Raw genomic sequence first — 111,957 nt, 5'->3', positions numbered from 1 at the left:
CTGCGGCAGAACCTGGCGCAGTTCATGCTGCTGGTGGCTGTCAACGCGCTGGTGGGCGGCACCCTGGGCCAGGAACGCACCGTCCTGCCCCTGCTCGCATCCCGGACGTTCCACCTGGACCTGTACACGGGCGCGCTGACCTACATCCTGGCCTTCGGCCTGTCCAAGGCCGCGATGAACTACTTCGCCGGCACGCTCTCGGACAGGTACGGCCGGAAACCCGTCCTCGTGGCGGGCTGGCTGGTGGCAGTGCCCGTACCGCTGATGCTCATCTTCGCCCCGTCGTGGGGCTGGATCGTGGCGGCCAACGTGCTGCTGGGCATCAGCCAGGGCCTCACCTGGTCCACGGCCGTGATCATGAAGATGGACCTCGTCGGCCCCAGGCAGCGTGGCCTGGCCATGGGCTTCAACGAGGCGGCGGGCTACCTGGGCGTCGCCGCCACCGCGCTGGCCACCGGCTACCTGGCAACTGCCTACGGCCTCCGCCCGGCCCCGTTCCTGCTGGGTGCCGCGTTCATTGCCCTGGGACTGGGCCTGACTGTCCTGGCCGTCCGGGAGACCCACCACCATGCCATGGCTGAGGCCTCACAACACGTCGGCGTCCACAGCAACGCCCATGCCGGCCTCTCCACGGGCCAGGTGTTTACCCTCACCAGCTTCAGGGACCGATCCCTTTCGGCAGCCAGCCAGGCCGGCCTGGTCAACAACCTCAACGACGGCCTGGCCTGGGGCCTCTTCCCCGTCCTGTTCGCCGGCGCAGGCCTGGACCTCGGCCAGATCGGCATCCTGGCGGCCGCGTACCCCGCCGCCTGGGGTGCCGCCCAGCTGGCCACCGGCGCCGCGTCGGACCGGTGGGGACGGAAATGGTTCATCGCGGCCGGCATGCTGGTGCAGGCCGTGGCACTGGGAGTGGTCGCATCAGCGCACAGCTTCGGGCCATGGCTCGCCGCCGCCGTCGTGCTGGGCTTCGGTACCGCCATGGTCTACCCCACTCTGCTGGCCGCCATCGGAGACGTGGCCCACCCGGCCTGGCGGGCCCGCTCCGTGGGGGTCTACCGGCTGTGGCGCGACGGCGGATTCGCCGTCGGTGCCCTCCTCTCGGGTGTCCTCGCCGACTTCTACGGCATCCCCGCCGCGATCGCCGCCGTCGCGGTCCTTACCGCAGCCTCCGGCGCCGTGGTTGCCGTCCGGATGCGCGGCAGCGACCACGCCGCGGGATAAAGCCGGCCATTAGCCGCCGGGGGCAACGAACCGCCGGATCTCCGCCGCCATCCGCCCGGACTGCGTCCAGTGGAGGTAATGACCGCCCTCAAGGGGCAGCACCTGGTGCCGCGTGACGTTCCTCAGCAGGTCTTCAGCCGCGGCCGTTTTAGTGGCTATCCTGTCATTCTGTTCATCAGCGATGAAGGCCAGGACCGGAAGGTCTGCGGGGTATGTGACGCCGCGGAGCGCCGCAGCGTTGTTTGCGATGCGGGCCGTTTCATCGGCCACCGCGGAGTTGCCGAAGTTCCAGATCATCATGGTTCGCATCCGCTTCAGCTCTTCGTCGGAATAGGCGTTGCTGTCCGGATCGAAGAGGCCCGGCGCCACGGCGGCAACGTCGCGGATCAGCCCCGTTGCGGCCACCAGCTTCGCCCAGTTGATGCCGGGCTGCGGCTCCTCCACCGGATGGTCCCCCGGTTTGGGAATTGTCGCGTCGATGCCCACCACCGCTGAGACTTCCGGGCGGTAACGGTTGGCATAGTCCAGCAGGTAGAACCCGGCGATAGAGTGGCCGGCCAGGACATAGGGCTGCCGGACCTGGAGCTTTGACAGGACCTCATGGAGCTCGTTGCTGATGTTCTCATTGGTCCGCGCGCTGGCCTCCATGTCGCTGTAGCCATAGCCGAACCCTTCCACCACGATCACATCGAAGTCGCCGAGTTCGCGGATCAACGGGGTGAAGTCCAGGCCGGGCGCGGCGGTTCCCAGGCCGCTGAGCAGGATGAGAGGCGGGCCCTGATGTGCTGCCGCGTTTCCATTGCGGACCACATTCAACGATCCCCCGGCCGCCGCCACCCGCTCACCGTAGCCGGGCATGGTTGCCTTCTCCTGCGCCTCCAGGGCCGCGTTGGCCATCGCCGAGACCAGGACCAGCCCCAGGACAACCAGCGCCGCGATCCCCAGGCGGCGGCCCCAACGGCGGCGCTTCTTCCGGGTATTCACCCGTGCCCTGCCAGGTACGTGACCAGGCCGTCCACGGTGGCCACCGCAGGGTAGTCTGCCTCCGGGATGTCCACTCCCGTGCCCTCCGCGATGACCTCCACCAGGCGGAGGAAATCCAGCGAGTCCAGTTCCAGGTCCTGGCGCAGCCTGGCGCTGCCCTCCAGGTCCTCGGGACCCACGTCGGGCGCCACTTTGCCGATGGCGGCCTCCACCGCCTGGCGCGCATCCTGTTCGTTCATGGCTCCTCCTCCGTCCGGCTCCCGCTGCTCACAACTTTTCCGGCGCCTGCAGCAGTTCGTCGATGCGGGCCAGGAAACGCCCGCCGCGCAGCCCGTCACTGACCCGGTGGTCCGCGGACAGGGTGGCGATGGCGGCGTGCCGGATGCCGAGCATCCCGTTGTGCGCCCACGGCTGCTCCAGCACCTTGCCGAAGCCCACCATGGCCACCTGCGGCGGGTAGATCACCCCGTACACGCTTTCCACGCCGAGGTCCCCGAGGTTGGTCACTGTGATGGTGGGATCGGCCATCTCCGCGCGCTGCAGCCGCCCCGCCCTGGCCCGGCCGACCAGGTCCCGCAGCTGGTCCATCAGCTGGTCCAGGCTGAGGGTGTCCGCGTGGTGCACCGCCGGGGCCACGATCCCGCCGTGCCGCAGGGCAACGGCGACGCCCAGGTGCACAGCACTGCTGGGATGGAACGCGCCCTTGGTGAAGAACCCGTTCATGTCCGGTTCTTCCTTCGCCGCCAGCGCGGTGGCCTTCAGCAGCAGGGCCGACGGCACCAGCCGCGATGACACGGGGCGCTGCTGGTTCGCCGCCTGCATCCACGCCATCGCCGCCGCCAGGTCCAGGGTGGTGGACAGGTAGTAGTGCGGAATTTCCTTCTTGGAGCGGGACATCAGCGCGCCGATGGCCTGCCGCAGGCTTTCCGCCTTGCCGCCGGCCGCCGTCGTCCGCTTCCGCCCGGGTTGCTCCTCCTCCGGGGTTCCGCGCGGCGCTTCCGCGGTTGGGGCTTCCACCGGTTGGGCTTCCGACGGCGGTGCTGCCGCAGGCTTTTCCGCACCGGCTTCCTTAGCTGGCCGTCCCCGGGGCGGAACGGCGGCGAGCACGTCCTCCTCGGTGACGGCACCGCCCGGGCCCGTCCCCGTGACCGCGGACAGCTGGACGCCGAGTTCGGCGGCAAGCCGCCGTGCCAGCGGCGACGACCGGACCCGGTGCGCTTCGGGTGCTGTTGCCGGCTCCGGCGCCCGGGTGCCGGACGCCGCAGCGGCGCGTTCGACGTCGGCCCTGGTCACCTCGCCGTCCGTGCCGCTGCCGCTGATGCGTCCGACGTCGACCCCCAGCGTGTGCGCAAGGTGCCGGACCGGGGGTGCTGCCTTTGCGCCGTGGTCCGCGGGCGGGGCTGGCGGGAGTTCGGCGGGCGTGGCGGTGATCCGGGCGATGGGGGTGCCCACGTCCACGGTGTCGCCGATGTCCACCAGGAACTCGGCCAGCACGCCTTCCTGGAACGACTCGATGTCCATCACGGTCTTGTCGGTGTCCACGGCCGCCACCAGGTCACCCTTGTGGATGTAGTCCCCGGGCTTGACCAGCCATTCCACCACCTTGCCATGCTCCATGTCCGCGCCCAGGGACGGCATCCGGAACTCAGCCACCGGCGCCCACGGCCCTTCGCGCGGCGGCCATGACCCGCTCCACGGACGGCAGCGCGGCCTGCTCCAGGTGCTTGGCGTACGGGACAGGGACCTCCAGGCTGCACACCCGCTCCACCGGCGCGTCCAGGTCGAAGAAGGCCTGCTCGGCGATCCTGGCCGCGATCTCGGCCGAGATGCTACCGCTGCGCCAGCCTTCGTCCACCACCACGGCGCGGTGCGTCTTTTCCACGCTGGCGAGGACGGTGTGCATGTCCAGCGGGCGGAGGGAGCGGAGGTCGATGACGTCGGCGTCGATCCCTTCCCCGGCCAGCTGACCGGCCGCGTCCAGCACCATGGGCAAGGTGCCGCCGTAGGTGATGAGCGTCAGGCCCTGCCCGCCTCCGTTCCCTTGCCGCAGGACCGCCGCCTTGTCGATGTCCACGGCGCCGGCATCGTCGTCGAGCTCGCCGGCCATGTTGTACAGGGAACCGTGCTCGAAGATCAGCACCGGGTCCGGGTCCTGCAGCGCGGTCCAGAGCATACCGCGGGCGTCGGCCAGGGTGGCCGGGGCAAGGATGCGCAGCCCCGGAATGTGGGCATACCAGCCCTCCAGGCTGTGCGAGTGCTGGGCCCCGAGCTGACGGCCGGCGCCGGTGGTCATCCGGATGACGATGGGCACGTTGAACTGGCCGCCGGACATGTGCAGCAGGGTGGCCGCGTTGTTGATGATCTGGTCCAGCGCCAGCAGGCTGAAGTTGACGGTCATGATCTCGACGACGGGCCTCATCCCGCCCAGCGCAGACCCGATCCCTGCCCCCACGAAGCCGGACTCGGACAGCGGGGTATCGCGGATCCGTTCCGGCCCGAATTCCTCCAGCAGCCCCAGGCTCACGGCGAAACTGCCGCCGTACCGGCCCACGTCCTCGCCCATCAGGAACACCCGTTCGTCCCGCTGCATGGCCTCGCGCAGCGCGGCACGCATGGCCTCCCGGTAGGTGGTTTTCATCCTTCCGCCCTGCCTTTCCCGGCCCCGTCGCCGGCACTGACATCGCCACTGTCACTCTCCGCCCGGTCGCTGTACACGAACCGCGCCAGTTCGGACACCGGTTCCGGCGTCCCGTTCTCGGCGAACCCGACGGCGGTGCTGATCTCCGCGTCCACGTCCGCCGTAAGTGCGGCCCAGTCCTTCTCCGGCAGCCGTCCCGCCGCCCGCATGGCACCCTGCAGCAGGCTGATGGGGTCCCGTTCCATCCACTGCGCCACCTCGGCTTTCTCCCGGTACAGCTCCGGATCGAACATGGAGTGGGCGCGGAAGCGGTACGTGCGCAGTTCCAGGAAGTGCGGGCCGCCGCCGGACCGGACGGCGTCCACGGCACGCCTGGCTGCTTCCTCGACCGCGAGCACGTCCATGCCGTCCACGGCCCAGGCGGGGATTTCATACCCGGCGGCCTTGAGCGCGATGTCCGTCTGGGACTCGGAACGGCCCAGCGCGGTTCCCATGGCGTAAAGGTTGTTTTCGCAGCAGAACAGCACCGGCAGCTGCCACAGCGCGGCCAGGTTCATGCTTTCGTGGAACTCGCCTTCGGCCACCGCGCCTTCGCCGAAGAAGCAGACGGTGACCCGCTGGCGCCCGGACATCCGGTCCGCGAGCGCCAGGCCGACGGCAAGCGGCAGACCCCCTGCCACGATCGCGTTTCCGCCGTAGAAGCGGGTGGCGGCGTCGAACAGGTGCATGGATCCGCCACGCCCGCGGCAGCATCCCTCGGCATGGCCGTACATTTCGGCCAGGATGGCTCCGGCGGAGACGCCCCGCAGGAGGGCGTGCCCGTGTTCCCGGTAGGTGGCCACCACGGCATCCTCGGGTGCCAGGGTTTCCATCACCCCGGCCGCCACGGCTTCCTCGCCGATGTAGACGTGCAGGAAGCCGCGGATCTTGGCGGCGCTGTACAGCTCGATGCATTTTTCCTCGAGCCGGCGCACCCGCAGCATCTGCCGCAGCAGGTGGAGGGCATGCTCCGCGTCCGGGACGGCCTGGTTCTTGAGGGTACTCACGGCTGGTCCTTCAGTGTCACGGCCGGTCCTGCCGGTGATTCCAGTGTTGAGGTGTCGCCTTCGGGCAGCCCCAGCTCGCGGGATTTGAGGAGCCGCCGCAGGATCTTGCCGCTGCGGGTCTTGGGCAGGGTGGCGGTGAAGTCGAGCAGCCGGGGTGCCACGGCGGCGCCCAGCCGTTTCCGCGCGAACCCGATGATGTCCAGCTGCAGCTCCTCCGTGGGCTCGTTGCCAGGCTTGAGCTCCACGAAGGCCTTGACCACTTCGCCGGCCACGGGGTCCGGCACGCCGATCACGCCCGCTTCGGCGACGGCCGGGTGCTCCATCAGGCAGCTTTCCACTTCGAAGGGCCCGATCAGGTGGCCGGAGGACTTGATCACGTCGTCGCCGCGGCCCACGAACCAGAAGTAGCCGTCGCCGTCGCGCTTTGCCAGGTCCCCGGTGAGGTACCAGCCGCCGGCGAAGCACCGCCGGTACCGTTCCTCCTCGTTGAGGTAGCCGCGGAACATGGACGGCCAGCCGGGCCGCAGCGCCAGCTCCCCCATGGCGTCCGGCTCGGTGACCAGGACCGCCTGGCCGTCCCGGAGCACGGGCTTGCCGTCGGCGTCCCGGGCCACCAGGGCGGCCTCGATGCCGGGCAGTGGCCGGCCCATGGAGCCCGGACGGATGTCCATGGCGGGGTAGTTGGCGATCATGATCCCGCCCGTTTCGGTCTGCCACCAGTTGTCGTGCACCGGCAGGCCCAGCACGTCCTGGCCCCACACCACTGCCTCCGGGTTCAGCGGCTCCCCCACGCTGGCGATGAAGCGCAGGGCGGAGAGGTCATGGCCGGCGGCTCGTTCCGCGCCTGCCTTCATGAGCATCCGCAGGGCCGTGGGGGCGGTGTACCAGACGGTGACGCGCTGCTCCGCGAGGATGCGGTACCAGCGGTCGGCGTCCAGCTCCTCCTCGTCCACGATGGCGGTGACCCCGTGCACCAGCGGCGCGATGATGCCGTAGGACGTGCCGGTCACCCAGCCGGGATCGGCGGTGCACCAGTAGATGTCATCGGGGTGCAGGTCCAGCGCGTAGAGGCCGGTGGCATAGTGGGCCGCGACGGCGCCATGGACATGGATGGCGCCCTTGGGCGTGCCCGTGGTGCCGCTGGTGAAGTGCAGCAGGGCCATGTCCTCCGGCTGGGTGTCCGCGACCGCGTCGATTGGGTCAGCCCCAGCCAGGAGCCGGGCCAGGTCCAGGGTTCCCGGTTCGGGGCTGCCGTCCGCGTCCACCAGCAGGACGTGGCGGAGTTCGGGAAGGGTGTCCCGGAGCGGCGCAACCTTTTTGCGGTAGAGCGTTTTGGTGGTCACCAGTACCCGGCCGGCCCCCAGGTGCAGCCGCTGCCGGACAGGCTCGGGGCCAAAGGCGGAAAAGAGCGGGCAGAAGACGCTGCCGTTCTTGAAGGTGCCCAGCACGGCCACGTACAGCCCGGGGCTGCGGCCCAGGAACGAGAAGACCCGCTCGCCCCGCCCCACCCCAAGGCTTCGAAGTACGGCGGCGAACCTGTTGGTCTGGTCCGCAAGGTCGCCGTAGCTCAGGGACCGGGTGCCGCCGTCGGCCTGCACAAAGCGCAGGGCTTCCTTGCCGCCGCGGCCTTCCGCCACGTGGCGGTCAACGGCTTCGTAGGCAATGTTGAGGCCGCGGCCGCCGGGCAGCCCGGCCAGCGCCTGCCGTGCCTGGTCCCAGCTGAAGTCCCGCCGGGCGGCATCATAATCGGCCAAATTGGGCTGGACCGGGAAGGCTGCCACGTCCTTGGTGATGGCAGGCCAGCGCGTGGACCCCTCGGTTCCGGTGGCCATGGTGCTCCTCTGGTCCATCATGTTCCTTTGTTATGGGTGGAACCGCTGTGGGCTAGAACCCCGAGGGCTCGGTTTGGAGCTCCGGTTCGCCGGGCTGGTACTCGTGGTGCAGCGGCCGCAGGGCCTCGGTCCGCGGATGCCAGAACAGCGCGTCGTAACGGTCGCCCATCCGGGTGGGCACATAGTTGCCCCTCTCCCGGCGTGGGTTGTACACCACGCCGATGGCCCGGTGCCCGCGCCAGGACGTCAGCCACCGCCCGGCCCGTTCCGGCCCGAACACCAGCACCGACGGTTCGCCCAGCGCCTCGTGGAGGAGGTCCTCGTGGCTCCCGTGCACTGCGGCCGGAACATCCATGGTCCACTCCGGCGAACCCCAGGATTCGGCGGCCGTAACGGACCCGGAGTAGGACGCGAACCCGGCCAGCACCACCTGTCCCGGGTGGCGCTGGCGGACCAGCTGGCCGACGTTGACCATGCCGTCAAGCGCCATGTCCGTGGCCCGCGCGTCGCCGACGTGCGTGTTGTGCGCCCACACCAGCCCTTTGGATGCCGGCCCGTGGTGGGCGGCGATGCGTTCGATGGTGTCGCTCATGTGGTGGTCGCGGATGTTCCAGGACTGCTGGTCGCCGCGCACCATGGTCCGGTAATAGCGCTCGGCGTTGGTGGCCACAATGGCGTTCTGGATGGCGTCGAAGGCCGCCGGATCGTCCTGCATCCGGCCCAGCGTCCGCCGCCGGACTTCCGCCAGCAATGCCACCACGTCCGCTTCACAGGACTGCGGCACCAGCCGGTTGCTCATGGCATACCGCTGCGGGTCCTCCCGGAACGGGATAAAGCAGTGCCAGGCCTGCAGGGCGGACGGGAGGGCGTCGGCGGCGTTGGCCTCCAGCCAGGCGAAGATTTCCCGCAGCGAGTCCCACAGCGAATAGACGTCCAGGCCATAGAAGCCCGTCCGCTGGTGTTCGGGCAGGCGGAGGTTCCATTCGCGCAGCCAGGTGAGGAATTCGGCCACCTCGTGGTTGGCCCACATCCACGTGGGCCACCGTTCGAATCCGGCCAGCAGCCGGCGCGCGTCCATCTCCTGTCCGGATTCCCCCCGGACCCAGCGGTTGATGCGCCAGCAGTCCGGCCAGTCGCCTTCCACACCGATCCAGGTGTAGCCGTACTCTTCGATCAGCCGGCGGCTCAGCAGCGCCCGCCAGTGGTAGTACTCCTGGGTGCCGTGGGATGCCTCGCCCAGGCAGACGAAACGGGCCGGGGCGGCGAGGCGGACCAGCGGTTCGAGGTCGTCGGCGGTGGCCAGCGGGTGGGCGAGGCTGCGGATTTGGGCGGCTTCCGCCGCCCGTTCCCCGCCGTGTTCATCCCGGTGGCCCTGGGCCGCCGTCATTCCCTGGCCTCCGGCCGGGCGCGCCCCACCGGGGACGGCAGGAGGTACTGCCGGAACCAGTCCGCGGCCAGGGTGGCCGCCATGGCCAGGGTGCCCGGTTCCTCGAACAGGTGGGTGGCCCCGGGAACGATCTCCAGCCGCGTGGGGGCATGCATCTGGGCCATGGCCTGGCGGTTGAGGGCCAGCACCTGGGTGTCCGCCCCGCCCACGATCAGCAGGGTGGGGGCCTTCACGGCGGGAAGCCGCGGCCCGGCAAGGTCCGGCCGGCCGCCCCTGGAGACGACGGCCTCAACTTGGGCGCCGGGCTCGGCTGCAGCCCACAGAGCGGCGCCGGCCCCGGTGCTTGCGCCGAAGTAGCCGATCCGGCCGGCGGATCCGTCGTGGCGCGCTTCCAGCCAATGGGTGGCGGAGGAGAGGCGCTGGGCCAGCAGGGCGATATCGAACACGTTGGCCCGGTTGACTTCCTCCTGGGGTGTGAGCAGGTCAAGGAGCAGGGTGCCAAGGCCGGCCCCATGCAGGACGGAGGCCACGAAGCGGTTGCGCGGGCTGTGCCGGCTGCTGCCGCTGCCGTGGGCAAAGAGGACCGTGCCGTCACACCTGGCGGGCAGGTAGAGGCTGCCCCGCAGTGTCACCGTTCCCGCCGGAATCTCAACATTCTCTTCCAGGCTCCCGTCTTCCCCTTCCTCGGCGCGGTGGCGGGGCGGGGACGCGGCGGCGTCGAGCAGCTGCACCACCTCGCCATCCTCCGTGGGCGAGAAGTCGTGGTAGTAGTAGCCCACGGCCTGGAAGTTTTGGGGTGAAAGCAGGCAGACGACGTCGTCCGGTTCCTTGAGCTCCACGACGGCGCGGGCGGGGGCAACAGGAACGGCAAGGATGACTCTTGCCGCACCGAGTTGCCGGGCCACCTGGCAGGCCGCCCTGGCGGTGGAGCCGGTGGCGATGCCGTCATCCACGATGATGGCCGTGCGGCCGGTGAGGTCGATGCGCCGGCGCCCCTGGCGGAACCGCGCCACCCTGCTTTCCAGCAGGGCGCGTTCATGCCGTTCAACCTGCTGCAGGTCCTCCTGGGTCACCCGGGCCATGGAAATGGTGCGCGGATCCAGGACCCGGACATTGCCCTCCCCGATGGCTCCCATGGCCACCTCGGGCTGGAACGGAACCCCCAGTTTCCGCACCACGATCACATCCAGCGGCGCGTCCAGGGCCTTGGCTACCTCGAACGCCACCGGGACGCCGCCCCGGGGCAGTCCCAGCACCACAACGTCCTTTCCGCGCAGGGGGGCGAGCCGTTTACCCAGCCGCCGCCCGGCGTCGGACCTGTCATGAAACGCAACCATAGCCATCACCCGTTATGCGTGATTTCTTCCCCGGGCAGGGCTCCAGCCGCCGGGCTCCAGGACATTCGAAGGACAAAATGGGCGTCGGAACTGCTCTTTGCAATCACCGCCCCTGCGTCCCCCGCGAGCTTCACCCCGAACTCGATCTCTATTTGTTCGGGGGTGAGTTCCGCCATGGCCTCCAGTGCTGCGCGGGCAGCCGGGCGGACGCTGGCAAGAGCGTCTTCCAGCCGCCTGCCTGTGTCCAGGATCCCCTGTTCATTGCGGGCAGGATGGTCCACGCCGTAGCTGTCGTCCGCAGTCTCAACCAGCACTGTTCCGGAGCCCACTTCGTAACGCAGCACTTCAGTCATGGCGGATGCCTCCGCTAATGCGAAATGCGGAGATTGTGATGGGCTTCCGTGCTGGGCTTAATGGCCACCGCGGTGACCACCAGCGCTACTGCCCCGGCAATCCATGATGTCCAGGCTGCCCCCGTCGCGCCCGTGTAGGTCCCCACAAACGGCGAGACAACCAGCGCAGCGGCCAGCACGGCCTGTGCCCATTCCATCGCCGGCATTCCCGGCATGGCCAGGTTGATGACGCCGCTGACCACCAGGAGCCCGCCGAAGAGGAGCATCAGGGTGGTGGACATGCTTTGCTGCCGCGTCCACAGGACCGCGATAGCGGTGAAGAGACCGGCGGCGACCGTCACGTAGTCCTGCCACCGATACCACTTTTTCACTGAACTTTCCTTTCTGTTGCGGGCGGAACGCCTTGTGCGCAACCGCCCCGCAGGCCCCAGCTTCCCGCGGTTTAAGTCAACGCCCGGCAACAGCGGGGTGCTAGGGCAGAAAGACCTACGAGGCCCTTGCGGTCCTGGTACTCAGTGTTACTATCTACTGGTAGTCAGCATCACTAAGTAGCAATGAGGAGCCCCCAATGGGCAAGCAAATGACCGAGATGCTCAAGGGCACCCTGGAGGGCATCGTCCTTGCCATCCTCGCCGCGCAGCCCGCCTACGGGTATGAAATAACGGCCCGGCTGCGGGAGGAGGGCTTCGCCGACATTGTCGAGGGCACGGTGTACGCGCTGCTGGTCCGCATAGAACAGCGCGGCCTCGTGGACGTCGCAAAGGTCCCATCCGAAAAGGGGCCACCCCGCAAGGTCTACACACTGAACACGGCAGGCAGCGCCTACCTGGACGAGTTCTGGAGCACCTGGAGCTTCATCGCCGAACGGATAGAGCACCTCCACCACAACAAGAACCAGCCACAGGAACAAGGAGAACAACCATGACGCAGGGATGGATCGAGAAAGTCACCGGCCCGTTCGACGACAAAAAGCGTTGGCGCCAGTACAAGGCGCGCAAAGAGCAGCTGCCCGGCAGCTACCGCACCACCATTGACGCCCTTGAGCGCTATTTCACCTATGCCGGGGCCATCGTCAAGGGCGACGTCCTCATGCAAATGCTCGAAGACCTGGCGGACCTGGTGGAAGGGGCCGCCGCTGACGGTACGGCCATTCGGGACATCGTGGGGGACGATCCGGTGGAGTTCGCGGAAACCTTCATCAGCAACTACTCCGACGGCCAGTGGATCAACAAGGAGCGGCAGCGCCTGACGGACTCCATCAACAGGGCCGCCGCCGACGGCGCCTGACCACCGCCACGGGAAAGGACCGGCCATGACCCATGACCAGGCCCCGGCACCCGCCATCCGGGTACAGGGCATCGAAAAGTCGTTCAAGGGCCTGCGCGTTCTGCGGGGCGTCCACTTCGACGTGGCGCCGGGAAGCATTTTCGCGCTCCTGGGCTCCAACGGCGCCGGGAAGACCACGCTGGTGCGCATCCTGTCCACGCTGCTGCGGGCGGATGCAGGCACCGCCATGGTGAACGGGTACGACGCCGGCGCGGAGCCGGAGGGCGTGCGCGGCTCCATCAGCCTCACAGGCCAGTTCGCCGCGGTGGACGACGTGCTGACCGGGCGGGAGAACCTGGTGCTGATGGCCAGGCTGCGGCACCTGCGGAGCCCTGGGGAGATTGCCGGCCAGCTCCTTGCCAGGTTTTCCCTCACCGAGGCCGGGAACCGCAGGGTGTCCACCTACTCCGGCGGGATGCGCCGGAGACTGGACATCGCCATGAGCCTGGTTGGCAGCCCGCCGGTCATCATCCTGGACGAGCCCACCACCGGCCTGGACCCGCAGGCCCGCCTTGACGTCTGGCAGACCGTGCGCCAACTTGCTGCCCGCGGAACCACGGTGCTGCTCACCACGCAGTACCTCGAGGAGGCCGAACACCTGGCCGACCGGATAGCCATACTGCACCAGGGCACCATTATCAGGAACGGGACCCTTGCCGAACTCAAGCGGCTGCTTCCGGCCGCCACGGTGGAATACGTCGAGAAGCAGCCCTCGCTGGAGGACGTCTTCCTAGCCCTCGTCGGGGACCCGGCCAAGGACGGCTCCGAAAGCACCACCGGCGCACGAAAGGAACTGCCATGACCACCCATATCCTCAGCGACACACGGGTCCTGGCCGGCCGCTCGCTCCGCCATATCCTGCGCAGCCCGGACACCATCATCACCACCGCCGTCACACCGGTGGCCATGATGCTGTTGTTCGTCTACGTGTTCGGCGGTGCGATCAACACCGGCGCCGGCGGCCCGTACGTCAACTACCTGCTCCCCGGGATCCTGCTCATCACCATCTCGTCCGGCGTCGCCTACACCGCCTACCGGTTGTTCCTGGACCTGCAGGGCGGCATATTCGAACGGTTCACCTCCATGCCGGTGGCCAGGGGCAGCGTCCTGTGGGCCCACGTGCTCACGTCACTGGCCGCCAACTTCGGGGCACTGGCCGCCGTGGTGGGCGTTGCCCTGCTGATGGGATTCCGCAGCGGAGCCTCCGTGGCCGCCTGGCTCGCCGTCGTCGGAATCCTCGCCCTCTTCACGCTGGCACTGACCTGGATCGCCGTGATCGCCGGGCTGCTGGCGAAAACCGTGGACGGGGCCAGCGGTTTCAGCTACCCGCTGATTTTCCTGCCGTTCATCAGCTCCGCTTTTGTTCCCACCGGTTCCATGCCCGGCCCGGTGGCCTGGTTCGCCGAGAACCAGCCGGTGACGTCCATCGTCGATGCCATCCGTGCCTTGCTGGCGGAGGAAGCCGTGGGCAGCGGCATTTGGACGGCCCTGGCCTGGCTGGCGGGACTTCTCGTGGCAGCCAGCGCAGTCGCCGCCGCCGTATACCGCCGAAAGTTCACCTGAACCCGGCACCGGCGGCAACCCGGAACCTGATTCACTGCCAACTCACAGCGATTGCCCCTGCACAACTCGGCATCTGTATGCAAGAGTGGCGTCAACGCTGGGGCGCTGTAGAGACCGACGACAGGGGCCGCGTGTGTACCGAATATCAGCCCGCTCAACCGCTGTTCGGCGGCGGCCCTCACCCGCGCTGCTGCCACTGCTGGCCCTGCTGCTGTTCGGGCTCGTGGCCTGCCAGGGTCCAGCACCGGCATCGCCTCCCGATTCCCAAAGCGCCACGCCATCCGAAAGCCCCGAGGCGGAACCAACACCCACAGAGACCCCAGGCACCGCCGTCGATCCGCAGGGCACCCCCACGGCCGCCGGAGCCCCCGGGCACGTATTCGTGATCAACCTGGAGAACAAGAGCTACGACTCCGTGTGGGGTGGCAACTCCGCCGCGCCTTACCTGTCCGGAACCCTCCGGAAGAAGGGCGTGCTGCTGCAGAACTACTACGGCATCGCCCACAACTCGCTGCCCAACTACCTGGCCCAGATTTCCGGCCAGCGGCCCAACGACAATACGGAGCAGGACTGCCGCACCTACACGGAGTTCAACACCACGGGCAGCGACGGGGACGGCACCCTGCAGGGCAACGGCTGCCTCTACCCGGACCAGGCGCAGACCATCGCCGGGCAGTTGAGCGCGTCTGGCAAGACGTGGAAGGGGTACATGGAGGACATGCAGCAGCCCTGTGAGCACCCGGCCCCCGGCGAACCCGACAACCACATCCGGGCGACCGCCGACGAGATGTACTCCACGCACCACAACCCCTTCGTCTACTTCCACGCCATCACGTCGTCCCCGGACTGCGTGAAGAACGTGGTGAACTTTTCGGCGCTGGCAAAAGACCTGAAATCCGCAGCCACCACTCCAAACCTTGCCTACATCACGCCCAACCTCTGCCACGACGGGCATGACGAATCCTGCGCCGACGGCACCCGCGGCGGACTGAGGGCCGTGGACTCGTGGCTTAAGGCCCATGTGCCGGCCATCCTGTCCTCCCCCGCATACAAGCAGGACGGCGTGCTGGTCATCACCTTCGACGAGGCCGAGGGCGACACGGCCGGGCCGTCCGCCGGAGACGCCGGGAGCCCCGGAGGCGGTGCAGCCGGCGGCAAGGTGGGTGCCCTGGTGCTGTCCCCGTTCAGCCCGCCAGGGGCCACATCGGACCAGCCGTACAACCACTACAGCCTGCTGGCCACCATGGAGGACATCTTCCACCTGCCGCGGCTCGGGATGGCCGGCGACCCGGGCGTGCAGGCCTTTGGCGGCGATGTCTTCCGGCAGGCTTCCTAAGATGGGCTTCCCGGGGCAGGGACGACGGCCCGGTGTCCCGGCCGCCGCCTTGACCGTGGCGGCCCTGGTGCTGCTCGCCGTCGTGGTTCCCGTTGCCCTGCGCCCCGGGACCTCGTCCGGAACCAACGGAGGGATCTCCAAGATCAAGCACGTGGTGATCATTACCCAGGAGAACAGGTCCTTCGACAGCTACTTCGGCACCTACCCGGGTGCCGACGGCATTCCCATGCAGGACGGCAAGCCTGCCGTTTGCCTGCCGGACCCGGCGCGCGGAGGTTGCGTTGCGCCGTTCTATGATTCATCAGACAGCAACGACGGCGGCCCGCACAGTCCGGCCGACGCGGCGGCAGACATCAACAACGGTGCCATGGACGGGTTCGTGGCCCAGGCGGAAAAGGGCATTGCCCATTGCGAGGCGACTGCCACCGACTGCACGTACAAGACCAGGCGCACCGACGTGATGGGCTACCACGACCGAAAACAGCTGCCGACCTACTGGACATACGCCGACAATTTCGTGCTTCAGGACCACATGTTCACCTCCGCCGCAGCCGGAAGCCTGCAGGCCCACCTCTACATGGTGTCCGAGTGGTCGGCCAAGTGCACGAAGCCCGGGGAGCCGTCGTCGTGCGTGGATGCACTGGATGGCCTGGACAATGAACCTGAAAAGGCGGAGTTCGATGACAGCCTGATCGGCGAATGCCAGGCAGACCAGGACCTGCAGACCTGCCGCGACGCCCTCGGGGAGGCAGGCAGTGGCCCCGACCTTGCCGTCCAAACCCAGCAGCTGGCAACGGCCAGCTGCAAACGCACCGATTCCTACGCCACCTGCAAGGCCGCCGTCGACGCAGCACCATTCCCGGCCGCGCTGAAGGAGAAGCTGGCAGCAGCAGCCAAGAACCTGAAACAGCCCAATTACGCCTGGACCGACCTGACCTACCTGCTCCACAAACACAATGTGCCGTGGGCCTACTACGTCTTCAGCGGCACCGAGCCGGACTGCCGCAACGATGCCGCCACGTGCGCCCCCGTTGAGCAGGATGCCGAAACGCCGGGGCGGTGGAATCCGCTGCCGTACTTCGACACGGTCAAGGAGGACGGCGAGCAAGGCAACATCAAACCGCTTGCCGGTTTCTACGACGACGCCAGGCAGGGCAGGCTGCCGGCCGTCAGTTGGGTGGCACCCAGCGACGAGGTCAGCGAACATCCCCCGGCCAAGGTCAGCACCGGCCAGCAGTATGTTGCCGGGCTGGTCAACGCGATCATGAGCGGCCCGGACTGGGACAGCACCGCCATCTTCCTGAACTGGGACGACTGGGGCGGGTTCTATGACCATGTCCAGCCACCTGCGGTGGACAACAGCGGCTACGGCCTGCGCGTCCCCGCCATGGTCATCAGCCCCTACGCGAAGAAGGGCTACATCGACCATCAGATCCTCAGCCAGGACGCCTACTTCAAATTCATCGAGGACGATTTCCTGGGCGGCGAAAGGATCGACCCCGCCACCGACGGCCGGCCCGACAACCGCCCCGGGGTCCGGGAGAACAACCCGCAACTGGGCGATCTGGCCAACGCCTTCGACTTCAATCAGACACCGCTGCCGCCATTGATCCTGCCCAACGCCACCACCTACTGACGCCTGCGTCCAGGACGCGGCTCCTAGGAGGAGCCGGCAGTGCAGTCAGCGGCATCCTGTACTACCTGCTCCAGGTCGCCGGTGCGGTGCAGCACCTCCATCTGCCGCACGGCGCCGGTGCCGGTGTTGAGTACCGCGTCCACCAGGGCCTCCACCCGGGGCAGGTCATCCATGTCTTCCAGCGCCCCACGGATGTGGTTCAGCAGGGAATTCACGACGGCGAGCGCGGACGCCGGGCGGTGCGTGTGCGGGTCCAGCAGTTCTCCCCGCAGCCCCCACCGGCTTGCTTTCCAGGCGGCCAGCCGAAGCAGCGCCGAGGGCGCCGACACCGGCTCGATGCCCTCGCGCCATTCCCGCGCGGACGTTTCCACCAGGCCCCTGGCAATTCCCGCCAGCATGACGGTGTTCTCCGGCCGCAGGCACACGTCGGCCACGCGGATCTCTACTGTGGGGTAGTGCCGCGAGAGGCGGGCATCGAAGTAGACCATGCCCTCGTCCAGGGCGACGCCGGTGCTCACCATGTCGTGCACCAGCTGGTGGTAGGCGTCCGGGGTCCCCAGGATGTCCAGCGGACCGGCCGAGGGCCAGCGGTTCCAGACCTGGGAGCGGTAGCTGGCGTAGCCGCTGTCCTGGCCGTGCCAGAACGGTGAGTTGGCGCTGAGCGCGATAAGCACCGGCAGCCAGATACGCATCCGGTCCAGCACGGCCACGGCTTCCTCCGGCGACTCCACCGAAACGTGGATGTGACACCCGCAGGTGAGCTGTTCCCTGGCGGTCAGCCCGTATTCCTCCGTCATTGCCCTGAATCTCCGGAGCTGTACGGGATGCGGGTCAGCCGGGAGCGGCGAGGTTCCCAACGCGGCCACCCTGACGCCGATGTCCCCTGCCGCCTGCCGGGCGATACCCCGCCCGGCAATGATGTCCTGTTCCAGCCGTGCCAGGGTGGCGTGGGGCGGGGTGACCACCTCGATCATTTCCTGCTGGAACTCAGCGGCCAGGACGGGCCCGGCTCCGGCCTGCAGGGGGCGGACGTACAGGTTCAGGAGTGCTCCGGCCATCGGCACGGCTTCCCCGTTTGCGGGGTCCACCAGGAGCAGCTCCTCCTCGACGCCGAACGTTCGCCTGCCTGCGCCCGCGCCTCCATTGCCGTCATTGCCGTAGGTGTCCATCGCCGTCGTCCTCCTCCCGTTGCCTGCTCTTGGAGCGCCCAGGCCTGGATCCTGCTTTTCAGGACTAGTAAGTAAACTTATTTGTTTTAAGGTACGCCCAGGATTGCAGTTGGTACAGGGTCTGCACCAGGCATGCCCGTGTGGTTAGGGGATGCAAACCTTCGTGGCAGAGGGGTCCCTGCAGTGCTTTACTGCCAGCATGTCTGAAACTCTCAAGCTGAGCCGCAACGAACCGCACGACAGCAGCGTGGCATCCCGCCTGAACTGGCTGCGGGCCGGTGTCCTGGGCGCGAACGACGGCATCGTCTCCGTGGCGGCAACTGTGGTGGGCGTGGCCGGGGTGACCAACGACCTCGCGCCAATCCTGGTGGCAGGCACCGCGGCGGTGGTGGGCGGCGCCGTGTCCATGGCGTTGGGCGAATACGTTTCCGTGAGCAGCCAAAGCGACAGCCAGCGGGCACTGATCGAAAAGGAACGCCAGGAGCTCAGGGACGATCCCGACGGCGAACTGGCAGAGCTTGCGCACATCTACCAGGCAAAGGGACTCAGCGAAGCCACGGCTCGGACAGTTGCCGAAGAATTGACGGCAAAGGACGCACTGAAGGCACACCTGTCTGCCGAACTGAACATCGACGAAGAGGAAGTGGTCAGCCCCTGGCACGCGGCCTTCGCCTCCGCCATCGCGTTCACCGTCGGCGCCGTGCTGCCTATGCTGGCCATCATCTTCCCGCCCGAAGGGGCGCGCATCCCGGTCACGTTCGTCGCCGTCATCCTGGCGCTCGCGCTGACCGGCACCGTCAGCGCCAAAATCGGCGGCAGCTCCAGGCGCAAGGCCACCATCCGGCTGGTGGTTGGCGGGGCGCTTGCCATGGCCTTCACGTTCGCAGTGGGAAGCCTCCTGGGCACCACCGGCATCGCCTAGCCCTTCTCGAGCCCAGCCACTTCCCACATTCCGCTGCCCGCTACTGATCAGGAGTTTCCCGTGCTGGAGATCGCCGGCCTTCCGGCCCATATTCTGTTGATCCACGGCGTGGTGGTCCTGGCTCCGCTGGCCGGGGTCTCGGCAGTGGTTTTCGCCCTGCTCCGGCGCACCAGGCGTTACCTGGCCTGGCCCATGGGAGTCCTGGCACTGCTGCTGGTTCCGCTGTCCGTCCTTACCGCCGAAGCGGGGGAACAGCTGGAAAAGGCCAGGGGCGCGTCACAACTGGTTGAGGAGCACGCCCACCAGGGGAGTTTCCTCCGCTACGTCACAGTGTTGTTCCTGGTGGCCGTGGGTGCCCAGATCACCGCAGCCTTCCCCACGCTCCTGACACGCCGACCCGCCTTCCACGGTCTCCGCGGGCTCCTGGAGTCCCGCTGGCTGCTCCCCGCCACCTCGGTGCTGGGCGTACTGGCGGGACTGTTCCTGGTGTACCAAAGCATCGTGACCGGCCATTCGGGAGCAGTGTCCGTTTGGGCCGGCAGCCGCTAGCCCCCCCCCCCCCCCCCCCCCCCCGAAAACCTCTTCCCATCAGCATCCGCCCCGGCGTAGGGTGGGGCACACAACTGCTGGTCCCGGGGCCAGCAGTGGGCTCATGCAGTTGGGCTTCTGGAGCATGCCGGAGGGACCACAGGTGGGTAGGAAACCATTCAAAAACCAAAGCATGCGGCGCCTGGCAGGACTGGGCGCTGGCCTTGGTGTGTTGCCGCTGCTGGCCTCCTGCTCCGCCGAAGTGTCCCGCGGCTTCCTGCCCGGGAACCGTGACACCACCAACAACACCGCGCTGATCACGGACCTGTGGGTCAACTCCTGGATCGCTGCACTGGTGGTGGGCATCATCACCTGGGGACTGATGATCTGGGTCATCGTTGCCTACCGGCGCCGGAAGAACACCGTAGGGTTCCCCGCGCAATTGAGCTATAACCTTCCGCTGGAAGTGTTCTACCTGGCCATCCCGCTGATCGTCATCGGCGTCCTGTTCGTCTTCACGGACCGGGAACAGCGGGCCATCGATGCACGCTACCCCAACCCGGACGTGGTGATCGACGTCTTCGGCAAGCAGTGGTCCTGGGATTTCAACTACGTCAAGGAACAGGTCCACGAGGACGCCGGACAGCAGGCCCACCTGACCGGCGACTGGGGCACCCCGGACCGGCTGCCCACCCTCTACCTGCCGGTGGGCAAGAAAGTGGAACTGCACCTGCAGTCGCGCGACGTGCAGCATTCCTTCTGGGTGGTGGATTTCCTGCAGAAACGCGACCTGTATCCGGGCCACGAACAGTACAACCCCTACATCAACATCACCCCCAACCGCGTGGGCGAATACATGGGCAAGTGCGCCGAACTCTGCGGCGAGTACCACTCCGAGATGCTGTTCAAGGTCCGGGTGGTCAGCCAGCAGGAGTATGACAGCCACATCGCGGACCTGAAGGCCAAGGGCAACACGGGCAACCTGGGCGCCGACTACAACAGGGCACCGATGTCGGCCCCGTCACCGCAGGCCCCGGACGCAGCACAGTAAAGGAGGGCACCGAACATGACCACCACAGGCCAAAGAATGGGCGGAACCGCAGCCACGGCGGCACCGGCAGTGGTCCGGCGCTCCAAAGGCACCATCATCGTCAACTGGATCACCTCCACCGACCACAAGACCATCGGGTACATGTACCTGATCTCGTCCTTCGTGTTCTTCTGCGCCGGGGGCGTGATGGCCCTGCTGATCCGTGCCGAATTGTTCGAGCCCGGCATGCAGATCCTGCAGACCAAGGAACAGTACAACCAGCTGTTCACCATGCACGGCACCATCATGCTGCTGATGTTCGCCACCCCGCTGTTTGCCGGGTTCGCCAACGTGATCATGCCGCTGCAGATCGGCGCCCCTGACGTGGCCTTCCCGCGCCTGAACGCGCTGGCCTTCTGGTTCTTCCTGTTCGGCTCCACCATCGCGGTGTCCGGCTTCATCACCCCGCAGGGCGCAGCGTCCTTCGGCTGGTTCGCCTATGCGCCGCTGTCGAACACGACGTTCACCCCGGGCATCGGCGGTGACCTGTGGGTCTTCGGCCTGGCGCTGTCCGGCTTCGGCACNCGGCTGGTTCGCCTATGCGCCGCTGTCGAACACGACGTTCACCCCGGGCATCGGCGGTGACCTGTGGGTCTTCGGCCTGGCGCTGTCCGGCTTCGGCACCATCCTGGGCTCCGTCAACTTCATCACCACCATCATCTGCATGCGCGCCCCGGGGCTCACCATGTGGCGGATGCCCATCTTCACCTGGAACACCCTCGTCACCGCCATCCTGGTGCTCATGGCATTCCCGCCGCTGGCCGCCGCCCTGTTCGCGCTTGGCGCGGACCGCAAGTTCGGGGCCCACATCTTCGACCCGGCCAACGGCGGCGCCATCCTCTGGCAGCACCTGTTCTGGTTCCAGCACCTGTTCTGGTTCTTCGGCCACCCGGAGGTGTACATCATTGCGCTGCCGTTCTTCGGCATCGTGTCGGAGATCTTCCCGGTCTTCAGCCGCAAACCCCTGTTTGGCTACAAGGGCATCGTGTACGCCACCATCGCCATCGCAGCCCTGTCCGTGACGGTGTGGGCCCATCACATGTACGTCACCGGCGCGATCTTCCTGCCGTTCTTCGCCTTCATGACCATGCTCATCGCGGTGCCCACCGGCGTGAAGTTCTTCAATTGGATCGGCACCATGTGGGGCGGGTCGCTGACCTTCGAAACGCCGATGCTCTGGAGCATGGGGTTCCTGGCCACGTTCCTGTTCGGCGGCCTCACCGGGATTATCCTGGCTTCGCCGCCCATGGACTTCCACGTCTCGGACACCTACTTCGTGGTGGCGCACTTCCACTACGTGGTGTTCGGCACGGTGGTGTTCGCCATGTTCGCCGGGTTCTACTTCTGGTGGCCCAAGTTCACCGGCACCATGCTCAACGAGCGCCTGGGCAAGATCCACTTCTGGATGCTGTTCCTGGGCTTCCACGCCACGTTCCTCATCCAGCACTGGCTGGGTGTCCTGGGCATGCCCCGCCGGTACGCGGACTACATGCCGGAGGACAACTTCACCGGAATGAACCAGTTCTCCACCATCGGGTCGTATCTCCTGGGCGCGTCCCTCATCCCGTTCTTCTGGAACGTCTACATCACCTGGCGCGCCGGCAAGAAGGTCACCGTGGACGATCCCTGGGGCTTCGGCGCTTCGCTGGAGTGGGCCACCTCTTGCCCGCCGCCGCGGCACAACTTCACGTCCCTGCCCCGGATCCGTTCGGAACGTCCCGCCCTGGACCTGCACCACCCGGAGCTGAGCGTCCGGCTCCACCCGTCCGAAAACGCCCCCGGGGAGAGCCTCCTGGGTGCCGCGGACATTGGGGAGCACGACGTCCACGACCCCAACCCGAACACCTAGCGGACCATCAGAATTACGTCATGCCTTGTTTGCGTAATTGATGTGAACCTCATCACTTAAAGCGCTTTCCGGCTTGGAGCTTAGGTTTGCCTACCCTACAGTTTCCTGACATAGGCACCGTTTACCGGCGCCCATCAGGACTTAGGTTCAAGCAGACTTTTTCCCCACCGAAAGCAGCCTCAATGAAGATCCGCAACAGCGCGCTGGCCGGCATCGCACTCGCCGCCACCGCCGCTCTTGGCCTGACCGCCTGCGGCGGCGCCACCCCCGCCGGCAACGGCTCGTCTTCCGCTTCCGGCGGCGCCGCCGCGGGCGGGATTACGGTGTACAACGCCCAGCACGAGAGCCTCACCAAGGAATGGGTGGATGCCTTCACGGCCGAAACCGGCATCAAGGTGACCCTCCGGCAGGGCGATGACACGGAGATGTCCAACCAGATCATCCAGGAAGGCCAGGCGTCCCCCGCGGACGTGTTCCTCACCGAAAACTCCCCCGCCATGACCCAGGTGGAGAACGCCGGCCTGTTCGCCGACGTCAACAAGGACACCCTGGCCCAGGTCCCCTCCGAATTCACCCCCTCCACCGGGAAGTGGACGGGCATCGCCGCACGCTCCACCGTCCTGGTCTACAACAAGACCAAGCTCACCGAGGACCAGCTGCCCAAGTCCATGCTTGACCTGGCCAAGCCCGAATGGAAGGGCCGCTGGGCTGCGTCACCCACCGGCGCGGACTTCCAGGCCATTGTCTCCGCACTGCTGGAACTGAAGGGCGAGTCCGCCACCGAGGACTGGCTCAAGGCCATGAAGGACAACTCCAAGGCGTACAAGGGCAACAGCACGGCCATGAAGGCAGTGAACGCCGGTGAAGTGGATGCCGCGCTGATCTACCACTACTACTACTACGGCGACCAGGCCAAGACCGGCGAGAACTCCAACAACGTCACGCCTTACTACTTCAAGAATGAGGACCCGGGCGCCTTCCTGTCCGTCTCCGGCGGCGGCGTGCTCAAGTCGTCCAAGAACGCTGCAGCCGCGCAGGCCTTCCTGAAGTTCATCACCGGCAAGAAGGGGCAGGAAGTCCTGAAGAACGGCACGTCCTTCGAGTACGCCATCGGCTCTGATGTGCCTGCCAACGACAAGCTGGTTCCCATCAAGGACCTGCAGGCCCCCAAGGTGGACGCTGCGAAACTCAACTCCCAGAAGGTCAGCGATCTGATGACCCAGGCAGGACTACTGTAATTCCGTGACCTCCGATCTATCGGCTCCCCCACGGCGGAGCACGACGACGGCGGGCCGGGGCACACGCCCCCGCCCGCCTTTCGGCGTTTCCGCGGTGTCCGTCGTGGCGGTGCTGATCGCCCTCTTCTCCCTCATCCCGCTGGGGTACGTGGCCTACATGACGGTGGCAACCGGGTGGGACACCGCCGTCGGCCTCATCCTGCGCCCCCGGGTGGGCGAACTGCTGCTGAACACCCTGCTCCTGATGGCTGCCACCATCCCGCTGTGCCTGCTGCTTGGCGTCGCGGGGGCATGGCTGGTGGAACGGACCAAACTGCGCGGCCACCGAATCTGGGCAGTCCTGCTGGCCGCGCCGCTGGCCGTCCCGGCGTTCGTGAACAGCTACGCCTGGGTGTCGGCCATCCCGTCGCTGGGCGGCCTGGGCTCGGGGATCCTGATTTCCACCCTCTCCTACTTCCCGCTGGTCTACATTCCGGCGGCAGCCACCCTGAGCCGGCTGGACCCGGCCATAGAGCAGTCGGCCGCCGCGCTGGGACTGGGCGCCTGGCGGGCCTTCTTCCGGGTGGTGCTCCCCCAGCTGCGGATCGCACTGACGGGCGGCGCGCTGCTGGTGGGGCTGCACCTGCTGGCCGAATACGGCGCCTTCGCGATGATCCGCTTCGACACCTTCACCACCGCGATCATGACCCAGTACCGGTCCACGTTCAACGGCGCCGCCGGGAACATGCTGGCCAGCGTGCTGGTGTTCTTCTGCCTGCTGCTGCTGGTGGCCGAAGTCCGCAGCCGCGGCACGGCACGCTACGCGAGGATCGGTTCAGGCGTGCAGGCCAAGGCTCTGCGGCTCCCCCTGCATGCCTACCACGTCCCCGCGCAGCTCTTCCTGCTGGCGCTGACCGCCCTGGCGTTCGGCCTCCCGCTGTTCTACGTGCTGAAGTGGATCCTGGCCGGCGGGGCCGAGGCCTGGACCGCCTCCGAATTCCTCCCCGCACTACTTGCCACGTTCTGGTACGGGCTCCTCGGCGCCGCAGCCACCATCGTGGTCGCCTTCCCCATGGCCTACCTCGCGGTCCGGAGGCCCGGCTGGTTCAGCAAGTCCCTGGAACTGTCCAACTATGTCACCAGCTCCATGCCCGGCATCGTGGTGGCCCTGGCCTTCGTCACCGTCAGCATCCGCTTGGTACCGGGGATCTACCAGACGGCGGGAGTGCTGGTGGCCGCATATGTTCTCCTGTTCCTTCCGCGGGCCCTGGTGAACCTCCGGGCCGGCCTGGCACAGGCGCCCAAGGAACTCGACGAGGCAGCACAGGCGCTGGGCAAGCCGCCGCTGCTGGCCTTCATCCGTGTCACCCTGCGGCTCACGGCTCCGGCCGCCGCGGGCGGGGCTGCCCTGGTGTTCCTGGCCATCGCCAACGAACTTACCGCCACGCTGCTCCTGTCCCCCAACGGCACCCGGACCCTGGCCACCGAGTTCTGGAGCAAGAGCAGCGAAATCGACTACGCCGGCGCCGCACCCTATGCCCTGCTGATGATCCTGCTTTCCGCACCCATGACCTATCTCCTCTTCCAACAGTCCAAGAAAGTAGCCGGACAGTGACAGCACCATCGACCCGCAGGCTGCCCGAGCCGCGGGTGGCACCCTCAGTGGCCGCAACCACCAACAGCCACCTGCAGATCACGGACGTCACCAAGAACTTCGGATCGCAGGCGGTCCTGAGGGGCGTCAACCTGTCCGTGGCCAAGGGCGGAACCACCGCCATCGTGGGACCGTCAGGCTCCGGCAAGACCACGCTCCTGCGCCTGATCGCCGGGTTTGAGCATCCGGACACCGGCAGCATCTCGCTCAACGGGACCCTGGTGGCGGGTGAGGGCGCTTGGCTGCCGGCGCACAAGCGCCAGATCGGCTACGTGGCCCAGGACGGTGCCCTGTTCCCGCACCTCACCGTGGGCCAGAACGTTGCCTTCGGCCTTGATGCGGCAAAGCTTGAAGGCGGCAGGCGGGCCGTGGCAGCACGCGTTGCCGAACTCCTGGAAATGGTGTCCCTGGATGCCGCCATGGCCAAGCGCCGGCCGCACCAGCTCTCCGGCGGCCAGCAGCAGCGGGTTGCCCTGGCCCGGGCGCTGGCCCGTGAACCGGAGCTGATGCTCCTGGACGAGCCCTTCTCCGCCCTGGATGCCGGGCTCCGCGTGGCCACCCGCCGCGCCGTGGCCAAGGTGCTGGCCGAGGCCGGCGTCACCACCATCCTGGTCACGCACGACCAGGCCGAGGCCCTCTCCTTCGCCGACCAGGTGGCCGTGATGCGCGGAGGCAAGCTGGCCCAGATCGGCAACCCCTTTGTGGTGTACACCCGCCCCGCAGACCGCGCCACCGCTGAATTCCTGGGCGACGCCGTCATCCTGGACGCCTGGCTGGAAGGGTCCCTGGCCACCTGCTCCCTGGGCGGCATCCCGGTGCGCAGGCCACCGGCGCAGGGACGGGTGCAGCTGATGCTGCGGCCGGAACAGATCCGCATCGCCGAAGACGGCCCCATCCGCGGCGTGGTGGTGGACACCGACTACTTCGGGCCCGAAACCACGGTGCGGCTGAAGCTGAACGTGCCCCAGGAAGTGGCAGAGCACGCCGACCACCGCTACCCCGGCGGCGGCGAAGTGATCACCATCCGGCACTGGAACGCGTCGATCGCGCGGCCCGGCATGGAGCTGTGCCTGCGGGTTGTGGGCGAAGCCGTCGCGTTCCCGATCGAGGACTGAGCTGCGGCCTGCCGCGCTCAGCTGCGTATCAGAAGCTTGTCCGCACATCCGAAGCTACAGGGCACAGATGGACGAACAAGCTTCTGATCGGTGCGCCCGCCCCTGCTGACACAGAAAAAACACCGGGCGGAAACACTCCGGCAACCTCGTCAGGGCAAGCTGTGCTTACGGGGATACAACAGCAGGAGGCAGCCCACATGGAGGCACAAGGAGTACGTACCGCCCAGCTCCGCATCGGGGACCAGATTGAGGCATGGCACCGCGGCAGGCTCTTCCACAAGGGACGGGTGACGGACGTCGTCCCGCACCTGGAACTCTTCTGGATCCTGGACGCCCGCACCGGCACCCGCAAGCTGCTGGACCCCGAGGCCCTGGAGATCCGCCACGTGGAAGCCCCTGCCGAAACGGGAACCCAGGTATCAGCCAAGACCCAGGCAAAACCACTCGCCCCCGCCTGAAGCCCGGCGAAGGGTCAGGTGCGTTCCTGGTAGACGTCCGGGACGCCGTCGTGGTCCGAATCCACCCTCTCAAGCTCTTCGGCGACCCGGTACTGCCGGTTCCGGGTCCGCAGCACAGCCGTGGCCAGCAGCGCGGCGATCAGTGACGCAGCCAGGATGCCCACCTTGGCGTGGTCGTCATGGAGGCTGCCATGGCCGAAGCTGAGCTCCGCCACCAGCAGGGACACGGTGAACCCGATCCCTGCCAGCAGCGCCACGCCAAACACATCGATCCATTTGAAGGAGCTGTCCAGGCTGGCCCTGGTGGCCTTGGTCAGGATCCACGTGGTGCCCATGATGCCCACCGGCTTGCCCAGGACCAGGCCCAGGATGATACCCAGCGCCACCGGGTCCGTCAGGGCCGAGCCCAGGCCCTCCCACCCGCCAACGGCCACGCCGGCGGAGAAGAACGCGAAGATGGGAACGGCCACGCCGGCGGAAATCGGCCGGAACCGGTGCTCGAAGATCTCGGCCAGTCCGGGCCCTGCCTCCGGGCCGCCGGAGGCCCGGGACCGGATCACGGGAATGGCGAAGCCCAGGAGCACCCCGGCCACGGTGGCGTGGATGCCGGAGGCGTGCACCAGCGCCCAGGTCGCGGCACCCAGCGGCAGCAGGATCAGCCAGGCGGCAACTGCGTGGCGGCCGAAGAACCGGCGGTACTTCTGGGCCAGGAAGGTGTAGACCGCCAGCGGGATGAGGGCCAGGAGCAGCGGCGCGGCCTGGATGTCGCTGGAGTAGAAGAACGCGATGATGGTGATGGCAATCAGGTCATCCACCACGGCCAGCGTCAGCAGGAAGATCCGCAGGGCGCTGGGCAGGTGGGATCCGATGATGGCCAGGACAGCGACGGCAAAGGCAATGTCCGTTGCGGTGGGGATGGCCCAGCCGCGCAGAGTTTCCGGGCTGGCGAGGTTGACGACGGCGTAAATCACCGCCGGGACAGCCACGCCGCCCACGGCGGCCGCGACGGGCACGATGGACTTGCTGACTTGCCGCAGGTCGCCGGCAACGAATTCGCGTTTGAGTTCCAGGCCCACGAGGAAGAAGAAGATGGCCAGCAGCCCGTCCGCTGCCCAGGCCCCCAGACTCAGGTCCAGGTGCCACGGCTCATAGCCCACCCTGAGATCCCGGAGGGCAAAGTAGCTGTTCGACGCCGGGGAGTTGGCCCAGATGAGGGCAATCACGGCAGCCAGGACCAGGAGGGCTCCACCCACGGTTTCCTTGCGGAGGATCTCCCCGATGCGCAGGGCTTCGGCGTAGCTGCCGCGGGCGAAGACGGTGGAGCCGAAAAACTTGTTCCTGCTGGGCGTGGGCGGGGTGGAGGTCATGAAGGCGTCCTTAAATCCGGGTTCGGCAAATCCATGCCGACCAGACTTCCCGGCGCACCTCCACGTATCCTACCGGGTACCGGCTACCCGGCGCGGCGGCCCCCGGCGCGCTCTGCCCGGCCGTTCATGCGTTCTGCCCGGCTGTTCAACTGGATGGCCCGCACGGCCCGGTCGAGGTAAGTCCGGGCCTCCGGGGAGTTGGCCAGCTGCACCAACTCCGCTGCCACCACCACCAGCTTGACGTTGCGGTGGCTGCTGGTGCTGACCAGCATCTGGAAGGCGTCGTCGGAGCCGAGCTTCAGCTGCCCCATGAGGATGCCCCTGGCCTGGTCGATCAACGTGCGGGTTGCGGTGGCACCCACCACGGCCTCGCGCGCAGCCTCTTCAGTTTCGCGCTGCAGCGTCCGGCTGAGGTCCACCGTCACGCCTTCGAACGCCGCCAGCGTTCCATCAGCGGCCAGGATCGCCTCGCCGGAGGTGAGCACACGCCTGGTCCGGCCGCGGGCATCGACGATCCGGTGGTACATGCAGAAGAACCCGCCGGTGGTCGATACCTGCGCCAGGATCTCCTCGCACCGCTCCCGGTCATCCGGGTGCTTGTGGGACAAGATCAGTTCCATGCTGGGGACAACATCGCCGCGCTGGTAGCCGTGCAGCCGGAACATCCCGTCCGACCAGTGGAAGGTTGGGCCTGCAGGCCCCATCTCCACCCTGAAGATGCCCGCATCGCTTTCACTGTCTCTGAGCGCACTCGAATACGTGTATAGGTTGCTGAGCTCCATCACAGGTCCACCCTCCCGCACACCGGCCAGCCCCCCCCCCTATGGGAGCGGGCTCTCGTCACTACTCCCAGTATGGTCGCCCCGCGCGCCGGAAGGTAGGGCGGGATGCCCTATGGATGCACCGGACACATAGAGTAGGAACCCTTGCCACTTATACCCCTAGGGGGTATATTGGTGGTGTTGTCAGTGAAGTGGTATGTCCCGGCTGGTGCCCACACCGGCCTTCACAGCCGTTCAACCCCAGCGCCCCTTGATTCCCTCAACGGATTGGAACTGACATGAACACCGGGAACCGCCCCCAGCTCCCCCTCGCTTCCTCCGGCTGCAGCTGCTGCGCCCCTGCCGGCGCCGCGGAACCGGCCACCACCCTGCCCGCGCCTGAGGCACAAAAGCGCCCTGCCGCCGTCGGAAATTCCGATCGCCTGGCAGGGGCTTCCTCGAAGGAGGAATGATGCAGGACCATCACGACATGCAGCACCAGGGCGGCCCGCACGACCATCACCAGCCACCCAGCGGAACCCTGACCCAGCCGCCGTCGCACGGCGCCGGGCATGGACAACACGGCGGCCGCAGCGACGACGACCATACCGTCCACACGCACGGCCAGCACGCCGGGCACAGCACAGCCATGTTCAAGGACCGGTTCTGGCTGACGCTGGTCCTGGCCGTTCCGGTGGTCTATTTCAGCCCCATGATGGGCGACCTTTTGGGCTACATGCCGCCCGAGTTCCCCGGTTCCGCCTGGATCCCGCCGGTCCTGGGCACCGTCATCTTCCTGTACGGCGGCCAGCCGTTCCTCAAAGGCGGCCTGCAGGAGCTCAAGGACCGCGCTCCGGGAATGATGCTGCTGATCGGCATGGCCATCACGGTGGCCTTTGCCGCTTCCTGGGTCACCAGCCTGCGCATCGGCGGCTTCGACCTGGACTTCTGGTGGGAGCTGGCGCTGCTGGTGGCCATCATGCTGCTGGGCCACTGGATCGAGATGCGTGCCCTCGGGTCGGCGCAGGGTGCCCTGGATGCCCTCGCGGCTCTGCTGCCGGACGAGGCCGAACGCATTACGGACAGCGGCACGGAAACCGTCCCCGTTTCCCACCTCAAGACCGGCGACCTGGTCCTGGTCCGCCCCGGCGCCCGCATGCCCGCGGACGGAACCGTGGTGGACGGGCAGGCTGAGTTCGACGAGTCCATGATCACGGGGGAATCCAAAACCGTGGCACGCGGCGCCGGCGACCCGGTGGTGGCCGGAACCGTGGCCACGGACAGCAGTGTCCGGGTGCGCGTCACCGCCGTGGGCGACCAGACCGCCCTGGCCGGGATCCAGAGGCTGGTGGAAGAGGCGCAGGCGTCGTCGTCGCGTGCCCAGGCACTGGCAGACCGCGCAGCGGCCTTCCTCTTCTACTTCGCCGCCGGCGCCGGTGTCCTGACCTTCATCGCCTGGACACTGCTGGGAAGCGTTCCAGACGCCGTCACCCGCACCGTCACCGTCCTGGTCATCGCCTGCCCGCACGCCCTGGGTCTGGCGATACCCCTGGTGATCGCCATTTCCACGGAGCAGGCGGCCCGGGCCGGGGTGCTGATCAAGAACCGGATGGCGCTTGAACGGATGCGCACCATCGACGTGGTCCTGTTCGACAAGACCGGCACGCTGACCACCGGTGAGCCGGAGCTGAAGGACGTTGCCGTGGCCGGCGGCGTCGGGGCGGACGCCGTGCTGGCCCTCGCCGCCGCCGTCGAGTCGGACAGCGAGCACCCCGTGGCGCGGGCCATCGTCCGCGCCGCCAGGGCCCGGAGCCTGCCACTGCCCCAAGCCACCGGTTTCACCTCCCTGCCGGGCCGGGGCGTCCGGGCCAGCGTGGACGGCCGCACCGTGCACGTGGGCGGGCCTGCGCTCCTGCGCGAGCTCGGCGTCGTCGAACCCGAGGCCCTGGCCTCAAGCACCCGGGCGTGGATGGACCGCGGAGCCGCCGTGCTCCACGTTGTCGACGGCGGCACGGTCCTGGGTGCCGTGAGCATGGAGGACGCGGTGCGGCCGGAGTCGCGGCAGGCTGTGTCCGCCCTGCAGCGGAGGGGCGTCAAGGTGGCCATGGTCACCGGTGATGCGCACCAGGTGGCGCAGGCCGTGGCGGCGGACCTGGGCATTGACGAAGTGTTCGCCGAGGTCCTGCCCGCGGACAAGGACAAGAAGGTGGCCGAGCTGCAGGGCCGCGGGCTGAAGGTGGCCATGGTGGGCGACGGCGTCAACGACTCGCCGGCGCTGGCACGCGCGGAGGTGGGCATCGCCATTGGCGCCGGAACCGACGTCGCCATGGAATCGGCGGGCGTGGTGCTGGCCGGGAACGACCCCCGGGCAGTGCTGTCCATGGTGGACCTGTCCCGCGCCAGCTACCGCAAGATGTGGCAGAACCTGGTGTGGGCCACCGGCTACAACATCCTGTCCGTGCCGCTGGCCGCGGGCGTCCTGGCTTTCGCCGGGGTGGTTCTGTCCCCGGCTGCCGGGGCTGTGATGATGTCCGCCTCCACCATCGTGGTGGCCCTGAACGCCCAGCTGCTCCGGCGCCTGAAACTGAACCTGTCTGAGGTACGTTGAACAGCATGGACAGACCGGAAGGGGGGACAGCCATGACCGCCCGCGCCGTGGCGTCCTTCCTCCGCGCAGTCTGGCTGCTGGCCGCCACCCTGGCCGTCATCGCCGGGCTGCTGGGCATGCACGTGCTGACCGCCGGGCATGCCTCGCACGGGCCTGTTGCCCAGGGCATGGATACGCACAGCGCGGCCGCCCCCGCGGCACCGACTGGGGCCGCCGCCGTCGTGCATTCCGCGGTTGGGGACCATCCCGGCCACGCGGCCGCCCCGGCTTCCACCGACCCGCCGGCCCTGGCGCCGGGCACCTGCGGCAACTCCTGCCCGGGGGCGCAGGAGTCGGGGGCGCCCTGCGTGCCGTCGGTCCCCGGCGGCCCCGTGACGGTCCTCCCGCCGCAGGCAACCCTTGCCGTCCTTCCGTTGCTGCCGGCGGCCGGCAACCCAGGCTCTTCCTACGGGTACCTGCCGCCCAGCCCATCACCGTGCGACCTGTCCATCAGCCGGACGTAAACCGGACTGCGCCCTGTACGCCGGCCCAGTTCCACTACATCCCTGAAGGACCCATGAACACCACTATCAAAACCCTGTCCATTGCTGCTGCCCTGGCGGCTTCCCTCGGCCTGGCAGGATGCGCGGCCAATGCCGGCTCCGGCAACGGCATGCCCATGGACCACGGCAGCTCCAACCCCATGTCCAGCACGATGCCAAGCGCCGGCACCATGCCCAGCGCCAACGCCGACCATAACCAGGCGGACATCAGGTTTGCCCAGATGATGATCCCGCACCACGCCCAGGCGGTGGAGATGAGCGGCATCATCCTGGCCAAGCCGGACATGCCCGCAGAGGTGACCGCGCTCGCCACCAAGATCAAGGCGGCGCAGGCACCGGAGATCGAGCAGATGACCGGCTGGCTCAGCGGGTGGAACGTGCCCACCATGATGAGCGACCACTCCGGACACGGCATGACCGGCATGGTGGACGACGACGGCATCGAGAAGCTGAAGTCTGCCACCGGCACCGAGGCCGCGCGGCTGTTCCTCGAGCAGATGATCGGGCACCATGAGGGCGCCATCGACATGGCCCAGCAGGAGATCAGCGCCGGCAAATTCCCGGACGCCGTGAAGCTGGGCCACGACATCGTGGACGCGCAGCAGGCGGAGATCACGCAGATGAAGCAGCTGCTGACCACCCTGTAACCGGCATTTCCGGCCGCCGGGCCGTCCTCCGGCGCGGCGGCGGGCACCCGGCCCGGGAGCCCGCCGCCGCGCCGTTGCGTGTTAAGTTGAAAGGCACGGGTCCGGACCGGATCCGCCAGCAGCTGGGAAAAGAGACATCTCCTTGGACACTTCCGCACCAGTACGAATCCTGACCGTCTGCACCGGCAACATCTGCCGCTCGCCGGTGGCCGAACGGCTGCTGCAGGCTGGACTCGACCAGGTGGTGCCGGGCGGTTTCCAGGTGTCCAGCGCCGGCACCCGTGCCCTGGTGGGCGAACCCATGCAGCCCATTTCAGCGGACATCGTGCGGACCTTTGGCGGTGATCCCGAAGGGTTCGCGGCACGGCAGCTCACGCCCAGGATCCTGCGGGGCGTTGACCTGGTGCTCACCATGACGTCCGGGCACCGCGGCGAGGTCCTGCAGCTTGATGCCTCCCTGCTCAAGCGGACGTTCACCATCCGCGAGTTCGCCCGGATGCTTGATGTCCTGGCCCAGCGGGCCTCCGGGACAGACGCCCAACGGGCCGCCGTCGAATCTTCCCCAGGTGCGCTTCCGGGCGGCGACGCGTCCGACGGCGACGCCCGGCTGGCTGCCAACGCCGCCTTGTGGCGCGGCTTGCCGGCACGGGCCGCCGGGGTGCGCCACCTTTCGCTCCCCGCCGACTCCGCAGACAACGACATCGTGGACCCGTACCGCCGCGCGCCGGAGGTGTACCGGGAGATGGAGGACCAGCTGGCCCCCGCCATTGTCTCCATCCTGCGCCATGCCCGCCTCAACGCCCCGGTCCCCGGGACCGCGCCCCAGTCGCCCTAGCGGAACAGCGTTACAGCAGCTCGACGCCGAACCGGATGGAACCTTCGCAGGTGACAGTTTGGATAACCTTGTAGCCAACCGGGGCCTGCCCGACGCACACTGAACCCACCAAACACAATGAGGTGGAGGCGTCATGAGCATCCCAGGCGGTTCTGATCCATCCGGGCCCGGTAACTCCGGGAACTCCGGTTCCCGGCCGCCGGGCTCCCCCGGTTCCCACCGGCCGGCCTGGCTGGCGGTTTTGGGCCGCCGCCGCTGGATTGCCGCCTTGGTGGTGCTGGCGATTGTGGTGGCCGCCGGAGTCGCGGTCTTCAGCCTGAGCCGCTCCGGCCAGCAAGCACAGCCTGCAGCCACCCAAACCGAGTCGCCCAGCCCGACGCCGACGCCCACACCCACCCCGACCCCCTCTGAAACTCCCCCGCCCGCTCCTGCTCCCCCACCGCCGCCTGCCCCGATCCCGGACCTGCCCGCCGCCCCGATGAACATCCTCGTCATCGGCAGCGACATCCGTGACACTCCCGCACGCGACGCCGCCGCCCACACTGCAGCCACCGGTGAACCCTCAGACCAGAGGGCGGACACCCTGATGGTGGTCCATGTCCCTGCCGACCGCCGGAACCTCTACCTCGTCTCCATCAACCGCGACAACTGGGTGGACATCCCCGGCTTCGGCAGCGCCAAGATCAATTCCGCGCTCCAGTATGGCGGGATCGACCTGCAAACCGCCACGGTGCAGCAGCTGCTGGGAATTACCATCGACCACACCCTGATGCTCGACTTTGGCGGGTTCAAGCTCCTGGTGGACGGCCTGGGCGGCATCGACGTCAATGTGCCGATGTCCTTCCAGTCCTCGATCGAAACCCAGCACGTCTTCACCCAGGGCATGAACCACCTGGACGGACAGGCCGCCCTGGAATTTTCCCGCGAGCGCTACGCGTTCTCCGACGGCGATTTCCAACGGGTCCGCGACCAGCAGATCATGCTCCGTGCCATCCTGGCCCGCCTCACCGGGGGCGGTGCCCTGAACGACGTCAACGCCGTGCGGTCGCTGGTCGACTTTGCCTCCTGCTGCCTCACGGTGGACAAGGGATTCGATCCCGTCCAGGCAGCGATCCTGGCCTACAGCCTGCGCAACCTTGATGTGAACGCCATCGGCACCATGACGCTTCCGACGGCGGGCTCCGGCTTCGTTGCCGGGCAGTCCGTGCTGTTTCCGGACTACGGAGGCATCGCGGCCGTGGGGGCGGCACTTCGGGAGGGCCGGATCGGCGACTTCGCGAGGCCTTAGGGCACGCCAGCGACACGCTTATTCACTGGCGACGCGCATATTCCCTGGCGCGGCGATATTTGGGGTGCGCCGATGACTTTGGGCGTCGCAGCGGAATTTGCGCGTCGCCACTGCGGCAATACGCTCCGGACGCGGCCGCCACGCCTTGTTCAGCAGCGGCTTACCCGGGGTTCACCAGCGGGACAGAGTCTGTGCGCCCGCCGGAGCAAACCTGAGGGCATGACTGAGAACTCCCGCGCCACCGTTTCACGCCGCACCGTCGTCAAGGGGTCGGTCCTGGCCGCCGCGCTCGCATCCGTCCCGGCCGCTGGCCAGGCAGGCACCACACCGTCAGGCGTTGCGCTGGTCCGCAACCGCCTGACCCTGCCCAGCGGCATCGCCACCGGCGACGTCACCTCCGATTCAGCCGTCCTGTGGTCCCGCGCGTCCGGCGCAGGCCGGATGACGGCAGTCCTGCGGGCCGTGGACGACGGCGGCCAGGTCCTGCGCGGGCGCGGCGCCTTTGAGCGGGTGCTCCGCGGGCCCCGGGCCACCCAGGCGTCCGATTTCACCGCCAAGATCCATGCGGGAAACCTGCCGTCCAACACCCGCTTCGCACTGGAAATCAGCTTCGAGGACGACGGCGGGGCGGCCGGCGAGACGGTCCGCGGCAGCTTCCGCACGGCGCCGGACGCCGGAACGATCAACGGCACGGGCCGCACCGGTGGCACCAGCAGCGGCGGCGACGTCCCGGCGTCGTCTGCGCAAAGCTTTGTGTGGACCGGCGACACCGCTGGCCAGGGGTGGGGCATCAACGAGGAGATCGGCGGGATGCGCGGCTACCGGGCCATGCACCAGACCCGCCCGGACTTCTTCATCCACTCCGGCGACACAATTTACGCCGACGGGCCCATCGCCGAAAGCGTGGTGGAAAAGGACGGCCAGGTGTGGCGGAACCTGGTGACAGAGGAGGTCTCCAAGGTGGCCGAAACGCTCACCGAGTTCCGCGGCCGGCACCGGTACAACTCCATGGACGCCAACATGCGGGCCATGTTCGCTGACGTCCCCGTGATCGCCCAGTGGGACGACCACGAGACCCACAACAACTGGTACCCCGGCCAGATCATCGATGACTCCCGCTACACGGTGCGGGACGTCAACACCCTGGCTGCCCGCGGCCGGCAGGCATGGCAGGAAAACATGCCCATCGCGGACAGCTCGGCCGTCTGGCGCCCGGGAACGTTCGACGACGCCGGCCAGTACCAGCCCGCCCGGATCTACCGGAAAATCAGCCGCGGACCGCAGCTGGACGTCTTCTGCCTGGACATGCGCACCTTCAAATCGCCCAACACGGACGGCAAGGAGCCTTACGCCACCTCCATCCTGGGCCAGGAGCAGGTGGACTGGCTGATCCGCGAAGTTTCGAAGTCAAAGGCGACCTGGAAGGTGATCGCCGCGGACCTGCCGCTGGGCATCGTGGTGCCGGACGGCCCGGTCAACCAGGAGAGCCTGTCCAACCGCGACGCCGGCGCCCCGTTGGGCCGTGAGCTGGAAATTGCCGCGGTGTTGAGCGCCTTCAAGCGCAACGGCGTGAAGAACACGGTGTGGCTCACCGCCGATGTGCACTACTGCGCCGCCCACCACTACTCCCCCGAACGGGCAGCCTTCACCGGCTTCGATCCGTTCTGGGAGTTCGTGGCCGGGCCCATCGCCGCGGGATCATTCGGCCCCAACACGATGGACGGCACGTTCGGGCCCGAGGTGGTGTTCTCGAAGGCAGGGCGCATTGCCGGGGAGTCCCCGCGCGGCGGCGAAAACCAGTTCTTCGGGCACGTCCAGTTGGATGCGGACAACAGCTTCACCGTGAGCCTTCGCAACGCCAACGGAGCCACGGTGTTCTCCAAGGTCCTGACGCCGGAGCCGTAGCTTCAGGTCCCCCGCGGCACTGTTGCTGCGCCGACGGCGGCCGCGCACCCATGGTGCGCGGCCGCCGTCGGCCGTTATTTTCCGCCGCCCCCTGGGTACGCCGTTGGTAGTGTTCCTGCAAATCGGCACGGCATTCGGGCACGGCGAGGACGGGGTGGTTTCTTGAAGGGTGAATCAGCAAAAGACGACGGCCTGACGGAGGCCGTCCAGCAGGCCGGGGCCGTGGAGCTGCTCCTGATCCGGCACGGCGAGAGCGAAGGCAACGTGGCGGCCACCGAGGCCCGTGCGGCCGGAGTGGAAGTCATCGAGGTTCCGGCCCGCGATGCGGACGTGGACCTGTCGGCAACCGGGAGGGAACAGGCCAAGGCGCTGGGTATCGCCCTGGGCCGGACCGCCGGGGAGTTCCGCCCTGACGCCGTGGTGTCCTCCCCCTATGCCCGTGCCCGCCAGACCGCTGAGATTGCGGTGGAAACAGCCGGCTGGCCGCTGCAGGTGCGCACGGACGAGCGGCTCCGCGACCGCGAACTCGGCATCCTGGACCGGCTCACGCGGCTGGGCGTGGAGAGCCGCTACCCCGAGGAATCCGAACGCAGGGACTGGCTGGGAAAACTGTATTACCGGCCGCCGGGAGGGGAATCCTGGGCGGACGTGGCGCTGCGGCTGCGGTCCGTCCTGGCAGAGCTGAACGGCCTGGGCACCGGCCAGCGGGTGATGCTGGTGTGCCACGACGCCGTGATCATGCTGTTCCGGTACGTGCTGGAGGGGCTGAGCGAGAAGGAACTGCTGGACCTGGCAGCCACGGAGGCCATCCTCAACGCCTCGGTGACCCGGTTCGTCCGCCCCTCCGGCGTTGGGCCGTGGACACTGGAGAGCTTCAACGTTGCCGACCACCTGGCCGAACAGGGCGTCACCGTCACCGAGCATGCCGGAGACACCAGTGTCCGGCCGCGGTGAATCCTCCGGCGCCACCCTGGTGACGCCGTCGCTCCTGCGGGAGTGGCCGCTGCCGGCACCGGGCGCGGACAAGTATTCCCGTGGCTCAGTGCTGGTGGTGGGCGGTGCCCGGGCCACCCCCGGCGCCGCCCTGCTGGCCGGCACCGCAGCGCTGCGCGCGGGCGCCGGAAAGCTGACCCTGGCCGTTGCCGGGTCGGTGGCCGTCCAGCTGGGGGTGGCGCTGCCCGAGTGCGGTTCCATCGGCCTGCCGGAGACTGCCGGCGGCTCGGTCAAACCGGAACTGGACAGCATCCACTCCTACGTGGACCAGGCGGATGCCCTCCTGGTGGGGCCCGGCCTGGACGACCCCGACCTTGCCGGTGAACTGCTGGAGGCGTTGCTTAAGCGCGAGGCCGGCGGCGGCCACGGCGGTGGCGGCAACCCCGGTGGTGGCGCCGGCAGCAGGCAAGGCGCCGCCGTCGTCCTCGATGCCTACGCGCTGGCCGCGCTGGTACACCTGGAGGACCAGCTGGACCCGTGGCGCGGCCGCCTCATCCTCACACCGAATCCCACGGAGGCCGGCATCCTGCTGGGGCGGGACACGGATGACCTCGAGAAGGACCTGGCCGAAATCTCCGAACGGTTCGACGCCGTAGTCAGCTGCCAGGGGCTGATCACCCAGCCGCCAGGGCTGAACCCCGACGAGCCGGACCTGTGGAAGATCACCACGGGGTACGGCGGACTGGGCACCTCCGGCAGCGGGGACGTGCTGGCCGGGGCCATTTCCGGGGTTCGTGCCCGGGGAACCAGCAGCGCGCAGGCAGCCTGTTGGGGTACCCACCTGCACGCAGCCGCGGCAGACAGGCTGGCCAGCAGGCTGGGCCCGCTGGGGTTCCTGGCCCGTGAACTTGCCGACGAACTGCCGGCGCTGATGCTGGAACTGGGCACCTGACCCTTGACGTGGACCGCCCGGACATGCGGACGGCCCCCGGCCAAAGCCGGGGGCCGCCGTGTCGGGAGGTCAGGGCCTACGCTGCCGTTGCGCTGTTTGGCGCTGTGGCGTGCACAGAATGGCGATTCGCCCCAAAAAGGCAGTCAACAGATATGGCCGCCTCCCGGTCCTTAAGGTCTAGGCAGCGATTTCCTGCTTTTCCCCCTTCGTTTCGATTTCGATCTTGCGCGGCTTGGCCTTTTCGGAACCGGGATCCGCAGCGTCAGGACACCGGCGTCATAGCTGGCCTTCACCTTCTCTGTGTCCAAGGTGTCGCCAAGAATCAGCTGGCGGCTGAAGACGCCGCGCGGCCGCTCAGCGGCAATCAGCTCGGTATCCTTGCCAGCGGGATCGGGACGCTCCGCCCGCACCGTCAGGACGTTCCGTTCGACATCCACGTCCACCGAGTCCGCCGTGACACCCGGCAAATCAAAGGCCACGACGAATTCCTGGTCCTCGCGCCATGCATCCATCGGCATCGCCGCCGGACGTGCAGTGGTTCCGAGGACTTGCTGGGTTAGCCTGTCCAGCTCGCGGAACGGATCGGTTCGCATCAACATGGCTTCCCTCCTCGTGAGAGTTGATCCAACATCCACGTCAGTCGATCTATATTCGCTGACATAGATTTTTTAGCACCGTGGAAGCAGGTCCGCAAGGGGTTTGGGTGCCGATTCCTGAAGAATTTTTCGGTCCTGCAGGCTTCGGATTTCCGCCTTTACCCGGGCACACGGAAGGGGCCTCTTGCACAGCTCCTGCTGTGCAAGAGGCCCCTTCCGGACTAGGTTCTGGCTTCTCCGGTCAGTCCCTGGTGGGGTCCGGACGCAGCGGTGCGGGCCCTGGATCCGGGACGGGCAGCGGGCCTGGGGGCGCCGGTGCGGGGAACGGATTGGGAGACGGCGGGCCGGGCGGGCGCGGCTGGGTGGGATCCGGCGATGTGGGCTCCGGACCGGGTTCGGGCGGAAACGGCTCGGGTTCGTGCACTGGCGGGATGGTCATGGAACTTCCCCTCTCACGCTGGGCGGATGTGCCTTGAACTGAACAGAATACGCCTGCGGCCCGCCGGCAACTACCCTCCAGTCAGGCCCCGTTTAGTACAGCGCTGATTGGTCCGGGACGGCGCCGACCAGCCGCAGCCAGGCGCTGACCTGGGCGGAGCCTGCCTCCCCACAGCGGAAACCGACGTATCCGTCCGGGCGGACGGCCACAACGCCCCGGCCCGGGTGGCTGTCGAGGCGGTGGACATGAAGCAGGGGACCGGGTCCCGCCCCTGCCCGCAGGGTGGGGTCTTCACCCAAGGTGCCAGTGCCGGCGTCGCGTTCCAGCAAAAGGTGGACGCCGGGCACGGCGGTCAGTTCGTGTAGGCGGGCCGCCCGCCCGCCGACCGTCACGGGCGCATCCGGCAGCCGCTCGCCGGGCCTCGGCCACCCGGCCGCGCGCGGCGTGCCGTCCAGGGAGATGGCACTGTTCCGGTAGCGAACGAATGGCTGGGACAACAGCCTGATGCCCTGGGAGGTGAGCCACTGCCGGCGGAGCAGCACCGGCAGGACCGGAGCGAAGACGGGCAGGAGGCTCCGGGCCAGGCGGGCCACCGGGTGCGGCGAGGCTTCGCCGAAGAAGATGACGTGCGTCAGCGCCAGCACGCGCCGGGCCGCGAGCCGCCGCTCGTGCCCATAGGTTGCCAGCAGTTCCGGGAGCGGCCCGCCTGCCGTCGAGGCGAAACCGAGCTTCCACCCGAGGTTGAGGGCGTCCAGGATGCCGTTGTTCATGCCCTGCCCGCCCGCAGGCGAGTGGGCGTGCGCGGCGTCGCCGGCGAGGAAGAGCGGAGTGTTTCCGAACGTACTGGCCAGGCGGTGTTGAAGCGGGACCTGGGCCGACCAGCGCACGTCCCGGACGGCAGCACCCAGTCCCGACTCCCGGAGCAGGCGGGCCACTTCATCCGGCGGAACGGGCGGACCCAGCTGTCCGAAGCCGGCGGTGGATTGCCGCAGCGCCGGCCGGGTGGCCAGCATCCGCCAGGTGGCGCCCTCGCCCAGCGCGAAGAGGAAGGCCAGTCCCCCGGTCCCGACGGCCACGTGCAGCAGGCCAGGGTCCAGGGCGCCATCAAGCTCCAGGTCTGCCAGGACCGCTTCCACCCGGTACGGGGCACCCCGCCACTGCGCGCCAGTGAAGCCGCGGACCGTGCTGGACTGCCCGTCGCATCCGGCCAGGAACCGGGAAGTGTGGCCGCCGGCTCCGCCCCCGGCGTCGCGAAGCTCCGCATGCACCAGGCCAGGCCCCGGGCCACCGCCGGTATCCAGGGTGCCCTCCGGTCCCAGTCCGCAGAACTCCACGCCCCAGTCCACCGGCACGCCCCTGGCCTGCAGTGCCTGCCAGAGCACGTCCTCGACGTCGGCCTGCCGGACCAGGGTCAGGTGCGGAAAGGCGGTATCCGGGAGGTCCGCGTGGCCCAACCGGGCTTCGACCACGCGCCGGCCGAAGTGGATGCGTGCCAGGGGCGTGGTGTCGGCCCGGTCCAGCAACGCGTCGGTCACGCCCAGCGGGCGAAGGCCCTCCAGTGCCCGTGCATGCAGCATCATCGCCCGGGACGGCCGGACACGGTGTTCGCGCCGGTCCACCACCCGGACCGTGGCTCCGTGGGCGTGCGCCTGGAGGGCCGTGGTGAGCCCGGCGGGACCGGCGCCTACCACCAGAAGGTCGGTGTCCGCCGTCGTGCGTTGCCTGCCTGCCATACCCGCCCGGCCGTCATGCCTGGCCGAGAAGCCGCCACCAGGCGTGGTCCTGGGTGGCTGCTGCTTCCTGCATCCGGGCGGGGTTTGCGAGCACCTCGTCGCGGCGCAGCCCGGGAACCACTTTGTAGCTGATGGACCCGGGGACGCTGACCAGTTCCAGGACCCGCCAGAGGGCCGCAGCGTAGCTTCGCGCCCGCTCGGCACCGTCCCATTCGTACAGGCCGCGGTAGGCACCGAAGGTGTCGTGGGCGCACCACAGCTTGGAAACAAAGCCCGGGAACCCGACGAAGAGCGGGGTATTCACCAGGCTTTCCGCCTCGAAAAGGCGGTGCATCCGGCCCCGGACCAGGCGCAGCGTGAAGGCCACCACCAGGATGCAGGGCTCGCCGGGCTGCCGGTCGACGGCGGTCTCCCGGTAGACCCGCGAGGTGCTGCCGTCAGCGAAGCGCAGCACCCGGCCCACGTTTTCCTTGGGAAGATGCACCTGCCTGCGGACCAGCATCACGCACGACTTTCCCATGCAGCGGGTCACCGCCAGCCATGCTTTGGCGCGGGGAGCCGGTCCGGATTCGGGGGTCATGGTTTCTCCTTTTCCCTGCAGGACCCTTTCAGGGTGCCGGGAACCGCGGGCAGGATCCCAGAGTCTTTCGCCCCATTCGGGGCGTCCCTTCTCCCCCGGTAGCGAACGGCCTGCCGACTTGTCCGGGCTGGTCTATATATTGAATCCATGACCTCCACCTCCCTGCAGGATTCCACCGGCACTGCCACCCCGGCGCCCCCGGTTGCCAAGAAGATCCCCACCGAACGCACCCACCACGGGGAGACGTTCGTGGACAACTACGAGTGGCTGCGGGACAAGGAATCGCCGGAGGTCGTGGAGCACCTGCGGGCCGAAAACGCGTACCAGGAAGCCGTCACCGCGCACCAGGAGCCGCTCCGCGAGGCCATCTTCCAGGAGATCAAGGGCCGCACCCAGGAAACAGACCTCTCCGTTCCACACCGCAAGGACGGCTGGTGGTACTTCAGCCGCTCCGCGGAGGGCAAGGAATACGGCATCCACTGCCGGGTCAAGGCGCAGGACACCGGAGACAAGGTGGCGGACTGGACTCCGCCCGCCGTGGAACCCGGCCTGCAGATCCCCGGCGAGGAAATCCTGCTGGACGGCAACGTGGAAGCCGAAGGCAAGCCGTTCTTCTCCATAGGCGGCACCGCCGTCACGGTTGACGGCACCCTCTATGCCTACGCAGTGGACAACTCCGGAGACGAACGCTTCACCCTCCGGATCAAGGACCTCCGCACCGGTGAACTGCTGCCGGATGCCATCGAGAACATCTTCTACGGCGTGGCGTTCTCCCCGGACGGCACCCGTATCTTCTACACAGTGGTGGACGAGTCCTGGCGCCCGTACCAGGTGAAGGCGCACGTCCTGGGCACACCCGTGGCCGACGACGTTGTGGTGTACCAGGAGGACGACCCCGCCATGTGGCTGGGCTTCGAGCTCTCCGCGGACCGGCGCTACCTGGTGCTGGGCATTGGATGCTCGGAGTACAGCGAAACCCGGCTGCTCCGTTTCGACGACCCCACCGGAACCGTCAGCACGGTGATCTCGCGGGATGAACGCATCCTGTATGAGGCCGAGCCCTTCCTGCTCGACGGCCCCGACGGGAAAACCGAGAAAATCCTGCTCACGCACAACCACGGCGCCATCAACTCCATGGTCTCCCTGGCTGACGCGGAAGAACTCCACAAGCCGCTGGCAGAACAGACCTGGCAGACTGTCGTGGAACATTCCGGCGACGTCCGCGTCAACGGCGCCGGTGTCACCGCCACGCACCTGGTCGTGTCCATCCGCAAGGACACCATCGAGCGCGTCCAGGTGATGGGGCTGGCCGGGCTGGGCACGCCTGCGCAGCAGGCGCCGGTGGAGCCGGCGTTCGACGAGGAGCTGTACACGGCGGGGGTGGGCGGTTCGGACTACGAGGCACCCGTGATCCGGCTGGGCTACACGTCCTACTTCACGCCGTCCCGTATTTACGACTTCGTCCTGCCCACCCCGGAGCAGCCCACCGGCGAACTGCTGCTCCGCAAGGAGAGCCCCGTGCTGGGCGGCTATGACGGAAGCGATTACGTGGCCAACCGGGAGTGGGCCACCGCAGGTGACGGCACGCGCATCCCGCTGTCGGTCCTGCGGCACAAGGCCGTCAAACAGGATTCGACGGCGGCCGGCCTGGTGTACGGGTACGGCTCCTACGAGATGAGCATGGACCCCGGCTTCGGAGTAGCACGGCTGTCCCTGCTGGACCGCGGTGTGGTGTTCGTGATCGCCCACATCCGGGGCGGCGGCGAGCTGGGCCGGCACTGGTACGAGGACGGCAAGAAGCTCACCAAGAAGAACACCTTCACCGACTTCGTGGACGCCACCGACTGGCTGGCGGACTCGGGCTGGGTGGATCCCTCCCGCATCGCCGCCCTGGGCGGTTCGGCCGGCGGACTCCTGATGGGTGCCGTGGCCAACATGGCACCGGAGAAGTACGCGGCCATCGTGGCGCAGGTGCCGTTCGTGGACCCGCTCACCAGCATCCTGGATCCGGACCTGCCGTTGTCCGCGCTGGAGTGGGAGGAGTGGGGCAATCCCATCACGGACCCGCTGGCCTACGCCTACATGAAGTCCTACTCCCCCTACGAAAACGTGCGGGCGGTGGCCTACCCCAAGATCGCCGCGGTGACGTCCTTCAACGACACCCGGGTCCTGTATGTGGAGCCGGCCAAGTGGGTGCAGGAACTGCGGAACAGGACCACGGGGTCCGAACCTATCGTGATGAAGATCGAGATGGACGGTGGCCACGGCGGCGCGTCCGGACGGTACGTGCAGTGGCGCGAGAGGGCCTGGGACTACGCCTTCATCGCCGATTCCCTGGGCGCAACAGAACTGCTGCCCGGAGCCGGCCTGAAGCAGGACTGAAACGTACGACGGCGGGCGCGTCCCGCCGTCGTACGCTTTCCTTCGCCCTCGGGGCAGCAGGCAGGGCTCAGGTTTGCGGGTGCTCCACCAGCCATTCGGCGAGTGTTTCAAGGTTGGCGCGGACGGTCCGTCCCTGGGCACGCTCCACGAGAGGATCTGCGATCTTGCCGAAGATGCCGCCCAGGCCGGACTCGGCATCGATCCGCTGGGTGACGCGGGTGCCGCCATCAGCCGGTTCCAATGTGAACGTCACCGTGAAGTTCAACTTTCCTTCAACGGAGCGGGACACCATCCGCCTGGGCGGATCGAACTCCACCACTTCGACGGTCCAGTCGAACCGCCGTCCCATCACTTTGCTTGTTCCCCTCCCCCGGGTTCCCTCCGCGACCGGACCGGTCCCCACCTGCTCAGAGGTGGTGACCGAGGAATCGTAGACGGCGATGTTGTCGAACTTCGACAGGAAATCGAAGACTTCCTGCGGCGGCCGGGCGATGACAACGGATTCTTCTACAACTGGCATCGGATCCTCCTGGACCAGCACCTGGTGCCGACGCGGTTCGGTTGGCAGGTAGGCGCAGCGCCAGCTTGGACCGGCTCCGCTTCCCTGTCAATGCGCCCATAAGATAACCATGCTTACTATTGGGGGGCACTTGTTTTCCGCAGGGATCCCAGAGGAGCAGGCATGTCATTGAGCAAGGGAACGCACGTGGAGTGGAACACTTCGCAGGGCAAGACGCACGGCAAAATCGTCGAAAAAAAGACCAGCGACTTTGAACTCGACGGCAACACGCACCGCGCCAGTGAGGACGAACCTCAGTATGTGGTGGAGTCGGACAAGACGGGTGCGCGGGCGGCGCACAAGGCATCCGCGCTGACCGAGAAGAAGTAGCGCCGTGGCTGCCCAGCACGAGGTAGTCATCATCGGCGGCGGAAACGCTGGCATCTCCCTGGCGGCCCGGCTGCAGCGGTACGGCGTTAAAGACGTGGCTGTGATCGAGCCCAAGGACCATCACCTCTACCAGCCGCTCTTTTCGCATATCGCAGGAGGCCGCGCCCAGGCGCAGGAAGCCATCCGCTCGCAGGAATCCGTGACGCCCCAGGGCGTGACGTGGATCCATGACGCCGCCGCGGGCATTGACGCCGCCGCCAACACGGTCACCCTGGCGTCCGGTTCCACCGTGGCCTACGGGCAGCTGGTGGTGTGCCCCGGGCTGCAATACGACTGGGACGCGGTACCGGGCCTGGCCGAGGCCGTGCACTCGCCCTCCGGCGCCTCCCACTACGAGTTCGAACTGGCGTCCAAGGCCTGGACGCTGCTCCGCAGCATGACGTCCGGCACCGCCGTTTTCACCATGCCGGCGGGCCCCATCAAGTGCGGCGGCGCTGCCCAGAAACCCATGTACCTGGCCTGCGACTACTGGCGGGAACAGGGCCTCCTGGACCGGATCCGCGTGGTGATGGTCCAGCCTTACCCCACCGTTTTCGGGGTCCCGGAGGTGGACCGCGAACTGGACCGCAAGATTGCGGAGTACGGCATCGAACTGCGGACCAACAGCGAATTGGTTGGCGTGGATGCTGCAGGCCAAACAGCCACCATCCGGGATCTTGCCGCCGGTACCGTGGAGAACCTGCACTACGACGTCCTCAACGCCGTCCCGCCGCAGTCGGCCCCGGACTGGCTCAAGGCCACGGACCTGCCGGCCGCCGGTGACACGGGCGGCTTCGTGGAGGTGGATTGGCAGACCCTTCGGCACCTCCGCTACCCCAACGTGTGGTCCCTGGGCGATGCCGCAGGCACCACCAACTCCAAATCCGGCGGGGCGCTGCGCAAGCAGACCAAAGTGGTGGCCAAGAACCTGGTGGCAGCCCGGAAAGGCAAGCGGCTGCCGGCGAAGTACAACGGCTACTCGGTGTGCCCGTTCACGGTGTCACGGGACACGGTGGTGTTCGCCGAGTTCGATGACCGTTACCGCCCCATGCCCACCCTTCCGCGGGTGCCCACCTGGAACGAAAGCAAGTTCTCATGGGTTGTGGACCGGGACCTGTTCCCGAAGATCTACTGGAACCTGATCCTCAAGGGCAGGGCCTAAAGCTCACCGCCGGAACCGATGCGCCATTCATCGGCCAGGATGGCATAGATGAGCTCAGTGGCCCACTGGCCCTTGTAATGCCACTTGTCGATGTGCCGCGCCTCCAGCCGCATGCCCAGCCGGCCGCACACTGACGCCGACGCCACATTGAGTTCATCCAGCCGGGCTTCAATCCGGTGCATGCCCAGTTCCCCGAAGCCCAGCTGGAGCATGGCCCGGGCGGCCTCCGTGCCGTAACCCTTACCGCGTGCTCCGGGCGCCAGTGTCCACCCGACTTCGCCCTGGCCGAGTCCCGGCAGCCATTTGAGCACCACCTCCCCCTGCAGCCCGGGCTCATTCGCTGCCTCGATGGCGAGGGCCACCCAGTCGCCCTCCTTCTCGAAGGCAAAGTTGGCGTACCGGCCCACCCGCTCCATCGACTGGGTGTAGCTCTTGGCCGGGCCGGGCAGGAACCGGGCGGTCTCCGGCAACGAGTGGTAGGCGTGGAAGGCCTCAAGGTCACCGCCGTCAAAACGGCGGAGTACCAGCCGTTCGGTGCGGATCGGCAGGGAAATGTCAGGCATGGGGCTTATCGGCCGGCGGAGACGACGGCGGCTGTTGCCTCTGCGATGGCGCGTTCCTCATCCGTGGGGACCACCAGGACGGGAATCGCGGACGAGGGCGTGGAAATGACGCGCGGTTCCTTGGACCGCTGGGAGTTCAGGCCGCCGTCGAGCTCGATGCCCAGGGCGCCCAGCCGGTCCGCCACCTGCGCCCGGAACTGGGAGGAGTTCTCGCCGATCCCCGCGGTGAACACCAGAGCCTTGGCCCCACCGACTGCCACATGGTAGCCGCCGATGTATTTGGCCAGCCGGTAGGATGCCACCGCGAGCGCCATCGTGGCTTTTTCGTTCCCGGACTCGGAGGCTTCCACTACCGAGCGCATGTCGTTGTTGCCGGCCAGGCCCTTCAGCCCCGATTCCCGGTTGAGCATGGTGTCGATGTCCTCGGGCGTCCAGCCGGCGCGGCCAAGGAACACCAGGATGGAAGGGTCAAGGTCGCCGGAGCGGGTGCCCATGACCAGGCCCTCCAGCGGGGTGAAGCCCATGGAGGTGTCCACCGACTTCCCGCCGCGGATGGCGGTCACGGAGGCACCGTTGCCCAGGTGCGCGATGACGCCGTCGAACTCCTCAGCGGGAAGGTCCAGCAGGGCGGCCGACCGGCGCGCCACGTACTCATGGGAGGTTCCATGGAAGCCGTAGCGGCGGATGCCGTGGTTGGTGTACAGCTCGTCCGGGACGGCGTAGCGCCACGCGTGCTCGGGCAGGGTGCGGTGGAAGGCGGTGTCGAACACGGCCACCTGCGGCATTTTGGGCCACTTTTTGGTGATGGCGCGGATGCCCAGCACGTTGGCGGGGTTGTGCAGCGGCGCCAGCGGGTTGAGGCGTTCGATGGCGCGGGTGATCTCGTTGTCCACCAGGACGGGTTCGGCGAACCGCTCGCCGCCGTGGACCACCCGGTGCCCCACCGCACCGAGCTCAAGGCCGCCCAGTTCCCGGTGGATGGCCGCGTCCACCTGCTCCAGCGCCTCCGCGTGGTCCCGCGGGCCCTCGATCTCGCCGTCCCCGCCGCCGCCGTTGCCCATGCCGATCTTCTCGATCAGCCCCTCGGTGAGGACCGTTCCGGCGGCCACGTCACGGACCTGGTACTTCAGGGAGGACGAACCGGAGTTGATGACGAGCACGAGCATGCGGGGCCTCCTCAGCCTGGCGTCTGCAGTTCAACCCCCACTATAGGTTGAGCCGCTATCGGTCGGTGAGCAGCAGCGTGTTGCCGTCCGGGTCCTGCGCCGTGAAGAAGAGGCATACCTCCGGAGACCCCTCGATGGCACTGACCGGAACACCGCTTTCCGCCAGCACGGCATGCGTTCCAGTCAGGTCGTCCACCATGAAATTGCAGGTTGCCCACGCCAGACCGGGGGCGGCCTTGATGCCGCTGTCCGGGCCCATCAGCGTGACGGATGCGGTTCCCGCAGCGGTGAGGACTGCTGAGAAGGTGTTCGCCTCCGCGACGCTGAGTCCAAGAAACCGGCGGTACCAGTCGGCCGCGGCGTGTGGGTTGCGGACAGGGATGAAGGCAGAGGTGATGGCTGTACCGGGCATGCCAGCGATGTTAGCCGAGGGGAACATCGGGTCGGGCCCTTCCTTGCGGATCAGGCCCCGCTGTGACTATGGTCGGCGGACAAGGCTGGACCACGCCGAGAGGACAATTCCATGACGAACGAGCCCAATTCGATCGACGAGAACGACCCCACCAACACGGGATCCAGCAGCACCGCCCCGCTCAACGCCGGAACGGGATCCGGCGGCAAGGGTGATCCCACGGGAGTGGAGGGCGCCAATCCGGCCCTGGACGACACGGGCAACCTCAAGGCCGCAGAAACCGGGGAAGCGCCGGAGGCGCCCGAGAACCGGGAGGACCTGGACCTCACCCCGCAGGGCCTCTCCGACGAGCCTGCCAAGGAAGAGGATCAGGAGAGCCTGGCCAAGCCGGACAACAGCTAAGCACCGCAGGCACCAAAGCACCCCATGAACAACGTACGACGTCGGCACTCACCAAAGTGCCGGCGTCGTACGTTGTTGCACCACAGCTAGGCCCGCGCCTCCTGCTGCTGCGCGGCCAGGTATGCGAACAGCCGGCGCAGGCCGAATGACCACTCCGGCAGTTCCTCACAGGGCCCCACCCGGTTGATCAGGGCACCCAGGTGCCGGCTGCGGATGGTCACCCGGTCACCGTGTTTGTGGGTGAAGCCCTGTCCGGGCACGTCGCGGTCCTGTGTGGGCGCAAACAGGGTCCCCGTGAACAGTGCGAATCCGTCCGGGTACTGATGGTGCTTCCCGTGCGTCGCCGCCACGAGCTCCTCGAAGGGCCGGCTGATCCGGGACACGCTGTTCCGGCCCTCCAGCAGGTAGCCGTCCGGGCCTTCGACGCGCAGCAGGATCTCCTCGCCGCGCAGCGTATCCAGGGTGAATTGGCCGTCGAACAGCCGGATCAGCGGTCCCAGCGCGCTGGAGGCGTTGTTGTCCTTGGCCTTGCCCAGCAGCAGCGCGCTCCTGCCCTCAACATCACGCAGGTTCACGTCGTTGCCGAGCGTCGCACCCACCACTGTGCCGCCGGAGGTGGCGATCAGGACCAGCTCCGGCTCCGGGTTGTTCCAGGACGAGAAGGCCGGGATGCCGATGCCCGCGCCCAGGCCTACCGAGGAGAGGACCGGGGCCTTGGTGAAGACTTCCGGGTCCGGACCGATCCCCACTTCCAGGTACTGCGACCACAGGCCTTCGGAGATCAGGACGCGTTTGGCTTCGGCGGCTTCCGGCGATCCCGGCCGCAGGGCGGAAATGCTTCCACCCAGGGCGCGGCCCACCAGTTCCCGGACCCCGGCCGCGCGTCCGGCGTCGCCGGCGCAGCGCTCCTCGATGACGCGCTCGATCATGCTGTCCACGAACGTGACGCCGCAGGCCTTGATGACCTGGAGGTCCACGGGGGCCAGCAACCGGGTCCGGGTGCTGTCACCCTCCAGGGACGCCTTGACGACGCCGGCCGTGTCCCAACGCGGTTCCGCCAGGCCGGGATCTGCCAGGGCTGAGCGGACGGCGGCAGCGGGATCGGGCAGCTCCAGGAGATCCGCGACCGTTCCGGCCAGGCGGTGCAGGTCAAAGACGCTGCCCCCGCTGACGGCCACAACGCGTGGTCCCCCGCTCTCCACATCCCAGACCCGCCCGATCAGCAGGGCCTGGTCCGCGTCCTCGGGGAGTATGGCGTGGACGTCTTCCGGGCCTGTGGCGTTCATTGCTTGTCCTCCTGGGTGGCCACAACCCCGGCTGCGGCGCCGGATGGGCGCTGCCAGACGCCATCCACCCTTTGCGGAACCTGCCAGGGATTGCTGTCCTGCAGGGGTTCGGGCAGCCGGTCCGCGGGAAAGTCCTGGTATGCCACCGGCCGCAGGAACCGGCGGACCGCCGCCGTGCCCACCGACGTGGTGGCCGAGGTGGTGGCGGGGTATGGCCCTCCGTGGTGCTGGGCGTAGCTGACGGTAACTCCCGTGGGCCAGCCGTTCCACAGGACCCGGCCGCTGATGTCCGCCAGCCGGGCAGCGAGCGCGGCGACGTCGTCGTCCGCTTCCGCCTGGAGCGTGGTGGTCAGCTGCCCTTCCAGCAGCCCGGCCAGGTCCGGCAACCCGGATTCGTCGTCGTACGCGACCACCAGGCTGGCCGGCCCGAACATCTCCTGGCGGAGCAGCTCCGGATTCTTCCGGACCTCGTCGGCAGTGGTGAGCAGGACGGTGGGGGCCGGCTCCTCGGCAAAGTCGCCTTCCACCAGGACGTCCACGCCGTCGGTGTCCCGGAGCCGGCTGACGGCATCGCAGTACCCGTCGTGCAGGCGGGGGCTGAGCAGCCGGGCGGGCGTGAAACCTGCCAGGGCCTGCGCCAGTTCGCGGCGAACGTCATCGGCCTGCCCCGCGGGGACGAACAGCAGCCCGGGCTTGGTGCAGAACTGGCCCATGCCCAGGGTGAACGAGGCAGCATAGCCGGCGAGGATGTCCGCCCGCCGCGCGGCCCAGGCCCTGCCCGTGACGAAGACGGCGTTGATGCCGCCCAGTTCACCGAAGAACGGAATGGGCTCCGGGCGGGCAGCGATGCGGTCGAGCAGGGCGCGGCCGCCCGCGGTGGAGCCGGTGAAACCGATGGCTTTCACCTGGGGGTGGTCCACCAGCGCCTCGCCTGCCTGCCGCCCGGTCACCATGGAGAACAGGCCCGACGGCGCACCTGCACCTTCCAGCGCATCGATCACGGTCCGCGCGGTCCGGGCCGCAAGCCCGGCGTGGGCGTCGTGGGCTTTGTGGACGACGGCGCAGCCGGCCGCCAGGGCCGACGCGCTGTCCCCGCCCATCACGCTGAACGCAAAGGGGAAGTTGGAGGCGCCGAAGACGCCCACAACGCCGAGCGGGACGTTGTAGCGCCGAAGGTCCGGGCGCGGGCCCATGGGCCAGTTGGGGTCGGCGTGGTCGATGGTGGCGTCGAAGTGCTCCCCGAGGCGGATTTCCGCCGCGAAGAGCCGCAGCTGGAACACGGTGCGCTTCAGTTCCCCTTCCAGCCTGGCCGTCCCGAGGTGTGTTTCGGCCACGGCGGTCTGCACAAGTCCCGCAGCGTCCTGCTCCAGGCCGGCGGCAATGGCTTCAAGCCAGCCGGCGCGCCGGTGCGGGTCCGCCAAACGGGCCTGTTCGAAGGCACGGTGGGCGGCGCCGACGGCGGCGTCGAGCTCCCCTGCGGTGGTGGGTCCGGCGAGGACGGCCGTTGCGTGGGGGACCGCGGTCATCGGCCGGCTCCTGCCGCCGCGGCCAGGGATCCGCCGGTGACGGCGGCCCGGTTGCCCACTTCCTGCCAGCCTGCGCCGTTGGGGAATTCCCAGCGGGCGCGGGAGGCGGTGAGCATCTCGGCGCCCGTGCCGGGCAGTGCCGGGGCGGCATAGCGGCCGTCGATGATCCGGACGGGTTCGGCAAAGTGCTCGTGCAGGTGGTCCACGAATTCGATCATGCGGTTTTCCTGGCTGCGGCCCACCACGGCGTAGTCGAAGAAGGAGAAGTGCTGGACCAGTTCGCACAGGCCCACTCCCCCGGCGTGCGGGCAGACGGGGACCCCGAACTTGGCTGCCAGCAGCAGGATGGCGATGTTCTCGTTGACGCCGGCCACACGGGTGGAGTCCAGCTGCAGGACGTCGATGGCGCCGGCCTGGAGGAGCTGCTTGAAGACGATCCGGCTCGCCACGGCCTCTCCGGTGGCCACCCGTACCGGGGTGACACCCTTGCGGATGTCGGCGTGGCCCAGGATGTCATCCGTGCTGGTGGGCTCTTCGATCCAGTAGGGGGTGAATTCGGCCAGCTGGTTGACCCACTCGATGGCCTCGGAGACTTCCCAGCGCTGGTTGGCGTCAATGGCGATGGGCAGGGCGCCCACCGCCTCACGGGCCAGGGCCATGCGCCTGCGGTCATCGTTGATGTCGCCGCCCACCTTGAGCTTGATCATGGAGAAGCCTTCCGCGGCCGCCTCCTTGCTCAGCCGGACCAGTTTCTCGTCGCTGTAGCCCAGCCAGCCCGGGGAGGTGGTGTAGGCGGGGAACCCGTTGTTCCGGAGCGACTCGATGCGCTGGGCTTTGCCTTCCTGGCCGGCGCGGAGGATCTCCAGGGCTTCCTCGGGGCTGAGGGCGTCGCGGATGTGGGTGAAGTCCACCACGCTGACCAGTTCCTCCGGTGTCATTTCGGCAAGGAGGAGCCACAACGGCTTGTTTTCGCGGCGGGCACGGATGTCCCACAAAGCGCTGACCAGGGCGCCGCAGGCCATCTGGGTCACGCCCTTCTCGGGTCCCAGCCAGCGGAGCTGGGAGTCGTGGACCAGGAGCCTGGACGCGCCGCCCAGGTCATAAATCAGCTCGTCGATGTCGCGGCCCACCAGCAGGCGTGCGTAGGCGTCAATCGCGGACGTGAGGATTTCATTGCCGCGGCCGCAACTGAAGATGAAGCCGTGGCCCTCATCGCCCGCGTCGGTGCGGATGACAACGTAGGCGGCGGAGTAGTCAGGGTCGACGTTGACCGCATCGGAACCGTCAAGTTCGAGGGATGTGGGGAAACGAACGTCCTGGGTCTTGATGGACGTGATGGAAGGCATGGAACTCAACTTTCGGTTTACGACTGCTGGGAGGGGAAAGATTCGATTCCTATACGAATTTCTAAAATCATATAGGACATGTGATCCAGGTCAAGACCTGCCCGGCAGGCATTCGCTTGCCCGGGCACACAAAAGCCCCGGCCCTGCAGGGCCGGGGCTGCGCCGCACTGGGCTAGCCGGTGATGATCCGCCTGCGCGGCGGGCCGCTGTCCTCCAGGGGGGCAAGTTCACCTTCGAAGGCCTGGGCAAACCTGTCGAAGGAGTTGCGGATATGGGTGGTCATGGCCGCCTCGGCCCGCTCCGGATCGCAGGCTTCGATCGCCTCACGCACGGCCGTATGCTCAGCCACCGTGATGGCGCCGTCCACATCTGCCGGGTAGAGCCGGAAGGTGTGCAGGTGGCAGTGCGTCTGGGCAAAGGCGTGCCGGACCACAGGATTTCCGGAGGCGGCCAGGATGGTGTCATGAAAGCGGGTGTCGTGCGCCACCAGATCCTGCCTCAGGTCCTTGCTGCGCTTCATGGTGCCCCGGAAGCCCGCCAGCTCCTTTTCCAGCGCGGCGGCCGGATTGGCAAGGCGGTCCACCGCCGCCGCACGCGCCGCCCAGGGCTCCACCAGGAGCCTGAACTCGAACAGCGAGCGCAGTTCCGGCAGGTCCAGGAGCGGGGTGGTGCTGTAGCCGCGGCCGGGGTTGTACACCACCAGGTTGTCGCCCTCGAGCCGCTGGAGCACCTCACGGACCGGGGTCTGCGAGACGCCAAGGCTGCGGGCCACGGCATCAATGTTGATGCGGGTGCCCGGAGCAATCCCGCCGTCCAGGATGGAGGCGCGCATGGCCGTGTAGACGTCGGGAACGGCTGCTTTGCCGCGCGGAACTTCGGATGGTTGACGTGGGGGCACGCAATTACCTCTTGAACTGGAGTGGACCGGGTTGAACCGGGGCACCCGGTTGCACGGGCGCCGGTTGGAGTGAAGCTGCTGGGGGAATCATAAGCCACCCGCCGCCGGCAGCTTCTCCGCAGGCTTTCCAAAAGCAACACTTGATCTGGATCACAAAATCTATATGATTAACCCGATTCCTATATGATTTTGGCGCTGATATCTTCCGCGTCTCCCCTCCCGCCCGTGCGCACCGCACCCGAAGCCATGTATATGTCGAAGGAGACCGCATGACTACGCTCGGAAGTAAAACAACCCTTGGCACTCCAGCCCGGCAGCCCCGCCTGATGACCCGCAAACGCTGGGTGATCATCTGGCTTGCCTTCATAGGCCTCAGCATCAACTATCTGGACCGTTCCAGCCTCAGCGTCGCACTGCCCTTCATGGGCAAGGACTTTGAACTCAGCGCCACCCAACAGGGCCTGATCTTTGCCGCCTTCTTTTGGGCCTACGACTTCTTCCAGCTCGCAGCGGGCTGGTACGTGGACAAGGTAGGCCCGCGCCGCTCGTTCTCACTGGCCGCCGTGTGGTGGTCCGTCTTCACCATGGTCACCGCCGCCGCATCCAGTTTCTGGTCCCTCTTCGCGGCGCGCTTCCTCCTCGGCGTGGGTGAAAGCCCGGCGCCCAGCACAGCCGCCAAGGTGGTGGCCACCTGGTTCCCGGTCCGCGAACGCGCCTTCGCCACCAGCATCTGGGACTCCGGCTCGCGCGTCGGGGCCGTCATCGCCCTGCCGATCGTCACCCTGATCGTCGCCTTCACCTCCTGGCACGCGGTGTTCATCATCATCGGTGTCCTTGGAATCATCTGGGCCGCCGTGTGGTGGAAGTACTACCGCGGCCCGGAGGAGCACGCCGGCGCCAACGCCGCCGAAGTCAGCTACATCCAGGACGGCGGCGCCCGCGGCGCGGCAAGCGACGACGAAAGCGCAGCCAAACTCCCCTGGCGTTCGCTCTTCAAGTACCGCACCATCCTGAGCATGATGTTCGGCTTCTTCTGCCTGAACAGCGCCATCTATTTCTTCATCACGTTCTTCCCCAGCTACCTGGTCAAGGAACGCGGCTTCGACCTCCTCAAGCTCGGCTTCTTCGGCGCCATCCCCGGCATCTGCGCCGTCCTGTTCGGCTGGCTGGGTGGCTACCTGGCCGACCGTGCCGTGCGCGCCGGGTCCCCGGTCAGCAAGGTCCGCAAAACGGCCATCGCCGGCGGCCTGGCAGGCGGCTCCGTCATCATGTTTGCCGCACTGGTCCCGGAAGCCTGGATGGCCCTTGCCCTCCTGTCCGTCGCCTACTCCAGCCTCACCGTGGCGGCAACCGGAATCTGGTCCCTGCCGGCGGACGTCGCCCCAAGTTCACGGCACGTCGGCTCCATCGGCGGCCTGCAGAACTTCGCCTCCAACCTGGCCGGCATCTTCACGCCGATCCTGATCGGCGTGCTGGTGGACCAGACCGGATCCTTCGTGGCGCCGCTGGCCGTCATCGGCGCGATCTCCCTCATTGGCGCAGCCAACTACCTGTTCGTCATTGGCAAGATCGAGCCGCTGAAGGTCAAGGCAGCCGCCTAGGCCTTCCCAGCCCCCAGGCAAAAGTACGACGCCGGCACTTACCAAAGTGCCGGCGTCGTACTTTTTCTGCGTGGTGCCCTAGGAGGCCGGTGCCTCTGCGGAGACCTGCGCCTGTTCCTGCACCTGGGCTTTCGCAGTACTTTGCGCCTGGATGGCTGTGATGGCCACGGTGTTCACGATGTCTTCCACCGTGCAGCCGCGGGAGAGGTCGTTGACCGGCTTCCGCAGCCCCTGCAGGACGGGGCCCACGGCAACGGCACCCGAGCTCTGCTGCACCGCCTTGTACGTGTTGTTGCCGGTGTTCAGGTCCGGGAAGATGAACACCGTGGCCTGCCCCGCTACCGAGGAGCCGGGCATCTTGGACGCGGCAATGGAGGCATCCACGGCGGCGTCGTACTGGATGGGGCCCTCCACGGCGAGGTCCGGGCGGCGCCGGCGGACCAGCTCGGTGGCCTGCCGCACCTCGTCCACCGCCTCACCCGATCCTGAGCCTCCGGTGGAGTAGGAGAGCATGGCAACCCGCGGCTCCACGCCGAACTGGGCGGCGGTCTCGGCCGAGGCCAGGGCAATGTCCGCCAGTTGCTCCACGTTGGGGTCCGGGTTCACCGCGCAGTCGCCGTAGACCAGCACGCGGTCCGGCATGAGCATCAGGAACACCGAGGACACGATCTTCACGCCCGGCCGGGTCTTCACGAACTCCAGGGCCGGCCGGATGGTGTGCGCCGTGGTGTGCGCGGCGCCGGAGACCATCCCGTCCACCACGCCCAGCTGGACCATCATGGTGCCGAAGTAGCTCACGTCCTGCATGATCTCCAGCGCCTTGGGCAGGTCCACGCCCTTGTGCGCACGCAGTTCGGCGTACTTCTCCGCGAACGTGAGCCGAAGCTCGGAGGTGGCAGGGTCAATGACGTTGATCCCGGTGAGGTCGATGCCGTTCGCGGCGGCCAGTTCCCGGACGGCGGATTCGGGGCCCAGCAGCGTCAGGTCGCAGACATCGCGGCGGTGCAGGATTTCGGCTGCGCGCAGGATCCTGACATCGGTTCCCTCCGGCAGGACCACGTGGCGGCGCTGCGACCGGGCCCGCTCGATGAGGTCGTGCAGGAACCGCAGCGGGGTCATCCGCTCGGGCCTGGGCAGGTGCAGGCGCTCCACCAGCTCGGCTTCATCCACCCGCCGGGACCAGAGCCCCAGGGCGGAGGCCACCTTGCGCCGGTGCCCGGACCAGATCTCGCTGCGGACCTCGGAGACCCGGCGGGCGGTCTGGTAGGTGTCATCTCCGGTGGCGAACACCGGGAACGGTGCCTGCGCCAGGAGCGGGTAGATGTTGGCATCCGGGGCCAGGCCGCCGGTGAGGATGAGCGCCGACGCCACCGGGAACTCGGGTGAGAAGGAGGATGCCAGGCAGGCCACCATCACGTCCGCCCGGTCCCCCGGCACGATCACCAGGGCGCCTTCATCCAGCACGTTCAGGAAGTTGCCCACATTCATGGCGGCCACCTTGATGTCCCTGACGTCGCGTTCCATGTCCGGCGTGCCAGCGATCTGCCGCACGCCCAGCGCCATGGCCACCTCCCCGGTGGTGGGCCGGGCGATCTCCTCCAGTTCCGGCAGGATGTACACGGGCCGGCCGGAGGCACCGGGCTTCAGGGCTGCCGCAATGGCATCCAGGTCATCGGCGTTTGCCCGGTTGACCATGATGGCCAGGAGCGAGCACTTTTCCGCGGCAAGTTCCTTGCGCGCCACTTCGACGGCGGCAACGGTCTCCGGAACGGTCCGCCCCTTGGCGCCCACAACAGCCACCACGGGCGTGGCCAGGTTGTTGGCAAGCCGGGCATTGAGGTCGAATTCGACGGCGGAGTCCTGGCCCACCAGGTCTGTGCCTTCGACGATCACCACGTCGCAGAGACGGGCGATGTCGGCGAAGATCTCCACGCACCTGGCGTCGATCTCGGCCCGGTTTCCCTCCGCGAGCAGCGTGCGGACCTCCCCGTAGGTCAGGCCGCCGCGGCACCGGTCCTCGTCCAGGGCGAACCGGGACTTCATCAGCGCCACCATGGGGTCCTCGGCTGCCGAGGGGCCGTGAACCACGGGCTTGAAGAAGCCGATCCGGTCCGCGTGCCGGTGCAGGGTGTCCGCCAGCCCCAGGGCTACCAGGGACTTGCCCGAGCCGGGGGTGGTTGCGCTGACGTAGATGCCTTTGGCCATGGTCCGCCCTTTGCTGTTCTTGCTGGTGCAGGTCCTCCCATCCTTGCACTTCAGGCCCCGTGGCGCGCGCCGCTGTCGGGCATTCCACCCCGGATGCCCTCCCGGCCAACGCACGCTGCCCTTGACACCGGACCCCCTCATGGGATTACCTAATGAACATTCGGTAAATAAAGCTGGAGGCAATGACGCATGGCTGAAGCAACACTTTCCGGGGCCACCCACCCCATCCTGGAAAACGACTACGCCTCCGAATGGATGGGAATCCAGGTCCTCGCCCTCAGCGACGGCCATGCGACCATCCGGATGACCCTCCGGCAGGAAATGCTCAACGGTTTCGGGATGGCCCACGGCGGAATGATCTTCGCGTTCGGGGACACCGCCTTCGCCCTCGCGTGCAACCCCATCCACCCTGCACCCGGCGAGGAAGGCACCATCACCGTGGCCTCCGGCGTCGACATCAACTTCCTCAAGCCCGCCTTCCGCGGCCAGGTGTTGACCGCCGTCGCAGACCGCCGCTCCAGTGCCGGGCGAAGCGGACTGTACGACATCCAGATCTTCGCGGCCGACGCCGCCGCGCCGGCTTCCGAAACCCAACCCAGTTCCCCGGGCGAGCTCATCGCCGAGTTCCGCGGACGCAGCCGCACCATTCCCAAGAAGTAGGAAACCATGACCCTGCATGCCCCCGAAACCCCCGCCGCTGCCGGCATCGACCCCGGCCTGGACCGCGAGGAAACCATCTCCCGCGATGAGCTCGAGGCCCTCCAGCTCAGCCGCCTGCAGCACACGGTGGCCTACGCCTACGAGCGCGTGCCGCTGTACAAGCGCAAGTTCGACGACGCCGGCATCCACCCCAACGACCTGCGTGAACTGAGCGACCTGGGCAACTTCCCGTTCACCACCAAGGACGACCTGCGCGAGGAATACCCGTTCGGCATGTTCGCGGTACCGCAGCACGAAGTGGCCCGCGTCCACGCGAGCTCGGGCACCACGGGCCGCCCCACCGTGGTGGGCTACACCAAGCAGGACCTGGCAGACTGGGCGAAGCTCGTGGCCCGCAGCTTCCGCGCCTCCGGCATCCGCCCGGGCATGAAGGTCCACAACGCCTACGGCTACGGCCTGTTCACCGGCGGCCTGGGCGCCCACGCCGGGGCCGAAGCCCTGGGCTGCACCGTCATCCCCATCTCCGGCGGCCAGACCGAACGCCAGATCCAGCTGATCCAGGACTTCAAGCCGGACGCCATCCTGGCCACGCCCACGTACCTGCTCACCATCGCCGACGCCATGGCCCACATGGGCATCGATCCCGCCTCCACATCGCTGAAGTATGCGGTGCTGGGCGCCGAGCCGTGGACCGAGGAGATGCGGCATGAACTTGAGGTCACCATGAACATCAAGGCATGCGACATCTACGGGCTGTCCGAGGTCATGGGCCCGGGCGTGGCCGGCGAGGCGGTGGAGACCCAGGACGGCAGCCACATCTGGGAGGACCACTTCCGCCCCGAAATCATCGACGCCTTCAACCCGGTGGCGGGCAAGGAGAACGTCCTGCGCGACGGCGAACACGGGGAGCTGGTGTTCACGTCCCTCACCAAGGAAGCGCTGCCCATCATCCGCTACCGGACCAAGGACCTCACCCGCCTGCTGCCCGGCACGGCCCGCCCCGCGCACCGCCGGATGGGCCGCATCACCGGCCGCAGCGACGACATGATCATCCTGCGCGGCGTGAACCTCTTCCCGTCCCAGATCGAGGAAATCGCCCTGCGGATCCCTGAGCTCAGCCCGCACTTCCAGCTCGAACTCACCCGCCCCGAGGGCCAGCGGATGGACCAGCTGACCGTGCGCATCGAGCGCCGCGACGCGGTGAGCATTGAACAGGGCACGACGGCGGCACGCACCTTGAAGGAGCAGATCAAGATCCACGTGGGTTCTTCGTGCACGGTGGACGTGGTGGAGCCGGGGTCGCTGGAGCGGTCCAACGGCAAGCTGCGCCGGATCTACGACCTGCGCCCGAAGGGCTAGGAGTCAGTTCTCCACGGTCGGCCGGGGCCGCTTATACGGCCGCCGGGTCCAGCGCTGCCGGACCCGGCGGCCGGGCTCCGGCCGATTACCGAACGTTCATGAGAAAATGGCGGGTATGTCTTCCACAGATGCTCCTGCAAAGCGCGGCCGGCCCGGGTATGACCAGCAGTCGGTGCTGCTGATTGCCGTCGACGTATTCAACCGCCACGGGTACGATGCCACCTCCATGGGCATCCTGGCCGAGAACCTGGGCATCTCCAAGTCCGCGATTTACCACCACGTACCGTCCAAGGGCGACCTCCTCAAGCTTGCCCTGGACCACGCCCTGGGCGGCCTCGAGGCCATCCTGGAGCAGCCCCAGGCTACCTCCGGGGCAGCCGACGCACGGCTGGAGTTTGTGCTGCGGCAGACCGTGGCGGTGCTGGTGGACCGCCTGCCCTTCGTCACGCTGCTCCTGCGCCTCCGCGGGAATACGGACATCGAACGGGATGCGCTGGAACGCCGGCGCACCTTCGACCACAAGGTGGCGGCCCTGATCTCCGCCGCGCGCGACGAAGGCTCGCTCCGCCAGGACATCGACCCGCGGACCGTCTCACGGCTCCTGTTCGGCATGATCAACTCCATCGTCGAGTGGTACAAGCCCGGCGGCCCCCTGTCCCCGCAGCGGCTGGCTGACGACGTCATCACCATGGCGTTCGACGGCCTGCATGCTGACGCATAGGCGGCAGCCGGGCCGGCCCAGGCATCAATAATAAGTGTGCTTGGTATTTTCCTGCTCCCCGGCTACGGTGGTAGAAAACCAGCATCCGTAGGGAGGTACCGATGGGCCAGGCCACAGATCCACGGCGTTCACGGCGCCCCCGGACAGTGCTTGCCGGCGGCGCCCTGGCGGCCGCCTTGGCACTCAGCGGCTGCACCGGTACGCCAAGCCCCCCGGCCCCCAGCGGCACCTCCCCAAACCAGGCGTCGCCGTCGGCCTCCGCCAACTCCACGCCCGCTCCCTCCACCTCCGGTTCGGCCGGGACGGAAGGCGGCAACTCCGGGACAGCGGCCGGAAACCTGCCGCAACTCGTGGAAAACCTGTCGCCGTCGGTTGTCACCATCTTCACGGAGGGCGGCCTGGGCAGCGGGGTGGTGTACTCGGCCGACGGCCTGATCCTGACCAACGAGCACGTGATCCGCGGCGCCACCAACGTTGAGGTGGGGTTCGCGGACGGTCAGCGGGTGGAAGGAACGGTGAAGGCCAGCGACGCGGTGACGGACCTTGCGCTGGTGCAGGCCAAACGCACCGGCCTGCCGAAGCCCGCCTATCAAAGCAACCTGCCCAAGGTGGGCGAAGGCGCCCTGGTCCTGGGCTCACCCCTCGGCTTTGAAAACACGGCCACCGCCGGCATCATCTCCGGACTCCACCGCTCCATCCCCGGCTCCGCGTCCAACAGCCTCTCCCTGGTGGACCTCATCCAGACGGACGCGCCCATCAGCCCCGGCAACTCCGGCGGCGCCGTGATCAACATGCGCGGCGAGGTGATCGGGATCAGCGAGGCCTACATCCCGCCGTCAGCCGGCGCGGTGTCACTGGGCTTCGCGATTCCCGCCGCCACCGCCGTGGACGTCGCCGAAGAACTGCTGGCCAACGGCACCGCAAAACACGCCTACCTGGGGCTGACGCCCGGCGAGCTGACGGCGCAGATTGCAGACCAGCTGGGAATCCAGGAAGGGGCCGGCGTCGTGGTGCTCGCTGCCGACGGTGACGGTCCTGCCGGGCGCGCGGGGATCCGGCCGGGCGACGTCCTGCAGTCCATGGAGGGCGTGGAGCTGACCACCCCGGAGAAGCTCCTGGCGGAACTGCGCAAGCGCAACCCAGGGGACACCGTAGGCTTCAAGGTCAAGCGCGGCGATCAAAGTTTGGATATCAAGGTGGACCTGAGCGACCGGCCTGCCAGCACAACCACCCGATAGGAAGGAAAAGAATATGAGCCACCCCAAGGAAGAGCCCGACGCAGGATTCATCATCCCGGACCCCTCAAAAATGCGCGAGGACGTTCCCGGCGACGCCGGCGACGAGGCCAACGTGATCCGCTTCAGCGAGGAGCAGGCCCTGATCGAGGAACAGTCGCACGGCGTCCGCCCGGACACCTACAGCATTCCCTCCGGCGGCCCCACCATGGACGAGGCCCGCGGCAACATGGACCTCTCCGACCGCAGCGAGGACGGCCACGGCACCGGCCGCGAGGATGACAGCAGCGACGACAGCCTGCACGGCGGCGCCGAAAGCTGACGCCGGCGAACCAAGACAAGCAGCAGGGGTGCCCCGATCCGACCGGGACACCTCTGCTGCTTCAGTTTGGGCTTGCCTGCAGCTGCCGCGCCTGGACCTGGTACTCGCCTAGACCTGGTACTCGAGGGCGCTGCCGAGGTTCTGGTGGACGCACAGGATGTTGTGCTCCGTGTCCATGAACCAGGCGCACTTCTCCGAGTCCGTGGTGCAGATGTGGTTCTCCGTCCGCAGCGTAGGCAGATCATAGTCCTGGAACACCACACCCTTGGCTTCCATGTCCCTGACAGTTGCCTCGATGTCCGGGACCTCAAAGCTCAGCGCAGTGTGATCGGAGTGCTTGCCGTCCGCGACCGGCATCAGCTGCAGCAGGGGGCCGCCGTCGGTGCCGAGTAATTCGCTTCCGTCGTCCGCCTTGCCGCGGTGCGGGAGCCCGAGCTTTTCTGTGTAGAAACTGCGGGCGCGGGCTGCATCATCGACGGGCAGGATGGTTGTGGCTGTGCTCAGTTTAAGGTTCATGTGGGCCACCTCCTACGGGAAGAATCTTACGCCCGGGATGCCGGAAAAGACCCTCCCCCAAACGCCCCATCACCTCCCGCACCAAAACCCAAACGCCCCATCACCTCCCGCACCAAAACCCAAAACGCCCCACCACCTCCCGCACCAAAACCCAAAACGCCCCACCACCTCCTGACGGAAGGTGATGGGGCGTCGGGGAAAAACCCGCAGCAGGTGATGGGGCGTTGGAGGCTACTTCTCCACGAGGGTGAGGACGTCGTAAGTGGCCACGATCTCGTCGTTCTGGTTGGTGAGCACGGCGTCCCAGGCCACCTCGCCGTATTCGTCCGTTTCGCGGGGAGTGATCTTCTTGGCGGTCAGGGTCACCCGGATCGAATCACCTGCGGCCACGGGGGTGGTGAAGCGGCAGTTTTCCAGCCCGTAGTTGGCCAGGACCGGGCCCGGGGCGGGCTCGACGAACAGTCCGGCGCCCCAGGCGAGGAGCAGGTAGCCGTGGGCCACGATGCCCGGGAAGAACGGGTTGGCTTCGGCGGCTTCCTGGTTGGTGTGGGCGTAGAACGTGTCGCCCGTGGAGTTGGCGAAAGCAGTGATGTCCTCGAGGGTGACCTGCCGCAGGTCCGAGCGGACGGCATCACCGATCCGCAGCGTCTCCAGGGACTTCCGGAACGGGTGCGTCCCCTCGGTTTCCACCGTGAAGTTGCGGTCCGCGCCCGTGTGCCACACACCGGTGACGGCGGTGAGCATGTTGGGCGAACCCTGGATGGCGGTGCGCTGCATGTGGTGCATCACCGAACGGATGCCGCCCAGTTCCTCGCCGCCACCGGCGCGGCCGGGACCGCCGTGCACCAGGTGCGGCACGGGCGAACCGTGCCCGGTGGAGCTGCGGGCGTCCTCGCGGTTGAGCATCAGGACACGTCCGTGGTGCGCTGCGATTCCCGTGACCAGTTCCCGAGCCACGTCAGGATCATTGGTGCACACCGAGGCAACAAGCGAGCCGCTGCCGCGGGCGGCCAGGCGGACGGCGTCGGCAATGTCCTTGTACCCGATCACGGACGAAACGGGACCGAAGGCCTCCAGAGAGTGGACTTCCTCCGCTTCCGGGTCCTGCCAGTTCAACAGGACGGGCGCCATGAATGCCCCGCCCTCCACCACGCCGGTGGTTCCGTCGGCTGAGGTGACCGACGGCGAATCCAGCGTTCCGTACGCAAGCTCACCGCCGGCGTCGAGCATGGACTGCACGGCCGCGCGCACATCGTTCAGCTGCTCCACGGAGGCGAGGGCGCCCATGGTGACGCCGTCAGCGCGGGGGTCACCGAGGACGACGCGCTCGGCGATGCGCTTGCCGATGGCGGCGGAGACGGCCGGAACGAGTTCCTGCGGCACGATGGCGCGCCGGATGGCCGTGCACTTCTGCCCGGCCTTGGCCGTCATCTCGGTGACCACGGACTTGACGAAGGCGTCGAATTCCGGTGTGCCCTCCACCGCGTCGGGGCCAAGGATGGCGGCATTGAGGGAGTCGGTTTCCGAGGTGAAGCGGACGCCGCCCTGGACCACGTTGGGGTGGGACTTCAGCGACAGTGCGGTGGACGCGGAGCCGGTGAAGGCCACCAGGTCGCGGTAGTCCAGGACGTCCAGCAGCCCGCGGACCGAACCGGAGACCAGCTGCAGCGAGCCCTTGGGCAGGATGTTCGACTCGACGATGGCCTTGACCACGGCGGCCGCCACGTAGCCGGTAGGCGTGGCGGGCTTGACGATGGTGGGCACGCCGGCGATGAAGGCGGGCGCGAACTTCTCGAGCATGCCCCAGACCGGGAAGTTGAACGCGTTGATCTGCACGGCGACGCCGGGGATCCGGGTGTAGATGTGCTCGCCCGCGAAGGAGCCGTCCTTGGACAGCACCTCCATGGGCCCGTCCACCACCACCTGGGAATTGGGGAGCTCGCGCCGGCCCTTGGAACCGAACGTGAAGAGGACGCCGATGCCGCCGTCGATGTCGATCATGGAATCCACCTTGGTGGCACCGGTCTGGGCCGAGAAGGTGTAGAAGTGTTCGCGCCGGGCGTGCAGGTACTGCGCCAGCTCCTTGAGCTTGAGCGCCCGCTGGTGGAAGGTCAGCTTGCCCAGTTCGGCCTGGCCGGTGGTGCGGCCGTAGTCCACGACGGCGGCCAGGTCCAGGCCCTCCGTGCTCACCTTCGCCAGGATCTCCCCGGTGCTCGCATCACGGACGGGGACTGCCGAAGCCGACGACCCGGCGTCGGGCGTCCACCATGCATCCATGATGAAGCTGGGCACTGTCTCCACGGTGTCGACCGTGGCCTGGGGAGCTGTGGCGGTGGTGGTCATCGTTGACGGTCCTTCCAACAAGGGGGCAGGCAAACAGGACGGGTCATTACTGACCGTCCGTTCGGTAATATATTCACCATACATGAAGTGCCGTGCTGCACACTAGAAGGCCGGGACTGAATTCGGCCACCCAAAGGAGAACGTATGAGCGCCCCAACCCCCATGGATGCTGCCGGGAACCAGCCCGATGCGCACGAGCTGTGGAAGATCACGCTCGGCGAGCTGGACGAGAAGATGGGCGTGAAGATCCTGGAGGAGTCCGTTGAACGCGTGGTGGCCACCATGCCGGTGGAGGGCAACAGGCAATCCTTCGGACTGCTGCACGGCGGCGCGTCCCTTGCCGTGGGCGAGGCCGTGGGATCCTGGGCTGCCGTCATCCACGCCAGCACGATGGGCAAGACGGCGGTGGGCGTGGACGTTTCCGCCACCCACCACCGCTCCGCGCGCGAAGGCCAGATCACCATCACTGCCACCCCTATCCACCTGGGCGGCACCCTGGCCACGCACGAGGTGCTGATCACCAACGAGGCGGGCCAGCGGCTGTGCACCCTGCGCATCACCAACCTGCTGATGAAAAGAAAAAGCTGACCTAAAAAAGATGCCGGGCCGTGCATCCAGGGACGGTGTTGCGGCGGTAGTAAGCGCGTAAGCATCCTCTGCCCGGCTACCGGGCTTCCCTCAAGGAGTTCGACATGCGCAAAATGACCTACGCCGCTGGAGCGCTTTCCCTTGCCGCTTCGCTGGCTTTCGCCGCCCCCGCCCAGGCAGGCGGCCGGCAGCACCATGACGATCCCGCCCTGCTGTCCGTCCTGCACGGGGTGCCCGGCCTGACCGTCGACGTGTGGGTGAACGGCGAGCTCACCCTCGATGACTTCACACCAGGGACCCTGGCCGGCCCGCTGGAATTGGCTGCCGGTGACTACCGGATCGCCGTCACGGCATCGGATGCCACCAGTGCGGAGAACCCGGTGATCGTGCCGGTCGACGTGGAACTCGACGAGGGCCGCAACTACACTGCCGTGGCGCACCTCGGCGCTGATGGGGCACCCACCGCATCGCTGTTCACGAACGACACCAAGGCGCCCCGCAACGACAAGAAGGGCAAGCTGACGGTCCGGCACGTGGCCGCAGCCCCCGCCGTGGATGTGCTGGCCGGCGGATCGGCAGTGATCGAGGACCTCCGCAACCCGGACGAGGCCACCCTGAAGCTGAAGGCCGGGACCATTTCAGCAGCGGTAGCCGCGGCCGGAACCACCGATCCCGTGATCGGCCCAGCGGACATCACCGTCGAAGCCGGGAAGAACACCATCGTCTACGCGTGGGGAAGCCTGGCCGACAACACCTTGAAACTGGCCGTCCAGGTGGTTGGCGGCAAGGAGAAGTGCGACGAGCACGACTAGCCACGCAGTTAGCATCCACAGCGCTATGGCTGCGGGCAGGCCCCCTGGCGGGGCCCTGCCCGGGTCCGGTTACCGTGATGCACGCCTGTTCCGCCGGCGGACAAGGACCATGAGCAGGATTCCGACGGCGAGGGCTCCCGCCGCCCAGGCCGCTGCGGTAATCAATCCGGACGCTCCGGTGTTGGCCAGGCCGCCGGCGCCACGATCATCGTGTCCACCGGTGTTGGCAAGGTCCGCAGGTGGTGCGCTGGGAGTCGGGCTGGCCGCCGGCGGAGGTACGACGGCGGGAGTTTCAGTCGGCAGGGCAGGCGACGGGTCGGCGGGGGCAGCGGCGATGGGAGCAGGTGTGGTTGGAGCAGGGGCAGGGCTGCTTGGCACTGGATTGCTCGCTGTCGGCGCAGTCGGCGTCGGGCTTGGCGTTGGAGTCGGCGGTCCCGTTGTGGCGGCCACGAACTCGAAACTGCTGACCCCGGACCGGCTGAACCCATTGACCGTCTCAGCGGTGAACCGTAGCGTGTCCGCACCCTGCGGAGCCGGGAAACTCCACTTTCCGGCCGCGTCCACGGGCACGTCGAACGGGTCCTTCCCTTGGATTGTGATCCTGACGCTGGACCCGGCAGCGACGGCCGAAGCGGGCGCGGCAGGAACCTGGCCGGAAAGGACCTGGCCGGGCTTGTAGGTTTCGCCGGGCGCTGGTGCCGTGATGGCAGGCTTGTTGAGGAACACTTCCAGCTGGTAGCCGGGCAGCACAGCCAGGCTGTCCCGCAGGGTTGCTGCGACAGCAAAATTCTGCACCACATTGCCATTCGCATCCGGCGTATCCCCCGCGGAGTGGGTGCCCAGGGCGTAGTTCCCACTGAGGTATGGTCCGCCGGAGTCGCCGCCGCTGGACTGTACTCCGTAGGACAGAAAGCCATCAAAGGCCCGGATGTCGTTGGCGTTCTTCTTATAGTCAGGTCCTGGCACCAGGAAGATCCCCACTGCGTCGACGGTTCCGCAGGACCAGCCTGAGGATCTGCCGGACCGGCAAACAGGCATCCCAACCACCGGGTCCGCCGAACCAACGATCTTCACGTCCGGCCCGGGCGCTGAAGGGTCGCCCCAGGTACTGGCAGCAGGAAGCGGATCGATGTCCTGTCTTAGTGACTCGATGACAGATATGTCCGTTCCGACATTCCCGGGGTCTGTGATGGCGGTGTAATCAGGGCCTGAAGGCGTACTGGGATCGAGAACCGGTGAGTTGCCCGGGCCACCGAACTGGCTGAAGCCGAACTTTCCCAGGGGCCCGGCCGGTACCCCCTGGAATTCCAGGGTTGCTGTCTTGGCGGCACCATCCGATGCGCAGTGGCCGGCAGTCAGGACGGTGGGAAGCCCGGCGGGGTCGAATGCCGAGAAGCCTGTGGAACAGACGAAGCCGATGTCCGTCTGGTATCCAATGCCGCCGGGAACGTCCGCCTCGGGCTTCAGCGGAGTCCCGCCGTCGAGCTCCACGTTGGCGTAGCGGGACACGAACTGTTCAGGGGAAACCTTGCCGGTGCTCTTGCCGGCTGCGTCTGCCCCGGCTGCGGGGGAAACGGTGGAAAGCGCCTCCGGCGTGTTGATTCCGCCGGTTCGGATCACGAATTTTCCCCCCGCGGACATGACGGCCTGCAAACCCTGCGGGCCGACGTCGCGGAGGTATGCCTGGAACAGCTGCTCCGTGTTCACTGCCAGTTGTGCCCTGGAGCCATCCGCAGCCGTCGAGGGTAAGGGCGCCGGCGCCGCTTTGGGCGGCTCCGCCGCGGGTGCTTCGAGCAACATGGGGAATGTATTGCCGGCAAGGGCGGCAACCGCCCTCCCAAGCGCATCGCCGGATCCGGTCACGATGATGGTGCGGCCGTCGATCCGGATTCCTGCGTAGCCCGGGACCTGGCGCAACTGAACAGCCGCGGCAGCCGCCTGCGCACCCAACTCGCCCGCGGCCTCGAACTGCTGGGGAGTCAGCTTGAGGTCCCGCTGCACCGCATCGTCCAGCGCTGCCTCTGACAGGGTGGTTGTGCCCGCGCCTGGTGTTGCACCGGAAGACGTGAACGTCCCTGCGGAGGTTCCCGGAGCCGGCGACGGGTTTTCGGAGCCGGCGGGTGCCGGGAAGGCCGCAGCGGGCCCGGCAGCGAGGCCCAAGGCCAGTGCCACGCCGGCTACCGTTCCTGTGGCAGTAATTCTTTTCATTGGGATCGCCGTTCCGCTCGTCCGCATCTGCGTTTACACGCGCTGGGATGACGGCGCGGTCGCACAGGTCACAGCAACCACACCTGTCACTCAAGCCACAAGAGTATCCTTTTGGCGTGCAAGGCCGGAAGCGGCATCCAATTCCGCAGGGCTCAATCCGTTCGCCAGCAAGTAGCTCCGGGTGTCCAGGCCGCGGACAAACGCGACCACCGCCAGCCCGCGTTGCTCCAGCAGCGGAGCCAGTTCCGATTCGGGCAGGCAGCGTTCCCGGCTGTGCGGCGGACCGTGCGTGCGGTAGCGCTCGTTGATGCCGCGGGCTGCCCGCCGGTACCCTTCGGCGATCGCGTCGTCGGAGTCCCCCGCGAGGTCCTGGACCATGGCGGCCACCAGCCCGCTGCGGTCCCGGCCTGCGGCACAATGCAGCAGGACGTTCCCCTTGGGCGCGGCCAGGGCGATGCTCCGGAAGACGCCCACCAGCTTCTCGGGGAAAAAACGGGCATTCGCGGCGTAATGCGCGGGATCATTCAGATAGGGTCCGGTAATCGCGGTGAAGCGCGGGTCATCCGGATCCTCCGTGGGTGCCTGCACCATGTCGATCCCCGTCCACGCCTCCTCCGGCACCACCGGGTCGTTGTCCCGGCGCCGCCCCTCCGCGGTGTTACGGAGATCCACCACCGTGCGGACGCCGTCGTCGAACACCTGCTTCCATCCCGCCCCGGTCAGCCATTCACGCCGGCCCATCCGGTAGATGCCCCCGGAAACGTGCCACGCGTTGACAGCTCCGTCCCAGTCCATGGGCCTGCCACGCTCACTCATCCGCACAGCTAACCACAAGCTCCTGAATGCTGCAGCACAAAAGGTCACAACAGGGAAGGGTACAAAGGCCTCCTGGCTTCCACCCGCTGGGCAATACTGTTGCGGGCACTAGCTACTTCATGTGACTGATGTTCAAAGGGGACCCCAGTGGGAAATGCTGTACTACGACGCCGACTCCCGGCTATAGCGGCCGGCCTTGCCAGCATCGCCATGGCGTTGGGCCTTGCGGCCATTCCGGCGCAGGCAGCGCCTGCATCCACCATCGACTATGTCGCGTTGGGAGATTCCTATACCGCGGGAACAGGGGCGGGCGCAGCCCTCCGCCCTGCCGGCGTGTCCTGTTGGCAGAGCCATCCGGGCTACGTGGACATCGTGGCGAAGATCGGCCGTGTTGACCTTGTGGAGAATGCCGCCTGCCATGGAGCCGTCCTGTCGACGGCCAGCCCCACCTACGATCCTGTTGTCTACACGCCCACCGTCCAGGAGCAGCTCCAGGGCCTTGTAAGCTCCGGCAAGCTCAGCCCTGATACCGAACTCGTTTCCATCACGGCCGGAGCCAACGATTTGGGCTTCTCCCGGGTTTTGGGTGTGTGCGCCTTCTATGGGGAGACGGCGTGCCAGGCGGCAATTGCGCAGGCCACATCGCCGGCAGCACTCGCCTTCCTGACGACAGGCCTGGTGCAGGCATACTCCGCTATTCATCAAGCAGCCCCAAACGCCAGGATCGTAGTGCTGGGTTATCCGCTGCTCTTCGAGCCGTCGAGCGTTTTCGCTCCCATTCCCGTTACCAACCAAATGCTGATCAACCAGGCCACGCTGACGGTCAACGGCACCATTTCCGGTGCCGTGGACACCGCTAATGGCCTTTACGGCACCAACGCCCGCTACGTCGACGTCACGGCACGGTTCGCAGGGCATGCCGCCAACTCCCTGGATCCGTGGCTTCGACTGGACCCAAACAACTTCGCTGCCGACTACAACTTTCACCCAAACGCCGCCGGACACCGGGCTTATGCGTCAGCGGTGAGGAGCGCCATTAGTTCGGCGCCGTTGGCCGTGCAGTAATCAGGCCAAACCACTACGTCCGCCGGGCCAGCCGGTACTCAAGCCCGGCACGGACGGCAGGCCATTCATGGTCCAGGATGGAGAACACCACGGTGTCCCGCAGGTTCCCGTCGCTGGTCCGTGAGTGGCTGCGCAGCACGCCGTCCTGCTTTGCGCCCAACCGGGCGATGGCCTCCCGCGACTGGTGGTTCAGCCAGTGGGTGCGGAACTCCACGGCCGGGCAACCGACCACCTCGAAGGCGTGCCGAAGCAGCAGGAGCTTGGAGTCCGGGTTGGTGCCGGTGCCCTGCGCGGAGGCGGCGTTCCAGGTGGAGCCGATCTCCACGCGCGGCGTGGCGGGGTCGATGTTCATGTAGGTGGTCATGCCGATGATGCGGCCCGGCCCGCCGCTGGCGGCGTCGATCATACGGGTGGTGAAGGGGAGCATTGATCCCTGCTCCTGCAGGGACAGGCGGCGCCGGATCTCTGCCGCCATGGCGTCCGGAGCCGGGACCGACGTGTACCAAAGCTTCCACAGCTCGCCGTCACTGGCCGCATCCACCAGGCCGTCGTGGTGCTCCTCCGCGAGCGGCTCCAGGATTACGTAGCGGCCGGTCAGGGTAAGGGGTTCAAGGAAAGTCACTGCACCAGCCTAGGGCCGCCGGTAGGCGGGTTACGCTTGGGGGCAGCACCACGGCGTCGAGCGAGGGAGTTACTGTGTCAGGAACCAACCCGGATCCCGAGGACGACAAGATCACCGGCCTCGAGCCGGGCGGCGGGGTTCCGCCGGGCGAAACTCCGCCGGGGGAAGCATCCACCGTCGGCCCGCAGGGCCATGAGGAGCGCGGGCCCGGGAAGGGCACGCAGTTCCTGTGGATCGCCGTTATCGGCGTCGTGGTCCTGCTGTGCCTCCTGTACTTCATCGGCTACATTGTGGGCTTCTTCGACTAGGCAGCGTCTCTAGCTGGGCCAGTCGAAAAAGCCCTTGCCCGTCTTGCGACCCAGTTCACCGCGGGCCACCTTGTCCTTGAGGATCTGCGGCGGCGCGAACCGCTCGCCCAGGGTGGAGTGCAGGTATTCGGCGATGCCCAGCCGCACATCCAGGCCCACGATGTCCGTGGTCCTGAGCGGTCCGGTGGGATGTTTGTAGCCGAGCACCATCGCGGCGTCGATGTCCTCAGCGGACGCCACGCCTTCCTCCACCATCCGCATGGCTTCGAGGGCGATGGCCACGCCAAGCCGGGATGACGCGAACCCCGGGGCATCATTGACGACGACGGCGGTCTTGCCGAGTGCCTCCACCCACGTTTTCGCCGCGGCGGCAAGTTCGGGAGACGTGCGCTCACCCAGCACCACCTCAATGAGGGTGGAGGCCGGCACGGGGTTGAAGAAGTGCAGGCCCAGGAAGTTCTCCGGCCGCTTCAGTTCACGGGCCAGGCCGTTGACGGACAGCGACGAGGTGTTGGACGCGATGCAGGCATCCTCCGTCAGCCGTTCCTCGATCCCGCGCAGCGCCGTCACCTTGAGGTCCCAGTCTTCGGGGACGGCTTCCACCACCAGCTGACGGCCGGCAAAGGAGTCGTAGTCGGTGCTGACGGTGAGCCGCGACACCAGCTCTTCGAAGTTGGCGTCCACACCGCCGCGCTCAATGCTCTTCGCGGCCGCAGACTCCACCCTTTCCCGGGCGGCCTGGGCGGAGACGTCGTCGCGCTCCACCACCAGCACGTCGGCGCCCTTAATCAGGAAAGCGTGGGCAATACCGGCGCCCATGCGGCCGCCGCCCAGCACTCCCACGTAAGTGGGAAGGTTGGCGGGGACTTCAATGTTGCTCATGGTCTACTTTCCGTCGGCTGGATTGGCGGAGGCGGCGTTGGCCTTCTTGGCTGCGTTCCGGTCCAGGAACGCCTGCATCCGGTCGAATTTGGCCTGGGATTCGAACAGGATGCCCTGGGCCAGCTGGTCGATCAGCGGATGCGCCTCGGCAGGGGCGTGGAACACGGATTTGGTAATGCGGACGGCCAGCGGGTCCTGCCGCCCGATCCTGTTGGCCAGGCCGTGGGCTGCATCCAAAAGCTCCGCGGGATCGTGGATTTCGGTGATGAGGTTGGCCGCTTTGGCCTCATCGGCGCCGAGGATAAGGCCGGCCAGCAGGATCTGCTTGGCCATCGGTTCGCCCACCAGCTCCTTCAACCGCCAGCTGGCACCGGCCGCGGCGAGGATTCCCAGCCCGGTTTCCGGGTTGCCGATCCGCACGTTGGGGGTGCCGATCCGGAAGTCCGCAGCGTAGGCAAGCTCCGCCCCGCCGCCCAGGCAGTAACCGTCCAGTGCGGCAATGACCGGCATGGGCAGCTTGGCGATCCGGACGAAGATGGTGGAGTTGATCCCCTGCAGGGCATCGTCCCGACGCCTTTCGCGAAGCTGCGCGATGTCCGCGCCGGAGGCGAAGACACCCTCCACGCCGGCAATGATCAGCACCTTGGGGTTCTGTTCCAGCGCTGTGCAGACAACATGGAGCTCATCCACCATCTGCTGGTCAATTGCGTTCTTCACCTCGGGCCGGCTGAGCAGCACCACCACGCGGTCGTCCCGCTCCTCCACCAAAAGGGCGGTGAACTCTTCCGCCGCCAAGTCCACCCAGGCCGCCATCAGATTTTCTCCAGCAGCAGGGCGGTGCCCTGGCCGACGCCCACGCACATGGTGGCAAGGCCGATTCGGGCGTCCTCACGCTCCATCCGTCCCAGCAGGGTGATGGCAATCCGTGAGCCGCTGGAACCAAGCGGGTGCCCCAGGGCGATGGCTCCGCCGTCGCGGTTCACGATTTCCGGCTCCAGCCCCAGGCGCCGGATGCAGGCCAGGGACTGCGTGGCAAAGGCTTCATTAAGTTCGACGGCGGACAGGTCACCGACGCCCAGGCCGCTGCGCTTGAGTACTTTCTGGGTTGCGGGGACAGGACCAATGCCCATGATCTCGGGTTCACAGCCGGCAGACGCGCCGTCGATGATGCGCGCCCGGGGTGTCAGGCCCAACCGCTCGATAGCTGCCTCCGACGCCACAATGATCGCCGAGGCGCCGTCGTTGAGGGACGAGGAGTTCCCGGCCGTCACCACGGATCCGCCGTGCGCCACCGGCTTCAGCGCTGCAAGAACGTCCATGCTGGTGCCGGGGCGCGGGCCTTCGTCCGTATCCACCACCGTTTCGGATTTGCGTGTCTTGACGGTCACGGGAACGATCTCGTCCTTGAAGCGGCCGGCTTCGATGGCGTCCAGGGCAAGCTGGTGCGAGCGGACGGCGAATGCATCGGCGTCCTCGCGGGAGATGCCATCCACCCTGGCCACTTCCTCTGCCGTTTCAGGCATGGAGTAGGTCATCTTGCCGTCGCGGGACAGCCCGCCGTGCTGGAAGTGGGGGTTGGTGAACCGCCAGCCGATGGAGGTGTCAAAGATCTGGCCCGGCTTGGCGAAGGCGGCGGTGGGCTTCTCCTGCACCCAGGGTGCCCGGCTCATGGACTCAACCCCGCCGGCAATCACGATGTCCGCGGCGCCGGCCTTGATCATATGGCTGGCCTGGATGATGGCGCTCAGGCCGGAGGCACAGAGCCGGTTGACCGTTATGCCCGGGATGTGCAGCGGCAGCCCGGCAAGCAGGGTGGCCATCCGGGCCACGTTCCGGTTCTCCTCCCCCGCGCCGTTCGCGTTGCCGAGAATTACTTCGTCAATGCTCTCGGGATCCAGGCCGGCGCGTTCCACGGCCTCGCGGAGCACCAGGGCGGCGAGGTCGTCCGGGCGCACGGCGGACAGCGCGCCTCCGTACCTGCCCACGGGCGTTCGGACCCCGCCAACAAGGAAAGCCTGCGGACCTGCGGTTGCAGCCATGGAAACACCCTTCACGCGATAAACAGCACTGTCATCGGCGGCCGGCACAGCGGAATCCTCCACTTACCGACCGTTCGTTCTGTAAATGGTACACGGCGATGCTGTGCATGCGCATCCAGTTACAGGACTGTCACCCCCAGGTGGGCGGCAAGGAGTGGCGCGAGGAGTCCCAGCTGGTAATCGTCAATCACCATGCCGGCCAGGCTGCCGAGTCCACTGATTTTGCGGAATTCCGTGCCCCTGAGGTCAAAGTCCTTCAGCTTGGCTCCAGCCAGGTCCAGCGATCCCACCGTGCAGTCCACAAGCTTCACGCGGGTTGCCACGGCGGCACCAAGGTCAAGTTCATTGATGATGCAGCCGGTGATCAGCACATCCGTGAGCTTGGCGCCGCGGAGGTTGAGGAAGTCCAGCTTGCCGCCGTCGATCCGGACGGACCGCCAGCCGCTTTCATAGAGCTCGGCAGAGCCCAGGCGCGGATTGCGGAACTCCACCTCCTGCCAGGTGCTCCGTGCGCCCCGGAAGACGGGCGCATACAGTTCGGCCAGGATGCAGTCGCGGAACGAGGCACCGCGCAGCTGGGTCTCGTTGAAGGACGCGGCCTCGAAGACGCACTCGGAAAAGACGGCACCGCCCAGGTCCAGGCCGTCGGCGGCGGGACGGCTGAACCGGACGTTCTCATGCCTCCCGCCACGCCGGAACTCGAGGTCCGGGCGGTCCTCAAGACCCTGCAGTTCCACCGGGGAGAGCCGGGGCGGCGCCACTTTGGCCACCCCCTTGCCTCGCACTTTATCCATGGCCCGAGCCTAACGGCCGGCACCGACAAGGAACAGCACGCCCAGGGCCAGGGGCTTGAAATAGTAAGCAAGCTTTGCATATTGTGAGAGAGCACGGTTGATCGACGGAAACGAAAGGAGGCCGGAACCATGGGCCTCGGAGACAAGATCAGTAACGCGGCAGAGGACCTTGGCGGCAAGGCCAAGGAAGCTGCAGGAACCGCGACCGACAATGACCGGCTGAAGGCAGAGGGCCAGGCCGACCAGGTCAAAGCCGATGCCAAGAAGGTCGGCGAGAGTGTGAAGGACGAGTTCAAGCGGGACTAGTTCCTTGCTGGTGCGGCCGCAGCGAACGGCGTGCTGCACCAGCCCTCACCATCCACTGCGGGTGGGCGTGTGCCCCTTTCGCGAATCCTCGGGCATGGTCATCTCGGCCCGGAGGCCGAGCAACCGGATGGGCCGGCCCGGCTCGATCTTCGCCAGGAGGTCGAAGGTCCGGGCCAGTACTTCGCCCGGATCGGACGTCGCGGGGATCTTCCGTCCGTAGGTCGTGGTGCTGAACGGGGCGTACCGCACCTTCAACGTCAGGCCAATCACCGGCCGCCCCTCGGCAGCAACATCCTCCAGCACCCGCGCGGCCAACTCCCTAACGGCGTCGTCAATTTCCGCCGCATCCGTCAGGTCGCGCTGGAAGGTGGTCTCCCTGCTGTGCCCCCGGGCCACCCAGGGAGTATCGTCGACCACCCGCGCTCCGTCACCCCGCCCAAGCTGGGCGTACCAGGGACCCATCTTGGGACCGAACTCGGGGACCAGGTCACCGGGGTCCGCGGCTGCGAGCGCCTCGACAGTCTTGATGCCCAGCTTGGCCAGGCGCTGGGAGACCTTTGCACCAATGCCCCACAGCTCAATCGTGGGACGGCCCCCCATGACGTCAAGCCAGTTGCCTTCCGTCAGCCGGAAGATGCCGGCGGGCTTGCCAAATCCGGTGGCAACCTTGGCACGGACCAGGGTGTCGCCAATCCCGATGCTGCAGTGGAGGCGCGTTTCCGCCAGGACGGCCTGCTGGATTTGCCGGGCGCAGGCCTCCGGATCCGTCGTCTCGACGCCGACGAACGCCTCATCCCAGCCGAGCACCTGCACCGTTGACCCGGGCTGCGAGCGCAGCACTGCCATGACCTTCTCCGATGCCTCCAGGTACGCCTCGTGGTCCACGGGAAGGATGACCGCGTCCGGCACTTTCCGCGCGGCGATGCGCAGCGGCATGCCGGAGCCGACGCCATAGGCCCTGGCTTCGTAGGACGCCGTAGACACGACTGCCCGTTCGGTGGGATCACCTCGGCCGCCCACGATCACTGGCTTGCCCGCGAGCTCAGGCCGGCGGAGCACTTCGACGGCAGCGATGAATTGGTCCAGGTCCACGTGCAGCACCCATGGTTCGCTCACATGCCCAGTCTGCCCCGACCCGGCGCTGCAGGCCATCCTTCCCACAACCCATCAGGGCTGGAACCCGAAAGGCGGGACTTCCGCAGGGCGTGCGGTTAGCCTTGGCCGATGACCATCGTTGAGCTGGGCGACGAAAGCGCCGCCGCGGGCGGTTCCCCCGGCCTGCGCGGCTACCTGGCAGTACCTGACGGGCAAGGCCCTTTTCCCGCCGTCGTGATGATCCATGAGGTGTTCGGCCTGGATGACCAGACCCGTCGGCACGCGGACCGTCTGGCCCGTGCCGGCTACCTCACGCTGGCCCTGGACCTGTTCAGCGACGGCGGACGGCGGCGGTGCCTGGTGGGAACCATGCGAGCCATGGCGGCCCGCAGGGGCCGGCCCTTCATCGACATCGCCACGGCCCGGAAATGGCTTGCGGAATCGGAACTCGGCAACGGCAGGACAGGGGTGATCGGCTTCTGCATGGGCGGCGGGTTCGCCCTGCTGGTGGCCCGTGACGGGTTCGATGCCGCCTCCGTCAATTACGGCCGGCTTCCGGGAAAGCAGCAGGAGGACCTGGTGGAAGCGCTGCGCGGAGCCTGTCCGATCGTGGCCAACTATGGCGGTGCTGACAAGTCACTGAAGGGAGCCGCAGCACGGCTGGAGTCAGCCCTGGACCAGCTGGGCATCGAGCACAGCGTCAAGGAATTCCCTGCGGCCGGCCACGCGTTCCTCAATGATGAAGAGCTGGGTCCGGTCCTCCTCCGGCCCTTGATGCGCGTCATGGGCGTGGGACCGGACCCGGAGTCCTCGCCCGAAGCCTGGCAGCGCATTGAGGACCACTTCGCCAGGTACCTTCGCGGCTGACGGGCCGCCTGGCTGGACGGAGCGAGGCCACGTGGCCCAAACGCGGACGACGGCGGTCTCCCGCCAAGGGGAGTCCCGCCGTCGTCCGTGCTGCTGGGGCCGGAAGGGCTAGCTGAAGAGCTGGCTCTTGGGCTGGTTGTTCTTGACCTTCTGCCAGCCCAGCCACAGGACCAGCGCGAAGAACGGAATGGTGGCCAGGGTCCACAGGCCCAGGTAGAACACCTCGCCGTCCTTGCTGGTCATGGTGTCGAACCCGATCAGCACGGTGATGGCGAGCAGGCCCAGCATGCCCGCCCAGCTGGTCCACGGCGAGCCGGGCATGGGCAGGGTGGAAGTGACGCCCTTGCGGCGCCGCAGCACGATCTGGCTGGCGAAGATGGAGCCCCAGCAGAAGATCACGCCGATGGAGGCACTGTTGAGCGCCAGGTCGAACGCGTGCGAGCCGCCCAGCCAGATGTTCAGCAGGATGCCCACGAGGTAGAACGCGGCGATGGCCAGGATGGCTGCATACGGGACGTGCCGCTTGGACATTTTGGTGAGCCACTGCGGGGCGTGGCCGTTGTTGGCCATGGTGCGGAAGACCCGGCCGATGGAGTACAGCCCGGAGTTGCAGGAGGAGAGGGCGGCGGTGATGACGATCATGTTCATGACGTCGCCCACCCAGCCCAGGCCCATCTGGCCGAAGACGGTCACGAACGGGGACGTGCCGGCCTTGTACTGGTCGGACGGCAGCAGCATGGCCAGAAGCAGGACGGACCCTACGTAGAACACCACAATGCGCAGCACGACGGCGCGGATCGCCTTGGGCACTTCGCGTTCCGGCTTTTCCATCTCGCCGGCGGTGACGCCCACCAGTTCGATGCCGTTGTAGGCGAAGATAACGGCATTGAGGACCAGGACCATCACCAGCGCGCCCTTGGGGAACATGCCGCCCTCGGCCGCGAAGAGGTTCGACACGGACGCGTGGCCGTCGCCCACCTTGGCGTTGGTGACCACCATGAAGGTGCCCACGGCCAGGAAGATGACGATTGCGCCGACCTTGAGGCAGGAGGCCCAGAATTCGAACTCGCCGAACGCTTTGACGCTCAGCAGGTTGACGGCCACCAGGAGCGCCAGGGCGGCGATGGCCGACGCTTCCACGGGGACATTGGGGAAGAAGAACTGGAAGTACAGGCCGATGGCGATGAGCTCGGCGATGCCGGTCATGCCCCAGTTGATGAAGTACATCCAGCCGGACAGGTAGGCGCCCTTTTGGCCGAACATCTCACCGGAGTAGCTCACCAGGGAGCCGGAGGTCTGGCGGTACATGATGAGTTCGCCCAGGGCCCGCATGAGCAGGTAGGCGATGACGCCGGCGATGGCGTAGGAGAAGATCAGGGCCGGGCCGGTGGAGGCGAGGCGGCCGCCGGCTCCCATGAAGAGGCCGACGCCGATGGCGCCGCCCATGGCGATCATGGTGACGTGGCGCCGGCCGAGCGTCTTGCTGTAGCCCTCGGCGCTGAGGGATGAGTCGACGGCGACGGGTGGGGCCGTGCGGTTCTCGAGATCTGTGGGGGTACTTTGAGGCACAACGATTCCTTGTGGGTTGGGGGTTGGCCGCATCCGGACTTCGTATGATCAAGCTCACAAAATTCGGCCTCTGGGCCGTTGAACCTGCAGATGTGTGGGCGGATCGTCGAACTGCCGAAGCTTCACGCGACCTGACCATCCTACAAGACAGTCCGGAGTGGTACGTGACGCGCACTACATCTCAGCCGTCTCCAGCACCAGATTCTGCTCCGGATCCAGGGAAATCCGGTAGGTCCGCAGGGGTTCCGCTCCGGTGGTGGAGCATCCCGACGTGAGGTCGAACGCGTGCTGGTGCAGCGGACAAATCACCACCTGCCGGTCCACGGTGCCGTCCGCAACAGGGCCGCCGCGGTGGGGGCAGACCCCGGAGACCGCCCGCAACGAACCGTCCCGCAGCCGGAAGACGGCCACCTGTTCGCTCCCGACTCCGAAGGCCCTTCCCTCGCCCAGGGGAATCTGGTCGACCGGCCCCAGGACATGGGCGCCGGCACCTGTTCCGGCGCCGCTCATCGGACCGGCACCTGAGGGAGGACGGTCAGGGGCAGAGAAGTCCTGAACTGGCCGGGCGTTCGCGGGTCATCGCGTTCCTGCCACGGATCAACGTAGCTGTCCACGGAGGCCTGCACCGCCTCGTCAAGCCGTCCGGCGATCCCCTCTGCGTCCTGCACAATCACGGCCCGCAGGTGCTCGATGCCCACGCGCGGGACGAAGGCATAGGTCCGTTCCAGCCAGTTGGCCTGTTCGCGGTAGTACTGCATGAAACGGCCGGTAAGGACCTTCACCTCTTCCGGATCGTCCACGGTGGCCAGCAGGTCTCCCTTGCGGATGTGGGCACCGGCGGCTCCCCCTACATAGATCTCCCAGCGGCCGCCCTCCACTGCCACCACGCCCACATCCTTCACCAGCGATTCGGCGCAGTTCCGGGGACACCCGGAGACTGCGAGCTTGAGTTTGGCGGGCGCCTCGAGGCCCTGGAAGCGGGATTCGATCTCGATGCCCAGTTTGGTGGAGTCGCCGGTGCCGTAACGGCAAAAGTCCTTTCCCACGCAGGTTTTCACGGTGCGGAAGCTCTTGCCGTAGGCATAGCCGGAGGGCATGTCCAGGTCCGCCCACACCTGCGGCAGGTCCTCCTTGCGGATCCCCAGCAGGTCGATGCGCTGCCCCCCGGTGAGCTTGATCAGCGGGACGTTGTGCTTCTCCGCAACATCTGCGATCCGCCGCAGCTGCTGGACCGACGTCACGCCGCCCTTCATCTGGGGCACCACGGAAAAGGTGCCGTCCCGCTGGATGTTGGCGTGGACCCTGTCGTTGATGAAGCGGGCGTCGCGTTCGTCGATGTACCGGTCCCCCAGCATCATCTTGAGCAGCGAGGCGAGCCCCATCTTCGACTTTGCATCCTCGGCGCCGCCCGGCGCCAGCGCCTGGAACACGGCCGAAACCGACCGCAGGCCGCGTGCCCGGATTTCTGCCATCAGGGCCTGCTTGTCCAGGGGGATGCCGGGAACGTAGTAGCCGGCAGCGGGATCCTCTTCCACCGCTCCGTCGGCCGCCCACTCCACCACCTGCCGCACCAGGAGCTTGCAGGAGCCGCACCCTTTACCGGCACGGGTGGCGTCCATGGCCCCGGACACCGAGGTGCAGCCGCCCTTCACCGCGCCCACCAGGTCCTTCTTGCTGACGCCGTTGCAGTTGCAGACCTGTGCTTCGCCGTCGAGCTCCGCGACTCCGGCCTCCTCCCCGGGCGTGCCAAGATCGAACATCAGCCCGAGCCGTTCCTCGGGCAACGGAAGCCCGCGGTCGAACGCTTGGGTCAGGTAGGCCACCTTGCGGCTGTCCCCCAGCAGCGTGGCGCCCACCATCTTGTTGTCCCGCACCACGATGGACTTGAAGACCCCGCGGCTGGGCTCGGAAAAGACGATGTGTTCGTCCGTCTCAAGTTCCGGCCCGTGCAGGCCCATGGAAGCCACCTCGACGCCGGCCACCTTCAGTTTGGTGGCCGTGCGCGAGCCCAGGTACGCGGCGCCCGTGTCCGTCCCCGTCACATGGTTGGCCAGCACCACCGCCTGCTCCCACAGCGGGGCCACCAGCCCGTACACCTCACCGCGGTGCTGGACGCACTCCCCCACCGCGTAGATGTCGTCCTCGTCCTGGACCCGCAGGCTGTCATCCACCACAATGGCCCGCTCCACCGGGAGCCCGCTAAGGACAGCCAGGTCCACGTTGGGACGGATCCCGGCCGCCACCACCACCATGTCGCACGCAATGTCCGGCCGGCCGCGGAGGCTGACGCCGGTCACCCTCTCCCTGCCAAGGACGGCCGTGGTCCGGCAGCCGGTCAGTACCCCGATGCCCAGGGCCTCAACGCTCCGGCGGAGCACCGCACCGCCGTCGGGCCCCATCTGTGCGCTCATCAGGTGGCCGCCGGAGTGGACCACGTCCACGCCCAGCCCGAAGCTGCGCAGCCCGGCAGCGGCCTCCAGCCCCAGCAGGCCCCCGCCGATCACCACGGCGTGCCGGTGATGTTCCTGCTGTGCGTGGGCAGCCATTTTGCGGGTGTCATCGATGGTGCGGAAGCCGAAGACGCCCTGCTTCACCGACCCGCCGGGCGTGTAGAGGCCGTCCAGGGGAGGAAGGTGGGAGCGGCTTCCAGTGGCGATGATCAGCGTGTCGTAGGGCGTCACCCGACCGTCGCTGGAAAACACGTGCTTGGCGAACCGGTCGATCCTGTCCGCCCGGACGCCCGCGTGCAGCGTGATCCCGTTGTCCTGGTACCAGGATAGTGGGTTGAGGAAGATGTCCGCGTCGCTCTCCTCGCCCGAAAGGACGTGGCTGAGCATGATCCGGTTGTAGTTTCCGTACGGCTCGTCCCCGAACATGGTGATGCTGAACTGCTCCGCACCGCCCCGGGCCAGGATCTCCTCCACCGCCCGGGCGCCGGCCATGCCGTTGCCGATGACCACGAGGCGCCGGCGGCTGTCCCCTGCGCGGGACCGGGGCCTGGGTCGGGCTGCGGCTTGCGCCCCGGTTTGCGTCTGCTCCGCCATGCTGCCCATCAGTGCTCCACCATCCCCAGGTCGATCACCACGGATCCGTGGACTCCCTCGGGCGCCGCCAGGTACAGCTCAATCACCGAGCCGCCGTCGATGTCCTCCACCACGCGCAGCGGAACATGGACCTCGTTCCTGGCTCCGATGGGGAAGTACCGCATCGGAACGCCGTTGCGCATGAGCACCACGGCGATCAGTTCGCTGCTTGAGTTGCCGCCGCGGAAGTACAGCGCCTGGTTGATCACCCCGTCCGGGACGTAGTGCGAGAGTTCGCTGTGCAGGGGGACGGGCTTCTCCATTCCCACGCCCTGGAAGTGGTAAATGCCTTGCAGGAAAAGGTTCTTGGTGATCACGGACAGATCCTTTCGGCCGGCGGAAAGACGGGCATGGGCCCATCTTCCGCCGCCGATGTTTCCGGCCGCCGGTCCCCCGGTAAAGACTGCTTTACGCGATTCTCACCGTTCCGTCAGCCCGGATACCGGCACCTGCTGCTGCCTGGTTGGGGGATAGGCTGAAAGCATGGCAACAGTCCACCGCGTACCGCCCGCGCCACAGCCCCAGCTGTACCGCTTCTCCCCCATGGACCTGGCCACGCTGTGCCTCTACGTTGCCATCGCAGGGTTCTTCGCGGTTGCCGGCGATCTGGTGGTTCCCTTCGTCCGGCAGATCGCACCGTCCCCCGCCGCCGCCACCTACGCCGTGAACCTGCTGTTCTATGCCTCGGTGGGAATACTGGCGCTGCTGGCCGCCCGCAAAGTGGTGGTCCGGGACCTCAAGGTCCTGGCAACCCGGCCCTGGTTCACGCTGCTGATGGTGCCGGCGGCCGTAATCGCCATGATGATCCTCACCGCAATTGTGGTGGCCGCCAACGGGCAGGTGGAGACCTCCGCGAACCAGGCGGGCCTGCAGGCGCTCATGCAGCAGGTTCCCGCGTGGCTCATGGTTCCGCTGCTGGTGGTGGTGGGCCCGTTCGTGGAGGAATACATCTTCCGCCACCTGCTGATCGGCAAGCTCAGCAGGCGCCTCAACATCTGGATCTGCTGTGCCCTGTCCGTCCTGCTGTTCGCAGCGCTCCACATCGTGGGGCAGGAAGCGATCACCCTCACCGCATTGCTCCCCTACCTGGCCATGGGCGCCACGCTGGTGTTCGTTTACGTGTGGACGGGGAAGAACGTGATGTTCTCCTACTTCGTGCACGCCGCCAAGAACCTGCTGGCGGTAATCCTGGTCTACGCCATCCCGCCGGAACTCTTCGAGCAGATGCAGAACATCCAGGCATAGGCCCGGCGTCAGCCAGGGACCGTGTACCCCCGGAACCGGAACCGGTGGCTTCCTGCGGTGCGCCCGGTGATGTAGACCTTAACGCCGCCGGCGGCATTGGTGCCGCCGAGGTAGCGGTAGCTTTCACCGGGGTTGTATCCGGCAGGGTCATCCGGATCCATCGGCAGTCCCGGGCCAAACTCAATGACCTCGTTGCCCACCCGATAAGAGCCAGTGCCTGCCACCAGCCGGAATGTTCCGGCATCCCCCACCCGTTCGACGCCGTCCAGCACTCCGCCCGGCCGGAACGTGAGTTCAAGAGCAAAAGCCGTTTGGGTGCCTGCAAAGCCGATGTCCAGGCCAACGTGCCCGCCGTCGCACTGCACGACGATCTCCGTGGCCAGCCTGTGGATGTCCCGGGGACGCGCGCTGAACTCCATGGCGGCGCTGAACCTGCCTTCATGTTCCAGTGCGTAAACCCCGTCTGCCCGCACTCTCTCCGGCGGCAGCGGCTGGTAGAAGTTCGCCTGCACCTCTTCCGAGAGCACCATCGACCGGTCCTGCCGAAGAGCGCGTTGGCTGCGGAACGGACCCAGGTCGAAGAAGCTCCTGGACAGGCGCACGTCGGAGAGCAGCGCTGCGCCATGTCCGAAACGGAGGAAGGAGGGGTTGGTGGCCAAACCCGAGCCCACACCCGGAACCAGGGGGTCGCAGCCGCCGAACACAGTGGCCACCGAAGCGCCGGAACGGAACCGGTACACCCCGCAGCTCTCCAGTGCTGCCTCCTCCGGGGCAAGGGCGCGCGGCAGTGACAGGACGCCGGCGGCCGGCGGCGGTGCAGCCGGACCCGTCCCTGCCAGCCGGGGATCCAGCCTGGCAATGGCCAGCAGCTTGGCGGGTTCGTGCAAAGGAAACCGTGCCAGCCAGGCGGCTGCGGCGGCAAAATCAGGCCGCCCGTCCTGTGCCGCCAAGCGCCGGTAGAGGTGGAGGAACGGGGCGGCACCAAACGCCATCCACTGGTCCTGCCGCCGTGAAAACACTGATTCCACTGTGCCGTCACCGTTGAACCAGGGCAGGAAGGCAGTGAGGTTGCGCCGGACGTGGTCCACAAGCTCCGGGCGGTCTGCGCAGTCGGCGATGGTCAGCAGGGAAGGGTTGGTGACCGCCGTGGCGTACAGCGGGCTCCGTTCCGAGTACATTCCGTCCGGCAGTTGGTCAATGCCTTCGGCCAGCCACTGTGCTATCCGCGGCGGAATGTCCGCCCGCGGCTGGAGAAGGTTGACCTGGGCGAGGGCCGCGCAAAGCTCCCAGCGGTGGTTTGGAGTGTGGACGCCTCCGGCCACCATGGCATCAACGGATCGTGCCACGATCGCCGAGAGCCGGGCGTCCACCTCTTCCAGCAGGGGGCCCGGAGCGGCCAGGCGGCGGATGAGCCGCAGCGCCAGGCAGACGTCGTTCAGCGTGAAGGCTGAGTCCGGCGGCGAGCACAGGTTGGTGCCGTCGAACAGGCCGGTGGGTCCCTGCAGGGCCTCCAGCCGGTCCAGGCAAGGGCCCATCGCCGCGCCGGGACGGTCCGCCAGGTGGAAGCTGGAGCCTGTTTCGGTGAAGACCGTGACCAGGTCCAGCAGCCTGGCCATGGCGGGCCGGTGCGCCAAGGCCTGGACGTCGTCGTCGTCGTGCGTTGCCAGGAAGTCCGCCACGTGCCGGTCCGCTGCCCGCGACACCTGCTCCAGGAATGCCGTGTCCATAGTTGTTGTCTGCAATTTGCTGCCTTTCACCGGTTCCGCCGCGGCGGGACCGTCCTAGTCCTTCAGGCCGGCGCTGACGTCCGCGTTCAACACGTACTTCTGGAAGATGAAGAACACCAGCACCAGCGGCAGGAGGGAAATGACGGAGGCCCCAAGGAGGACCGGCCAGTCGATGTTTTCCGCACCCACGATGCTTCGCAGCGCCACCTGCAGGGTGTACCACTTGGGATCGTTCAGCACGATCAGCGGCCAGATGTAGTCGTTCCAGCGCCACTGGAAGGAGAAGATGGCCAGCGTGAAGAGGATCGGCTTGGAGAGCGGGAGCATGATCCTGAAGAAAATGGCCAGCTCGCCCGCGCCGTCGATCCTGGCGGAGTGCAGCAGGTCGTCCGGAACCGTGAGGAAGAACTGCCGGAACATGAACACCCCGGTTGCCGTCAACACGGACGGCACGATGATACCCGCCAGCGAGTTGTACAGCCCCAGGTCACGGATCACGGAAAAAGTGGGGTTCAGGATGACCTCAGTGGGCAGCATGGTGGTGGCCAGGATGCAGACGAAGAACAACCTGGTTCCCTTGTTGTTGTACTTGGCGAGCGCATATCCCGTGCAGGCACTGAAGAAGACCGTCAGCACCGTGGTCACGATGGACACCGTGGCCGTGTTCAGGAAGTACTGGGCGAAGTCCACCCGTTCCCACGCATCCACAAAGCCCTGGAACGTCCATTCGCGGGGGATCATGGACAGCGGGTAGCTGAACAGCTCGCTTCCGGGCTTGAACGAGCTGAGGAGGAACCACAGAAGGGGCAGTGCGTACAGGGCGGCGATCAGCCACGTCAGCACGGTCAGCGGGATGGATGCCTTGGCACGGAGTTCCGTGTTGCCCGGCCGGTGGCGGGTCTTGCGCCTGCCGGGCGCTTGGGAGGAACGCTCCGCGCCCAGTGCGGGTTCCTCCGCCACGGCGGGAGGCAGGTTGGCAGCAGCAGCCATGGGTCAGCCCTTCTTCCGGTTGAACCGCAGCTGGATGAGGGCGATGGCCAGCAGGACAACCATCAGCACCATGGAGGCCGCGCTGGCGTAGCCCACCTTTGACTGCTCGAAGCCGGTTTTGTAGATGTATTGCACGATCAGGGTGTTCTGCGTCCCCGGGCCGCCGCCGGTCAACGCCTGGATCATGGCGAATTCCTTCATCGCGTGGATGGTGGAGAGCAGGATGACCATGAACGACGTCGGCGCGATTCCCGGGAGCGTGACGTGCCGGAAGCGTTGCCATGCGCTGGCCCCATCCAGTTCCGCTGCCTCCAGCAGGGACTCCGGGATGTTCTTCAGCGCCGCTATGAACAGCAGCATGTTGAAGGCCGTGCCGCCCCAGGCGGAGGCGAAGATGACAACGGCCAGGGCGAGGTTGCCGTCGCTGGACCAGGGCAGGGGGTTGCCGCCCAGGGTGGAAATCACGAAGTTGACGAACCCGAAGTCCTGGCCGAACAGCCACTTCCAGATGACGCCGACCACTATCGGCGAAATCAGCCACGGCAGGAAGATCACCATCTTGGCTGCCGTGCGGCCGCGGACCGCCTTGCTGACCAGCAGCGCGGCCACCCCCAGGGAACAGACGTAAACCAGCGGAACCGACAGGACCGTGTACACGAAGGTCCGGCCAAGCGCACTGTAAAAGCCGGCGTCGGCAAAGAGCTTCTGGAAGTTGGCCAGGCCGATGAAGTGCAGCTTGCCAATGCCGCGATAGTCGGTGAAGGAGTACAGCAGGCCCAGGGCCCCCGGCCACACGAAGAAGACCAGGAAGAGGACCACATTGACGCCGACCAGGACCAGCGGCGCGATGACGTAGCGGTTCCGGCGCTTTTGGGCGGATTTGCTGCGGGGCGGCGGCGCTGGTGCTTGGGGCTCCGTCACCGCGCTGATGGTTTGTTGTGCCACGGGATCAGGCGCCGTTGTAGAGCTTCACGATGTTGTCCACCGTGGTCTTGGCGTCCTGGCTGCCGGAGAGCATCTTGACGGTCTCCTCTCGAAGGGGGTCGCCGGAGAATGGCGTTTCGGCGTAGGCCTCGATGACAACGCGCTTGATGGCGTTGTCCCCCTTGGCCTGGTTGCCGGCGATTTGCTTCTGGTACAGCTCGAATGATGCCTGCTGGAACGGGTACTCCACCTTCAGGTCCTTCACCGGCAGGTAGCCGCCCGTCTTGGCAAACTCGGTGTAGTTCTGGTCGTTGTAGAACCAGTCGATGAACTTCCTGGCTTCCTCATCTGCGCCGGTGTCCTTGAAGGCCACCATGAAGCCGCCGCCGAGGTTGGTGGCATTGGCTTCCTTCTTGGGCAGCGGCACGGACAGCCACTCGAAATCCTTGATGTTCTTGTTGAAGTCCGCCACCTGCCAGCTGCCGGAATAGTAGGCGGCCACCTGGCCGCTCTTGAACATGGCGTTGCCGTCCTCGCCGCTGAGCCAGACGGACTTGGGCATGGTCTGGTCGTCGTTGATCTTCTTGAAGTAGTCCAGCGTTTCCACGGCTTTGCTGTCGCCGGTGTACTTGCCGTTTTCCTTGGCGAAGGCAGTGCTGCCGAATTCGTACATCATGGCGCGCAGGCGGTGGCCGGAGCGGTCCATTACCACGCCGTACTTCGCGCCGGCTTTCTCGCGGACCTGGTTCACGGCTGCGATGAACTCGTCCCAGGTCCAGGTGTTCCCGATGTCGGCCGGGTACTTAACGCCGGCCTTGTCGAACAGGCTCTTGTTTACGAACAGGCCCACCGCGGTGAGGTCGGAGGGGATTGCGGGGATGATGCCGTCCGGGGATTCCTGAAGGTACTTTTCGTCGATCCCGTGGGACTTGGCAATGTCCGAGAGGTCCTGGAGCTGGTTCGCCCAGAGCGGGTCCAGTCCGGTGACGCGGGCCAACGCCGGGAGGTCATTGGCTGTGGCGGCATTCTTCAGCTTGGTGGTGATGTCCGCAGTAGGGACATCGACAACCTCGATAGTGATCCCGGTGGCTTCCTTGTACTTCTTGGCCGCAGCGGCGAAGGCTCCACCCTGGTTGGTGTCGCCGGAGAGGATAAGCTGCAGGGTCTTGGAGCCCCCATCCGGGGAGTTGCCTGCCCCTCCTCCGCTACACGCTGTGAGGCCGGCAGCCAGGGCCGACAGTCCGAAGGCCGTCAGGCCAAGCTGGCGGCGGGTAATGCTGGAGATTCTTGTCGTCTCTGACAATGCTCTGTCCTGTCTCTCGCGGTCGTGAGGGAAAACCCTTTCCGGTGAAACTGTGACCTATGTCATGACATAAAGTCAAGAATACTTTTCAACGTTATAGATCTTTCGCGCACCTTCAGCCCGGTTCTTCCGCACCGCTGCATGCGGCCGTACGGTGGACGGATGGGACTGAATATCCAGATAGTCATTGATTCCGCCAGGCCGCACGAGCTCGCCGACTGGTGGGCGGAAACCCTGCAGTGGGCCGTGGAACCGCAGGACGCCGGGTTCATCCGCTCCATGGTCGACCAGGGCTTCGCCACGGAGGACCAGACCATGACGCACCGCGGGAACCTGGTGTGGAAGGACGGCGCTGCCATCCGGCCGCCGGAGGAGATCGAGGCCAAGGCGCCTGCGCGGCGCATGCTGTTCCAGTCGGTCCCGGAGGGAAAGACGGTGAAGAACCGGGTGCACTGGGACGTCAGGCTGGACGGCCGGGACAAGGACGAAGTGCGGCGCGAGCTTGAGGCCCGCGGCGCGTCCTTCCTGTGGTCGGCGCGGCAGGGGCCCCATTCCTGGCACACCATGGCGGACCCCGAGGGCAACGAGTTCTGCATCAGCTGATGCCGATTACTAGACTTGGACAGTGAGCAACCAGATCCCCGCCCCGGTGTCCGACGTCTTCGATCCCACGCGCTGGCGGGTGGTCTCCGGCTTCGAGGACTTCCAGGACATGACCTACCACCGGCAGGTGGAGCGGGATTCCGACGGCGGCTGGGTGCGTGACCTGCCCACGGTCCGCATCGCATTCAACCGGCCCGAGGTCCGCAACGCGTTCCGGCCGGGTACCGTGGACGAGCTCTACCGCGCCATGGACCACGCCCGGATGACCCCCGACGTGGCCACCGTGCTCCTCACCGGCAACGGCCCCTCCCCCAAGGACGGCGGCCACTCCTTCTGCTCCGGCGGCGACCAGCGGATCCGGGGCCGGGACGGCTACCGGTACGCCGACGGCGAGACGCAGGAAACCATCGACCCCGCCCGCGCCGGCCGGCTCCACATCCTGGAAGTCCAGCGGCTCATGCGCACCATGCCCAAGGTGGTCATCGCGGTGGTCAACGGCTGGGCCGCCGGCGGCGGACATTCACTGCACGTGGTCAGCGACCTCACCATCGCCTCCCGGCAGCACGGCAAGTTCAAGCAGACAGACGCCACCGTGGGAAGTTTCGACGCCGGCTACGGCTCCGCGCTGCTGGCCCGCCAGGTGGGGCAAAAGACAGCCCGGGAGATCTTCTTCCTGGCCCGCGAATATTCCGCAGAGGACATGGTTCGCATGGGTGCAGTGAATGAGGCCGTGGACCACGCGCGGCTCGAGGAAGTGGCGCTGGAGTACGCCGCGGACATCGCCCGCCAGTCCCCGCAGGCCATCCGCATGCTGAAGTTCGCCTTCAACCTCGCGGACGACGGCCTGGCCGGCCAGCAGGTGTTCGCCGGCGAAGCCACCCGCCTGGCGTACATGACGGATGAAGCCGTGGAGGGCAAGGAGGCCTTCCTGCAAAAACGCGACCCCGACTGGTCACGCTTCCCGCACTACTTCTAAGGCAGGACGGCAATGAACAGCGAAGCAACACCGGCGCCCGTCCCCACCGGGCCGCTGAATATCGAACCCGCCCTGAAAGCCCTCGCGGCCGCCCTCCATGGTGAGGGCCCCGCCGTCGAACTGTCCCTGGGCCCGGACGGCAGCCTGGTCGTGGGCCACGTGGAGACGCCGGGCTGCGACGACGCCGTAGCCGTGGTCCGCACGTCAGGTTCCACCGGCACACCCAAGGCAACAGTGCTGACCGTGGAATCCCTGGCGGCCTCCTCCATGGCCACCGCCCTGCGGCTCAAGGGCGAGGGCCAGTGGCTGCTGGCGCTGCCCGTTCAGTTCGTGGCCGGCATCCAGGTGCTGGTGCGCTCCCTGTTCGCCGGCACCCGGCCCTGGGTCATGGACATGTCCGGCGGCTTCACCCCGGAGGCGTTCACGGCCGCCGCGCTGGAACTGACGGACAAAATCCGGTTCACCTCCCTTGTTCCCACCCAGCTGCAGCGGCTCCTGGACCACCCGTCACCGGACACGCTCGCCGTGCTGCGCCGCTTCAATGCCATCCTGCTGGGCGGCGCCCCGGCCCCGCCGGCCCTGCTGGCAGCCGCCCGGGACGCCGGGGCCAGGGTCATCACCACCTACGGTTCCGCAGAGACCTCCGGCGGCTGCGTCTACGACGGCTACCCCCTTGAAGGCGTCTCGGTCCGCGTGGCGGAGGACGGCCGGATCCTGCTGGGCGGGGACACGGTGGCCGCAGGCTACATCGAGGCGCCGGACGAGGAAACCGGGACGTTCTTCGAGGAGGCCGGCGTGCGCTGGTACCGCACCAGCGACCTGGGCTCCATTGACGACGACGGCCGGCTCACCGTGCTGGGCCGGGCCGACGACGTCATCATCACCGGCGGCGTGAAGGTCTCCGCCGGTCACGTCCAGGAGCAGCTGGAACAATCCGACGCCGTCGCCGCGGCTTTCGTGGCCGGTGTGCCGTCCGCGGAGTGGGGGCAGGCCGTGGCCGCCTACGTGGCGCTCACCCCCGAAGGCGCGTCCGGGCAGGAAGCCGGGGACGCCGCCGTCGTGCTCCAACAACTGTGGCAGCAGCAACTGGGCGTCCTGGCGCCCAAGACCGTCCTCACCGCACCGGCCCTGCGGATGCTGCCCAACGGCAAACCGGACCGGCTCGCCATGACCGCCGAACTCAGCGCCCTGCACGGGGGAAAGTAGAGTTGGACCTGCACCACCGCGGCGGGTGCGCACGTTCCATCCTGCCGTCTTACCGAAACAACACGAGGTACTAACCGTGGCAACAGCCGCCCAATGGATCCAAGGCGCCCGACTCCGGACGCTGCCGGCAGCGATCGCGCCAGTGCTGATCGGCACCGCCGCCGCCTACGAAATGGACTCGTTCCTCCTGCCCAACGCCATCCTTGCGGCTCTGGTGGCGCTCCTGCTCCAAGTGGGCGTGAACTATGCCAACGACTACTCGGACGGCATCCGCGGGACCGACGACGACCGCGTGGGTCCGCTGCGGCTGGTGGGCTCGGGCGCCGCCAAGCCTGAACACGTCAAGTGGGCGGCGCTGGGAACGTTCGCCCTGGCCATGGTGTTCGGCCTGGTCCTGGTGGTCCTCACCCAGGCCTGGTGGCTGATCCTGGTGGGGCTCGGCTGTGTGATGGCCGCCTGGGGCTACACCGGCGGCAAGAACCCCTACGGCTACATGGGCCTGGGCGACCTGTTCGTCTTCGTCTTCTTCGGCCTGGTGGCCACCCTGGGCACCACCTACACGCAGGCGGGCCACATCAGCCTGTCCGCGGTCATCGGAGCGATCGGCACCGGCCTGATCGCCACGGCGCTGCTCATGGCCAACAACGTCCGGGACATCCCCACCGACATGCAGGCCGGCAAGAAGACCCTGGCGGTGCGGCTGGGCGACAAGCATGCGCGGGAAAGCTACGTGCTGATGCTCGCCGTCGCCATCCTGCTGGTGGTGATCCTGGCACCGGGCCGGCCGTGGATCCTGATCGTGCTGCTGCTCATTCCGGCCTGCCTGATGCCGGCCTGGCTGATGATCAACGGGCGCAAGCGCAAAAGCCTGATCCCGGTCCTGAAGCAGACCGGCCTGATCAACCTTGGCTACAGCGTGCTGTTCTCACTGGGGCTGATCCTCAGCCACGGGTTCTAGCGCTTGTTGTTGTTGCTGCCCTTGGCGTTGTTGATGGTGATGTCCGGGTTGGCGTCCAGCAGGGCGTCCTCGGCGTTGGCGTCCTGGACTTCGCCGGCGGAGCGCAGCGGCTTGGCCTTCCCGGAGAAGCGGTGCTGCAGGGCCGCGGCGGCAGCGTCGCGCTGCTTCTGGAAGAACAGGTAGCTGATGGCAAAGGCAATGAGCGCGGCGCAGATCACGGACATCAGCACCCCCACCTGCAGAAGCGCGAACAGGGCAAACAGGGGCACGAAGATTGCCAGCCGGATCAGGGAATATTTCAAAAAGGCCACTATTCAAGTTTAGCCGCCTCCGCCAGCGGCCCCTGCGCGTCCTGACGATAGACTTAATGGCATGCTCTTCCGTGTGGCTTTGGCCGTCGCAGTCCTCGTCATCTTCGTGTATGGCCTGGTGGACGTGATTCGCACTGAGGGCCGACTGACCCGCGGGATTTCCAAACCGGCCTGGATCATCGTCCAGATTGTCCTGCCCGTCCTGGGAGCCATCCTGTGGCTGCTGATTGGCAGGCCGCGCGGTACTGAGCAGCCCCGGCCCAGCTACCCGCATCCCGTGGCTCCGGACGATGACCCGGACTTCCTCCGCAACCTTGAGGCACGGCGCCGCAAGCAGGCCGAAACGGAGCGCCTCAAGAAACTCCGGGACGAGCTGGACGCAAAAGCCAAGGAGGACGGCGGCAAAGGCCAGCGCGGCACCGATGAACACGATACCGACGGACTGAAATAACGCTTATGGCGTTCCAACCCGGCGGAGAAGAGCGGCGCGTGCCGGCTCCCCCACCGAGGCCCGGCCTGTCCTACTCCGCGCCGCCGCCCATCCCCGTCACTCCCCCGGTACCCCAGGTTGTCCGGACGGCCCGCACGCTCTGGATCTTGAGCTTCGTGGCGGGCCTGGCCGTCCTGCTGGGATCCTTCGTGGCCCGGGATTCCAACCTGCAGCGGCTCCGTGGCGTAGTGGCGGACATGGCTGCGGGCAGCGACGCCGGGTCGGTAGGGACCGCGGCGGAGATCGTCTTCTGGGGGAGCATCGGCGCCCTGTTGCTGGTGACCGTGCTTGAAGCTGCTGTCCTGGCCGCGGCGCTGGGCCGCAAAAACTGGGCCCGCTGGGTCCTGGTCCTGCTGCTGGCCGCCCACCTTCCCGTCCTGCTCCTGGCATCCGCCTTCCTGGTCCCAAACGGCGCCGACGGCAGCTACGTGGTGATGCTGTGGGGTGCCGGCCTGCTCCTGGCGTTCGCCGGGCTGGTGCTTCTGTTCCTGCCGTCCGCCGGCTCCTGGCTGAAGCGGGAGGCCACGCAGGCCTGAGCCCTACGCTGACTGCGCCTGGGCGTCCCTGGCTGCGAAATCCGCAAGGACACCCTCGCAACTGCGGATCACCACCCGGCACGTTTCAACAGCGGACCTGGCCGTCAGCGGGCTTTCAGCGACCCTGCGCCACCGCGCCAGGCAGCGCCGCGCCTCAGCGGCCAGCACGTCCGGACCGGAGTCAGGCGCCATGCCGAGCCGCAGGGATGCCGCCGCGCCGCGGCCGCCAATGAGCCGTTCAGCTTCCGCCGCCAGTTCGGGAGCCAGGTCCACTCCGGCAGTGCGCAGGGCCGCCAGCAGCCGGAGTTCGCGGAACTCATGCGCGTTGGCCTGGACGCGCTCCAGGGACGCCGCCAACTCTTGCGTTCCCTCGCGGGGGCGGCTGTCCAGGAGGTTCCCCACCGCCACCAGCACGGTCCTGGCCTTCAACGCTTCCGCCCGCGCCTGGAACTGCCGGTCCAGCACCTCCAACAGCGGATCCAGGCCGCTGCGCCGGGCCAGCTCATGGGCCAGGGGCGTTGGCTCGGGGTAGCCATTGCGGATAAGGACCACGGCCAGCCGGATACCGAAAAGCCCATAGCGCTCCAGCAGTGAGGACCGTGCCTCTTCCGTCAGTGCCACGGGTTCCCCGGACCGGCGGAACCTGTCGGCGGACAGCAACATCCGTTCGCGCGCGGCCCGGTCCAGGGTGGCCAGCAACTGGAGGGCCTCAAAGTCCGGCTGGCGCAGGGTGCGGGCACTTTGGGCCAGGAGTCCGGCCACCGGGACAACGCCCAGTGCCAGCTTCCGGAGGTTGGGGTCCCGGCTGTACCTTTCCGCGATGCTGCCGGCGGACAACAGGGAGTCGATCCGTCCGGCTCCCACCTCGTCGGCACGGGACAGCACCGCGATGGCGTTGACCGTACCCGAGCGGCCCGCCGCGGTGTCGCGGAAGGATTCCAGGAACCTCAGATCGGACGCGTGCATGTGGCGCATCAGGTAGATGACGGCATCAGCTTCCGACGCCGAATCCTCCGGAGTCAGGAAACGTATGGACCGTGCGGACACGTCCTGGGACACGGAAGCGATGCCGGGGGTGTCGATCAGCGTCATGGCCTGCAGGGCCGGCGCAGGCCATTCGACGTCGAGCCGTTCCACTTCCTCCGCCTCGACGCCGTCGAGGGCGAAGACCAGGCGCCCGTCCACGCGTTTCAACGGCAGGTTCCGGGGCTCCCCAGTGACGGGGTGGAGCGTGATGCGGGGAGTGTGGCCGTGCCGGTACCAGGTGACGATCCGCGTGCATTCGCCGGTGTCCGTCGGCGCGATCTCCTCACCAATGATGGCGTTGAGGAGCGTAGACTTTCCTGCCTTCACCATGCCGGCAATGGCAATCCGCAATGGCTCGGCAAGCCGCCGCGCGTAGCCGCGCAGCGCTTCGGCAGCCTGGGTGTCGTCGCCGTAGACCTCCAGCGCTTCCCGGATCAGTCCGGCTGCCCCGGCCGTGGTGGACGGCGTCATCCAACGCCCGCCCCGGCACGGGTCCCGGCGGCCATGACCTCCGCGGCCACGGCTTCCGCGGCCCGGTGCAGCGCATCCACTTTTTTGAGTTCGGCCCTGATCTCCCGGATCCGCCCTTCCCTCTCCTCGGCATACGATTTGGCGGCCTTCTGGGCCGCGGCCACCGAATCCGACAATGACCTGTGGTACTCGTCCGCGATGTCGGTGAAGTGGTCCCGGATGGTCCGCTGGACCAGGCGCAGCCTGTCCTTGAGCTGCTTTCCCACCTGGAACGTCACGTCGTCGAGCTGGCGCCTCACCAGCGCCTTGGCCTCGCCCTGGCGCCGCTTGAGCCGCGTTTCCTTGTCCTCCCGGTAGGCCTTGCGCCCCAGCAGCAGTCCGGCGCCCACCGACAGGGGATTTATCAGGGCCATCCCGAAAATACCTGTGAGGAGGCCAAACATCAGAACGCCGCCATAGGAGCCGCGCATGCCGATCAGGACTTTCTGGATTGGGTTGACCCGGCCCGGGTCCAGTTCCGCCATCTGGTCGACCGGATCCAGCGCGTCCCCTGAATCGGCAACGTGCAGGACGGGCAGCGATACTTCGTCGGCAGCGAAATGTTCCGCCACCTGCGCCGCCAGCCACTGCGACCGCTCGCTGGTCCAGACAAAGGTGTCCGACACCGCCGCGGCGGCGCAATCTTCGAGCCACTGGGAAAATTCCGTCCAGACCGGCCCGGGATCGCCCTGGTCGATGGCCGACTCGGCTTCCCGTTGGATCCGGCGCAGGCGGTCCCGGAGGTCGTATTCCATGTCGGCAATGAGGTCGTTGATGCCGTCGCTGAGGGTCAGCTGCCAGCGCGCAGACCGTTTCCGCATGTCGTCCGCCTCTGTTTTCGCCTGCTCAAGGTCCGCGAGCATCTGCGGCGTACCCGCAGGGTTCTCCAGGGCCTCAAGCTCGGACTGCAGGGACAGCCGCAGGTTGTCCGTCACGGACAGCAGGTCCTGGCTGACGGAGCGGCGCTGGATGCGCTGCGCCTTGCCCACCACATCGTTGCGCAGATGGGCCACCAGGCCGGGAAAGCCCGATTCCGCGTTGAGCTCGCTGTCCTGGAGCCGGGAGGCCTCAAGGCGGAGGTCCGCGGAGACGGGAAACAGGGGAATGTCCGGTGCCACCTGGTCCAGGTGTGTCCTGTCCAGTTCCCCTACGCGGCGCCAGTCCGGGTAGAGGTCCGTCTTGGAAAGGACGGCTGCAACGCTGGGCGTAATCCGCATGGCCTGGCGCAGGAACCGCAGTTCCGGTTCCGTGTATTCCTGGGAGGCGTCCGAGACCAGCAGCATGGCATCCGCGGTGGGAAGGGCGGTAAGGGTGGTGAGGGTGTGGGTGGAGCCCATGCCGCCCACCCCAGGGGAATCGATGATGGTGAGCCCACCGGTGAGGATCCGTCGGGGCAGGCAGACCTCCGCGGCCGCAAGCTTCAGGCTGTTTCCCGGATTGCCCTGCTCCGAGACGAGGGCCGGCAGTTCTGCCAGGTCGACGGGCCGGCGCTCAACGTTTCCTTCCCGGCCGTCGGCGGCAGCCTCCCCGGGCGCCTTTTCAGCTGCCGGGACCAGCACGGCGGCCGAGGCCGGTTCACCATAGCGGACGATGGTGGGAACCGAGGTGGCAATATCGTCATCCACCGGGCACACCGGCGCGTTCACCAGGGCATTGATGAGCTTGCTCTTCCCCTGTTTGAACTCCCCCACCACAATCACCCGGATGCTGGGATCCTGCAGCCGTGCCATGGCCTGCTCCAGCCTCCTGCGCAGGTCCGCACGCTCCCCGCCGCCCACCAGCTGCAGGCCCTCGTCAACAAGCCTCACCAGCTGGCCGGCCGTCATGGGCCCCGCTGCCCTTGCCGGTCCTGCTTCTGCCACAGCGTGCCCCTCGTTCCAGTGCGGAAAATGTGTCCAGTGCGCCTTCGGTAATACGGGAAGAGCCCGGCAGAAGGTGGGATGCCTCCTGCCGGGCGGTTCGCCTCCCGGAAACAGCGTGTTACAGGACGGTGGAGTCGTCAACCACTGAATCGTCGATGGTGGTGTGGTTGTCCTGGTCGATATCGGTGTGGCTGGAATTGTCCTCCGTGAAATCGAACTGGTTGTCTGCCACCACCACGTTGTCCTCCACGATGCTCGTGGCCGAATTGTCCTGGAAGGAGTCCTCCACGTTGACATCCACTGTGCTGGCGGTGGAGTTGTCCTGGTTGAACGAATCTTCCAGCGTCGTGGTGCTGGAGCTGTCCTGGTTGAAGGAGTCCTCCACCTCCACCGAGGCCTGGGTGGAGTTGTCGGAATTGTCGTTGAACGAGTCGCGGACATCGAGGTCAGTATCGGTGCTGACGGAGTGGTCCGAATGGTCCGAGTAGTCGGAGTTGTCCGAGTTGTCGTTGAAGGAGTCGTCAACATCCAGGCCGACGTCGGTGTTGAAGGAGTCCGAGATGTCAGTCTCCTCATTGCCGATGCCGACGTCCCCGCCGGCGTGGATGGAGTTGTCCGTGGAGTTATCCGTGGAGTTATCGGTGTTGTAGGAATCCCTGATGTTGTTCGAGTCCCTGAGATCGGCGTCATCGCCGGCGGCGACGGCCCGGTCCCCGGTGGCCACCACGGCGTCGTTGTCGAACCACTGCTCCACGTCTCCGTGCGCCCAGATGTTCTGGTTGACGGACTGGTCGGTCATGGTGTCCCGGTCGTCAACCGTGGTGGTGCTGGTGGTGTAGGAGAAGTGGTTTATCACGTTGTGCAGTTGCTGTACTGCGTGGGCGTGGTCGTCCTGGTCGTAGTTCGGGATGCCATGTACCATTCCTTGGCTTCCGGCGTGGATGGCTGTTGCGCCCCCCACAGAACCCGCTGACACAGAGCCAGCCGACGCACCTGCGCCCGCCCATGCGCTGCTGCCGCCTGTGTTGTATTCGCGTTCGAACGACGAGGCGTTGACGGTGATGGGAGCGTAGTCGAGGACAACAGGCATTGCAGCGTCAACGTCGGCCAAGCACACGTTGCCCAGGCCGTGTTCGGCCAGCGTCTTCTCCGGGTTGTCCAGGAACGCCTGGATTGCCTTGCGGCTGCCAAAGAGGTGCATCAGGAATTGAACAAGGTCGTTTGCGAGTGTTGGCATATGAGTGGTCCTCACATCTTCGTCGAGTTGCGGATCATCCGGCGGAACGTGTCTGGCTGCTTCAAAACTAGGTTCGCTGCCGGAGACTGGGCATCGGGCGCATTCCCCCTACCGGTGGAAGCCGTACCGGGGTGCTCCCGGGTCCGCGGCTAGGGGCATTAGGGACTACTCCTGTTGCGGGTTCATGTGCTGGGAATTCTCAACGCCCAAGGCCACCCGTAAACGGGCCAGCAGGTCAGACCGGTTTTCGGCGCCCAGGCGGCGGCGTATCCGGGCAATGTGGTGTTCTGCCGTCCTGGGCGAGATGTAGATGGCCTCACCGATTTCCCGGTAGGTTTTGCCCTCAAGCACCAGCCTGGCAACTTCCTTTTCCCGCTCACTCAGTCCGGAGCCGTCCGGCTGGTGCGCCCTGCCGCCGTTGTCAGCGGGGGTTCCTGCCTGGATGGCGGCCCCTGACGCGGCACCGGCCGGGTTGCCCTGCGGGTGGAGGTCCCGGGCGCAGGACAGCAGGCGCATCATGTCCCGCCGCTCGTCAGCACGTGCGGCAGCGTGGCCGGCCAGCCTTGCACCCTCCCAGGGCATTCCTACAGCGCCCAGCAGCCGGGCCGCGCCCTCCACGTCGGCAGTACGGAAGCGGCCGGCGAGCACCGAAACCCAGGCCTTTCCCGCGGTGGCCAAGACTGCGGCAAGCTGGCTGTGGACGGAGGCCCGGGCCAGTGCAGTGGCATGCGGAGCAAGATCGGCGGGGCTTTCATTCAGCAGTGCGGCCTGGACGCCGGCCCAGTGCAGGGGAACGGCCCACAGCGCGGGTTCGTCCAGGCGCCCCAGCAGCTTCCAGGCTTCTTCCAGGTAGTGCGCCACGCGCCGCGTTTCGCGCAGGCGGGCAGCAGCAATCAGCATTTCCCCCCACGGCAGGAGGTTGTAGAGGTCCACCGAGGTATGGAGCATGGCCTCGCGGGCCCGTTCCCACGCCCTGAGGAGCTCCGGCACGTCACCGTTCCGCCGGGCTAGCCCCACCTCAAGTGCAGCGCACATGAACTCGTCGCGCGGGACCAGCGGCCAATGGTTGGCCTTGGCGGCTTCCGTGGCGGCAAGCCGGGCATCCTCGAGTTTGTCCTGCATCATGTCCGCCCAGGCCTGCAGCAGCAGGAGCCTGGGTTGTGCGGCATTGCCTCCCTGCCCGGCAGCGGCCGCTGCCCGGCAGACGGTTTCCGCCAGGTGCGGCTCACCGGTGTGCAGGGCCAGCAGGGCTGCCAGCGCAGCCGGCGTTTCCGGCAGCGGAAGCGATATGCCTGCCGAGTTCAGCATGTCCGAGGCATGGATCAGCACGGAGATGCCCTGTTGTGGTTTCTCCCCCAAGGATGCGAAGACCCCCTGCCCCGTCTGGACCAGCGTGGCGGCAAGCAGGGTGGGGGAAGCTGCCGGCGCGGCGGGCTGGAAGAACGCCTCCGCCCCAGACCGGTCTCCGACTCCTATCAGGACAACGGCGGCGAGGGGCGCTGATACGCCCACACGCTCGGGGCCCAACCAGTTGTAAACATCGGCCCCGCGGGCCAGCATGCCCCTTTGCGCCCAAACGGAGGCGGCCACATCCGCACCCCGGCGCACATCCCGCGGGTCGGCGCTGACCAGGAGGGTGTCAATGATGCGCGCAGCCGCATCAAGCTCACCATCACCGGCCGCCGCCTGCGCGCGGCGGGCTGCCGTCGATACCGGATCGGCGCCCGCCAGGAGGGCCTCCTCGTAAAGCTGCGACGCGAGCCGTGGGTTATGCTCCAACGCACTGTCCGCGGCCAGCTCCAGTTCAGCAGCCACCCGGGGGTCGGTGAGCCCGCCGCGGGCAAGCTCGCGGGCAAGATTACCCAACCGCTGTCCGGCGGCCGTGTAGACGCCCACGAGCTCACGCTGGAGCGCGTGCACCTTGGCAATAGGTGTGGCAGCCAGCAGTGCGTGTTGCGCCGTCCCCACCACGGTGCCGTCCGGCCCAAGCAGTCCCGCGGCCTCGGCCCGGTCCACCAGGACATCGAGGTCCTCCGCCCCGCCGCTGCCGAACTTTTGCTGCAGGTCCGCAGGCAGCGGCCCCGGCAAGGCGAAGCCCACCGAGAGCGCCAGCAGCAGTTCCCGCACCACGGCGTTGGCACCCTTCAGCTGCTTGGCCATCTGCTCGGCAGCGTGCAGCGGGTGCCCTTGGTGGTCCGGTCCCGTAGACGCCGCCCCGGGTTGTTCCTCCCGTTGGAATTGTCCGTCCTGAAGCTGCCCGTCCATCTCAGGCCCCCGGAGCGGCGGTCGTGGCCGTTTCAACGGCGGCTGCGGCGGACGTGGTTTCGGGTTCAAGCGGTGTTACTTGCGGCGCTGGGCTGCCGGTAGCTTCCACGGCCACCTCCGTTGGTGTCATCGAGGGATCCGGGGCAGTTGTGGCACTTGGGCTCTCTGTCTGCGTGGGCTGGCTGGTGTCGTCCTGTGTAGGCGGTTCAGTTGCCGTGGGCGAATCAGTCGCCGCAGGAGTCGTCGGGTCAGCCGTCCCGGAGTCGGTGGGCGTTGGGGTGCCTTCACTCTGTGTGGGGTCGGCGGAACCGCCTGCCTGCGGGGTGTCGGAAGCGGGCGTGGGAACCACCGTAACGGCCTCGGGAGCAACGCCTGACCCGCCCGTTGTCCCCCCGGAGCCGGCAAGCGCATCGGGGACTGCCGCCGCTGCGACGACAGGTCCGTCAGCAATCGCGCTGCTTCCAGCCGCCGGCCCGTCGTTGCCGGCCGCCTGCCCGCCGGGGGGCGTGGCAGATGCTTCCAGTCCGGTCCCTGGAGCAAGGGGTTTCCTGGCGCTGGCCTCGATGCCCGCGAGTGGTTGGGCCACCGCGGCCGGGGTTGCTGACTCCCCTGCATCGGCGGCGTCCGAACCGCCCGCATCGGTGCCGGCGGAGCCTCCCGTGGTACTGGCACCGGCCTGCGGCACGAACATGGCAGTCAGGCTTCCGAAACCGTCCGGGCTTTGCGCGGCCGTTGCCGTGAGGACCGTCAGGACCGCAGCAGCCGCGGCCACGGCGGTCACGCGGACGGTGGGCTTCGGCGCGTGCGCGCCCCGCGCCCCGCGCCGGGCACCGCGGACGGCGACTGGCCCTGCCGGGGCGCCTGCCGCCGTCGTATATTTCCGCGACCAACTGGGCCTGCCCGGGCCGGTTGGAGCGGGCGGCACGTCGGAGGGTACGACGGCGGCCGGCGCCTCCCGGGCGTCCGCTTCAGTTTCTGCCGGGTCAGCTGCTGCCGCCACTGCGGCCGTGTGGGCGAGGACGGCTGCCACTGCCGCCCCCAGGCAGATGGAGGACTTGGGATCGGCATCCACAGCGATAGGCCGGTCCAGCTCCTCCGACACCACCTGGGCCACCAGGGGGATCCGGGACGATCCCCCGATCAACAGCACCGTGGACAAGTCTGCCGGTACCAGGTGGAGCTGGGCCAGGGAGTGCTCCAGCGCCTCCACTGTTTCCCGTACGGGCTCTTCGATCAGCGCCTCGAATTCTGAACGGACCAGCCGGATCTGCTGCTGGATGCCGGGCAGGAGCACCGGAATGGTGGATTCGCTGTCCGCGGAGAGTGCTTCCTTGGCCTCGACGCATTCGCGGCGGAGCCGGGTGAGGGCCCCCAGCACCGCCGGGTCACCAGTGTCCAGATCGTCCAGGGCGTTCCCGGTGTGCGCAGCCACGTACCGGAACACTGCGGCATCAAAGTCGGCGCCGCCCAGGTCCTCGATGCCCTCCGGGTGCCCCAAGAGCTCAAAGCGGCTGCTGCCGCACTTCCTCAGCACGGCGGTGTCGAACGTGCCGCCGCCGAGGTCGTACACGGCGATGGTGCTGCCTTCCTCCACGCGCACCTGGGAGGCGTAATGCAGGGCTGCGGCCTCGGGTTCGGGAAGGAGCGTGACGTTCTCCAGGCCATGCGCGGCGAGGGCGTCGCGGACGACGGAAAGCCGGTGGTTGCCCCAGGCTGCGGGGTGGGTCAGGAAAATCGCCGACGCCGGGCCCCCCTCACGCTCGGTGGCCCGGTCCGCCACCCAGCGGGCAACGGTGGCATAGACGTCCTCCGGCCGCAGGACCAGGGTGCCCAGGACGAAGGGTACGTCGTCGCCAATCCGGCGCTTGAATTCCCGGACCACGCGTTCCGGCGAGTCCAGTCCTCGGCGTTCTGCCGCCTCCCCCACCAGGACCGCGCCTTCCTCCGGGTAGTACACCACGGAGGGCACAGACGCTCCACGCGTGCCCAGGGGCAGGCATTCGGGCACGGCGTTGGGACCTTGGTTAAAGCGCACAACGGCAGCTGCCGTGAAACTGGTCCCGACGTCAACGGCGAGAGCGTAGCTCATTGGGGTACCTCGAAAGGCTGGTGGTCCACCTGCAAGCTTCATCACAGGGAACGTCACCAACGTAGCATTTCCGAAGGACCGGGGAACACCCCTGTTGCTACATCGAATGGTTATTTATCGGACCGTTGCCGTCTCTCGACTGCGCCCCCGGTTTTAGGACCCGGAAACCCCCGTTTTAGGGGCCGAAAGGCCCTTGTTTAAAGGCCGGAGTAGGAGTGGAGTCCGTTAAAGAACTGGTTGACGATGGTGAAGTTGAAGATCACGCAAAGGTAGCCCACGATCGACAGCCAGGCGGCCCGTGTTCCGGTCCAGCCGCGGGTGGCCCGGGCGTGCAGGTAGCCGGCGTAGACAACCCAGATCACGAAGGTCCAGACCTCCTTGGTGTCCCACCCCCAGAACCGGCCCCAGGCCTTTTCCGCCCAGATGGCACCGAACATGAGGGTGAAGGTCCAGCCGATGAAGGCGATGGCGTTGATGCGGTAGGACAGGTTTTCCAGGCTCAGCGCGGAGGGCACCAGACGCATGAAGCCGAGCTTGTCGGCACCGCCGGCGGCCACGGTCTTCTGCCGGTGGGTCTGCACCAGCTGCAGTGCGGACATCGCGAAGGTCAGGGTGAACAGCGCCGAGGAGAGCACGGCGATGGAAACGTGGATGACCAGCCAGTAGCTCTGCAGGGCGGGAACCAGGTGTCCCACGGGGGTCCAGAACGCCACCGAGGCAGCCACCAGCATGATGATCACCAGGCCCACCACGAAGGTGCCCAGGAAGCGGAGGTCGCGGCGGATCAGCGAGAGCAGGAACACGGCCGCCACCAGGAAGGCGCCGGTGGTGAGGAATTCGTACATGTTGCCCCACGGCACCCGGCCTGCGCCCAGGGCCCTGGTGACCACGCCGGCGCCGTGGATGACGACGGCAAGGGTGGTCACGGCCACCGCAACACGCGCCGGAACCCGGCGCTCGGCGGCGTACTTCATGTCGCCGTCGGCAGTCATGAAGCCTCCGGTTCCTGCACCGCTGGCTTTGGCGGCGGACGACGACGGGCGCTCGGCCCGTCCGGCCGGCCCGTCCAGTCGGGCCTCAACACCGCGGGATCCTTCGCGCGCCCCTGCTCCGGCAGCAACGCCGGCGGTTACGGGGACCTTGGCGGCAGCACCGGCCTGCGCGGCCCTGAGGTCCACAGCGCGCAGCGCCTTGCTGCTCTTGGCCAGGTCCCAGGCGAAGGCGATGAAGGCCACCGTGTAGGTACCCGCCGCCAGCAGCATGAAGAGTTCGCTGTACTGGCCCATGGTTTCATTGATTCCAAATGGCATTACTGGTCCTTTTCGGGCCCGGTGGGGCCTGCTGGGGTGGTGACGGAGCCTGCGGCATTAGCGGCGGAGCCTGCGGCATTAGCGGCGGAGCCTGCGACATTATCGCCCCGCCGGCTGGGAGTTTGCTGGGACTGGCCCGTGTCTTCGGTGTCTTCCGGCAACTGCCACTCGGCGGAGAACAGTTTCCGGAGCGCTGCCGCCTCGCCCGCGAGGCGGTGGTCCTCGCCGCGGGCCAGGAGTCCGTATTCCACCATGGTGCGGCCGTCCGCGGCGGTGCCCGTCCGTACCCAGACGCGCCGGCGGTTGACGTAGAGCGAGAGGATCAGGCCGGCCACGGCCAGCAAAGCGAAGACCAGGGCGTAGACCTGCCCGGGGTTGTGGTGGATGTCCACGCCGATGTACCGCTTCACGCCGTCGAAACTGATGGTGCCCTTGCCGTCCGGCAGTGTGAAGGTGGAGCCGGGTGCCAGCGTGATGCCGCCGGCCGCGAGGTTCCTGGCGTTGAGCGGCGTCAGGTTCTTGACATCCAGTTCGAAGACGTTCTGCGGGGCACCGGTGTTCAGGCCCAGGTCCCCGTAGTAGGAGTTCAGGGTCAGCTGGGGGTTGAACAGTTCGGGGTCGGCACTGAACGAAACGTTCTTGTCCGTCACGAACGCGGTGGGGAGGAAGAAGCCCACGAACCCCAGCTGGTCCGGCTGGGCGTCCGGAACCTTGATCACCACGGACGAGTAGTAGTTATCGCCCTGCAGCTTGGCCACCACCGGGCCCTGCATGGCCACGTTGCCGGCGCCGTCCCGTACGGTCACCACCGGTGCGTAGCCGTTGCCGGTGAGGTAGATGCTGGTGCCGCCCAGGGTCACGGGATCGTTGACCTTCAGGATTTCCTGCTTGGCTGGAGCGTCCGGGTTTTCCTTGGTGGTCACCGTGGCGGCGAAGTCGATGGGCTGGCCGAACTTGCCCTTGGATTCGCGGTCGAACGTGATGTTGAACTTGTCCAGCTGGAGCGAGTACGGCTGCAGCTGGCTGGACTGGAAGTTGGTGCCCGGGTTGAACTGGTCGTAGCCCACCAGGGTGTTCACGAACGTGTCGCCTTCCACCAGGATGCGCTGGCCGCTGTAGCCGAACAGGCCGCCTGCGGCCACGGCCACCAGCACGCCGATGAGCGAGGTGTGGAAGACGAGGTTGCCCACTTCCTTCAGGAAGCCGCGCTCGGCCCCCAGGGACGGGCGGTTGCCGTCGGCGTCCCTGACCTCCACCCGGTAGCCGCGCTTCCGCAGCAGTCCGGCCGCACTGTTGATGGCCTCCGACGCCGGGATGCCGGTGCGGGCGGGAATCACCAGGGTGCCGTATTCCGGCAGCCGGGACAGGCGCTGCGGCGTCCGTGGCGGCTGGGAGCGCATGGCCTTGTAGTGGGCGATGGCACGCGGCACCACGCAGCCGATCAGCGAGATGAACAGCAGGAGGTAGATCGCCGAGAACCAGGCCGAGGAGTAGACGTCATAGAGCTGCAGGGAGTCCAGCAGCTTGCCGTAGTCCGGATGGTCCTTGATGTACTGGGTCACTACGGCCGGGTTGGCGGGCCGCTGCGGGAACAGGGATCCGGGGACGGCGGCGACGGCGAGGAGCAGCAGCAGGAACAGCGCGGTGCGCATGCTGGTCAGCTGGGTCCAGGCCCACCGCAGCATGCCCTTGGGGCCCAGGGCCGGAAGGGCGGCCTGGGCTTTTGCCTCCGCTACGGGGGCGGATTGCTTCTTCTTTACGTTCACACGCTCGCTCATCAGATCGGCAACTTCACGTCGGTTTGGAACCAGTACTGCAGCCCGGTCACCCAGGCTCCCCATACGCCGGTGGCCATCAGCAGGCCCAGCACCACCAGGATTCCGCCGCCGGTCCGCTGGATGGCAAGGCGGTGCTTGCGGAAGAACGCCATGACGCCCATTCCGCGGCGCAGGGCCAGCGCGATCAACAGGAACGGAATGCCCAGTCCCAGGCTGTAGACGAATGCCAGGAAGGCGCCCTTGGCGGCCGAGGAGCCGCCGGAAAGGCTGAGCAGCTGCACGGCCGAGTAGGTGGGGCCGATGCACGGCGCCCAGCCCAGGCCGAAGGTCAGGCCCAGCAGCGGTGCTCCCCAGAGCCCGGCGGGCGGCTTGGCGTGGATCTTGGCGTCCCGCTGGAGCCAGCTGAAGCCGCCCATGAAGACAATGCCCATGATGATCACCAGGACCCCCAGGAGCTGGGTGATCCAGGCATTCTGGCTGCCGGTGATGAGGGTGCCCAACTGGCCGAATGCGCCGCCCAGCAGGACGAAGATCACCGAGAAGCCCAGGACGAAGAGCCCGATCCCGGCCAGCATCCGGCCGCGCTTCTGCTTTTGCAGGTCCACGCCGCTCAGGCCCGTGACGTAACCCAGGTAGCCGGGAACCAGGGGAAGAACGCAGGGGGAAAGAAAGGAGACCAGTCCGGCAAGCAGTGCCACCGGAATGGCCAGCAGGATGGAGCCGCTGAGGATGGCTTCGGCGAAGGGGCTGTTCACGGTCCCGGCCCGCCCTACTCGGCCACGGCGGCGGTGATGAGGGCTTTCAGGGTGCCCTTCTCGATCTCGCCGAGGACGCGCGAGGCCACCCGTCCCTGCTTGTCCAGGACCAGGGTGGTGGGCACGGCGCCGGGCGGTACCAGGCCGGACACGGACAGCAGGACGCTTCCGTCCTTGTCGTCAAAGCTCGGGTAGGTCAGGTTGAAGGTCTTTTCGAACGCCTCCGCCGTGGGTTTCTCGTCCCGGAGGTTGACGCCGAAGAACTGCACGCCCTGGTCCTTGAACTCCTGGTGCAGCGCTTCCAGGAGGGGAGCTTCCACGCGGCACGGCGCGCAGGCGGCGAACCAGAAATTCAGGACGCTCACCTTGCCCTGGAAGTCGGCCGGGGTTACCGCAGTGCCGTTGAAAAGCGCACCCTGGATCTGCACGGCTTCCTTGCGGTCCCCGGCAGCGAACTCTGTCACGGAGCCGTCGCCGGCCACATAGTTCTTGTTGTCCCCTGCCTTGGCCTGCTTGGCCAGCGCATCCTCCTGGGCACAGCCGGAGAGGCCCAGGGTCAGTGCGGTCAGGGCCATGCCGCCGGCGGCGAGCATGCTGCGGCGGGAGGGGAGGTTGTTGTTGCTCACTTCTAGGCTCCAGGGGTGCTGGCGGCACCGGGAAGAAGGGACGCCGCGGGTTCGCTGTACTCGACCCGCAAAAGCGAGCCGTCGTCGTCGAACACCAGGGACGTGACGGACGTCAGGGTGCACTCGCGCTTGCGTGGGTCGTGCCACAGGGGCCGGCCTTCGGCGCTGAGCCGGGCAGCCCAGATCGGCAGTTGGTGGCTCACCAGGATCGCCTCGGGGCCGTGGGCACCGAAGTCGCCGGCAGCAAGTTCGATGGCCCGCAGCCGGGCGTCCTGCGCCGCGGCCGCCACCCTCGCGGCCTGCTCCTTGTACGGTTCGCCCCAGGAGGGGCGCAGCGGGTTGACCAGGTGCGGCCAGTGCCTGGGCCGGCGGAGTTCGGCCTTGGTGACCTTCATGCCCTCAAAGTAGTTTTCCGCTTCGATGATCCGCTCGTCGGTGTGGATCTGCAGCTGCAGGGCTTCCGACGTCGGCCGCGCCGTTTCCTGCGCGCGGTCCAGTGGGGAGGCGGCCAGGTAGGTGATGCGGGCGCCGCGTTCGGCGCGGTGCCGGAAGTATTCGGCGAGCGTCCGGGCCATCTCCTGCCCCAGTTCGGAGAGGTGGAATTCGGGAAGCCGCCCATAGAGAACGCCCTCGGGGTTATGGACCTCGCCGTGGCGGAGCAGATGGACAGTGGCTTGGGGCATGTTTACCAGTTTCTCAAAGATGGCGTGCGATCCGAAATCTCGGGCCGCTCCTTCTACAAAGAGTAGAACTTAAGTTTTTGAAGAAATGTTCCGTGGACGGGAACAAAACATGCAAATGCATGTTTATACTGGATGCAGCAAGTTAGTTGAGGCTTCAACAGATGAAGGTTCAACGGCAGGACCTCAGTACATACACCTTTACAAGGAGCAACATCATGGCACTTCCCGCAGACGTCACCACCGGCACCTGGACCCTGGACAACTCCCACAGCGAGATCGGCTTCACTGTCCGGCACGCCGGCATCAGCAAGGTCCGCGGCCAGTTCAAAGAGGCCGCCGCCACGCTGGACCTGGGCCAGGATGTGGCTGAGTCCAGGATCAACGCCACCATCCAGACCGCCAGCTTCGACTCCGGCGACGCCAACCGCGACGGCCACGTCAAGGGCGAGGACTTCTTCGATGTGGAGAAGTTCCCCGAGATCTCCTTCGTATCCAACGGCCTGGTGGCCAAGGGCAACAGCTACGAGCTCACCGGCGACCTGACCATCAAGGGTGTCACCCGCCCGGTGACCCTGGAAACCGAATTCAACGGTGTTGCCGTTGATCCGTTCGGCAACACCCGCGCCGGCGTCTCCGCCGAGACCACCATCAGCCGCAAGGACTTCGGCCTCACCTGGAACGCCGTCCTGGAAGCCGGCGGCGTGCTGGTCAGCGACAAGGTTGCCATCAACCTTGAACTCGCCTTCATCGCCCCCGCAGCGTAGTTCCGCCCGTCAGGGACAACCCCGGCACCAGGCCTGCCCGGCCTGGCGCCGGGGTTCCCTGTTTAACGGCAACCACCTGCGCCAATACCTGCTGAATCACCCACAACGCCGCCCGCCGGGGGTACGGTGGACTTAAGCCATGCTGGGGGAAGGCAGAGGACTGATTCCCGGCAGCCTACCCGGATCCCGACCTGCAGAAGGAACGCCATGAGTACTCCTCCCGTCCCGCCCCCGTCGCCCCAAGACCCCAGCAACGACCAGCCGGGGCATGAACAGGCCGGCAGCCCCCAGTCCGGAGACCAGCAGCAGCCCCGCTACGGGCAGAATGCGCCGCAGTATGGCCAGAACGCCCCGCAATATGGGCAGAACGCGCCCCAGTACGGCCAGAACCAGCCGCCGGCAGCGCCGCAGTACGGCCAAAACCAGCCCCAGTACGGCCAGAATGCGCCGCAGGCCCCGGGCTACGGCCAGAACCCGCCGCAGTATGGCGCCCAGTTCGGGCAGAATGCACCCCAGTACGGCCAGCCGCCCTACGGGCAGTCCCCCTACGGCCAGTACCCGTCGGAGCAGCCGCAGCCGACCGGAGGCAACGGCGTCCCGCAGCTGGTGAACATCTCGTTCTGGCTGTTGATCGCGTCGGCAGTGATCTTCGTGATCTCCCTGCTGACCGGACTGACGCAGCTGGATGATCCGGTGTTCCGGCGGACATTCGAGGACCAGATGGCGGCCGGAGGCGCCAGTGGAGTCACTTATGACGACATTAAGGGGGTCATCGCCGGCACCCTGGTGGTGTTCGCGATCATTGGCGTGGCCCTCTACCTGCTGGTGGCCTTCTTCGTCCGAAAGGGCAAGAACTGGGCCCGCATCCTGGGAACGGTCTTCGCTGCACTGTCCGTCTTCGGACTCTTTGGTCCCCCCAGCTTTGCCACCATCGGAACGCTCCTGGGAATTGCGGCCATCGTGCTGCTCTACCTTCCCGCAGCCGCCCCGTACTTCCGGAAGCAGCAGCCTTTCGCCAACCCCTATTCGGGCGGCTTCGGCAACCCGTACGGGCGGTAGCCACTCCGCCCGCTGACACTGCACGCGGCCCGGGATGCATCATTCGCATCCCGGGCCACCTGCTTTAACGGGTCCGCCAAGACTTGGGCCGGGGGAAAACTTCCAGGGAAACCCTAGGCCGTCTGCCCGGGCGTCTGGGCCCGCTGGGCGTGGTAGGCCAGGATTTGGAGTTCAGTGGCCATGTCCACCTTGCGAAGATTGACCCCTTCGGGAACCTGCAGCATCACGGGTGCAAAGCTCAGCACGCTGCGCACGCCTGCCGCCACCACACGGTCGCAAACGCCCTGGGCGACGGCCGCGGGAAGGGCCAGGACCACCATGTTGGCCCCGGTGCGGTGCAGGACGGTCTCCAGGTCTGCCACGTCGCTGACGCGCAGCCATCCCACCTCGTTGCCCACCACCATCTGGTCGGCGTCGAAGATGGCCACCACATCGAACCCGCGCGACTCAAAGCCGCCGTAGCGTGCCAGCGCCTTGCCCAAGTTGCCGGCGCCCACAATGGCCACTTTCCAGTCGTGGGTCAGTCCGAGCGCGGCGGCGATGTGGCGGCTGAGGTACTGCACCTCATAACCGACGCCCCTGGTGCCATAGGACCCCACATGGGACAGGTCCTTGCGGAGGGTTGAAGAACTGACGCCGGAGGCTTCTGCCAGGGATTCGGAGGAAACGCGCTCCACGCCCTCGGACAGCAATGTGTTCAGGGCACGGAGGTAGATGGTGAGCCGGGCCACGGCGGCAGGAGGTATCTGCTTGGTCAGTGCGCCCGTGGCATCCGGAAGGTCCGGGACAGACTGGGGCGAAGAACCCAGGGATGTCACCCGCACCTCCCTTGCGTCGCGTTGTGAGTCCACTCTAGGTCCCTGCCGCTCATGCCTTCAAAACCAGGACCATCAGAAACTGCCGCCACTGCCCTACCGGCCCATGGCGCGCTGCAGCACGCGTGCCAGCCGGACCTCGTCGATCTTCCAGAAGTCGCGCTGCACGCCGTCCACCAGGACCACCGGGATCTCTTCGGCGTAGCGCTCCCGCAGTTCAGGCTGGTTGTCCACCAGCTCTTCGCTCCAGGTAAGGCCCAATGAGGCAGTGACCCGGCCGACGGCGTCGCGCGCCTCCTCACAAAGGTGGCAGTCAGCTTTGGTGACCAGGACGACGCGGGGTGTAGCCATGGCTTAACGGTATCGCCGTTCCCGGCGTGAGGCTGACGCCGACGGCGGCGGGCCAGTGGATTGACTAGACTCAACTCCATGCCCCAGGAGAAATACGTCGCCGTAGTCACACGGCCGGTTGCTGCGCCGCAGCCCGGCGAGGCGGCGTTCTTCGATGTGGACAACACCCTGATGCGGGGTGCCAGCCTGTTCCATGTGGCCCGCAAGATGCACCAGCGGGGAGCCTTCACCCTGAGGCAGGCGGCGGGTATGGCCTGGAAGCAGTTCAAGTTTGTGGCCCGCGGCGAGAACATGGACGATGTCCATGCCGTCCGGGACTCGGCCCTGACCCTGGCCGTGGGCATCAGTGTGGATGACATCAAGGCGCTGGGCGAAGAAGTCTATGACGAGATGATCGCGTCCCGGATCTGGCCCGGCACCAAAGCGCTGGCGCAACAGCACCTGAGGGTGGGCCGCCGCGTCTGGCTGGTGACAGCCACCCCCATCGAAGTGGCCACCGTAATCTCCACCCGGCTGGGACTGACCGGAGCCCTGGGGACCGTGGGCGAGGTCTCGGACGGCCTGTACACCGGGCGGCTGGTGGGAGACATCCTGCACGGCTCGGCCAAGGCCGTGGCCGTGCAGGCCATCGCCGACGATGAGGGCCTGGACCTCAAGCGCTGCTGGGCCTACAGCGACTCCTACAACGACGTCCCGCTGCTGTCGCTGGTGGGCCATCCGGTGGCCATCAATCCGGACGCCAGGCTGCGCCGCCACGCCCGCGACCGCAACTGGCCGGTTTACGATTTCCGCGCAGGCCGCCGTGCCGCGACATTGGGACTCAAGGCGGCCACCTTCGGCGGGGCCATCTACGGCCTCTGGAAGGGCTTCGCCCGCATCCGCGGCCCGCGGGCATAATTCTTACCTCTTGCCGGGTTAAACGAAATGCCCGCCGCCTTGGAAGGCGACGGGCATTTCCACGCTGCTTGAAGTATCGCTACTTCTTGTTGCGGCGCTGGTGACGGGTCTTGCGAAGCAGCTTGCGGTGCTTCTTCTTGGCCATACGCTTGCGACGCTTCTTAATAACTGAACCCACGAAAGTTCCTTACAAACTAGATGCAGTACCTGTCTGATGGAGAATGTCCGTGGACAAAGCTACGAACTGAACAACTGACAGATTCTTACAATGACGTAAAACGTTCCTTAACAGGGTACCGCTTATCGGGAGCCGCTCAGGACAGGCAGTCTCAGGCGGTTTCGGTGTGGCCTTCCACGACAGCACCCCTGAGGTACTGTTCGACGGCGTTTTCGGGGACCCGGTAGGAGCGGCCGAAGCGCACCGCCGGCATTTCGCCGGAGTGGACCAGCCGGTAAACAGTCATTTTGGAGACCCGCATGACCTCGGCTACTTCAGCCACGGTCAGGAACTTCGCGTTGGAGAAGTTCTGTTCTGCCGACATTTCCCTATTTTCCTTTGCTGACGGATGGACAACAGTGACCCCAGGTACGTGCCAATGCGGTGTTACGATGCTGAGCCATCCACCAACCACCTAAAAAGATACTCTAGATGTTCATGTGGCAGATGTGAAAGTAGTGCTTCCCCTATTTCAGCCCCTAATCTGACTGCCGCCGCTTCCGTGCCGAT

At 67.1% G+C, this 111,957-nt stretch carries 108 protein-coding genes and 2 pseudogenes (2 of these 110 only partly in view); 51 read left to right on the top strand and 59 right to left on the bottom strand.

The genetic code is table 11. The features are described from left to right. A protein-coding gene (locus ASG79_RS17440; protein ID WP_056392772.1) for an MFS transporter crosses the window boundary here: on the top strand, positions 1 to 1,221 show its 3' portion. 57 nt of this gene lie to the left of the window's left edge; 1,221 of the gene's 1,278 nt are visible here — the last part of the coding sequence; its start codon lies off the left edge, out of view; it ends in the stop codon at positions 1,219 to 1,221. 9 nt (positions 1,222 to 1,230) lie between these two features. Here the strand turns inward: ASG79_RS17440 and ASG79_RS17435 are convergent, their stop codons facing one another. Genes ASG79_RS17435 through ASG79_RS17390 form a run of 10 tightly spaced genes read right to left on the bottom strand, consistent with a single transcriptional unit; the run spans position 1,231 to position 11,169 of the window. Then, on the bottom strand, positions 1,231 to 2,205 hold the full coding sequence (locus ASG79_RS17435) for an alpha/beta fold hydrolase (protein WP_056392770.1): 975 nt from the start codon (positions 2,203 to 2,205) through the stop codon (positions 1,231 to 1,233). Beyond that, the gene (locus tag ASG79_RS17430; RefSeq protein WP_056392768.1) at positions 2,202 to 2,444 is read right to left on the bottom strand and encodes an acyl carrier protein; all 243 of its coding nucleotides are present in this window, start codon (positions 2,442 to 2,444) and stop codon (positions 2,202 to 2,204) included. The genes ASG79_RS17435 and ASG79_RS17430 overlap by 4 nt, the downstream gene beginning before the upstream one ends. 28 nt (positions 2,445 to 2,472) lie before the next feature. Then, entirely contained in the window at positions 2,473 to 3,858 is a 1,386-nt protein-coding gene (locus ASG79_RS17425) for a dihydrolipoamide acetyltransferase family protein (RefSeq protein WP_056392766.1), read from the bottom strand. Next, positions 3,851 to 4,843, bottom strand: coding sequence for an alpha-ketoacid dehydrogenase subunit beta (locus tag ASG79_RS17420; RefSeq protein WP_018768804.1), 993 nt, complete (start codon positions 4,841 to 4,843; stop codon positions 3,851 to 3,853). The genes ASG79_RS17425 and ASG79_RS17420 overlap by 8 nt, the downstream gene beginning before the upstream one ends. Then, positions 4,840 to 5,889 carry a pyruvate dehydrogenase (acetyl-transferring) E1 component subunit alpha gene (gene pdhA, locus ASG79_RS17415; protein WP_056392764.1) on the bottom strand — a complete coding sequence of 350 codons (1,050 nt, stop codon included), beginning with the start codon at positions 5,887 to 5,889 and terminating at the stop codon, positions 4,840 to 4,842. The genes ASG79_RS17420 and pdhA overlap by 4 nt, the downstream gene beginning before the upstream one ends. Continuing rightward, the gene (gene acsA, locus ASG79_RS17410; protein ID WP_056393147.1) at positions 5,886 to 7,721 is read right to left on the bottom strand and encodes an acetate--CoA ligase; all 1,836 of its coding nucleotides are present in this window, start codon (positions 7,719 to 7,721) and stop codon (positions 5,886 to 5,888) included. The genes pdhA and acsA overlap by 4 nt, the downstream gene beginning before the upstream one ends. Before the next feature lie 52 nt (positions 7,722 to 7,773). Beyond that, complete coding sequence (locus tag ASG79_RS17405; protein WP_082581803.1) at positions 7,774 to 9,108, bottom strand: erythromycin esterase family protein; 1,335 nt, start codon at positions 9,106 to 9,108, stop codon at positions 7,774 to 7,776. Beyond that, on the bottom strand, positions 9,105 to 10,445 hold the full coding sequence (locus tag ASG79_RS17400) for a phosphoribosyltransferase (protein WP_018768808.1): 1,341 nt from the start codon (positions 10,443 to 10,445) through the stop codon (positions 9,105 to 9,107). The genes ASG79_RS17405 and ASG79_RS17400 overlap by 4 nt, the downstream gene beginning before the upstream one ends. Positions 10,446 to 10,450: 5 nt before the next feature. Next, complete coding sequence (locus ASG79_RS17395) at positions 10,451 to 10,798, bottom strand: CU044_2847 family protein (RefSeq protein WP_018768809.1); 348 nt, start codon at positions 10,796 to 10,798, stop codon at positions 10,451 to 10,453. A 14-nt stretch (positions 10,799 to 10,812) separates the two neighbouring features. Next, on the bottom strand, positions 10,813 to 11,169 hold the full coding sequence (locus ASG79_RS17390; protein WP_056392762.1) for an SPW repeat domain-containing protein: 357 nt from the start codon (positions 11,167 to 11,169) through the stop codon (positions 10,813 to 10,815). Positions 11,170 to 11,366: 197 nt separating this feature from the next. On the opposite strand from ASG79_RS17390, the gene ASG79_RS17385 reads away from it, so the two are divergent. From ASG79_RS17385 to ASG79_RS17360, 6 genes are all read left to right on the top strand, one after another. After that, positions 11,367 to 11,723 carry a PadR family transcriptional regulator gene (locus ASG79_RS17385; RefSeq protein ID WP_056392760.1) on the top strand — a complete coding sequence of 119 codons (357 nt, stop codon included), beginning with the start codon at positions 11,367 to 11,369 and terminating at the stop codon, positions 11,721 to 11,723. Continuing rightward, on the top strand, positions 11,720 to 12,085 hold the full coding sequence (locus tag ASG79_RS17380; protein WP_018768812.1) for a DUF1048 domain-containing protein: 366 nt from the start codon (positions 11,720 to 11,722) through the stop codon (positions 12,083 to 12,085). Before ASG79_RS17385 ends, ASG79_RS17380 begins: the two co-directional genes overlap by 4 nt. Positions 12,086 to 12,110: 25 nt before the next feature. Continuing rightward, a complete protein-coding gene (locus tag ASG79_RS17375; RefSeq protein ID WP_056392759.1) occupies positions 12,111 to 12,926 on the top strand; it encodes an ABC transporter ATP-binding protein in 816 nt (271 codons plus the stop codon). Continuing rightward, a complete protein-coding gene (locus ASG79_RS17370) occupies positions 12,923 to 13,687 on the top strand; it encodes an ABC transporter permease (RefSeq protein ID WP_056392757.1) in 765 nt (254 codons plus the stop codon). Before ASG79_RS17375 ends, ASG79_RS17370 begins: the two co-directional genes overlap by 4 nt. A 133-nt stretch (positions 13,688 to 13,820) precedes the next feature. After that, a complete protein-coding gene (locus ASG79_RS17365; RefSeq protein WP_235509838.1) occupies positions 13,821 to 15,023 on the top strand; it encodes an alkaline phosphatase family protein in 1,203 nt (400 codons plus the stop codon). A 1-nt stretch (position 15,024) separates the two neighbouring features. Beyond that, positions 15,025 to 16,659: a phospholipase C gene (locus ASG79_RS17360; protein ID WP_056392752.1), complete on the top strand. Its 1,635-nt coding sequence runs from the start codon at positions 15,025 to 15,027 to the stop codon at positions 16,657 to 16,659. Between the two features lie 23 nt (positions 16,660 to 16,682). Here the strand turns inward: ASG79_RS17360 and ASG79_RS17355 are convergent, their stop codons facing one another. Next, complete coding sequence (locus tag ASG79_RS17355; RefSeq protein WP_056392750.1) at positions 16,683 to 17,828, bottom strand: glutamate--cysteine ligase; 1,146 nt, start codon at positions 17,826 to 17,828, stop codon at positions 16,683 to 16,685. 199 nt (positions 17,829 to 18,027) lie between these two features. Between ASG79_RS17355 and ASG79_RS17350 the strand changes: the two genes are divergently transcribed. The 9 genes and pseudogenes from ASG79_RS17350 (at position 18,028) to ASG79_RS17315 (ending at position 26,661) form a co-directional block, all read left to right on the top strand. Continuing rightward, the gene (locus tag ASG79_RS17350; RefSeq protein ID WP_056393141.1) at positions 18,028 to 18,750 is read left to right on the top strand and encodes a VIT family protein; all 723 of its coding nucleotides are present in this window, start codon (positions 18,028 to 18,030) and stop codon (positions 18,748 to 18,750) included. Positions 18,751 to 18,810: 60 nt separating this feature from the next. Next, on the top strand, positions 18,811 to 19,299 hold the full coding sequence (locus ASG79_RS17345) for a hypothetical protein (RefSeq protein ID WP_018768819.1): 489 nt from the start codon (positions 18,811 to 18,813) through the stop codon (positions 19,297 to 19,299). A 172-nt stretch (positions 19,300 to 19,471) separates the two neighbouring features. Then, a complete protein-coding gene (locus ASG79_RS17340; RefSeq protein WP_018768820.1) occupies positions 19,472 to 20,329 on the top strand; it encodes a cytochrome c oxidase subunit II in 858 nt (285 codons plus the stop codon). Between the two features lie 15 nt (positions 20,330 to 20,344). After that, positions 20,345 to 20,892, top strand: a pseudogene (locus ASG79_RS24175) (cbb3-type cytochrome c oxidase subunit I); the annotation flags it as partial. Between the two features lies 1 nt (position 20,893). Further along, on the top strand, positions 20,894 to 22,217 hold a 1,324-nt coding region (locus tag ASG79_RS17335; protein ID WP_235509837.1), incomplete at its 5' end, for a cbb3-type cytochrome c oxidase subunit I. 182 nt (positions 22,218 to 22,399) lie between these two features. Beyond that, complete coding sequence (locus tag ASG79_RS17330) at positions 22,400 to 23,455, top strand: iron ABC transporter substrate-binding protein (RefSeq protein WP_018768822.1); 1,056 nt, start codon at positions 22,400 to 22,402, stop codon at positions 23,453 to 23,455. 4 nt (positions 23,456 to 23,459) lie between these two features. Continuing rightward, positions 23,460 to 25,049 (top strand): ABC transporter permease, encoded by a 1,590-nt coding sequence (locus ASG79_RS17325; RefSeq protein ID WP_026265696.1) that lies wholly within the window; start codon positions 23,460 to 23,462, stop codon positions 25,047 to 25,049. After that, positions 25,046 to 26,203 (top strand): ABC transporter ATP-binding protein, encoded by a 1,158-nt coding sequence (locus ASG79_RS17320; RefSeq protein ID WP_186447816.1) that lies wholly within the window; start codon positions 25,046 to 25,048, stop codon positions 26,201 to 26,203. Before ASG79_RS17325 ends, ASG79_RS17320 begins: the two co-directional genes overlap by 4 nt. Before the next feature lie 197 nt (positions 26,204 to 26,400). Beyond that, positions 26,401 to 26,661, top strand: coding sequence for a hypothetical protein (locus tag ASG79_RS17315; RefSeq protein ID WP_018768825.1), 261 nt, complete (start codon positions 26,401 to 26,403; stop codon positions 26,659 to 26,661). Between the two features lie 14 nt (positions 26,662 to 26,675). Here ASG79_RS17315 and nhaA read toward each other — a convergent pair whose 3' ends face one another. After that, entirely contained in the window at positions 26,676 to 28,028 is a 1,353-nt protein-coding gene (gene nhaA, locus ASG79_RS17310; RefSeq protein ID WP_056392746.1) for a Na+/H+ antiporter NhaA, read from the bottom strand. Positions 28,029 to 28,111: 83 nt separating this feature from the next. After that, positions 28,112 to 28,810, bottom strand: coding sequence for a PAS and ANTAR domain-containing protein (locus tag ASG79_RS17305; RefSeq protein WP_056392745.1), 699 nt, complete (start codon positions 28,808 to 28,810; stop codon positions 28,112 to 28,114). A 278-nt stretch (positions 28,811 to 29,088) separates the two neighbouring features. Here ASG79_RS17305 and ASG79_RS23745 point away from each other — a divergent pair, with 278 nt between their 5' ends. The 9 genes from ASG79_RS23745 to ASG79_RS17265 all read left to right on the top strand — a co-directional run bounded on the left by ASG79_RS23745 (position 29,089) and on the right by ASG79_RS17265 (position 38,499). Further along, a complete protein-coding gene (locus ASG79_RS23745; RefSeq protein WP_162256828.1) occupies positions 29,089 to 29,262 on the top strand; it encodes a hypothetical protein in 174 nt (57 codons plus the stop codon). Beyond that, positions 29,262 to 31,397 (top strand): heavy metal translocating P-type ATPase, encoded by a 2,136-nt coding sequence (locus ASG79_RS17300; protein ID WP_056392743.1) that lies wholly within the window; start codon positions 29,262 to 29,264, stop codon positions 31,395 to 31,397. Before ASG79_RS23745 ends, ASG79_RS17300 begins: the two co-directional genes overlap by 1 nt. Positions 31,398 to 31,429: 32 nt before the next feature. Beyond that, a complete protein-coding gene (locus ASG79_RS17295; protein WP_056392741.1) occupies positions 31,430 to 31,900 on the top strand; it encodes a hypothetical protein in 471 nt (156 codons plus the stop codon). A 53-nt stretch (positions 31,901 to 31,953) separates the two neighbouring features. Next, positions 31,954 to 32,586, top strand: a complete 633-nt coding sequence (locus tag ASG79_RS17290) for a DUF305 domain-containing protein (protein ID WP_056392739.1) — start codon at positions 31,954 to 31,956, stop codon at positions 32,584 to 32,586. Between the two features lie 142 nt (positions 32,587 to 32,728). Further along, positions 32,729 to 33,421: a protein-tyrosine-phosphatase gene (locus ASG79_RS17285; protein ID WP_056392737.1), complete on the top strand. Its 693-nt coding sequence runs from the start codon at positions 32,729 to 32,731 to the stop codon at positions 33,419 to 33,421. 133 nt (positions 33,422 to 33,554) lie between these two features. Beyond that, a complete protein-coding gene (locus ASG79_RS17280) occupies positions 33,555 to 34,709 on the top strand; it encodes an LCP family protein (protein WP_056392735.1) in 1,155 nt (384 codons plus the stop codon). Between the two features lie 219 nt (positions 34,710 to 34,928). Further along, complete coding sequence (locus tag ASG79_RS17275) at positions 34,929 to 36,614, top strand: alkaline phosphatase D family protein (protein ID WP_056392730.1); 1,686 nt, start codon at positions 34,929 to 34,931, stop codon at positions 36,612 to 36,614. A gap of 162 nt (positions 36,615 to 36,776) precedes the next feature. Further along, the gene (locus tag ASG79_RS17270) at positions 36,777 to 37,568 is read left to right on the top strand and encodes a histidine phosphatase family protein (RefSeq protein WP_018768835.1); all 792 of its coding nucleotides are present in this window, start codon (positions 36,777 to 36,779) and stop codon (positions 37,566 to 37,568) included. Further along, positions 37,552 to 38,499 carry an NAD(P)H-hydrate dehydratase gene (locus ASG79_RS17265; RefSeq protein ID WP_200953194.1) on the top strand — a complete coding sequence of 316 codons (948 nt, stop codon included), beginning with the start codon at positions 37,552 to 37,554 and terminating at the stop codon, positions 38,497 to 38,499. The genes ASG79_RS17270 and ASG79_RS17265 overlap by 17 nt, the downstream gene beginning before the upstream one ends. A gap of 177 nt (positions 38,500 to 38,676) precedes the next feature. Here ASG79_RS17265 and ASG79_RS17260 read toward each other — a convergent pair. The 3 genes and pseudogenes from ASG79_RS17260 to ASG79_RS17250 form a co-directional block, all read right to left on the bottom strand. Beyond that, positions 38,677 to 39,098, bottom strand: a pseudogene (locus ASG79_RS17260) (Hsp20/alpha crystallin family protein). 528 nt (positions 39,099 to 39,626) lie between these two features. Beyond that, complete coding sequence (locus ASG79_RS17255) at positions 39,627 to 41,267, bottom strand: FAD-dependent monooxygenase (protein WP_056392728.1); 1,641 nt, start codon at positions 41,265 to 41,267, stop codon at positions 39,627 to 39,629. Between the two features lie 13 nt (positions 41,268 to 41,280). After that, on the bottom strand, positions 41,281 to 41,847 hold the full coding sequence (locus tag ASG79_RS17250; RefSeq protein ID WP_056392726.1) for a hypothetical protein: 567 nt from the start codon (positions 41,845 to 41,847) through the stop codon (positions 41,281 to 41,283). A gap of 147 nt (positions 41,848 to 41,994) precedes the next feature. Here ASG79_RS17250 and ASG79_RS17245 point away from each other — a divergent pair, with 147 nt between their 5' ends. Continuing rightward, complete coding sequence (locus ASG79_RS17245; RefSeq protein ID WP_056392724.1) at positions 41,995 to 44,229, top strand: S9 family peptidase; 2,235 nt, start codon at positions 41,995 to 41,997, stop codon at positions 44,227 to 44,229. 67 nt (positions 44,230 to 44,296) lie between these two features. Here ASG79_RS17245 and ASG79_RS17240 read toward each other — a convergent pair whose 3' ends face one another. Then, entirely contained in the window at positions 44,297 to 44,749 is a 453-nt protein-coding gene (locus ASG79_RS17240; RefSeq protein ID WP_056392722.1) for an SRPBCC family protein, read from the bottom strand. Positions 44,750 to 44,911: 162 nt separating this feature from the next. Here ASG79_RS17240 and ASG79_RS17235 point away from each other — a divergent pair, with 162 nt between their 5' ends. Next, a complete protein-coding gene (locus tag ASG79_RS17235) occupies positions 44,912 to 45,118 on the top strand; it encodes a DUF2945 domain-containing protein (protein ID WP_056392720.1) in 207 nt (68 codons plus the stop codon). 4 nt (positions 45,119 to 45,122) lie between these two features. Continuing rightward, the gene (locus tag ASG79_RS17230; RefSeq protein ID WP_056392719.1) at positions 45,123 to 46,319 is read left to right on the top strand and encodes an NAD(P)/FAD-dependent oxidoreductase; all 1,197 of its coding nucleotides are present in this window, start codon (positions 45,123 to 45,125) and stop codon (positions 46,317 to 46,319) included. On the opposite strand, the gene ASG79_RS17225 is transcribed toward ASG79_RS17230, so the two are convergent. Genes ASG79_RS17225 through ASG79_RS17215 form a run of 3 tightly spaced genes read right to left on the bottom strand, consistent with a single transcriptional unit; the run spans position 46,316 to position 48,460 of the window. Next, the gene (locus ASG79_RS17225; protein ID WP_056392717.1) at positions 46,316 to 46,882 is read right to left on the bottom strand and encodes a GNAT family N-acetyltransferase; all 567 of its coding nucleotides are present in this window, start codon (positions 46,880 to 46,882) and stop codon (positions 46,316 to 46,318) included. The two genes, ASG79_RS17230 and ASG79_RS17225, sit on opposite strands and share 4 nt — an antisense overlap. A gap of 5 nt (positions 46,883 to 46,887) precedes the next feature. Continuing rightward, complete coding sequence (locus tag ASG79_RS17220) at positions 46,888 to 48,048, bottom strand: acetate kinase (protein ID WP_056392715.1); 1,161 nt, start codon at positions 48,046 to 48,048, stop codon at positions 46,888 to 46,890. 55 nt (positions 48,049 to 48,103) lie between these two features. Further along, positions 48,104 to 48,460: a VOC family protein gene (locus tag ASG79_RS17215; protein ID WP_235509835.1), complete on the bottom strand. Its 357-nt coding sequence runs from the start codon at positions 48,458 to 48,460 to the stop codon at positions 48,104 to 48,106. A gap of 111 nt (positions 48,461 to 48,571) precedes the next feature. Here ASG79_RS17215 and ASG79_RS17210 point away from each other — a divergent pair, with 111 nt between their 5' ends. Further along, on the top strand, positions 48,572 to 48,862 hold the full coding sequence (locus tag ASG79_RS17210; RefSeq protein WP_018768847.1) for a hypothetical protein: 291 nt from the start codon (positions 48,572 to 48,574) through the stop codon (positions 48,860 to 48,862). 86 nt (positions 48,863 to 48,948) lie between these two features. On the opposite strand, the gene ASG79_RS17205 is transcribed toward ASG79_RS17210, so the two are convergent. The 4 genes from ASG79_RS17205 to ASG79_RS17190 form a co-directional block, all read right to left on the bottom strand. Then, a complete protein-coding gene (locus tag ASG79_RS17205; RefSeq protein ID WP_056392711.1) occupies positions 48,949 to 50,148 on the bottom strand; it encodes a fumarylacetoacetate hydrolase family protein in 1,200 nt (399 codons plus the stop codon). After that, the gene (locus tag ASG79_RS17200; protein WP_056392709.1) at positions 50,145 to 51,674 is read right to left on the bottom strand and encodes an aldehyde dehydrogenase (NADP(+)); all 1,530 of its coding nucleotides are present in this window, start codon (positions 51,672 to 51,674) and stop codon (positions 50,145 to 50,147) included. Before ASG79_RS17200 ends, ASG79_RS17205 begins: the two co-directional genes overlap by 4 nt. After that, positions 51,671 to 53,020: an L-fuconate dehydratase gene (locus tag ASG79_RS17195; protein WP_056392707.1), complete on the bottom strand. Its 1,350-nt coding sequence runs from the start codon at positions 53,018 to 53,020 to the stop codon at positions 51,671 to 51,673. The genes ASG79_RS17200 and ASG79_RS17195 overlap by 4 nt, the downstream gene beginning before the upstream one ends. Positions 53,021 to 53,192: 172 nt before the next feature. Next, the gene (locus ASG79_RS17190; RefSeq protein ID WP_043424825.1) at positions 53,193 to 53,918 is read right to left on the bottom strand and encodes a GntR family transcriptional regulator; all 726 of its coding nucleotides are present in this window, start codon (positions 53,916 to 53,918) and stop codon (positions 53,193 to 53,195) included. A 269-nt stretch (positions 53,919 to 54,187) separates the two neighbouring features. Here ASG79_RS17190 and ASG79_RS17185 point away from each other — a divergent pair, with 269 nt between their 5' ends. Continuing rightward, positions 54,188 to 55,519: an MFS transporter gene (locus ASG79_RS17185; protein ID WP_018768852.1), complete on the top strand. Its 1,332-nt coding sequence runs from the start codon at positions 54,188 to 54,190 to the stop codon at positions 55,517 to 55,519. Between the two features lie 78 nt (positions 55,520 to 55,597). On the opposite strand, the gene pta is transcribed toward ASG79_RS17185, so the two are convergent. Continuing rightward, positions 55,598 to 57,724, bottom strand: a complete 2,127-nt coding sequence (gene pta, locus ASG79_RS17180; RefSeq protein WP_056392704.1) for a phosphate acetyltransferase — start codon at positions 57,722 to 57,724, stop codon at positions 55,598 to 55,600. 189 nt (positions 57,725 to 57,913) lie between these two features. Between pta and ASG79_RS17175 the strand changes: the two genes are divergently transcribed. The 5 genes from ASG79_RS17175 to ASG79_RS17155 all read left to right on the top strand — a co-directional run bounded on the left by ASG79_RS17175 (position 57,914) and on the right by ASG79_RS17155 (position 62,021). Next, the gene (locus ASG79_RS17175; RefSeq protein ID WP_018768854.1) at positions 57,914 to 58,384 is read left to right on the top strand and encodes a hotdog fold thioesterase; all 471 of its coding nucleotides are present in this window, start codon (positions 57,914 to 57,916) and stop codon (positions 58,382 to 58,384) included. A gap of 6 nt (positions 58,385 to 58,390) precedes the next feature. Beyond that, on the top strand, positions 58,391 to 59,743 hold the full coding sequence (paaK, locus tag ASG79_RS17170) for a phenylacetate--CoA ligase PaaK (protein WP_056392702.1): 1,353 nt from the start codon (positions 58,391 to 58,393) through the stop codon (positions 59,741 to 59,743). 115 nt (positions 59,744 to 59,858) lie between these two features. Then, positions 59,859 to 60,464: a TetR/AcrR family transcriptional regulator gene (locus ASG79_RS17165; protein ID WP_056392700.1), complete on the top strand. Its 606-nt coding sequence runs from the start codon at positions 59,859 to 59,861 to the stop codon at positions 60,462 to 60,464. A gap of 101 nt (positions 60,465 to 60,565) precedes the next feature. After that, positions 60,566 to 61,702 (top strand): S1C family serine protease, encoded by a 1,137-nt coding sequence (locus tag ASG79_RS17160; protein ID WP_056392698.1) that lies wholly within the window; start codon positions 60,566 to 60,568, stop codon positions 61,700 to 61,702. 13 nt (positions 61,703 to 61,715) lie between these two features. Then, entirely contained in the window at positions 61,716 to 62,021 is a 306-nt protein-coding gene (locus tag ASG79_RS17155; RefSeq protein WP_018768858.1) for a hypothetical protein, read from the top strand. Between the two features lie 108 nt (positions 62,022 to 62,129). On the opposite strand, the gene ASG79_RS17150 is transcribed toward ASG79_RS17155, so the two are convergent. Both ASG79_RS17150 and paaZ read right to left on the bottom strand, forming a co-directional pair. After that, on the bottom strand, positions 62,130 to 62,537 hold the full coding sequence (locus ASG79_RS17150) for a VOC family protein (protein WP_056392696.1): 408 nt from the start codon (positions 62,535 to 62,537) through the stop codon (positions 62,130 to 62,132). Positions 62,538 to 62,768: 231 nt separating this feature from the next. Further along, on the bottom strand, positions 62,769 to 64,880 hold the full coding sequence (paaZ, locus tag ASG79_RS17145; protein WP_056392694.1) for a phenylacetic acid degradation bifunctional protein PaaZ: 2,112 nt from the start codon (positions 64,878 to 64,880) through the stop codon (positions 62,769 to 62,771). A gap of 144 nt (positions 64,881 to 65,024) precedes the next feature. Between paaZ and ASG79_RS17140 the strand changes: the two genes are divergently transcribed. After that, complete coding sequence (locus tag ASG79_RS17140) at positions 65,025 to 65,468, top strand: PaaI family thioesterase (protein WP_051081334.1); 444 nt, start codon at positions 65,025 to 65,027, stop codon at positions 65,466 to 65,468. Positions 65,469 to 65,572: 104 nt separating this feature from the next. Further along, a complete protein-coding gene (locus ASG79_RS17135) occupies positions 65,573 to 66,280 on the top strand; it encodes a DUF4397 domain-containing protein (protein WP_056392692.1) in 708 nt (235 codons plus the stop codon). Positions 66,281 to 66,349: 69 nt separating this feature from the next. Here ASG79_RS17135 and ASG79_RS17130 read toward each other — a convergent pair whose 3' ends face one another. Together ASG79_RS17130 and ASG79_RS17125 are read right to left on the bottom strand one after the other, a co-directional pair. Then, positions 66,350 to 68,488: a S1 family peptidase gene (locus ASG79_RS17130; protein WP_056392690.1), complete on the bottom strand. Its 2,139-nt coding sequence runs from the start codon at positions 68,486 to 68,488 to the stop codon at positions 66,350 to 66,352. 90 nt (positions 68,489 to 68,578) lie between these two features. Next, positions 68,579 to 69,304, bottom strand: coding sequence for a tyrosine-protein phosphatase (locus ASG79_RS17125; protein ID WP_056392688.1), 726 nt, complete (start codon positions 69,302 to 69,304; stop codon positions 68,579 to 68,581). Between the two features lie 147 nt (positions 69,305 to 69,451). Here ASG79_RS17125 and ASG79_RS17120 point away from each other — a divergent pair, with 147 nt between their 5' ends. After that, on the top strand, positions 69,452 to 70,369 hold the full coding sequence (locus ASG79_RS17120; RefSeq protein ID WP_235509834.1) for an SGNH/GDSL hydrolase family protein: 918 nt from the start codon (positions 69,452 to 69,454) through the stop codon (positions 70,367 to 70,369). A 13-nt stretch (positions 70,370 to 70,382) separates the two neighbouring features. Here the strand turns inward: ASG79_RS17120 and ASG79_RS17115 are convergent, their stop codons facing one another. After that, the gene (locus ASG79_RS17115) at positions 70,383 to 70,991 is read right to left on the bottom strand and encodes a GNAT family N-acetyltransferase (protein ID WP_056392686.1); all 609 of its coding nucleotides are present in this window, start codon (positions 70,989 to 70,991) and stop codon (positions 70,383 to 70,385) included. 74 nt (positions 70,992 to 71,065) lie between these two features. On the opposite strand from ASG79_RS17115, the gene ASG79_RS17110 reads away from it, so the two are divergent. Further along, a complete protein-coding gene (locus tag ASG79_RS17110; protein ID WP_018768867.1) occupies positions 71,066 to 71,299 on the top strand; it encodes a DUF6480 family protein in 234 nt (77 codons plus the stop codon). A gap of 9 nt (positions 71,300 to 71,308) precedes the next feature. Here ASG79_RS17110 and ASG79_RS17105 read toward each other — a convergent pair whose 3' ends face one another. From ASG79_RS17105 to ASG79_RS17090, 4 genes are all read right to left on the bottom strand, one after another. Further along, complete coding sequence (locus ASG79_RS17105) at positions 71,309 to 72,181, bottom strand: 3-hydroxyacyl-CoA dehydrogenase family protein (protein WP_018768868.1); 873 nt, start codon at positions 72,179 to 72,181, stop codon at positions 71,309 to 71,311. 3 nt (positions 72,182 to 72,184) lie between these two features. Next, entirely contained in the window at positions 72,185 to 72,994 is an 810-nt protein-coding gene (locus ASG79_RS17100; protein WP_200953190.1) for an enoyl-CoA hydratase/isomerase family protein, read from the bottom strand. Next, positions 72,994 to 74,220, bottom strand: a complete 1,227-nt coding sequence (locus ASG79_RS17095) for a thiolase family protein (protein WP_026265702.1) — start codon at positions 74,218 to 74,220, stop codon at positions 72,994 to 72,996. Before ASG79_RS17095 ends, ASG79_RS17100 begins: the two co-directional genes overlap by 1 nt. Before the next feature lie 119 nt (positions 74,221 to 74,339). Further along, positions 74,340 to 75,014, bottom strand: a complete 675-nt coding sequence (locus ASG79_RS17090; protein WP_056392683.1) for a pentapeptide repeat-containing protein — start codon at positions 75,012 to 75,014, stop codon at positions 74,340 to 74,342. A 129-nt stretch (positions 75,015 to 75,143) separates the two neighbouring features. Between ASG79_RS17090 and ASG79_RS17085 the strand changes: the two genes are divergently transcribed. Further along, positions 75,144 to 75,320, top strand: a complete 177-nt coding sequence (locus ASG79_RS17085; RefSeq protein ID WP_018768872.1) for a CsbD family protein — start codon at positions 75,144 to 75,146, stop codon at positions 75,318 to 75,320. Positions 75,321 to 75,365: 45 nt separating this feature from the next. Here ASG79_RS17085 and ASG79_RS17080 read toward each other — a convergent pair whose 3' ends face one another. Next, complete coding sequence (locus ASG79_RS17080) at positions 75,366 to 76,421, bottom strand: DNA polymerase IV (RefSeq protein WP_056393136.1); 1,056 nt, start codon at positions 76,419 to 76,421, stop codon at positions 75,366 to 75,368. Between the two features lie 123 nt (positions 76,422 to 76,544). Between ASG79_RS17080 and ASG79_RS17075 the strand changes: the two genes are divergently transcribed. Continuing rightward, positions 76,545 to 77,282: a dienelactone hydrolase family protein gene (locus ASG79_RS17075; RefSeq protein WP_056392682.1), complete on the top strand. Its 738-nt coding sequence runs from the start codon at positions 76,545 to 76,547 to the stop codon at positions 77,280 to 77,282. A 108-nt stretch (positions 77,283 to 77,390) separates the two neighbouring features. On the opposite strand, the gene ASG79_RS17070 is transcribed toward ASG79_RS17075, so the two are convergent. The 4 genes from ASG79_RS17070 to ASG79_RS17055 form a co-directional block, all read right to left on the bottom strand. Continuing rightward, positions 77,391 to 78,851: an amino acid permease gene (locus tag ASG79_RS17070; RefSeq protein WP_056392681.1), complete on the bottom strand. Its 1,461-nt coding sequence runs from the start codon at positions 78,849 to 78,851 to the stop codon at positions 77,391 to 77,393. Between the two features lie 174 nt (positions 78,852 to 79,025). Then, the gene (locus tag ASG79_RS17065; protein ID WP_018768875.1) at positions 79,026 to 79,361 is read right to left on the bottom strand and encodes a Rieske (2Fe-2S) protein; all 336 of its coding nucleotides are present in this window, start codon (positions 79,359 to 79,361) and stop codon (positions 79,026 to 79,028) included. Then, entirely contained in the window at positions 79,358 to 81,904 is a 2,547-nt protein-coding gene (nirB, locus tag ASG79_RS17060; protein ID WP_082581800.1) for a nitrite reductase large subunit NirB, read from the bottom strand. Before nirB ends, ASG79_RS17065 begins: the two co-directional genes overlap by 4 nt. Continuing rightward, a complete protein-coding gene (locus ASG79_RS17055; RefSeq protein ID WP_018768877.1) occupies positions 81,904 to 82,251 on the bottom strand; it encodes a hypothetical protein in 348 nt (115 codons plus the stop codon). The genes nirB and ASG79_RS17055 overlap by 1 nt, the downstream gene beginning before the upstream one ends. A gap of 166 nt (positions 82,252 to 82,417) precedes the next feature. Here ASG79_RS17055 and ASG79_RS17050 point away from each other — a divergent pair, with 166 nt between their 5' ends. Beyond that, on the top strand, positions 82,418 to 83,179 hold the full coding sequence (locus ASG79_RS17050) for a CPBP family intramembrane glutamic endopeptidase (RefSeq protein ID WP_018768878.1): 762 nt from the start codon (positions 82,418 to 82,420) through the stop codon (positions 83,177 to 83,179). An 8-nt stretch (positions 83,180 to 83,187) separates the two neighbouring features. On the opposite strand, the gene ASG79_RS17045 is transcribed toward ASG79_RS17050, so the two are convergent. Genes ASG79_RS17045 through ASG79_RS17030 form a run of 4 tightly spaced genes read right to left on the bottom strand, consistent with a single transcriptional unit; the run spans position 83,188 to position 88,123 of the window. Beyond that, on the bottom strand, positions 83,188 to 84,906 hold the full coding sequence (locus ASG79_RS17045; protein WP_235509833.1) for a hypothetical protein: 1,719 nt from the start codon (positions 84,904 to 84,906) through the stop codon (positions 83,188 to 83,190). A 54-nt stretch (positions 84,907 to 84,960) separates the two neighbouring features. Continuing rightward, on the bottom strand, positions 84,961 to 85,896 hold the full coding sequence (locus ASG79_RS17040; protein WP_056392680.1) for a carbohydrate ABC transporter permease: 936 nt from the start codon (positions 85,894 to 85,896) through the stop codon (positions 84,961 to 84,963). Positions 85,897 to 85,899: 3 nt separating this feature from the next. Then, a complete protein-coding gene (locus tag ASG79_RS17035) occupies positions 85,900 to 86,817 on the bottom strand; it encodes a carbohydrate ABC transporter permease (RefSeq protein ID WP_056393127.1) in 918 nt (305 codons plus the stop codon). A gap of 28 nt (positions 86,818 to 86,845) precedes the next feature. Next, complete coding sequence (locus tag ASG79_RS17030) at positions 86,846 to 88,123, bottom strand: ABC transporter substrate-binding protein (RefSeq protein WP_056392679.1); 1,278 nt, start codon at positions 88,121 to 88,123, stop codon at positions 86,846 to 86,848. A gap of 162 nt (positions 88,124 to 88,285) precedes the next feature. On the opposite strand from ASG79_RS17030, the gene ASG79_RS17025 reads away from it, so the two are divergent. The 4 genes from ASG79_RS17025 (at position 88,286) to ASG79_RS17010 (ending at position 91,866) form a co-directional block, all read left to right on the top strand. Continuing rightward, a complete protein-coding gene (locus ASG79_RS17025; protein ID WP_056392678.1) occupies positions 88,286 to 88,726 on the top strand; it encodes a VOC family protein in 441 nt (146 codons plus the stop codon). Between the two features lie 22 nt (positions 88,727 to 88,748). After that, complete coding sequence (locus ASG79_RS17020; protein ID WP_018768880.1) at positions 88,749 to 89,702, top strand: 1,4-dihydroxy-2-naphthoyl-CoA synthase; 954 nt, start codon at positions 88,749 to 88,751, stop codon at positions 89,700 to 89,702. A gap of 12 nt (positions 89,703 to 89,714) precedes the next feature. Next, positions 89,715 to 90,908, top strand: a complete 1,194-nt coding sequence (locus ASG79_RS17015) for an AMP-binding protein (RefSeq protein WP_186447814.1) — start codon at positions 89,715 to 89,717, stop codon at positions 90,906 to 90,908. 76 nt (positions 90,909 to 90,984) lie between these two features. Then, entirely contained in the window at positions 90,985 to 91,866 is an 882-nt protein-coding gene (locus ASG79_RS17010; RefSeq protein ID WP_026265707.1) for a 1,4-dihydroxy-2-naphthoate polyprenyltransferase, read from the top strand. Here the strand turns inward: ASG79_RS17010 and ASG79_RS17005 are convergent. Beyond that, positions 91,863 to 92,177: a DUF4229 domain-containing protein gene (locus tag ASG79_RS17005; protein WP_018768883.1), complete on the bottom strand. Its 315-nt coding sequence runs from the start codon at positions 92,175 to 92,177 to the stop codon at positions 91,863 to 91,865. The genes ASG79_RS17010 and ASG79_RS17005 overlap by 4 nt on opposite strands. Before the next feature lie 61 nt (positions 92,178 to 92,238). Between ASG79_RS17005 and ASG79_RS17000 the strand changes: the two genes are divergently transcribed. Then, positions 92,239 to 92,628: a PLD nuclease N-terminal domain-containing protein gene (locus tag ASG79_RS17000; RefSeq protein WP_018768884.1), complete on the top strand. Its 390-nt coding sequence runs from the start codon at positions 92,239 to 92,241 to the stop codon at positions 92,626 to 92,628. 5 nt (positions 92,629 to 92,633) lie between these two features. Continuing rightward, entirely contained in the window at positions 92,634 to 93,203 is a 570-nt protein-coding gene (locus ASG79_RS16995; RefSeq protein ID WP_235509832.1) for a hypothetical protein, read from the top strand. Between the two features lie 3 nt (positions 93,204 to 93,206). Here ASG79_RS16995 and ASG79_RS16990 read toward each other — a convergent pair whose 3' ends face one another. From ASG79_RS16990 to ASG79_RS16945, 10 genes are all read right to left on the bottom strand, one after another. Next, positions 93,207 to 94,700 carry a dynamin family protein gene (locus ASG79_RS16990; RefSeq protein WP_056392677.1) on the bottom strand — a complete coding sequence of 498 codons (1,494 nt, stop codon included), beginning with the start codon at positions 94,698 to 94,700 and terminating at the stop codon, positions 93,207 to 93,209. Beyond that, positions 94,697 to 96,565, bottom strand: a complete 1,869-nt coding sequence (locus ASG79_RS16985) for a dynamin family protein (RefSeq protein ID WP_018768887.1) — start codon at positions 96,563 to 96,565, stop codon at positions 94,697 to 94,699. Before ASG79_RS16985 ends, ASG79_RS16990 begins: the two co-directional genes overlap by 4 nt. Positions 96,566 to 96,719: 154 nt before the next feature. Then, positions 96,720 to 97,838: an IniB N-terminal domain-containing protein gene (locus tag ASG79_RS16980; RefSeq protein WP_056392675.1), complete on the bottom strand. Its 1,119-nt coding sequence runs from the start codon at positions 97,836 to 97,838 to the stop codon at positions 96,720 to 96,722. Between the two features lie 165 nt (positions 97,839 to 98,003). Then, positions 98,004 to 100,103 (bottom strand): LuxR C-terminal-related transcriptional regulator, encoded by a 2,100-nt coding sequence (locus ASG79_RS16975; RefSeq protein ID WP_056392674.1) that lies wholly within the window; start codon positions 100,101 to 100,103, stop codon positions 98,004 to 98,006. A 1-nt stretch (position 100,104) separates the two neighbouring features. Continuing rightward, positions 100,105 to 102,192 carry an Hsp70 family protein gene (locus ASG79_RS16970; RefSeq protein ID WP_056392672.1) on the bottom strand — a complete coding sequence of 696 codons (2,088 nt, stop codon included), beginning with the start codon at positions 102,190 to 102,192 and terminating at the stop codon, positions 100,105 to 100,107. 197 nt (positions 102,193 to 102,389) lie between these two features. Next, positions 102,390 to 103,502, bottom strand: a complete 1,113-nt coding sequence (gene ccsB, locus ASG79_RS16965) for a c-type cytochrome biogenesis protein CcsB (RefSeq protein ID WP_018768891.1) — start codon at positions 103,500 to 103,502, stop codon at positions 102,390 to 102,392. Next, positions 103,502 to 105,280 carry a cytochrome c biogenesis protein ResB gene (locus tag ASG79_RS16960; RefSeq protein WP_018768892.1) on the bottom strand — a complete coding sequence of 593 codons (1,779 nt, stop codon included), beginning with the start codon at positions 105,278 to 105,280 and terminating at the stop codon, positions 103,502 to 103,504. Before ASG79_RS16960 ends, ccsB begins: the two co-directional genes overlap by 1 nt. Beyond that, positions 105,280 to 106,035, bottom strand: coding sequence for a cytochrome c biogenesis CcdA family protein (locus ASG79_RS16955; protein WP_018768893.1), 756 nt, complete (start codon positions 106,033 to 106,035; stop codon positions 105,280 to 105,282). Before ASG79_RS16955 ends, ASG79_RS16960 begins: the two co-directional genes overlap by 1 nt. Positions 106,036 to 106,049: 14 nt before the next feature. Next, positions 106,050 to 106,628 (bottom strand): TlpA family protein disulfide reductase, encoded by a 579-nt coding sequence (locus ASG79_RS16950; RefSeq protein WP_056393113.1) that lies wholly within the window; start codon positions 106,626 to 106,628, stop codon positions 106,050 to 106,052. A 35-nt stretch (positions 106,629 to 106,663) separates the two neighbouring features. After that, entirely contained in the window at positions 106,664 to 107,344 is a 681-nt protein-coding gene (locus tag ASG79_RS16945; protein WP_056392669.1) for a histidine phosphatase family protein, read from the bottom strand. Positions 107,345 to 107,559: 215 nt separating this feature from the next. On the opposite strand from ASG79_RS16945, the gene ASG79_RS16940 reads away from it, so the two are divergent. Both ASG79_RS16940 and ASG79_RS16935 read left to right on the top strand, forming a co-directional pair. After that, positions 107,560 to 108,108: a YceI family protein gene (locus tag ASG79_RS16940; protein ID WP_018768897.1), complete on the top strand. Its 549-nt coding sequence runs from the start codon at positions 107,560 to 107,562 to the stop codon at positions 108,106 to 108,108. A 207-nt stretch (positions 108,109 to 108,315) separates the two neighbouring features. Continuing rightward, positions 108,316 to 109,167 carry a hypothetical protein gene (locus ASG79_RS16935; RefSeq protein ID WP_056392667.1) on the top strand — a complete coding sequence of 284 codons (852 nt, stop codon included), beginning with the start codon at positions 108,316 to 108,318 and terminating at the stop codon, positions 109,165 to 109,167. A gap of 113 nt (positions 109,168 to 109,280) precedes the next feature. On the opposite strand, the gene ASG79_RS16930 is transcribed toward ASG79_RS16935, so the two are convergent. Beyond that, entirely contained in the window at positions 109,281 to 109,985 is a 705-nt protein-coding gene (locus ASG79_RS16930; RefSeq protein WP_018768899.1) for a redox-sensing transcriptional repressor Rex, read from the bottom strand. 93 nt (positions 109,986 to 110,078) lie between these two features. Next, positions 110,079 to 110,333 (bottom strand): glutaredoxin family protein, encoded by a 255-nt coding sequence (locus tag ASG79_RS16925; RefSeq protein ID WP_018768900.1) that lies wholly within the window; start codon positions 110,331 to 110,333, stop codon positions 110,079 to 110,081. 78 nt (positions 110,334 to 110,411) lie between these two features. Here ASG79_RS16925 and ASG79_RS16920 point away from each other — a divergent pair, with 78 nt between their 5' ends. Further along, the gene (locus ASG79_RS16920) at positions 110,412 to 111,230 is read left to right on the top strand and encodes an HAD family hydrolase (RefSeq protein WP_018768901.1); all 819 of its coding nucleotides are present in this window, start codon (positions 110,412 to 110,414) and stop codon (positions 111,228 to 111,230) included. 79 nt (positions 111,231 to 111,309) lie between these two features. Here the strand turns inward: ASG79_RS16920 and ASG79_RS23150 are convergent, their stop codons facing one another. From ASG79_RS23150 to ASG79_RS16910, 3 genes are all read right to left on the bottom strand, one after another. After that, on the bottom strand, positions 111,310 to 111,408 hold the full coding sequence (locus ASG79_RS23150) for a 30S ribosomal protein bS22 (RefSeq protein WP_003792170.1): 99 nt from the start codon (positions 111,406 to 111,408) through the stop codon (positions 111,310 to 111,312). Between the two features lie 151 nt (positions 111,409 to 111,559). Further along, positions 111,560 to 111,772, bottom strand: a complete 213-nt coding sequence (locus ASG79_RS16915) for a helix-turn-helix domain-containing protein (RefSeq protein ID WP_018768902.1) — start codon at positions 111,770 to 111,772, stop codon at positions 111,560 to 111,562. Between the two features lie 154 nt (positions 111,773 to 111,926). Then, on the bottom strand, positions 111,927 to 111,957 hold the 3' portion of the coding sequence (locus ASG79_RS16910; RefSeq protein ID WP_018768903.1) for a 3-deoxy-7-phosphoheptulonate synthase. The gene runs 1,109 nt beyond the window's last position; 31 of the gene's 1,140 nt are visible here — the last part of the coding sequence; its start codon lies off the right edge, out of view — the gene reads right to left on this strand; it ends in the stop codon at positions 111,927 to 111,929.

The sequence above is a fragment of the Arthrobacter sp. Soil761 genome (genome assembly GCF_001428325.1).
In the GTDB taxonomy this organism is placed as follows: Bacteria; Actinomycetota; Actinomycetes; order Actinomycetales; family Micrococcaceae; genus Arthrobacter.
This window is presented reverse-complemented; position numbering and strand designations above follow the sequence as displayed.

Bases quoted from the DNA above. Each gene is read 5' to 3' on its own strand.
- ASG79_RS17240 (WP_056392722.1), bottom strand. From the start codon at position 44,749: ATGCCAGTTGTAGAAGAATCCGTTGTCATCGCCCGGCCGCCGCAGGAA.
- ASG79_RS17105 (WP_018768868.1), bottom strand. From the start codon at position 72,181: ATGAGCAACATTGAAGTCCCCGCCAACCTTCCCACTTACGTGGGAGTG.
- ASG79_RS17290 (WP_056392739.1), top strand. From the start codon at position 31,954: ATGAACACCACTATCAAAACCCTGTCCATTGCTGCTGCCCTGGCGGCT.
- ASG79_RS17350 (WP_056393141.1), top strand. From the start codon at position 18,028: ATGTCTGAAACTCTCAAGCTGAGCCGCAACGAACCGCACGACAGCAGC.
- ASG79_RS17305 (WP_056392745.1), bottom strand. From the start codon at position 28,810: ATGGAGCTCAGCAACCTATACACGTATTCGAGTGCGCTCAGAGACAGT.
- ASG79_RS17095 (WP_026265702.1), bottom strand. From the start codon at position 74,220: ATGGCTGCAACCGCAGGTCCGCAGGCTTTCCTTGTTGGCGGGGTCCGA.
- ASG79_RS17000 (WP_018768884.1), top strand. From the start codon at position 92,239: ATGCTCTTCCGTGTGGCTTTGGCCGTCGCAGTCCTCGTCATCTTCGTG.
- ASG79_RS17185 (WP_018768852.1), top strand. From the start codon at position 54,188: ATGACTACGCTCGGAAGTAAAACAACCCTTGGCACTCCAGCCCGGCAG.
- ASG79_RS16940 (WP_018768897.1), top strand. From the start codon at position 107,560: ATGGCACTTCCCGCAGACGTCACCACCGGCACCTGGACCCTGGACAAC.
- ASG79_RS17355 (WP_056392750.1), bottom strand. From the start codon at position 17,828: ATGGACACCTACGGCAATGACGGCAATGGAGGCGCGGGCGCAGGCAGG.
- ASG79_RS17385 (WP_056392760.1), top strand. From the start codon at position 11,367: ATGGGCAAGCAAATGACCGAGATGCTCAAGGGCACCCTGGAGGGCATC.
- ASG79_RS16950 (WP_056393113.1), bottom strand. From the start codon at position 106,628: ATGCTCGCCGCCGGCGGCATGGCCCTGACCGCACTGACCCTGGGCCTC.
- ASG79_RS17205 (WP_056392711.1), bottom strand. From the start codon at position 50,148: ATGAACGCCACAGGCCCGGAAGACGTCCACGCCATACTCCCCGAGGAC.
- ASG79_RS16945 (WP_056392669.1), bottom strand. From the start codon at position 107,344: ATGCCCCAAGCCACTGTCCATCTGCTCCGCCACGGCGAGGTCCATAAC.
- ASG79_RS17040 (WP_056392680.1), bottom strand. From the start codon at position 85,896: ATGGCTGCTGCTGCCAACCTGCCTCCCGCCGTGGCGGAGGAACCCGCA.
- ASG79_RS17430 (WP_056392768.1), bottom strand. From the start codon at position 2,444: ATGAACGAACAGGATGCGCGCCAGGCGGTGGAGGCCGCCATCGGCAAA.
- ASG79_RS17420 (WP_018768804.1), bottom strand. From the start codon at position 4,843: ATGAAAACCACCTACCGGGAGGCCATGCGTGCCGCGCTGCGCGAGGCC.
- paaZ (WP_056392694.1), bottom strand. From the start codon at position 64,880: ATGACCACCACCGCCACAGCTCCCCAGGCCACGGTCGACACCGTGGAG.
- ASG79_RS16990 (WP_056392677.1), bottom strand. From the start codon at position 94,700: ATGACGCCGTCCACCACGGCCGGGGCAGCCGGACTGATCCGGGAAGCG.
- ASG79_RS17235 (WP_056392720.1), top strand. From the start codon at position 44,912: ATGTCATTGAGCAAGGGAACGCACGTGGAGTGGAACACTTCGCAGGGC.
- ASG79_RS17380 (WP_018768812.1), top strand. From the start codon at position 11,720: ATGACGCAGGGATGGATCGAGAAAGTCACCGGCCCGTTCGACGACAAA.
- ASG79_RS17160 (WP_056392698.1), top strand. From the start codon at position 60,566: ATGGGCCAGGCCACAGATCCACGGCGTTCACGGCGCCCCCGGACAGTG.
- nirB (WP_082581800.1), bottom strand. From the start codon at position 81,904: ATGGGCAGCATGGCGGAGCAGACGCAAACCGGGGCGCAAGCCGCAGCC.
- ASG79_RS17025 (WP_056392678.1), top strand. From the start codon at position 88,286: ATGGGACTGAATATCCAGATAGTCATTGATTCCGCCAGGCCGCACGAG.
- ASG79_RS23745 (WP_162256828.1), top strand. From the start codon at position 29,089: ATGAACACCGGGAACCGCCCCCAGCTCCCCCTCGCTTCCTCCGGCTGC.
- ASG79_RS17400 (WP_018768808.1), bottom strand. From the start codon at position 10,445: ATGGTTGCGTTTCATGACAGGTCCGACGCCGGGCGGCGGCTGGGTAAA.
- ASG79_RS17200 (WP_056392709.1), bottom strand. From the start codon at position 51,674: ATGACCGCGGTCCCCCACGCAACGGCCGTCCTCGCCGGACCCACCACC.
- ASG79_RS17295 (WP_056392741.1), top strand. From the start codon at position 31,430: ATGACCGCCCGCGCCGTGGCGTCCTTCCTCCGCGCAGTCTGGCTGCTG.
- ASG79_RS16960 (WP_018768892.1), bottom strand. From the start codon at position 105,280: ATGAGCGAGCGTGTGAACGTAAAGAAGAAGCAATCCGCCCCCGTAGCG.
- ASG79_RS17175 (WP_018768854.1), top strand. From the start codon at position 57,914: ATGGCTGAAGCAACACTTTCCGGGGCCACCCACCCCATCCTGGAAAAC.
- acsA (WP_056393147.1), bottom strand. From the start codon at position 7,721: ATGGCCACCGGAACCGAGGGGTCCACGCGCTGGCCTGCCATCACCAAG.
- ASG79_RS17315 (WP_018768825.1), top strand. From the start codon at position 26,401: ATGGAGGCACAAGGAGTACGTACCGCCCAGCTCCGCATCGGGGACCAG.
- ASG79_RS16925 (WP_018768900.1), bottom strand. From the start codon at position 110,333: ATGGCTACACCCCGCGTCGTCCTGGTCACCAAAGCTGACTGCCACCTT.
- ASG79_RS17255 (WP_056392728.1), bottom strand. From the start codon at position 41,267: ATGGCAGGCAGGCAACGCACGACGGCGGACACCGACCTTCTGGTGGTA.
- ASG79_RS16920 (WP_018768901.1), top strand. From the start codon at position 110,412: ATGCCCCAGGAGAAATACGTCGCCGTAGTCACACGGCCGGTTGCTGCG.
- ASG79_RS17250 (WP_056392726.1), bottom strand. From the start codon at position 41,847: ATGACCCCCGAATCCGGACCGGCTCCCCGCGCCAAAGCATGGCTGGCG.
- ASG79_RS17125 (WP_056392688.1), bottom strand. From the start codon at position 69,304: ATGAGTGAGCGTGGCAGGCCCATGGACTGGGACGGAGCTGTCAACGCG.
- ASG79_RS17130 (WP_056392690.1), bottom strand. From the start codon at position 68,488: ATGAAAAGAATTACTGCCACAGGAACGGTAGCCGGCGTGGCACTGGCC.
- ASG79_RS17150 (WP_056392696.1), bottom strand. From the start codon at position 62,537: ATGAACCTTAAACTGAGCACAGCCACAACCATCCTGCCCGTCGATGAT.
- ASG79_RS17220 (WP_056392715.1), bottom strand. From the start codon at position 48,048: ATGCTCGTGCTCGTCATCAACTCCGGTTCGTCCTCCCTGAAGTACCAG.
- ASG79_RS17100 (WP_200953190.1), bottom strand. From the start codon at position 72,994: ATGGCGGCCTGGGTGGACTTGGCGGCGGAAGAGTTCACCGCCCTTTTG.
- paaK (WP_056392702.1), top strand. From the start codon at position 58,391: ATGACCCTGCATGCCCCCGAAACCCCCGCCGCTGCCGGCATCGACCCC.
- ASG79_RS17215 (WP_235509835.1), bottom strand. From the start codon at position 48,460: ATGCCCGGTACAGCCATCACCTCTGCCTTCATCCCTGTCCGCAACCCA.
- ASG79_RS17135 (WP_056392692.1), top strand. From the start codon at position 65,573: ATGCGCAAAATGACCTACGCCGCTGGAGCGCTTTCCCTTGCCGCTTCG.
- ASG79_RS17300 (WP_056392743.1), top strand. From the start codon at position 29,262: ATGCAGGACCATCACGACATGCAGCACCAGGGCGGCCCGCACGACCAT.
- ASG79_RS17225 (WP_056392717.1), bottom strand. From the start codon at position 46,882: ATGCCTGACATTTCCCTGCCGATCCGCACCGAACGGCTGGTACTCCGC.
- ASG79_RS17015 (WP_186447814.1), top strand. From the start codon at position 89,715: ATGAACAGCGAAGCAACACCGGCGCCCGTCCCCACCGGGCCGCTGAAT.
- ASG79_RS17340 (WP_018768820.1), top strand. From the start codon at position 19,472: ATGCGGCGCCTGGCAGGACTGGGCGCTGGCCTTGGTGTGTTGCCGCTG.
- ASG79_RS17405 (WP_082581803.1), bottom strand. From the start codon at position 9,108: ATGACGGCGGCCCAGGGCCACCGGGATGAACACGGCGGGGAACGGGCG.
- ASG79_RS17210 (WP_018768847.1), top strand. From the start codon at position 48,572: ATGACGAACGAGCCCAATTCGATCGACGAGAACGACCCCACCAACACG.
- ASG79_RS17165 (WP_056392700.1), top strand. From the start codon at position 59,859: ATGTCTTCCACAGATGCTCCTGCAAAGCGCGGCCGGCCCGGGTATGAC.
- ASG79_RS16985 (WP_018768887.1), bottom strand. From the start codon at position 96,565: ATGACGGCCGGCCAGCTGGTGAGGCTTGTTGACGAGGGCCTGCAGCTG.
- ASG79_RS16980 (WP_056392675.1), bottom strand. From the start codon at position 97,838: ATGCCAACACTCGCAAACGACCTTGTTCAATTCCTGATGCACCTCTTT.
- ASG79_RS17050 (WP_018768878.1), top strand. From the start codon at position 82,418: ATGGCAACAGTCCACCGCGTACCGCCCGCGCCACAGCCCCAGCTGTAC.
- ASG79_RS16915 (WP_018768902.1), bottom strand. From the start codon at position 111,772: ATGTCGGCAGAACAGAACTTCTCCAACGCGAAGTTCCTGACCGTGGCT.
- ASG79_RS17090 (WP_056392683.1), bottom strand. From the start codon at position 75,014: ATGGATAAAGTGCGAGGCAAGGGGGTGGCCAAAGTGGCGCCGCCCCGG.
- ASG79_RS17140 (WP_051081334.1), top strand. From the start codon at position 65,025: ATGAGCGCCCCAACCCCCATGGATGCTGCCGGGAACCAGCCCGATGCG.
- nhaA (WP_056392746.1), bottom strand. From the start codon at position 28,028: ATGACCTCCACCCCGCCCACGCCCAGCAGGAACAAGTTTTTCGGCTCC.
- ASG79_RS17370 (WP_056392757.1), top strand. From the start codon at position 12,923: ATGACCACCCATATCCTCAGCGACACACGGGTCCTGGCCGGCCGCTCG.
- ASG79_RS17245 (WP_056392724.1), top strand. From the start codon at position 41,995: ATGACCTCCACCTCCCTGCAGGATTCCACCGGCACTGCCACCCCGGCG.
- pta (WP_056392704.1), bottom strand. From the start codon at position 57,724: ATGGCCAAAGGCATCTACGTCAGCGCAACCACCCCCGGCTCGGGCAAG.
- ASG79_RS16970 (WP_056392672.1), bottom strand. From the start codon at position 102,192: ATGAGCTACGCTCTCGCCGTTGACGTCGGGACCAGTTTCACGGCAGCT.
- ccsB (WP_018768891.1), bottom strand. From the start codon at position 103,502: ATGCCATTTGGAATCAATGAAACCATGGGCCAGTACAGCGAACTCTTC.
- ASG79_RS17045 (WP_235509833.1), bottom strand. From the start codon at position 84,906: ATGGACACGGCATTCCTGGAGCAGGTGTCGCGGGCAGCGGACCGGCAC.
- ASG79_RS17275 (WP_056392730.1), top strand. From the start codon at position 34,929: ATGACTGAGAACTCCCGCGCCACCGTTTCACGCCGCACCGTCGTCAAG.
- ASG79_RS17280 (WP_056392735.1), top strand. From the start codon at position 33,555: ATGAGCATCCCAGGCGGTTCTGATCCATCCGGGCCCGGTAACTCCGGG.
- ASG79_RS17085 (WP_018768872.1), top strand. From the start codon at position 75,144: ATGGGCCTCGGAGACAAGATCAGTAACGCGGCAGAGGACCTTGGCGGC.
- ASG79_RS17360 (WP_056392752.1), top strand. From the start codon at position 15,025: ATGGGCTTCCCGGGGCAGGGACGACGGCCCGGTGTCCCGGCCGCCGCC.
- ASG79_RS17075 (WP_056392682.1), top strand. From the start codon at position 76,545: ATGACCATCGTTGAGCTGGGCGACGAAAGCGCCGCCGCGGGCGGTTCC.
- ASG79_RS17195 (WP_056392707.1), bottom strand. From the start codon at position 53,020: ATGCCTTCCATCACGTCCATCAAGACCCAGGACGTTCGTTTCCCCACA.
- ASG79_RS16935 (WP_056392667.1), top strand. From the start codon at position 108,316: ATGAGTACTCCTCCCGTCCCGCCCCCGTCGCCCCAAGACCCCAGCAAC.
- ASG79_RS17065 (WP_018768875.1), bottom strand. From the start codon at position 79,361: ATGAGCGGCGCCGGAACAGGTGCCGGCGCCCATGTCCTGGGGCCGGTC.
- ASG79_RS17155 (WP_018768858.1), top strand. From the start codon at position 61,716: ATGAGCCACCCCAAGGAAGAGCCCGACGCAGGATTCATCATCCCGGAC.
- ASG79_RS17330 (WP_018768822.1), top strand. From the start codon at position 22,400: ATGAAGATCCGCAACAGCGCGCTGGCCGGCATCGCACTCGCCGCCACC.
- ASG79_RS17395 (WP_018768809.1), bottom strand. From the start codon at position 10,798: ATGACTGAAGTGCTGCGTTACGAAGTGGGCTCCGGAACAGTGCTGGTT.
- ASG79_RS17375 (WP_056392759.1), top strand. From the start codon at position 12,111: ATGACCCATGACCAGGCCCCGGCACCCGCCATCCGGGTACAGGGCATC.
- ASG79_RS16975 (WP_056392674.1), bottom strand. From the start codon at position 100,103: ATGGACGGGCAGCTTCAGGACGGACAATTCCAACGGGAGGAACAACCC.
- ASG79_RS16995 (WP_235509832.1), top strand. From the start codon at position 92,634: ATGGCGTTCCAACCCGGCGGAGAAGAGCGGCGCGTGCCGGCTCCCCCA.